Here is a 113,570-nt window from a genome sequence, read left to right as displayed (position 1 = left end):
CCTCAAGGACGGCCCCTCCACCCTGACGGAAGCCGAGGTGGAACGGATCTCCCGGAACTTCCAGCCTCCTGCCTATGAAGCCCTGAGCCTGGTGGATGCGCACTTCGAGATCAGCAAGCGCAATGATCCGGCCTTCGCCCAATGGGCCGCCCACAACGTCCATGCGCATCGGGTGCCCGGCTATGCCGCCGTAACCCTCTCCCTGAAGGAACCCGGCCTGCGCCCCGGCGACATCACCAGTGAACAGATGGAATTTGCCGCCGATCTGACCGAGCGCTTCGGTTTTGGAGAAGCGCGGGTGACCCAGGCGCAGAATCTGGTGCTGCCCGACGTGCGCCAGAGTGATCTCTACACGCTGTGGCAGTCGATCTCCGCACAAGGCCTGGCGACGCCCACGGTCGGTCTGATCTCCGATGTCACCACCTGCCCCGGCGGCGATCTATGCTCCCTGGCCAACGCCCGCTCCACGCCGGTCGCCAACGCCATCCAGCGGCGGTTCGCCAGCCTGGCGGAACAGGAGGACATCGGCGAGCTCAAACTCAACATCTCCGGCTGCATGAACGCCTGCGGTCACCATCATGTGGGCCACATCGGCATCCTGGGCGTGGACAAGGCCGGCCAGGAGTTCTACCAAGTGACCCTGGGTGGCGCCTGGGGCATGGAAGCGGCATTGGGCAAAGTGATCGGCCCGTCCTTCTCCGCCGAGGAAGTACCCGACGCTGTGGAACGCATTGTCGATCATTACAGGCGTGTACGACGCCCCGACGAGCGTTTCATCGACACCCTGCGCCGGGTCGGTGCCGACGAATTCAAGACTTGCGCCTATGCCAAGAAGCCGGCACAGGTCGATGCCCGCGAGGTCGTGAATGGCTAAATTGATCAAAGACCGCCAGATTGTCGAGGATACCTGGCACACCTTGTTTCTCGCCGAGGATGAAAGTGCCGAGTCGGTGGTCGTGCCCGGCGGCCTGGTGATCGTCCCCCTGCCGGTCTGGCAGGCTCAACGCGACACATTGGCTCAACGCCAGGGGCCATTGGGCGTCTGGCTGGCGCCCGAGGATGAGCCGGCGGAAATCGCCGACGACCTGCCCCGTTTCGCGGTGGTCGGCGTGCATTTCCCGGTGTTCCGTGACGGTCGCGGCTATTCCACTGCCGCCCTGCTGCGCTCCCGCTACGGCTATCAGGGCGAGCTGCGTGCCATTGGCGACGTACTGCGGGACCAGCTTCACTATCTGCACCGGGTCGGCTTCGACACCTTCGCCTTGCGCGCCGATCAGCCGGCGGAGCGCGCCATCAGCGGCCTGGACGATTTCAGCATCGCCTATCAGGGCGCCTTCCGCGAGCCGCGCCCACTGTTCCGCCGCCGCCATCTGCATCAGGAAGACTGACATCATGAACCCGAATCAGACCCCTGACCTCAACGATCCCTCCTTGATCGCATCCCTGCACAGCAAAACCGAGGCGGCACGCCAACTGTTGCGATGGACCGCCAGCGAGTTCGCGCCGGCAGCGCTGGCCAACAGCCTGGGCGTGGAGGACATGGTGCTCACGGATCTGGTCATGAAGGAAAAACTGCAGATCGAGATTTTTTCTCTCGACACCGGCCGCCTGCCCACCGAGACCTATGACTTGATGCAGCGTCTGCGCCGCCATTACGGCCTGACGCTGACCCTCTACTATCCCCGTCATGACCTGGTGGAGTCCTTTACTCGCGTGCATGGCATCAACGGCTTTTATGAGTCCGTCGAACTACGCAAGGCCTGCTGCCACGCCCGCAAGGTTGAGCCGCTGCAGCGGGCGCTGGCAGGCAAGAAAGCCTGGATCACCGGCCTGCGCGCTGAGCAGTCGGAGACCCGCAGCGGCTTGCCGGCCCAGCAGTTCGACGCCAGCAACGGCTTGGAGAAATTCAACCCGCTCGCTGACTGGAGCGAACGGGAGATCTGGGCCTACATCCGCAGCAACGACGTGCCCTACAACCGCCTCCATGACAAGGGTTACCCCAGTATTGGATGCGCCCCCTGCACCCGGGCCGTCGAGGCCGGCGAGCATGTACGGGCCGGCCGCTGGTGGTGGGAGAATTCAGAGTCCAGGGAATGCGGGTTGCACGTAGCGAGAAATTAGGAAACCGATCGACGCTAAAAGCAGACCATCTCGCCAATCTAAGGCCAGGCCGGTCCTTGGGCAGACCCATGAGCAAGGACAACCTGAAGTGCCCACAAATCCTCGTGGCTCTTCTACACTACCGTCTGGCTGATTCCCTACCTTCCGGAATTTAGCCCCCTGGCCCTTTTGGCGAACTGCTATTTGAATCGTGACGTATTCCTACCCATCCTACCGGCATCCAGTATTTCTGCTGCTGGGCATCCTTGCGCTCGGCTTCTTTTTTGCCGGCGTACTCGCCGGCAACCTGCTGCATTTGGCCGCGTGCCCGTTATGCATTTTGCAGCGCATGCTCTACCTGATGTTGGGATTGGCCGCCCTGAGTGCCTGGGTTGGCGCCCGATCAGCCGCTGCTCAACGCTGTGCGGCGCTCGCATTGACGCTGGTCGCGCTCGGCGGCAGCTATGTCGCGGGGTACCAGAGCTACATTCAACGAATCCCAGATACAGCTGGATGTACGGCCGGCTCTCCGTGGTGGGAAGAACTGGTCTATTGGGCGGGAGAAAAAGTGCCAGCCCTGTTCCTGTCGTCCGGTCTTTGCACCGATCCAGGGTTCAAACTGCTGGGCCTCTCCCTTGCCGAGTACTCGCTGATGGCATTCGCGGCCATGGCGGCGCTTGGGCTGTTAGTCTTTTTTCGCAGCTTCAAAAAAAATAGCTGAGCAGAATACCTGCTTGGCCGATTGGCCGTTTGGCCGTTTTCAAGCCCGCTGGCCCTGGGTTCGCAAGAGCTATTGTGGAATGGCCACATCCCAGACTCGCTGAACACAATTCACTCCTGAGTTAAGCCGCCGCTCGTTCTTTTCGAGTTGAGCCCAAGTTATTTCGTCAGGTGCTACATGGCACATATGGCAGATCTGAGGATTGTTCAGATGCCTGAAAAACAAAAACCCCAGTCTATTTTTTAGGCTGGGGTTTTTGGGGGGTGAGGAGTCTGGCGCTGACCTACTTTCGCGGGCGGAGGCCCACTATCATTGGCGCGGTCCTGTTTCACGGTCCTGTTCGGGAAGGGAAGGGGTGGTTCCAAGACGCTATGGGCACCAGACGAAACTGGCTGTGCGGGGTTAAGCGGGGGTGGTTTGCTTAACGGGCACAGAGGAGGAGAAGTAAAGGGTGGGGGTTGGTGATTGCTTGTGACAAGGGCGAGCGCAGCCGATGAGAGATGAGCTCAGGGTTATAGGGTCAAGCCGCACGGGCAATTAGTACTGGTTAGCTTAACGCATTACTGCGCTTCCACACCCAGCCTATCAACGTTGTGGTCTTCAACGACCCTTCAGGGGGCTCGAGGCCCCGGGAAGTCTTATCTTGAGACGAGTTTCCCGCTTAGATGCTTTCAGCGGTTATCTCTTCCGGATTTAGCTACCCGGCGATGCGACTGGCGTCACAACCGGTACACCAGAGATCCGTCCACTCCGGTCCTCTCGTACTAGGAGCAGGCTCTCTCAAACTTCCAGCGCCCACGGCAGATAGGGACCAAACTGTCTCACGACGTTTTAAACCCAGCTCACGTACCACTTTAAATGGCGAACAGCCATACCCTTGGGACCGGCTACAGCCCCAGGATGTGATGAGCCGACATCGAGGTGCCAAACTCCGCCGTCGATATGAACTCTTGGGCGGAATCAGCCTGTTATCCCCAGAGTACCTTTTATCCGTTGAGCGATGGCCCTTCCATACAGAACCACCGGATCACTATGACCTGCTTTCGCACCTGCTCGTCTTGTTGGACTCGCAGTCAAGCCTTCTTTTGCCATTGCACTATCAGTACGATGTCCGACCGTACCTAGAAGACCTTCGTACTCCTCCGTTACCCTTTAGGAGGAGACCGCCCCAGTCAAACTGCCTACCATGCACGGTCCCCGAACCGGATTCACGGTTCAAGGTTAGAACCTCAACGACACCAGGGTGGTATTTCAAGGGTGGCTCCTCGTGATCTGGCGACCACGTCTCACAGCCTCCCACCTATCCTACACAAGTCCCGTCAAAGTCCAATGCAAAGCTACAGTAAAGGTTCATGGGGTCTTTCCGTCTAGCCGCGGGGAGATTGCATCTTCACAAACACTTCAACTTCGCTGAGTCTCAGGAGGAGACAGTGTGGCCATCATTACGCCATTCGTGCAGGTCGGAACTTACCCGACAAGGAATTTCGCTACCTTAGGACCGTTATAGTTACGGCCGCCGTTTACCGGGGCTTCGATCAAGAGCTTGCACCCCATCACTTAACCTTCCGGCACCGGGCAGGCGTCACACCCTATACGTCGTCTTTCGACTTGGCAGAGTGCTGTGTTTTTATTAAACAGTTGCAGCCACCGATTCTCTGCGGCCCCATCGCGCTTCGTGGGCAAGCCACTACACGCTACCGGGGCATACCTTCTCCCGAAGTTACGGTATCAATTTGCCGAGTTCCTTCTCCTGAGTTCTCTCAAGCGCCTTAGAATTTTCATCCTGCCCACCTGTGTCGGTTTGCGGTACGGTCAATCACAGACTGAAGCTTAGAGGCTTTTCCTGGAAGCAGGGTATCACTCACTTCGGTCTCAATGAGACCTCGTCATCACGCCTTGGCTAAGCCGCACGGATTTGCCTATGCAGCACGCCTACACGCTTAAACCAGGACATCCAACACCCGGCTGAGCTAACCTTCTCCGTCCCCCCATCGCATCTGTGATCGGTACGGGAATATTGACCCGTTTCCCATCGACTACGCCTTTCGGCCTCGCCTTAGGGGCCGACTCACCCTGCGCCGATGAACGTTGCGCAGGAAACCTTGGGCTTTCGGCGAGCGTGCTTTTCACACGCTTTATCGCTACTCATGTCAGCATTCGCACTTCTGATACCTCCAGCATCCCTCTCGAGACACCTTCGCAGGCCTACAGAACGCTCCCCTACCACGCGTACAAAGTACGCATCCGCAGCTTCGGTTATTGGCTTGAGCCCCGTTACATCTTCCGCGCAGGACGACTCGATCAGTGAGCTATTACGCTTTCTTTAAAGGGTGGCTGCTTCTAAGCCAACCTCCTGACTGTCTATGCCTTCCCACCTCGTTTTCCACTTAGCCAATCATTGGGGACCTTAGCTGGCGGTCTGGGTTGTTTCCCTCTTGACGATGGACGTTAGCACCCACCGTCTGTCTCCCGTGCATCACTTTCCGGTATTCGGAGTTTGCTATCGCGGGGTAGATCGCAATGACCCCCCCAACGATTACAGTGCTCTACCCCCGGAAGTGTCCACACGAGGCACTACCTAAATAGTTTTCGGGGAGAACCAGCTATTTCCAGATTTGTTTAGCCTTTCACCCCTATCCACAGCTCATCCCCTAGTTTTTCAACACTAGTGGGTTCGGACCTCCAGTACCTGTTACGGCACCTTCATCCTGGCCATGGATAGATCATCTGGTTTCGGGTCTACGCCCAGCAACTCAATCGCCCTATTCAGACTCGGTTTCCCTACGCCTCCCCTATTCGGTTAAGCTCGCTACTGAACGTAAGTCGCTGACCCATTATACAAAAGGTACGCAGTCACCCCTTTCGAGGCTCCCACTGTTTGTATGCATGCGGTTTCAGGATCTATTTCACTCCCCTCCCGGGGTTCTTTTCGCCTTTCCCTCACGGTACTAGTTCACTATCGGTCGATCACGAGTATTTAGCCTTGGAGGATGGTCCCCCCATCTTCAGACAGGATTTCACGTGTCCCGCCCTACTTTTCGTACGCTCAGTTCCACAATCGGGTTTTCATATACGGGGCTATCACCCGCTCTGGCCAGCCTTTCCAGACTGTTCTACTAACGCAACTGCTAAATCGTACAGGCTACTCCCCGTTCGCTCGCCACTACTTGGGGAATCTCGGTTGATTTCTTTTCCTCGAGCTACTTAGATGTTTCAGTTCGCTCGGTTCGCCTCCACTGACCTATGTATTCAGTCAGGGATACCGCTTGCGCGGTGGGTTTCCCCATTCGGACATCTCCGGATCAATGCTTGTTTGTCAGCTCCCCGAAGCTTTTCGCAGACTACAACGTCCTTCATCGCCTGTGATCGCCAAGGCATCCACCACATGCACTTAGTCGCTTGACCCTATAACGCTGAGCTCCGGTTCCCCGGACCCCTCATCATATGGCGCAACTCGCGCTTGTTTTTTCCACACCCGGGCTGGTTCAAAGCCAGGTATGGAGAGAATGCAATCACACAACCCATACGCCGATCCATTCCTGGATCTTCGTATGACTTTACTTCTCCATTTTGTTAAAGATCAGACAACCGATTCACTTCTACTATCGGCCCGCCACTCTTTGAGTCGCTATCTCAACACGCCACGACCCACATGCCGCGCTCAGATAGCCCTTCAATTCATGGTGGAGGCAGACGGGATCGAACCGACGACCCCCTGCTTGCAAAGCAGGTGCTCTCCCAGCTGAGCTATGCCCCCTCTATTTCCGGTGGTGGGTCTGGTTGGGTTCGAACCAACGACCCCCGCCTTATCAAGACGGTGCTCTAACCAGCTGAGCTACAGACCCACTGTCTGTACCGCTGAACAACCGATAGGCTGTAGGTGCTCGCCAAGCCTTTGCTCTAGAAAGGAGGTGATCCAGCCGCACCTTCCGATACGGCTACCTTGTTACGACTTCACCCCAGTCATGAACCCCACCGTGGTAAGCGCCCTCCTTGCGGTTAGACTACCTACTTCTGGTGAAACCCACTCCCATGGTGTGACGGGCGGTGTGTACAAGACCCGGGAACGTATTCACCGCGACATGCTGATCCGCGATTACTAGCGATTCCGACTTCATGGAGTCGAGTTGCAGACTCCAATCCGGACTACGATCGGCTTTCTGGGATTGGCTCCACCTCGCGGCTTGGCAACCCTCTGTACCGACCATTGTATGACGTGTGAAGCCCTACCCATAAGGGCCATGAGGACTTGACGTCATCCCCACCTTCCTCCGGTTTGTCACCGGCAGTCTCATTAGAGTGCCCAACTAAATGATGGCAACTAATGACAAGGGTTGCGCTCGTTGCGGGACTTAACCCAACATCTCACGACACGAGCTGACGACAGCCATGCAGCACCTGTGTCCAGGCTCCCTTTCGGGCACCAATCCATCTCTGGAAAGTTCCTGGCATGTCAAGGGTAGGTAAGGTTTTTCGCGTTGCATCGAATTAATCCACATCATCCACCGCTTGTGCGGGTCCCCGTCAATTCCTTTGAGTTTTAATCTTGCGACCGTACTCCCCAGGCGGCCAACTTCACGCGTTAGCTACGGTACTAAGGAAGTCTCCTTCCCCAACACCTAGTTGGCATCGTTTAGGGCGTGGACTACCAGGGTATCTAATCCTGTTTGCTCCCCACGCTTTCGTGCATGAGCGTCAGTGTTAACCCAGGGGGCTGCCTTCGCCATCGGTGTTCCTCCACATCTCTACGCATTTCACTGCTACACGTGGAATTCCACCCCCCTCTGCCACACTCCAGTCTTGCAGTCACAACCGCAGTTCCCAGGTTAAGCCCGGGGATTTCACAGCTGTCTTACAAAACCGCCTGCGCACGCTTTACGCCCAGTAATTCCGATTAACGCTCGCACCCTACGTATTACCGCGGCTGCTGGCACGTAGTTAGCCGGTGCTTCTTCTTCAGGTACCGTCATCAGTAGCCAGTATTAGTGACCACCTTTTCGTTCCTGCCGAAAGAGCTTTACAACCCGAAGGCCTTCTTCACTCACGCGGAATGGCTGGATCAGGGTTGCCCCCATTGTCCAAAATTCCCCACTGCTGCCTCCCGTAGGAGTCTGGGCCGTGTCTCAGTCCCAGTGTGGCTGATCATCCTCTCAGACCAGCTACGGATCGTCGCCTTGGTAGGCCTTTACCCCACCAACTAGCTAATCCGACATCGGCCGCTCCAATAACGCGAGGCCTTGCGGTCCCCCGCTTTCCCCCTCAGGGCGTATGCGGTATTAGCCATCCTTTCGGACGGTTATCCCCCTCTACTGGGCACGTTCCGATGTATTACTCACCCGTTCGCCACTCGCCACCAGGTGCAAGCACCCGTGCTGCCGTTCGACTTGCATGTGTAAAGCATTCCGCCAGCGTTCAATCTGAGCCAGGATCAAACTCTTCAGTTCAATCTCTTTAACTCACTCAACGAAATTCACAGGCTCAACTTTCGTTAAACCTTTCTTCTTCGTGTAAGTGCTTGCTACTTTTTTCATTCGCTTGAAATCCAGCGTGGCTTCCGCCGCAGTACCTCGGTCTCCCTCTGCACCGCATGAATACCCTTCGATCTCGGATATCCACCCGCCAAGACTCCTCAGCCTCGCAAGCACCTACACCTATCGATTGTCCAACTTTTTAAAGAACTTTTCCGTGACTGACGATTAATCATCAGCAGAGAGGCCGAATTATATGGACACTCTTTTACGTTGTAAACCTCTTTTTTCTTTTTATTTATTTCTAAAAAGGGCAAGGCGCCAAATTAAATAACCTACACTTTCCAACGACTAACCCAAGCATTAACTCCGAGTATGCCGCTGCCGGAATTTATTTATCTCAAAAACAGGAAAGCCGGACTATGCCGGCTTTCCTGAAACAAGAAATCAACGCCAAGCGGCATCGGCAAAGTTAGCTTGTAGGCCCAGCCTCATCGGCCTCGGGGCGATCAAGCAACTCGACATAAGCCATCGGCGCATTGTCGCCAACACGAAATCCCATTTTAAGAATGCGCAGATAGCCACCATTCCGGGAAGCGAAGCGTGGGCCCAGTTCATCAAAAATCTTGACCACGATTTCTCGATCGCGCAACCGATCGAAGGCAAGGCGGCGATTTGCCAAACTGGGCTTTTTACCCAGAGTAATCAGGGGCTCAACCACTCGCCGCAACTCCTTAGCCTTGGGCAGCGTGGTTTTGATCGCCTCATGACGCAACAGGGAGACCGCCATATTGCGCAGCATCGCCTGACGATGGGCCGAAGTACGATTCAGCTTACGAAGTCCATTACCGTGACGCATGTTAATTCCTCTATGTTTTACGACTGACGCCTAAGGCAACCAATCGGTTAATCGTTATAAGAGAACGTTCAGTCTGAGATTCAACCAAGTTTTTCCAAGCCTGCGGGAGGCCAGTTTTCCAGCTTCATACCAAGGGTAAGTCCACGTGAAGCGAGCACCTCTTTGATCTCATTCAGAGACTTACGGCCAAGATTGGGAGTTTTGAGGAGTTCTGTTTCAGTGCGCTGAATCAGATCCCCAATGTAATAGATATTTTCCGCCTTCAGGCAGTTTGCAGAGCGAACAGTGAGCTCAAGATCATCCACCGGGCGCAACAACTCGGGTGCCACCGGAATCTGCTTTTGTTCGATCGCCGCCACAGCAGTATTTTCCAAATCGGCAAATACCGATAGCTGATCCATCAGAATACGAGCTGCATAGCGAATAGACTCTTCCGGGTCCACTGCGCCATTGGTCTCAAGGTCGATAATCAGCTTGTCCAAATCTGTACGCTGTTCGACGCGAGCAGACTCCACTTGATAACTGACACGACGAACCGGACTGAAGGAAGAATCCAGCAAAATACGCCCAATCGCCTTGCCCTCTTCCTTAGCGGCGGGCCGAACATTCGCAGGCACATAACCGCGCCCGGTCTCAATCTTAATTTGCATCGCTAGCCGCCCACCGGGAGCCACATGGGCGAGCACATGATCGGGATTAATGATCTCGACGTCGTGACCGGTTTCAATATCAGCGGCGGTAACAACACCCTCACCATTCTTGGAAAGAGTGAGTGTAGCCTCAGCCCTATTATGCAGCTTGAGAACCACACCTTTGACATTGAGCAGAATATCGACCACGTCTTCCCGCACGCCCTCCAAGGTAGAGTACTCATGCAATACCCCATCAATGGAAACCTCTGTTGCAGCTGCACCTGGCATCGAAGACAACAAAATACGGCGCAGAGCATTCCCCAGAGTGTGACCATACCCGCGCTCAAACGGCTCCATCACGACACGGGCATGGACCGGGGACAGAGTCTGGACATCAATGATGCGAGGCTTAAGAAGAGCGTTGCTTTGCATCTGCATTCCTTAAAATAGGTAAGCGCCTGGCACCCAATGGCTGCCAGGCGCGATGCTCATGAATTAGCGAGAATACAGTTCGACAACCAAGCCCTCATTGATGGAGGGTGGCAATTCATCGCGCGTCGGGTAAGACTTGAATACACCCTTGGCTTCCTTGGCATTCACTTCCAACCACTCAGGGAAGCCACGAGACTCTGCGGCAGCCAACGCCCCCCTGGATCTCAACTGCCCCTTGGTGTGATCAGCCAACTGCACCACATCACCGGGACGCAGGCTGTAAGAAGGGATATTGACGCGTTTCCCATTGACCAAGACACCGTTATGGCGCACAACCTGACGCGCCTCGGCACGGGACGCACCAAAGCCCATACGGTATGCCACAGCATCCAGACGCCCTTCCAGGAGCTGGAGAAGATTCTCACCAGTCTGCCCTTTACGACGCTCGGCCTCAGCAAAGGTCTTGCGGAACTGGCGCTCCAGAACGCCGTAGATACGGCGAATTTTTTGTTTCTCGCGCAGTTGCTGTCCATAGCCAGACAAACGCTGGCCGGATTTTTGACCATGCTGACCAGGCGCATACGACCTGCGCTCGATAGAACACTTATCGGTAAAACACTTCTCCCCCTTGAGGAAGAGCTTCTCTCCCTCACGGCGGCATTGGCGACACTTGGCGTCAAGATTACGGGCCACTTGGCGGACTCCTTGTTATCGTATGCGCTTAAATGCGGCGGCGCTTCGGCGGCCGGCAACCGTTATGTGGCACCGGCGTGATATCAGTGATGCTGGTGATTTTCATCCCCAATGCATTAAGCGCACGCACAGCGGACTCCCGGCCGGGGCCGGGGCCCTTGATGCGAACCTCAAGATTTTTCACGCCACACTCTTGAGCAGCCTTCCCAGCAGATTCGGCGGCAACTTGAGCGGCAAACGGCGTGCTCTTCCGAGAGCCTTTAAAACCAGCCCCACCGGAGGTCGCCCACGACAATGCATTGCCCTGACGATCGGTAATGGTGATGATGGTGTTATTAAAGGACGCATGAACGTGCGCAATACCTTCAGCAACGTTCTTCTTAACCTTCTTGCGGACTTTTGTAGCGGTTTTAGCCATATTTAACCCCGATTATTTCTTGCCGGCGATCGACTTCCGCGGGCCCTTGCGAGTACGCGCATTGGTACGGGTACGCTGACCACGACAAGGCAGGCCACGACGATGACGAACACCCCGATAGCAACCGAGATCCATCAGCCGCTTGATGCTCATCGTCACCTCGCGACGCAGATCACCTTCGACTGTGTACTTACCCACTTCTTCCCGCAAACGATCCATATCGGAATCGGTGAGATCTTTAATCTTGATCGAACGACCAATGCCTGCCGCATCACAAATCTTTTGAGCGCGAGAACGGCCAATGCCGTAAATCGCTGTCAGCGCGATTTCAGCATGCTGATGGTTCGAAATATTTACGCCGGCGATACGGGCCATGTGTTTACCTGTCTATCGCTGAAAAATGAAAAGCCGACAATTGTACTTGATCGACACTGAATAATCAACCCTGGCGCTGCTTGTGGCGCGGGTCGGTACAAATGACCCTCACCACCCGATTGCGTCGGATGACCTTACAGTTACGGCAGATACGCTTGACGGAAGCCAGAACTTTCATGATTGCTCTCCGAAAAAAATTCTATTTGGCACGGAATACGATCCGACCCTTGGTCAGGTCATATGGCGTTAATTGAACGGTTACCTTGTCGCCGGGAAGAATTCGGATGTAATGCATGCGCATCTTTCCAGAGATATGCCCCAATACAACATGACCGTTTTCCAACTTCACACTGAAAGTTGCATTGGGAAGGTTTTCAAGCACTTCCCCCTGCATCTCGATTACGTCTTCCTTCGCCATATGTCACGCTCAACGCGCCGGAAATCCTGCGCCTTTGAAGTTCGCCTTTTTAAGCAGGCTCTCATACTGGTGAGACATTACGTAAGCTTGTACCTGTGACATGAAGTCCATCGTGACCACCACAATGATCAGCAGACTCGTTCCACCGAAATAGAAAGGAACGTTCCATTTCAAAATAAGAAACTCAGGCAACAAACAAACCAACGTAATGTAAACCGCACCCACCATCGTCAAGCGCATCAGGATCTTGTCGATATAGCGAGCTGTCTGGTCACCAGGTCGGATGCCTGGAACGAAAGCCCCACTCTTCTTCAAGTTATCCGCAGTCTCCCGTGCATTGAAAACCAATGCCGTATAGAAGAAGCAAAAGAATACAATCGCCGCCGCATAAAGCATGACGTAAATCGGCTGGCCCGGCGACAATTTCGCGGCAATATCCTTCAGCCAGTTCATTCGCTCGGATGAACCAAACCATTGGGCAACCGTGGCCGGGAACAGAATTATCGACGATGCAAAGATCGGAGGAATGACACCTGCCATATTCAATTTGAGAGGCAGGTGAGAACTCTGACCACCATACACCTTATTACCGACTTGACGCTTTGCGTAATTAACCAGGATCTTGCGCTGGCCGCGCTCAACATACACCACGAAGCCGGTCACCAATACGACCAGAGCACAGATAAACAATGCGGTCAACGCGTGCATGGCACCCGTTCTGACCAATTCGAACAACCCGGCCAACGCATTGGGCAATCCAGCCGCAATGCCGGCGAAGATGATGATAGAAATGCCGTTGCCGAGCCCACGCTCGGTGATCTGCTCTCCGAGCCACATCAAAAACATCGTGCCAGTCACCAACGTCGCAACCGTCGTGAGTCGAAACACAAACCCAGGTTCAATCACCAAACCCGCCTGCGACTCCAGTGCCACTGCAATACCCATTGCCTGGAATAATGCCAACGCAACAGTGCCATAGCGTGTGTACTGTGTAATCTTGCGGCGCCCGGCCTCACCTTCCTTCTTCAAGGCTTCCAATGTCGGGGAGGCAATCGCCATCAATTGCATGATGATCGATGCGGAAATGTAAGGCATGATGCCCAGCGCAAAGATCGTGAAACGCGAGAGCGCACCGCCGGAGAACAGGTTGAAAATTCCGAGAATCCCGCCCTTTTCCCGAGAGAACAGCTCCGACAGCCCCGCCGGGTCGATCCCGGGCACCGGAATGTGCGCGCCGATTCGATACACCACCAGCGCGCCCAGAAGGAACCATAGCCGACGCCAAAGATCGCCGAACTTTCCGGTAGAGACGAGCGAACTTGCAGCTGCGTTGGCCATGGCTTCCTGTCCGAAACTACTTACTCGCCCGCAACCGAGCCGCCGGCCGCCTCAATAGCGGCTTTAGCCCCACGGGTCGCTGCCACACCGGTCAATTTGACCTTGCGAGTGATCGCACCGGACAAAATCACCTTCGCAGCCAACGCATCAATGGGCACGACCCCGGCCTGCTTCAGCGCCAGCAAGTCGACCTCTTCCACCGGCAGCTTATCCAGTTCAGACAACCGAACCTCATAATTGCGGGCACGCGTCAGCGAAACGAAGCCGCGTTTGGGAAGGCGGCGTTGCAGCGGCATTTGGCCGCCCTCGAAACCTACCTTGTGAAAGCCGCCGGCCCTGGACTTCTGACCCTTGTGGCCGCGACCGCAGGTTTTACCCAGGCCGCTACCAATACCGCGCCCCACACGCTTGGCGGCATGCTTGGCGCCGATGCCGGGCTTGAGATTATTCAGTTCCATGACGTATTAACCCTCGCACTTCAGGAGATAGGCGACCTTGTGAATCATGCCGCGCACTTCCGGCGTGTCCTTCAACTCGACCGTATGGTGAAGACGCCGCAATCCCAACCCCCGAACCGTAGCGCGATGGTCCTGCTTGGTACCAATGACGCTCTTAACGAGAGTGACTTTAACGGTTTTCTCGGCCATGACTTACTCCAGAATTTCCTGCACGGTTTTACCGCGCTTGGCCGCGATTTCGGCGGGAGTGCTGGTAGCGAGGAGACCGTTAATCGTCGCCCGAACCAGGTTGTACGGATTGGTGGAGCCGATCGCCTTGGCAACGACGTCGGTAACACCCATCACCTCGAAGACAGCGCGCATGGGGCCCCCAGCAATCACGCCAGTACCGGCAGCCGCAGGGGACATGAGCACCGTGGTTGCGCCATGCTTTCCGGTTACGGAATGATGCAGGGTGCCATCCCGCAGATTGACCTTGTTCATCTTGCGACGCGCTTCTTCCATCGCCTTCTGCACTGCCACCGGCACTTCGCGGGACTTGCCCTTGCCCATGCCGATGCCGCCATCGCCGTCGCCCACTACCGTGAGGGCGGCAAAGCCCAGAATCCGACCACCCTTGACGACTTTGGTGACGCGATTGATCGAGACCATCTTCTCGCGCATGCCATCGTCGCGCTCCTCATTGGCCTGCTGAGGTTTCCTACCTTGCGGTTTTGCCATTTGAATCTCCGCTTAGAACTTGAGGCCGCCTTCGCGGGCAGCCTCAGCCAACGCCTTAACGCGGCCGTGATAGTGAAAGCCAGACCGATCAAAGGCCACTTGATTCACACCAGCCGCCAGAGCGCGCTCAGCAATCAACTTGCCCACCAATTTGGCAGCCTCGACGTTGCCGCCATTGGCAACCTGACCACGCACGCCCTGCTCGGCAGTCGAAGCCGCAGCCAGCACCTTGGTTCCACACTCAGAAAAAATCTGAGCATAGATATGACAGTTGGAGCGATGCACAGCAAGTCGCACAGACCTGAGCTCTGCAATCTTGGCGCGGGTTTTGCGCGCCCTACGCAAACGAGCTTGTTTCTTATCCATGATTTCGCGCCCTTACTTCTTCTTGGTTTCCTTGATCGTAACCACTTCATCCGCATAGCGGACACCTTTGCCCTTGTAGGGCTCGGGGGGACGGTACGCACGGACTTCGGCTGCCACCTGCCCCACCTTTTGCTTGTCGATACCCTTGATCAATATCTCGGTCTGACTCGGCGTTTCCACCTTGATGCCATTAGGCATCTGATGAACGACAGGATGAGAAAAACCAAGGGTCAGATTCAACTTATCGCCCTGAGCCTGAGCTCGGTAACCAACGCCGACCAGAGACAGCTTGCGTTCAAACCCCTTGGAGACACCAAGCACCATATTATTGAGCAGCGCACGCATCGTGCCGGACATGGCACCACCACTGATGGCACCCTCAACCGCACGACAGAACAGCGCCTCGCCTTCCTTCTCCACCTTAACGGAAGGAAGGAGCGACTGACTCAGCGTACCCAACGGGCCCTTGACGGTGACCTCGACAGCCCCCAGAGTGACTTCGACACCCTTGGGCAATTCAACGGGATATTTTGCTACACGGGACATCGCAACACTCTCCTTAGGCGACGACGCAAAGAACTTCGCCACCAACATTGCTGGCCCGCGCCTTGCGATCGGTCATCACCCCCTTGGGGGTGGACACGATGGCAACGCCCAAACCATTCATGACGCGAGGCAATTCGTCCTTGCCTTTGTACACGCGCAGACCAGGCTTGGAAATCCGCTCGATGCGCTCGATAACAGGGCGACCAGCGTAGTACTTGAGAGCAATATCCAACTCAGACTTGCCCTCGTTCTGCCGCAGAGCAAAATCTTCGATATAACCCTCGTCCTTCAGCACCTTGGCAATTGCCGCCTTGATTTTGGATGCCGGCATGGAAACGGAAGCCTTCTCAACCATCTGAGCATTACGAATGCGAGTCAGCATGTCGGCAATGGGATCGGTCATACTCATCTCAGACTCCTTACCAGCTGGCCTTGGTCATGCCGGGAACCTCACCCCGCATGGCGATCTCGCGCAGCTTGTTGCGGCACAGACCAAATTTGCGAAATACACCCCGCGGGCGACCGGTCAGCGCGCAGCGATTGCGCTGACGACTCGGACTCGAGTTGCGCGGCAACTTCTGCAGCTTCAGCCGTGCGTCCATGCGCTCCTCATCGGAGAGGCGGACGTTGTTGATGACAGCAAACAATTCGGCGCGCTTGGCGGCATACTTGGCCACCATCTTGGCACGCTTATCTTCGCGATTTTTGATTGCAAGTTTCGCCATGGATCCCTCAGCTCTTGAAGGGGAATTTGAATGCCGCGAGAAGCGCCCTGGCTTCCTCGTCGGTCTTCGCAGTGGTCGTGATACTGATGTTCATGCCACGCAAAGCGTCGATTTTGTCGTACTCGATCTCGGGGAAAATAATCTGCTCTTTCACGCCGATGTTGTAATTGCCACGACCGTCGAATCCTTTACCACCCACACCGCGAAAGTCGCGAATACGAGGCATCGCAACGGTAATGAAGCGATCAAGGAATTCAAACATGCGGGTACCGCGCAAGGTCACCATACAACCAATCGGGTAGCCCTCGCGAATCTTGAAACCCGCGATCGCCTTGCGAGCCTTGGTCACAACGGGTTTCTGACCGGCGATCTTCACCATGTCGCCAACCGCGTTCTCCAAGACCTTCTTATCGCCGACCGCCTCACCAACCCCCATGTTGAGAGTGATCTTGGTGATACGCGGAACCTCCATGACAGACTTGTAACCGAACTTCGCGAGAAGCTCAGGAGCCACCGTCTGCTTATAAAACTCTTGCAAGCGCGCCATGATGATCCTTAAGCCTCCACCAATTCGCCACTGGACTTGAACACCCGAACCTTGCGACCGTCCTCCAGCACCTTGAAGCCGACGCGATCCCCCTTCTGCGTAGCCGGATTGAACAGCGCCAAATTGGACACATGGATCGGCATCTCCTTCTCGACGATGCCGCCTGGCTGACCCTTGAGCGGATTCGGGCGCACGTGCCGCTTCACACGATTCACCCCTTCAACCACGACACGCTCGTCATCAACGCGCCGCGTCACCGCACCGCGCTTGCCCTTGTCCTTGCCCGCCATTACAACGACGGAATCACCCTTACGAATCTTATCCATAACCGAACCCTCAGAGAACCTCAGGCGCCAGGGAGACGATCTTCATGAAGCGCTCGGTACGCAGCTCACGCGTCACCGGCCCGAAGATACGAGTGCCAATCGGCTCCAGCTTGTTATTGAGGAGAACCGCGGCATTGCCATCGAACTTGACCAGGGAGCCATCGGGACGACGCACGCCCTTGGCGGTACGAACCACCACGGCGTTGTAAACCTCGCCCTTCTTCACGCGACCACGCGGCGCAGCATCCTTGACGCTGACCTTGATAATGTCGCCAATACCTGCATAGCGGCGCTTGGAGCCACCCAGCACCTTGATGCACATAACCGAACGCGCACCGGTATTGTCGGCGACGTCGAGCTGCGATTGCATTTGGATCATATTTACTCTCCAACTTAATCCACCCAAGCCAAGCTCGGACGGTCAGTCTTGGAACCCGCTTGGGGCTGATATGCCGAACCCGAAGTATTCAGCAGCGGAAAAGAGGCGGGATGATAAGCACCCGCCACTCTCCTGTCAACAACGTATTACCCTAAATCAGACGATCCGGGCTTTTTCGACTACCTTGGTCACCCGCCAAGCCTTGGTGCGGGACACGGGAGCGCACTCCTCGATCTGGACCAGGTCGCCGTCATGAGCTTCCAGGCCTTCGACATGGGCGTGATACTTTTTCGAACGCGTCATCACCTTGCCGATTACCGGGTGTTTGACACGCCGCTCCACCAGAACCGTGACGGTCTTGGCCATCTTGTCGCTCACGACGCGCCCCTGAAGGGTACGACGCATGGATTGCTGAGTTTCGCTCATTTCGCAGTCGCCTTCTCGCGCTGCATGGTCTTGACCCGCGCGATATCTTTACGCACTTTACCAATCTGACTCGTATTGGAAAGCTGCTGGGTCGCGGCCTGCATGCGCAGGGAGAACTGCGCACGGCGCAGATCCAGCAGTTCCTTCTGGAGTTCAGCCTCGTTCTTTTGCCTCAAATCACTGGCTTTCATCTCTTACCCCAAATGACGCGTAACGAAGGTAGTCGGCAAAGGCAATTTGGCGGCCGCCAGGCGGAAAGCCTCCCGTGCCAGCGCCTCATCCACACCATCCATCTCGTAGAGAACCTTGCCCGGCTGGATCTCAGCGACCCAGTATTCGGGATTACCCTTACCGTTACCCATACGAACTTCGGCCGGCTTCTTCGAAATCGGCTTGTCCGGGAAAATACGAATCCAAATACGACCGCCGCGCTTGATATGACGCGTCATGGCACGACGGGCAGCCTCGATCTGACGCGCCGTCAAACGGCCACGACCGATCGCTTTCAGCCCATACTCGCCAAAGCTGACCTTGGCGCCACGAGTGGCCAGCCCCGTATTGCGACCCTTATGTTCTTTTCTGTACTTCCTGCGTGAAGGTTGCAGCATGACTCATTACTCCTTAACTTCCTGGCTGCCTTCAGCCTTGGGGGTAGCGGCCTTGCGCACGCGCTTGACCGGAGCCTTGGCCGCCTCGCCGCCTTCGCCTTCAGGCTTGACGTCACCGGCTGCGCGGCGCGGACGCTTGGCATCCGCTTCGTTCCGCGGCGCACCGGGGCGAGCCGCGCGACGCGGACGCTTGGAAGGCTCCTCTCCGGGCAGCTCCGCGGCAGGCGCCTCGTTCTTGCCCATCATCTCGCCCTTGAACACCCACACCTTGATACCAATAATGCCGTAGGTGGTCTTGGCCTCGGAAGTGCCGTAGTCGATATCTGCGCGGAGCGTATGCAGCGGCACACGACCCTCACGATACCATTCGGTACGTGCGATTTCAGCACCATTCAAACGGCCACCGCTCATGATCTTGATGCCTTGCGCACCCAGACGCATCGCATTCTGCATGGCGCGCTTCATCGCACGCCGGAACATGATGCGCTTCTCGAGCTGCTGAGCGATCGAGTCGGCGATCAACTGTGCATCGATCTCGGGCTTGCGAATTTCCTCGATATTCACATGGACCGGAACGCCCATGCGCTTCTGGAGTTCGGCCTTCAGTTGCTCGATGTCCTCGCCCTTCTTGCCGATTACCACACCAGGACGAGCGCTGAAAACCGTCACGCGGGCGTTCTTCGCCGGGCGTTCGATCACCACGCGCCCGACGGACGCATGCGCGAGCTTCTTCTTCAGATAATCGCGAACCTCGATGTCTTCCTTGAGCATTTGCGGGAAGTTACGGCTGGAAGCGTACCAGCGCGAAGCCCAGTCCCGCGTGACCGAGAGACGGAACCCGGTCGGATGAATCTTCTGTCCCATAGGTTTTCCTTACTCTCCGACAGTCACGAAAATGTGACAAGTGGGCTTCAGAATACGATTGCCACGCCCCTTGGCACGGGCAGTGAACCGCTTCAGCACTGCTCCTTTTTCCACGTAAATGCGCTTCACCACCAGCGTGTCGATGTCAGCACCATCGTTGTGCTCGGCATTGGCGATCGCCGACTCGAGCACTTTCTTGATGATCGTCGCACCCTTCTTGGGGCTGAAGGCCAGAATATTCAGCGCCTGATCCACCGACTTGCCCCGAATCAGATCGGCCACGAGCCGACCCTTCTGAGCCGAGAGGCGAACACCACGCAGAGTTGCATTGGTTTCCATCGTCACTCCTTACCGCTTGCCAGCGGCCTTCTTGCCGCCGGTGTGACCCTTGAACGTGCGGGTCAGGGCAAACTCACCCAACTTGTGCCCAACCATGTTCTCCGAGATATACACCGGAATATGCTGCTTGCCGTTGTGAACGGCGATGGTCAAGCCGACAAAGTCGGGCAGAATGGTGGAACGGCGCGACCACGTCTTGATCGGGCGCTTATCGTTGCTGGAACGAACAGCCTCCACCCTCTTCAGCAGATGATCGTCAATGAACGGACCTTTTTTGATCGAACGAGCCATGATTACCTCTTATCGCTTGTAACGACGCTGGACGATCATATTGTCCGTGCGCTTGTTGCTACGGGTACGGTAGCCCTTGGTCGGTTGCCCCCAGGGACTGACAGGCACACGCCCTTCGCCGGTACGCCCCTCACCGCCACCATGCGGGTGATCGATCGGGTTCATGGCCACACCGCGCACCGTCGGACGAATGCCACGCCAACGATTGGCGCCGGCCTTGCCGATCTTGCGCAGGCTGTGCTCTTCGTTGCCGACCTCGCCCACGGTGGCGCGGCACTCCACATGCACGCGACGGATCTCGCCGGAGCGCAGCCGCAACTGAGCATACATACCCTCCCGAGCGAGCAGCTGCACGGAGGCGCCGGCAGAGCGTGCCAATTGGGCACCCTTGCCGGGCGTCATTTCCACGCAGTGGATCGTGGTACCGACCGGGATGTTGCGAATCGGCAAGGCATTGCCGGACTTGATCGGCGCCTCGGACCCGCTCATGATCTCCTGACCGACAACCATGCCCTTGGTGGCGACGATGTAGCGACGCTCGCCGTCGGCATAGAGGATCAATGCGATGTTCGCCGAGCGATTGGGGTCGTACTCGAGACGCTCCACTTTGCCGGGAATACCATCCTTGGTGCGACGAAAATCGATGACGCGATAATTCTGCTTGTGCCCACCACCCTTGTGACGAGTGGTGATCCTGCCGTGTACGTTGCGGCCAGCAGCGTTGCCCTTGGCCTCCACCAGCGCGGCGTAAGGCTGCCCCTTGTGCAGATTGGGATTGACAACCTTTACAACGGCGCGGCGCCCGGGCGAGGTCGGTTTGACTTTGACGAGTGCCATTACGCAGCACCTCCCTCAACGAAATTGATCTCCTGGCCCGGCATCAAGCACACGAAGGCCTTCCTCACATCACTGCGACGGCCCATGGTGCGCCCGAAGCGCTTTACCTTGCCCTTCAGATTGGAGACCTGAACCGATTTCACCTGAACCTTGAACAGCAACTCAACGGCCGCCTTGATTTCCGGCTTGGTGGCGTCGGGAGCAACGATGAACACCACTTGCTCGTTGGCATCGGCAACCATGGTTGCCTTTTCGGAAATCTGCGGTGCAACCAGCACCTGCAGCAAACGCTCTTGGTTAAAGTTACTCATGCCAGCATCTCCTCCATCTTGGCAACCGCGCCCTTGGTCAACAGGACCTTGGGGAAGCGGATCAGGGAGACCGGATCAGCCTGATGAGCCTCTACCACGAGTACGTTCGGCAGATTGCGCGAAGCCAGGAGCAGGTTGTCATCCAGAACATCGGTGATCACCAACGCGGAATCGATGCCCATGCCCTTGAGCTTCTGAGCCACGAGCTTGGTCTTGGGCGCTTCCACCGCGAAATTCTCCACCACTGCCAGACGCCCCTCGCGAGCGAGCTGCGACAGGATGGCCGCGACGCCAGCCCGGAACATCTTGCGATTGACCTTTTGGGAGAAATTCTCTTCCGGCGAGTTCGGGAAAATGCGACCACCCCCGCGCCACAGCGGCGAAGAGCTCATGCCCGCACGCGCCCGACCGGTACCCTTCTGACGCCAGGGCTTCTTGGTCGTGTGCTTGACCTCCTCGCGATCCTTCTGCTTGCGATTGCCAGAGCGCGCATTGGCCTGATAGGCCACCACGACCTGATGCACCAGGGCCTCATTGAAGTCGCGACCAAACAGGCTGTCAGAAGCCGACACTGTCGCGGCCTGCTGCCCCTGCTCATTAATCAACGTAAGTTCCATGCGCCCTCCTTAAGCCCTGACCGCAGGACGAACGACCACATCGCCGCCCTTGGCACCCGGAACCGCCCCCTTCACCAGGAGCAACTGACGCGCCTCATCCACACGCACCACCTCGAGATTCTGCGTCGTGCACTTGACATCACCCAAGTGTCCCGCCATCCGTTTGCCGGGGAAGACGCGACCGGGGTCTTGCGCCATACCAATGGAACCGGGCGAATTATGCGACACGGAGTTACCGTGACTAGCGCGGTTCGAAGAGAAATTGTGGCGTTTGATCGAGCCGGAAAAGCCCTTGCCGATGGAGGTGCCACTGATATCGACCTTCTGACCCGGCTGAAAAATCGAAACCGAAATCACATCACCAGCCTTGAATCCACCCAGCTGATCGAGGTCGACACGAAATTCCTTGAGGATTTGACCGGCTTCAACGCCAGCCTTGGCAAGATGTCCCGCCTCGGGCTTATTCACCCGACTGGCACGACGCTTGCCAAACGTCACCTGAACCGCGGCATAGCCGTCGATGTCAGGCGTTTTGATTTGCGTGACGCGATTGTTCGACACATCGAGCACCGTCACCGGAATGGAGACACCATCCTCGGCAAAGATACGCGTCATGCCGACCTTGCGTCCAACAAGGCCTAGACTCATTTTTTTCTCCTAAACCCCGGCTACGATTGGCCGGGCCCGACTACCTTTGCAGCTTTCGCCGCACCGATCCCGAAAACCATCGGGAATACTCAACACACTACAACCCGTTACTGCAGCTTGATCTCGACATCCACGCCAGCAGGCAAGTCGAGCTTCATCAGCGCATCCACCGTCTTGTCGGTAGGATCGATGATGTCCATCAGACGCTGATGGGTGCGAATCTCGAACTGATCCCGCGACGACTTGTTCACATGAGGCGAACGCAACACATCAAAGCGCTCGATCCGGGTGGGCAGCGGCACCGGGCCACGTACCACCGCCCCCGTGCGCTTCGCGGTTTCCACAATTTCAAGAGCGGACTGATCGATCAGCTTGTAATCGAATGCCTTGAGGCGAATCCGAATCTTCTGGCTTTGCATAACGAATCCTTAAAGAGCAATACCCCGAAAGACCGGGGCGCGAAAAGGGCGGCATATTACCGCCCTTTCCAATGAATAGCAACCGCCCAATTACTCGACGATCTTGGCGACGACGCCGGCGCCCACGGTGCGGCCGCCCTCGCGGATCGCGAAGCGCAGACCTTCCTCCATGGCGATCGGCGCGATCAGCTTCACCGTCATCGCGATGTTGTCGCCAGGCATCACCATCTCGACTCCCGCCGGCAGCTCGATCGACCCCGTCACGTCGGTCGTGCGGAAGTAGAACTGCGGACGATAGCCGTTGAAGAATGGGGTGTGACGACCACCTTCGTCCTTCGACAGGATGTACACCTCGGAGGTGAAATGGGTGTGCGGGTTGATCGAACCCGGCTTGGCCAGCACCTGGCCACGCTCCACGTCCTCACGCTTGGTGCCGCGCAGCAGCACGCCAACGTTGTCGCCCGCCTGGCCCTGATCCAGCAGTTTGCGGAACATTTCCACGCCGGTACAGGTGGTCTTGGTGGTGGGACGAATGCCCACGATTTCGATTTCCTCGCCAACCTTGACGATGCCGCGCTCGACACGACCGGTCACGACGGTGCCGCGACCGGAGATCGAGAAGACGTCTTCGATCGGCATCAGGAAGGGCAGGTCGATGGCGCGCTCGGGGGTCGGGATGTAGGTATCCAGGGCTTCGGCCAGCTTCAGGATGGCACCTTCGCCCAGGTCGCCCTTGTCACCTTCCAGCGCCTTCAGGGCGGAACCCTTGATGATGGGGATGTCGTCGCCCGGGAAGTCGTACTTGGACAGCAGCTCGCGCACTTCCATTTCCACCAGCTCGAGCAGTTCGGCGTCATCCACCATGTCACACTTGTTCAGGAACACGATGATGTAGGGCACGCCCACCTGGCGCGCCAGCAGGATGTGCTCGCGGGTCTGCGGCATGGGGCCGTCCGCGGCGGAACACACCAGGATCGCACCGTCCATCTGGGCGGCACCGGTGATCATGTTCTTCACGTAGTCGGCGTGGCCCGGGCAATCCACGTGGGCATAGTGACGCGTCTCGGTCTCGTACTCGACGTGGGAGGTGTTGATCGTGATGCCCCGCGCTTTCTCTTCCGGCGCCGCATCGATCTGGTCGTAGCCCTTCGCTTCGCCACCAAACCTCGTCGACAGCACTGTCGTGATCGCCGCCGTCAACGTCGTCTTGCCATGGTCAACGTGACCAATCGTCCCCACGTTCACGTGCGGCTTCGTACGCTCAAACTTGCCTTTTGCCATTTTTCGCTTCCTTTAAAGAACGGTTATTTCTTGTTGATAACAGCTTCCGCGACGTTCTTCGGCGCCTCGGAGTAGTGCTTGAATTCCATGCTGTAGGTGGCGCGCCCCTGGGTCAGGGAGCGCAGTTGCGTCGCGTAGCCGAACATCTCGGCCAGAGGCACCTCTGCGCGCACTGCCTTCATGCCGCCAGGAATGTCATCCATGCCCTGAACGATGCCGCGCCGGGACGACAAGTCGCCCATCACGTTGCCCATGTAGTCTTCCGGCGTCTCGACTTCCACCGCCATCATCGGCTCGAGCAATACCGGATTGGCCTTGCGCATCGCATCCTTGAATGCCATGGAGGCAGCCATCTTGAAGGCATTCTCGTTGGAGTCCACATCGTGATAGGAACCATCGAACAACGTGACCTTGACGTCCACCACCGGGAAGCCGGCCAGCACACCATTCGGCAGCGTTTCCTGCAGGCCCTTGTCGACCGCCGGAATGTATTCGCGAGGCACCGTGCCGCCCTTGATGGCATCGACGAATTCGTAGCCCTTGCCCGCCTCGTTCGGCTCCAGTTTGATCCAGACATGGCCGTATTGACCCCGACCGCCCGACTGTTTGACGAACTTGCCCTCCTGCTCGACAGCCTTGCGCACCGCTTCGCGGTAGGCCACCTGAGGCGCACCGACGTTGGCTTCGACGTTGAACTCGCGCCGCATGCGGTCGACGATGATGTCCAGGTGCAATTCACCCATGCCCGAGATGATGGTCTGACCGGACTCCTCGTCGGTACGGACGCGGAAGGAAGGATCCTCCTGCGCCAGACGCCCCAGGGCAATGCCCATCTTTTCCTGGTCTGCCTTGGTCTTGGGCTCGACGGCGACGTGGATCACCGGCTCGGGGAACACCATGCGCTCCAGAATGATCGGCGCATCGGGGTCGCACAGCGTTTCACCGGTGGTCACTTCCTTTAGGCCAACGCAGGCAGCGATATCGCCGGCCAGCACCTCCTTGATCTCTTCCCGGTTGTTGGCATGCATCTGCAGGATGCGGCCGATGCGCTCCTTCTTGCCCTTGACGGGGTTGTAGACCGTGGCCCCAGAGTTCAGTACTCCGGAATAAACCCGGATAAAGGTAAGCTGACCAACAAAGGGGTCGGTCATCAGCTTGAACGCCAGAGCGGAGAACTTCTCGCCGTCATCAGCCTTGCGACTGACTTCCTGCTCCCGCTCATCGACACCGGTAACCGGGGGGATATCCACCGGGGAAGGCAGAAACTCGATCACGGCATCCAGCATGCGCTGCACGCCCTTGTTCTTGAAAGCGGACCCGCAAAGCATGGGCTGAATCTCGCATGCGATGGTGCGCTGACGCAGACCGAGCTTGATCTTCTCTTCCGACAGCTCGCCGGATTCGAGATACTCGTTCATCAACTCTTCGGAAGCTTCGGCAGCAGCCTCGATCATCTGCTCGCGCCAAGTCTGGGCCACCTCCTGCAAATCAGCAGGAATATCAGCGTAGTCGAACTTCATACCCTGGGACGCCTCATCCCAGAGGATCGCCTTCATCTTGATCAGATCCACGACCCCAGCAAAGCTATCCTCGGCGCCAATGGGAACCACCACAGGAACCGGATTGGCCTTGAGGCGGGTCTTCATCTGCTCCACGACCTTGAAGAAGTTGGCACCGGAGCGGTCCATCTTGTTCACGAAGGCCAGACGCGGCACCTTGTACTTGGTGGCCTGACGCCACACGGTTTCAGACTGAGGCTGAACACCGCCCACGGCACAGTAAACCATGCAGGCGCCATCCAGCACCCGCATGGAACGCTCCACTTCGATCGTGAAATCCACGTGTCCCGGCGTATCGATGATATTGAACCGATGCTCGGGGAGGGACATGTCCATACCCTTCCAGAAACAGGTGGTCGCAGCCGAGGTAATGGTAATCCCCCGCTCCTGCTCCTGCTCCATCCAGTCCATGGTGGCTGCGCCATCATGAACCTCACCGAGCTTATGATTCACACCGGTGTAAAAAAGAATACGCTCGGTCGTCGTCGTCTTGCCGGCGTCGATATGCGCTGAAATACCGATATTGCGATAGCGCTCGATGGGAGTCTTGCGGGCCACTTTGATTACCTGCCTTATTTAAGTCAAACCGCCATGGCCCCGAAAGCATCGGGAGCCAGGGCGGCTAGTAGAAGATGAAGCGCGCTACCACAGGCAGCGCGCCATTCAGTACATCAGAACCGGAAATGCGAGAAGGCCTTGTTGGCCTCAGCCATACGATGCACTTCCTCGCGCTTCTTCATCGCCGCCCCGCGACCTTCCGAGGCTTCCAGCAATTCACTCGCCAGACGCTGCCCCATGGACTTCTCGGAGCGTTTGCGGGCCGCCTCGCGCAACCAGCGCATTGACAGCGCCAAACGGCGAGAGGGACGCACCTCAACCGGCACCTGGTAGTTGGCACCACCAACGCGGCGACTCTTCACCTCAACCACAGGCTTCACATTGCCGATCGCCTGGATGAAAACCTCCAGGGGATCCTTTCCGCTCTTGGTCTTGATCTGATCGAACGCACCATAAATGATGCGCTCGGCGACCGACTTCTTACCAGCGGACATCAACACATTGACAAACTTGGAAACTTCCACGTTGCCAAACTTGGGATCGGGAAGAATCTCCCGCTTAGGAACTTCACGACGACGAGGCATGATCTACTCCTGAACTGCGCGAGCCGTTAAGCCGCCTTGGGGCGCTTGGCGCCATACTTGGAACGCGACTGCTTCCGATCCTTGACACCCTGGGTATCGAGACTGCCGCGCACGATGTGATAACGGACACCCGGCAAATCCTTCACACGGCCGCCACGAATCAGAACCACAGAGTGCTCCTGAAGGTTGTGCCCCTCGCCGCCAATATAGGAAATAACCTCGAAGCCATTGGTCAGACGTACCTTGGCAACCTTCCGCAGCGCGGAGTTCGGCTTCTTCGGAGTGGTGGTATATACGCGAGTGCAAACGCCGCGCTTGGCGGGGCAGCTATCGAGCGCAGGCACCTTGCTCTTGGTCTTCGGAGACTGGCGCGACTTGCGCACCAGTTGGTTAATGGTTGGCATAAGTAGTTGTTCCAATAACTAAAATTGGCAAAACCAAGCCCCCTGCCGGGAGCAAAGAGGCTGGATTATAGTAATGGCACCCATCGCCGTCAAGCGGCTTGAGTACCCTCCGTCGAGCTTTCTTCTGCGGGCGGCAAGTCGAACACCCCTTCCGCTGCATCCAGCCCGTCGGACTGTTTGCGTCGGGTCTGATGGTAGGCATGGCCGGTACCGGCCGGAATGAGGCGGCCAACGATGATGTTTTCCTTGAGGCCCCGCAATTCGTCGCGTTTCCCCATGATCGCGGCCTCGGTCAGAACGCGGGTAGTCTCCTGGAAGGAGGCGGCGGACAGGAACGAATCGGTCGACAAAGACGCCTTCGTAATGCCCAGCAGCTGGTGCTGATAGTCCGCCGGCCGCTTGCCCTCGCTCAGCAGCTTGTCATTCTCATCGAGCAGCAGCGAACGCTCGACCTGCTCCTCGCGGATGAACTTGGAGTCGCCACGATCGGTGACGACCACGCGGCGCAGCATCTGGCGGACGATCACCTCGATATGCTTGTCGTTGATCTTCACGCCCTGCAGACGATACACGTCCTGCACTTCGTCGATGATGTAGCGCGCCAGCTCTTCGACGCCCTTCAGACGCAGGATGTCATGAGGATCGGCCGAACCGTCGACGATGACCTCGCCTTTGTTGACGACCTGGCCGTCGTGGGCCATGACGTGCTTGTCCTTCGAGATCAGGTACTCATGCGCCGTGCCATCGGGTTCCGTGATGACCAGGCGCTGCTTGCCCTTGGTGTCCTTGCCGAAGGAAACGGTACCGGTCACCTCGGCCAATACGCCTGCGTCCTTGGGCGAACGAGCCTCGAACAACTCTGCAACGCGGGGCAGACCGCCGGTAATGTCGCGGGTCTTGGCCGACTCCTGGGGGATGCGGGCCAGAATTTCGCCCACGGAGACCGGCTGTCCATCCTTCACCGTGATGATCGAGCCGACCTGGAAGGTGATGGTCACCACATGGTCGGTGCCGTGAATCTTGATTTCCTCGCCATGTTCGTCGAGCAGCTTGACCTGGGGCCGCAAGCCCTTGGCCGACGACTTGCCGCGTCCCTTGGACTCGATCACCACCAGGGTCGACAGACCGGTGACTTCGTCGATCTGCTTGGCGACGGTGGCGCCTTCCTCCACATGCTCGAACTTCACCGTACCCGCATACTCGGTCACGATCGGGCGCGTATGGGGGTCCCAGTTGGCCAGCTGGGCGCCGGCCTTGATCTGCTGGCCGTCCTCGATCAACAAGGTGGCGCCGTAAGGCACCTTGTGGCGCTCGCGTTCGCGGCCATTGTCGTCCGCGATCACCACCTCGCCGGAACGGGCAATCACGACTTTCTCGCCCTTCGGGTTGGTGACATAGCGCATGGTGGCGGACAGGTTGGCCGTACCGGCGCTCTTGGCCTCCACCTGACTCTGCGCGGCGGCCCGGGAAGCAGCACCACCGACGTGGAAGGTACGCATCGTCAACTGGGTGCCGGGTTCACCGATGGATTGGGCGGCAACGACACCGACCGCTTCACCCTCGTTCACCAGATAGCCGCGACCCAAGTCGCGGCCATAACACTTGGCGCAAAGGCCGTAGCGGGTCTCGCAGGTCAGCGCCGTGCGCACGCGCACTTCGTCGATCCCCAGGCTCTCGATCAGGTCGACCGCGTCCTCGTCGAGCAAAGTACCCGCCTCGAAGACCACGTCCTGCGTATCGGGATTGATCACGTCGCTGGCGACCACCCGCCCCAGAATCCGTTCGCGCAGGGGCTCGATCACCTCGCCGCCCTCCACGAGCGCGCGCAGGGCAAAGCCGTTTTGGGTGCCGCAATCCAGTTCGGTGACCACCAGGTCCTGGGTCACATCCACCAGGCGGCGGGTCAGGTAGCCCGAGTTGGCGGTCTTCAGCGCCGTGTCGGCCAAACCCTTACGGGCACCGTGGGTGGAGATGAAGTACTGCTGAACGTTCAAGCCCTCGCGGAAGTTCGTCGTGATGGGCACCTCGATGATGGAGCCGTCGGGCTTGGCCATCAGGCCGCGCATGCCGGCCAGCTGGCGGATCTGGGCGGCGGAGCCGCGGGCGCCGGAGTCGGCCATCATGTAGATGGAGTTGAAGGACTCCTGCTTGACGGCCTTCCCTTCATGATTGGTCACTTCCTGATGGGAAAGCTGGTCCATCATCGCCTTCGCCACCTGGTCGCCGGCACGGCCCCAGATATCCACCACCTTGTTGTAGCGCTCGCCCACGGTCACCAGACCGGAGGTGTATTGGCGCTCGATTTCCTTAACCTCGCCCTCGGCCTGGTCGATGATCGCGTGTTTCTGGTTGGGCACCAGCATGTCGTCCACGGCGATCGAGATGCCGCCGCGGGTGGCCAGGCGGAAGCCGGACTGCATCAGTTGATCGGCGAACACCACGGTGTCCTTGAGGCCGCAGCGGCGGAAGGACTCGTCGATCAGCTTGGAGATTTCCTTCTTCTTCAGCGCCTTGTCGATGACCTTGAACGGCAGCCCCTTGGGGAGAATTTCGGACAGGATGGCGCGGCCCGCCGTGGTCGAGTAGCGGGTGACTTTTTCCTTCCAGCCGTCACCATCACGGTCGTACTCCTTGATGCGCACCGAGATCCGGGCGTGGAGGTCCACCTGGCGCGACTCCACGCCGCGCAGCACCTCGGCGACGTCGGTGAAATACATCCCGGTGCCACGAGCGGCGGCGTGTTCACGGGTCGCGTAGTACAGCCCCAGCACCACGTCCTGGGACGGAACGATGATGGGAGCGCCGTTGGCAGGAGACAGTACGTTGTTGGAGGCCAGCATCAGAGTGCGGGCTTCCATCTGGGCTTCCAGGGACAGCGGCACGTGCACGGCCATCTGGTCGCCGTCGAAGTCGGCGTTGAAGGCGGTACATACCAGGGGATGGAGCTGGATGGCCTTGCCTTCGATCAGGGTCGGCTCGAAAGCCTGGATGCCAAGCCGGTGCAGCGTCGGCGCGCGGTTCAGCAGCACCGGATGCTCGCGAATCACTTCTTCCAGAATATCCCAGACGATACCGGTCTCGGCCTCGACTTCCTTCTTGGCCGCCTTGATGGTACTGGCGATGCCCATCTTCTCGAGACGCTCGAAGATGAAGGGTTTGAACAGTTCCAGCGCCATCTTCTTGGGCAGACCGCACTGGTGCAGCTTGAGCTGGGGCCCCACCACGATCACGGAACGGCCGGAATAGTCCACCCGCTTGCCCAGCAGGTTCTGCCGGAAGCGGCCGGACTTGCCCTTGATCATGTCGGCCAGGGACTTCAGCGGACGCTTGTTGGCGCCGGTCATGGCCTTGCCGCGGCGACCGTTGTCAAGCAGGGAGTCCACCGACTCCTGCAGCATCCGCTTCTCGTTGCGGACGATGATGTCCGGCGCCTTCAGCTCCAGCAGGCGCTTCAGGCGATTGTTGCGGTTGATCACCCGGCGGTACAGGTCGTTCAGGTCCGAAGTGGCGAAACGGCCGCCATCCAGGGGCACCAGGGGACGCAGGTCGGGAGGCAGCACCGGCAGCACTTCCAGCACCATCCACTCGGGCTTGATGCCGGATTGCTGGAAGGCCTCCAACACCTTGAGGCGCTTGGCGAGCTTCTTGATCTTGGCCTCGGAACCGGTCGTTTCCAGTTCCTGGCGCAGGCGCTCGATCTCGTGGCCGATGTCGATGGTGCGCAGCAGTTCCCGGATGCCCTCGGCGCCCATCACCGCGGTGAAGTCGTCGCCGTACTCCTCGACCTTGGCCAGATAATCGTCTTCGGTCAGCAGTTGCGCGCGGTTCAACGGCGTCATACCGGGCTCGACGACGACGAAGGCTTCGAAATACAACACCCGCTCGATGTCGCGCAACGTCATGTCCAGCACCATGCCGAGACGGCTGGGCAGGGACTTGAGGAACCAGATATGAGCGACCGGGCTGGCCAGCTCGATGTGGCCCATGCGCTCGCGGCGCACCTTGGCCTGGGTCACTTCGACGCCGCACTTTTCGCAGATCACGCCACGATGCTTGAGACGCTTGTACTTGCCGCACAGACATTCGTAGTCCTTCACCGGGCCGAAGATCTTGGCGCAGAACAGACCGTCGCGCTCCGGCTTGAAGGTGCGGTAGTTGATGGTCTCCGGCTTCTTGACCTCGCCATAGGACCAGGAACGGATCTTGTCAGGCGAGGCCAGACCGATGGTGATCGCGTCGAATTCCTCTTCCTGCGTGACTTGCTTGAATAGATCGAGCAATGCTTTCATTGTTTCACTCCTGTCGCGGGTCGAGGGTCAATCAATAACGTTCCAAATCGATGTCGATGGCAAGAGAGCGGATTTCCTTCACCAGAACGTTGAAGGACTCCGGCATGCCGGCATCGATCTTGTGCTCACCCTTGACGATGCTCTCGTACACCTTGGTACGGCCATTGACGTCGTCGGACTTGACGGTGAGCATTTCCTGCAGGGTGTAGGACGCGCCATACGCTTCCAGCGCCCAGACTTCCATTTCCCCGAAGCGCTGACCGCCGAACTGGGCCTTGCCGCCCAGCGGCTGCTGAGTCACCAGACTGTAGGGGCCAGTGGAGCGAGCGTGCATCTTGTCGTCGACCAGGTGGTGCAGCTTGAGCACGTGCATGTAGCCGACCGTCACCGGACGCTCGAACGCTTCACCCGTACGCCCATCGTAGAGGGTCGTTTGGGTTTTGCTGTCCGTCAGGCCGATCCGTTTGGCCACCTCGGCCGGGTAAGCCAGGCTCAGCATCGCGCGGATCTCGTCTTCCTTGGCGCCATCGAACACCGGCGTGGCGAACGGCACGCCGCCCCGCAAATTGCCGGCCAGCTCCAGGATCTCATCCTCGCCCAACCCGTCGAGGTCGGCGCCGTGTCCGGCGCTGTTATAGACCTTGTTCAGGTATTTGCGCACTTCGGCTGTATTGGCTTCGGCCCGCAGCATTTCATCGATCCGATTACCAAGGCCCTTCGCGGCCCAGCCCAGATGGGTTTCCAGAATCTGGCCGATGTTCATCCGCGACGGCACACCCAGCGGGTTCAACACGATATCCACCGGGGTCCCGTCCGCCATGTGCGGCATGTCTTCGATCGGCACGATCTTGGACACCACGCCCTTGTTGCCGTGACGACCGGCCATCTTGTCGCCGGGCTGCAGACGGCGCTTGACCGCCAGATAGACCTTGACCATTTTCTGCACGCCGGGGGGCAGTTCATCCCCCTGGGTCAGCTTCTTCTTCTTCGCATCGAAGGCGACATCGAAGTCGCGCCGCGTCTGTTCCAGACTGTCGCGCAGGTTTTCCAGCTGCTGCTGGGCCTCCTCGTCGGCCAAGCTGATGTCGAACCAGTGGTAATGCTCGAGGGTCTCCAGGTACGCTTGGGTGATCTTGGTGCCCTTGGTCAGTTTCTTCGGTCCCTTGCTGGCCACCTTGTTGACCAACAGCCGCTCGATCCGGGCGAAGGTATCGCGCTCGACAATGCGCATCTGGTCGGCCAGATCCTGCTTGTAGCCCTTGAGCATGTCGTCGATGATGGACTGGGCGCGCTTGTCGCGCTCGATGCCTTCGCGCGTGAACACCTGGACGTCGATCACGGTGCCATTCATGCCGGAGGGCACCCGCAGGGAAGTGTCCTTCACGTCGGACGCCTTTTCGCCGAAGATGGCGCGCAGGAGCTTCTCCTCCGGCGTCAGTTGCGTCTCACCCTTCGGCGTCACCTTGCCGACCAGGACGTCGCCGGTTTCGACTTCAGCGCCGATGTAGACAATGCCGGAATCATCCAGGCGGGAGAGTTGCGCCTCACCCAGGGTCGCGATGTCGCGAGTGATTTCCTCGGGTCCCAGCTTGGTATCGCGGGCGACGACGGTCAATTCCTCGATATGGATCGACGTGAACCGGTCATCGGCCACGACGCGCTCCGAGATCAGGATCGAGTCCTCGAAGTTGTAGCCGTTCCAGGGCATGAACGCCACCAGCATGTTCTGGCCCAGGGCCAGTTCGCCCAGGTCGGTGGAGGCGCCGTCGGCCACCACGTCGCCCTTGGCGATGATGTCACCCACCTTGACCACGGGACGCTGGTTGATGTTGGTGTTCTGGTTGGAGCGGGTGTACTTGGTCAGGTTGTAGATGTCGACGCCGACTTCGCCGGCGACCGTTTCCGCATCATTGACCCGCACCACGATGCGGTTGGCATCGACGTAATCCACCAGACCGCCGCGCAGGGCCTGCACCGCGGTGCCGGAGTCAACCGCCACGGTGCGCTCGATGCCGGTACCGACCAGGGCCTTTTCCGGACGCAGACAGGGCACGGCTTGGCGTTGCATGTTGGCGCCCATCAAGGCACGGTTCGCATCGTCATGCTCGAGGAACGGAATCAGCGAAGCCGCCACGGAGACGATCTGCCCCGGCGCCACGTCCATGTACTGCACGTCCGCCGGTTCCTTCAGCTCGAACTCGCCCTTGGAACGGCAGGACACCAACTCGTCGTTCAGACGGCCATTCTTGTCGAGCTGGGCGTTCGCCTGCGCGATGATGTACTTGCCCTCCTCGATCGCGGACAGATACTCGATCTCGTCCGCGACGCGCCCGTCCTCGGCTTTGCGATAAGGCGTCTCGATGAAACCGAAAGGATTGACCCGCGCGTAGAGCGCCAGGGAATTGATCAGGCCGATGTTCGGGCCTTCCGGCGTTTCGATCGGACAGACGCGGCCGTAATGGGTTGGGTGCACGTCGCGCACCTCGAAGCCGGCCCGTTCCCGCGTCAGGCCGCCCGGGCCCAGTGCGGACACCCGACGCTTGTGGGTGATCTCGGACAGCGGATTGGTCTGGTCCATGAACTGGGAAAGCTGGCTGGAGCCGAAGAATTCCTTGATCGCCGCCGAAATGGGCTTGGCGTTGATCAGGTCGTGCGGCATCAGGTTGTCGCTCTCGGCCTGGTTCAGACGCTCCTTGACCGCCCGCTCGACGCGGACCAGGCCGGTACGGAACTGGTTCTCGGCCAGTTCGCCGACGGAACGCACCCGGCGGTTGCCCAGGTGGTCGATATCATCGACTTCGCCGCGACCATTGCGCAGTTCCACCAGGATACGGATGACATCGACGATGTCTTGGTTGGACAGGGTGCCGGCACCTTCCAATTCCTGACGTCCGACGCGCCGATTGAATTTCATGCGCCCGACGGTGGACAGATCGTAGCGATCCTCGGAGTAGAACAGGCCGTAGAACAGGGTCTCCACCGCCTCTTCAGTGGGCGGCTCACCGGGGCGCATCATGCGGTAGATGGCGACGCGGGCCGCCCATTGGTCCACCGTCTCGTCGGTGCGCAGGGTGGTGGAAATGTACGCGCCACGGTCCAGATCATTGACGTACAGCGTCTTCAGCTCGGTGACGCCGGCCTCCTGCAGCTTGGCCAGCAGGCTCTCGGTGATCTCCTCGTTGGCCTGGGCCAGGATCTCGCCGGTCTCGCCATCCACCACGTTGGTGGCGACGATGCGGCCCAGAACGTAGTCGTCGGGCACCGCCAGCTTCTTGATGCCGGCCTCGCCCAGTTCACGGATATGCTTCGCGGTGATCCGCTTGTCGCGGGGGACGATGACCTTGCCGGCCTTGTCCATGATGTCGAAGCGCGCCACCTCGCCCCGCAGCCGCTCGGGCACCAGTTCGAACTGGATGCCCTTCTTGCCGAGGAGGAAGGTGTCGAACTCGAAGAATTCCGCCAGGATCTGTTCCGACGTCATCCCGATGGCCTTGAGCAGGATGGTGACCGGCATCTTGCGGCGACGGTCCACACGGAAGAACAGGATGTCCTTCGGGTCGAATTCGAAATCCAGCCAGGAGCCGCGGTAGGGAATGATGCGCGCCGAGAACAGCAGCTTGCCGGAACTGTGGGTCTTGCCCTTGTCGTGCTCGAAGAACACGCCGGGAGAGCGATGCAGCTGCGAAACGATGACGCGCTCGGTACCGTTGATCACGAAGGAACCGGTGGTGGTCATGAGCGGGATCTCGCCCATGTAGACCTCCTGCTCCTTGACTTCCTTGATCTTCTCGTTGTTGCTCTCGCGGTCCAGGATCACCAGGCGCACCTTGGCGCGCAACGGCGAAGCGAAGGTCAGGCCGCGCTGCTGGCATTCCTTGACGTCGAAGGCCGGCTCACCCAGGCGATACTCGACGAACTCCAGACGCGCCACGCCGGAATGGGCGACGATCGGGAAGATCGAATTGAAAGCGGCCTGCAAGCCCTGGCTGCGCCGCTGCGAGATGGGCACATCCACCTGGAGGAACTGGGTATAGGACTCAAGCTGAGTTCCCAGCAGGAAAGGCACGTCAAGCACGCCAGCGCGCTTGGCAAAGCTTTTACGAATACGTTTTTTCTCGGTATACGAGTACGTCATGGCCGCTCCGTTCGATTCAGACGCCGAAAGTCAAACGGCAAGGCTGTTTCCCAACCCCAACCTTCCCGTTTGACATTCAGATCACACAAAGTTGCACAAAGCACAAAAGGGCTGGTGGCGAAATCCGCCACCAGCCCGAACCTACGATCGAGATTACTTGACCTCGACCTTGGCGCCCGCGTCCTCGAGCTGCTTCTTGAGGGCCTCGGCATCGGCCTTCGAAACACCTTCCTTGACGGGCTTGGGAGCGCCATCCACCAGATCCTTGGCTTCCTTGAGGCCCAGACCGGTCACGGCGCGCACCACCTTGATCACTTCGACCTTCTTGTCGCCGGCAGCAGTCAGGACCACGGTGAATTCGGTCTGCTCTTCAGCGGCGGCGGCAGCGCCGCCGGCACCCGGAGCGGCCACGGCCATGGCGGCGGCGGACACGCCGAACTTCTCTTCAAACGCCTTCACCAGGTCGTTGAGCTCCATGACGGACATGGCGCCAACGGCTTCCAGAATGTCATCCTTGCTAATTGCCATTTTGAGAAACTCCTAATATCAATGTCGAATGGGAAATGATCAAGCGGCGGCTTCGGTCTCGCGCTTCCTGGCGAGGGCGCCCAGTGCGACGGCGAACCCGGAAACGGGAGCCTGCATGACGCCCAGCAACCTGGCCAGAAGCTCCTCGCGGCCCGGGATGCTGGCCAGCGCCTGAACCCCCGCCTTGTCGAGGACATTGCCGGAATAGCAGCCAGCCTTCAGCACCAGCTTGTCATTGGTTTTCGCGAAGTCGTTGAGTACCCTCGCCGCCGCCACGGCATCTGCGGAGATGCTGTAGATCAGCGGGCCGGTCATCGCGTCCGAGAGCCCTTCAAACGAAGTGCCGGCAACGGCGCGACGGGCCAGGGTGTTCTTCAGTACGCGCAGATATACGCCAGACTCCCGAGCCTTCTTCCGCAGTTCGGTGAGCGCACCCACCTCAATACCGCGATATTCGGCGACAACCAGAGTCTGGGCGTCGGCAACCTGCGCCACCACCTCGGCCACAACGGCTTTTTTGTCGTTAAGATTCAGACCCACAGGCCTTTCCTCCTTTCAAGTGCACACGCGACGAATATTTCGTCGCACCCACGGCGACCTTCATTCAGGAGAACTGCAATCCTGTCTGGGGAACGCCATCTGCGTAGGCCGGCAATGCTCCGCCCGATTAAACCCGGTATGGGCGCCTACGGTCTTTGACAACCCGGCGCCGCGCGACAGCGCGACGCCGGCCCAAAGTTCATTGTTACGCCTGACCAGCCATCGTGGCTTGATCAACACGCACACCCGCCCCCATCGTGGAGGAAAGGGAAATCTTGCGCAGGTACTGCCCCTTGGCGGCGGCAGGCTTGGCTTTCTGCAGGGCATCGATCAGGGCGCCAAAATTCTGCTGCAGCGCTTCGACGCTGAAAGAAGCGCGGCCGATGGTGCAGTGAATGATGCCGGCCTTGTCGGTGCGGTACTGCACCTGACCCGCCTTGGCGTTCTTGACCGCGGTCGCCACATCCATGGTCACCGTACCGACCTTGGGGTTGGGCATCAGACCACGGGGACCGAGGATCTGACCCAGCGCGCCCACGACCTTCATCGCATCGGGCGTGGCAATGACCATGTCGAAGTCCAGATTACCCGCCTTCACCTGCTCCGCCAGATCGTCGAAACCGACGATATCGGCGCCGGCGGCCTTGGCCACCTCGGCCTTGTCGCCCTGCGCGAACACCGCGACCCGGACCGTCTTGCCGGTACCGGCCGGCAGCACCACGGAACCACGCACCACCTGGTCCGACTTCTTGGCATCGACGCCCAGATTCACGGACACATCGATGGATTCATCGAACTTGGCGTTCGCGCATTCCTTGATCAGGGCGATGGCATCACCCAGGGGGTAGTTCTTGTTGCTATCGACCTTGGCGCGCAGCGCCTGTACTCGCTTGGAAATTTTAGCCATTTCAGACCCCCTCCACGGTGATACCCATGCTACGAGCAGAGCCCGCGATCGTGCGAACGGCCGCATCCATATCGGCCGCCGTCAAATCCTTCATTTTGGTCTTGGCGATCTCCTCGGCCTGGGCGCGAGTGATATTACCCACCTTGTCGGTATGAGGCTTAGGAGAGCCCTTCTGAATGCCAGCGGCCTTCTTGATCAGAATGGTGGCCGGCGGCGTCTTCATCACGAAGGTGAAGCTCTTGTCCGCATAGGCGGTGATCACCACGGGAATCGGCAGACCAGGCTCCATACCCTGGGTTTGGGCATTGAAGGCCTTGCAGAATTCCATGATGTTGAGGCCGCGCTGACCCAGCGCGGGACCGATGGGAGGCGAGGGGTTAGCCTTGCCGGCCGGCACTTGCAGCTTGACGTAGCCGACGATCTTCTTTGCCATGATTGGCTCCTAATTTTGATGAGTCGTAACGCGCTTTCGGACCAGCCTAGCAGCGCTCCTCTTGTCCGGCATCAAGGGCGCCGGACAGCCCTGAATCAGCTCTTCTCGACCTGGGAGAATTCCAGTTCGACGGGCGTGGCGCGCCCGAAGATGGTGACCGAAACGCGCAGACGGCTCTTTTCGTAATTCACTTCCTCGACCGAGCCATTGAAATCGGTAAACGGCCCTTCCTTGACGCGAACCATTTCACCCACCTCGAACAGCACCTTGGGCCGGGGCTTCTCAACCCCTTCCTGCATCTGCTGCATGATTTTCTCGACTTCCCGCTCGGAAATCGGCGTCGGCTTGGTGGCGGTGCCGCCGACAAACCCCGTAACCTTGGGCGTACTCTTCACCAAGTGCCAGGAGTCGTCATCCATATCCATTTCCACCAGCACATAGCCGGGGAAGAATTTGCGCTCGGAGATACTCTTCTGGCCGCCCTTCATCTCGACGACTTCTTCGACGGGCACCAGAATCTGGCCAAACTTGTCTTGCATGCCGGCACGAACAATGCGCTCGGCCAAGGCTTTCTTGACGCTCTTTTCAAAGCCCGAGTAGGCATGAACAACGTACCAGCGTTTTGTCATGGCTATTGTTTCCATCCCAGCACGAGGTCGTACAGCACCCACTCCAAACCCTTGTCGGTAACCCACAAGATGACGGCCATCACCAGCACGAAACCAAAAACAGCACCGGTCATCTGCATCGTTTCCTTACGCGTCGGCCAGACCACTTTCTTGGCCTCGACCACCGACTCCCGCCCGAAGGCGAAAAAACGCCTCCCGGGTTCCGTAAAGAATGCGACACCCGCGCCCACGGCGACACCGGCCAAAACAGCCAGAACCCTGAGAATCATGGGCTGCTCGGCCAGCAGGTAAAAACCGACCACCCCGGCGGCGATCAGCAGCAGCGCCAGTACAAACTTGATCTTGTCCGCCATCGAATTGAGAGTGCGCAAATTTAGTTGGCAGGGGCAGAGGGAATCGAACCCCCAACCTGCGGTTTTGGAGACCGCCGCTCTGCCAATTGAGCTATACCCCTGCGGCAGAGACCACAAAGGCGACACCCCAAAGGGTGCCGCCCAAACTCACCGAACGCCCAATTACTCGACGATCTTGGCGACGACGCCGGCGCCCACGGTGCGGCCGCCCTCGCGGATCGCGAAGCGCAGACCTTCCTCCATGGCGATCGGCGCGATCAGCTTCACCGTCATCGCGATGTTGTCGCCAGGCATCACCATCTCGACTCCCGCCGGCAGCTCGATCGACCCCGTCACGTCGGTCGTGCGGAAGTAGAACTGCGGACGATAGCCGTTGAAGAATGGGGTGTGACGACCACCTTCGTCCTTCGACAGGATGTACACCTCGGAGGTGAAATGGGTGTGCGGGTTGATCGAACCCGGCTTGGCCAGCACCTGGCCACGCTCCACGTCCTCACGCTTGGTGCCGCGCAGCAGCACGCCAACGTTGTCGCCCGCCTGGCCCTGATCCAGCAGTTTGCGGAACATTTCCACGCCGGTACAGGTGGTCTTGGCGGTGGGACGAATGCCCACGATTTCGATTTCCTCGCCAACCTTGACGATGCCGCGCTCGACACGACCGGTCACGACGGTGCCGCGACCGGAGATCGAGAAGACGTCTTCGATCGGCATCAGGAAGGGCAGGTCGATGGCGCGCTCGGGGGTCGGGATGTAGGTATCCAGGGCTTCGGCCAGCTTCAGGATGGCACCTTCGCCCAGGTCGCCCTTGTCACCTTCCAGCGCCTTCAGGGCGGAACCCTTGATGATGGGGATGTCGTCGCCCGGGAAGTCGTACTTGGACAGCAGCTCGCGCACTTCCATTTCCACCAGCTCGAGCAGTTCGGCGTCATCCACCATGTCACACTTGTTCAGGAACACGATGATGTAGGGCACGCCCACCTGGCGCGCCAGCAGGATGTGCTCGCGGGTCTGCGGCATGGGGCCGTCCGCGGCGGAACACACCAGGATCGCACCGTCCATCTGGGCGGCACCGGTGATCATGTTCTTCACGTAGTCGGCGTGGCCCGGGCAATCCACGTGGGCATAGTGACGCGTCTCGGTCTCGTACTCGACGTGGGAGGTGTTGATCGTGATGCCCCGCGCTTTCTCTTCCGGCGCCGCATCGATCTGGTCGTAGCCCTTCGCTTCGCCACCAAACCTCGTCGACAGCACTGTCGTGATCGCCGCCGTCAACGTCGTCTTGCCATGGTCAACGTGACCAATCGTCCCCACGTTCACGTGCGGCTTCGTACGCTCAAACTTGCCTTTTGCCATGTCGGATACCCCAAAAAAGTCCGGCCCGAAGAAAACGCCTAACGGCAGCCAATTTACCTAACAACACAAAGTATTGGTGCCCATGACGTGGATTGAACACGTGGCCTCTCCCTTACCAAGGGAGTGCTCTACCACTGAGCTACATGGGCGAAACCGAAACCTACCGCAAAACCAAAGCTTCACAGATCCAACTGGAGCGGGCGACGAGGTTCGAACTCGCGACATCTTGCTTGGAAGGCAAGTGCTCTACCAGCTGAGCTACACCCGCTCGACCCCACCCACACCCACACACCAATGCGGGCAGTACTGCAAAACTCTGGTGGAGGGGGAAGGATTCGAACCTTCGAAGGCAGAGCCGTCAGATTTACAGTCTGATCCCTTTGACCGCTCGGGAACCCCTCCGAGAGAGCCGCGCATTATCTAGAAGGCTAGAGTGATTGTCAAACACTTTAAGCAACAGAAATTCCCACTTCCCGGCAAACCATCCCAACGCCGCCAGATACCCCGCCCGGCCAGCGGATAGAATCTCTCCGACAGTCCGCGCGCACGACCAATGTCCAGCTCCCCCTCTCCGCTCCTCACCGCACTCGCCGCCCAGGTCATGGGCGGCCTGATTGCCGGCGCAGCGATCCAGATCATCTACCCGCCACTGTGGACCTTCCCGCTTGCGGCAGCCCTTGTACAAGGCGCCTGCGCAGCGCTGGCCGGCTACAAACTCGAGTCCCCGTCCTGGTGGATACCCATCCATATCGCATTCACTCCACTGCTGCTATTGGGAGCCAGGCTCCCAATAGCGCCCACCTGGTATCTGGGAGCGTTCGCCCTGCTGCTGATGATCTTCTGGCGCACCGACCAGAGCCGGGTCCCCCTTTATCTCAGCACCCAGGCGACCGCCGAGTCGATCAAAGGGTTATTGCCCCCGCATCCGTGCTCGGTGATCGACCTCGGCTGCGGCAACGGCCAACTCTTGAAACGACTGGCCCTGATGCGTCCCGACTGCACCTTCCGGGGCATCGAGCACGCCCCCCTGACCTGGCTTTGGGCCCGCATCAACACGGCAGGGAGAACCAACGTCAGAATTCATCTTGGCAACTTCTGGCATACCGATCTGAGCCCGTTCGAAACGGCGTACGCCTTCCTGTCTCCCGTGCCCATGGCCAAGCTTTGGCAAAAAGCACAATCGGAAATGCGCCCGGGCAGCCGGCTGATTTCCAACAGCTTCGCCATCCCCGATACTCCGCCCGCCGAAATCGTCGCGGTGGCCGACCGCAGGCGGACACAGCTTTACATCTATCAAACCACCGCCGGCGAATAAGCCGCCCTATCGACATCATTTCAGCCCATCGGAGTATCGCCAGCTCCCTAATAATCCGTGCATTCGTGGCCAATGCGCCGCAAGGAGTACGGTATGGCGGATATCATCTGCGTCATTGGCAACAAGGGCGGCACTGGAAAAACAACTTTGTCGCATATGCTCTGCCAAGGGCTGGGCCTCCTTGGACAACGCTCGGTTTGCGTCCTGACAGATACCTGCCGGGAGCCGCTCGATCCAACAGATAGGCGCTATTTGATTGCAGATGCCCGCAATAGTCAGGCGTTAACAAAAGTTACAGATAAGATCCGGAGCCTCAGCGCGTGGCTGGGCGTCATCGACGGCGGAGGCAACCGGACCGAGATGGACCGGCGCTTATACGGCCTTGCGGACTTGGTGCTACTGCCCTTCCGCGACTCCCATGAAGATATCCGTACCGTGATAAGGGATCTGGAGATGTTCCCTCGCGCTTATGCGGTCCCAAGTCAATGGCCCATCAATCCGTGGCAGATCGACTCGGCCGAAAGAGCCCTCGACGAAATGCTGGCGCCCTACCGGGATCGCATACTGGACCCGGTGCACATGCTCCCCGCCAGCAAATTGCTGCTGCAAAAGAAAATACCCGACAACCTGCCCAGCGCGCTGAACAACACCTGCTGCAACCTGGCTCGCCAGGTGGTGGATTTGCTGCAAATCGATGTATATGGCAATGCCGTCCCCGGCATCAAGGGGCGGGACGTCTCTCCATCCATGCCCCGCAGAAGCATCTCCAACGGTTCGGATTACGCCGCCGCATAGCCGGTCATACACCAGACGCCCTTGCGGCAGGCAATCACTCACTCCACAATCCGGGCAACAGCCAAAGGGAAGTGATGAGGCCATTCGGCATCCGCGAGCAAGTGCTTTTTGTCGCCTTGGCCCCCGTGGCGGCGACAGCCTTGACCCTCATACTCTATTTCACCTCGCTACGTTATGACGATGTGGAAACATCGTTGATCAAGCGCGGCACCACCATGGCCAGGCAATTGGCACCGGCCGCAGAGTATGGGATGTTCTCGGGCAACATCGTCGAATTGAAGCGCCTTACCCTGGCCATTGCGCGGGAAGCCGACGTATCCGCCATCGCATTCTTCGATCGGCAAGGCCGGGTGCTCGCCAGCACCGGCTCTCTCCGCTCCACATGGCCATCGAATCGACTTCCCGACAATTGGATGGCACGCAGCAGCGACGACCGCACACTGTTTTTTCACGTCAAGGTCATACAAACCAGCAAAACCATTTTCAACGATCCTTTCCTCCAGTCCGAGTCAGCCATTCAATCCGGCGAACAGCTGTTTCTGGGCAGCCTGATGCTGGAGCTATCGCGGGAGCCGTTGCTCGCGCGCAAGCGAGAGATTCTGCTGGTGACGCTTCTCTCGGCGGGCATCATCCTGGCCGGGGCCGCCTTGCTGGCGGTCCGCCTTGGCCGCGACATCACCATGCCGGTGCAAGCCCTGGAAGATGCCGTAGCGCGCATCGGAAAGGGTGAAATGTCCGTGAGGATTGCGCCTCATCAGGCAAAAATCCTGCGTGCACTGGAAGAAGGCGTGAATGCCATGGCCATGGACCTGGACGCGGCTCGCGTCAATTCAGACCGCGCCCTGGCGACCAGCCAGGCGGAACTGAGCCAGCAACATGAATTTGCCGACGCCTTGCTCCAGGCCCAGGCGGATGCCGGCGTATGCATGCTGCTGATGGAGAACTATCGCCTGGTCTATATCAATGATGCGGCGCTTGCCCACTCCGGCTATTCGCGCGAGGAGTCGCTTGCGCTGACCGACCTGCGTCCCTTCCTTCAATCCCATGGCGAAATACTCCAGGGCGACGGCCTGGCAAAACCCTTCAGCGACACTGAAAGCACCCATCGCTTCATTGCGCGTTTTCGCTGCAAAAACGGAGAACGGCGTTTTTTTGACGTCGCAACCACGAGACTATCCAAAGCCGACCCGTTGCGCGTCGTCGTCATCGCCCTCGATATCACCCAGCGCAAACAGGACGAAAGACAACTCGCATCAGTCAATATCGAACTGAGAAAACAAAAGGAGGAAGCCGAACGCGCCAACCTGGCAAAATCCCGCTTCCTGGCTGCCGCAAGCCATGACCTGCGGCAGCCGCTTCACGCGCTCGCGCTGTTCGTGGCGGAGATAAAGGAACGCTCAAATTCCGAGGAGCAGTTGCGCCTGGCGCGACAAATCAATGCCGCCACCATCTCGCTGATGGAATTGCTCGATGCGCTACTGGACATTTCGCGCCTGGATCTGGCCGAAACCAAGGCACACCGACAGGCACTGCCACTGCAACCGCTACTGGAGGCCGCGACCGAGCCCCATCGGTGCGGCGCAAAGGGAAAAGGGCTGAAATTTTCGATCAGGCCGACAAAGCTCTGGGGCGAATCGGACCCCCAGTTTCTGGTCAGAATCATCAGCAACCTGACCGCCAATGCCGTACGCTATACCCAGACAGGAGGAATTCTGCTTGGCGTCCGCGGCCAGGGAAAACAGCTGCGCATCGAGGTTTGGGATAGCGGGGTCGGCATTGCGCCAGAGCATCAGCCCTATCTGTTCGATGAGTTTTTCCAGGTTGCGAACCCCGAGCGGGACGCAAGCAAGGGCCTGGGTTTGGGACTATCCATCGTGGCGCGGTTGGCCGATGCGCTGGAGCATCCGATCACGGTCCGTTCCTGGCCCGGTCGAGGGTCATGTTTCGCCGTGACCGTTCCCCGCGCGACACCACCCGCTCAACGACCCGTCAGCACATCGCTGATTCATCCACCACAATTGACTGCGCGCATTCTGTTGCTCGCCCCAAACAACGAGACCGTGGAAGAACTGACTGACCTGCTGCGTAATTGGGGATGCCAGGTCACACAATCAGCGGGTGACGACGATATGCCGGATGCCCGGTTTCTCGATGCGGATGCCATTCTCTGCACAAGCACCCACCTCAAATACCTGCCCTCTTCACCGGAAACAAGACGTCCTCCTCTGATCCTGCTGGCAAACGAGACGGGCGATATAACCTCGCCCCCACTCGCGGGGAAACTGCACTACCCGCCGCGCCCAGCGCAACTGCGCGCCTTGCTGCAACATGTCCTGGGGTGAGTGGCTCGCCCCCCTTCGGGAGATTCGAGCCCGGCAGGAAGAGCGGGATCACCGTGCGACTCAGCAATGGCAACCCCTTGCCGGCGGGGGGCCACTACTCTGCGGAGAACCACCAGGTGGTGTTTTCGGCGGTATTTACAGCGGGCTTGCCATTGCGACTGATGATCACGGCGAGCACCGCGGAAACATCAAGAGCGCTATCCTTTTGATGAATCACCCCATGGGTCAAGTAAGAGAAGCCCGGAAACCGAGGGCTCTCGCCGTGACCGCCGTATCGCCGGGGCTCGAACCGAGGAATCTAAATCCGTCTGCGTGGCTTGCTGACCGCCAACAAGGCCTGGGAGCGGTTATTGACGTTCAACGCCTTGAAGATGGCCGACATGTGAATCTTCACCGTCCCCTCGGTGAGCCCCAGTAATTCGCCGATCTGACGATTGGTTTTGCCCTGGGTCAGCAATTCCAACACTCGGGACTGGCTGGCAGTCAGTCCGTAGCGTTCCGCGACGCTGCGACGCCGCGGCTGCTCTCCTCCATCTCGATACCTGGGTGGAAGATAGACCCCTCCGGCCAGTACCTGGCGCAACGCATCCAGCATGGACTCGCTGGTGCTTGCCTTGGGCACGAATCCCGAGGCGCCGTGCTCTATGGCGCGCTTGACCGTTTCAGCGTCATCGAGCGCCGACAAGATAACGACAGGCAAAGCCGGAAAGCGCTTGCGCAAAACCGCCAGGAACGCCATCCCGTTCAGACCCGGCAACATCAAGTCCAGCAACACCATGTCCAAATTGCTCGTGGCCTCCAGAACCTGGAGCGCTTCATCGGCATCCGCAGCCCCGATCGCGACGGTATTCGGCTCGATGTCGCGCAGTGTTTGCAGCAGTCCCTCGCGCACCAGCGCATGGTCCTCGACTACCAGTAATTTCAGCACGTTCCAAACCTCGAATCATGACAGTTGGCAGTCTAACGCGAAACCGCCAAGCCAGGAATTCGTCCCTCGGAGTAGGATATGAACCCTAGCAAGCAAGGAGCAGGATCATGAGTGATGCCTCTATGGACCCCATGGAATTTCTCAAGAATCTTTGGGGCAATGTCGGCGTTCCATTGCCAGGCATGAGCGTTCCCACCATGGATACGGGAGAACTGGACAAGCGGATTGCCGACCTTCGGGCCGTGGAAGGCTGGCTCAAGATGAACCTCAATATGCTGCAGATGAGCATTCAGGCCCTTGAAGTGCAACGAGCAACCCTCAACGCCATCCAGGCCATGAGCCAAAGCGGCATGTCGCCAGGAACGGGAACGGGAACGGAATCGAACCCCAATCCCTTGGGCACATTTGGCAATGCGGCCCTCTGGCCGTGGAATTTCATGCCACAAACGCAGTCCGACAGCGCTCCGCCCACAGAGCCGGCACCGAAGCCCGGCAAACCAGACCAAGCGCGTTAGGCCCCTGAAAGAGTCGCGTCCCCACAAGAGAGGGGACGACTCTTTCAGGATATTCACAGACCGGCCTTATGGCATCAGGCAATCAGCCGTAGGTGAAGAAACCGCGGCCGTTCTTGCGCCCCAGATAGCCGGCATCCACCATCTCCCGCAGCAGCGGAGCGGGACGATATTTGGCCTCGTTGAAGCCCTCGTAGAGAGTTTCCATCACGGCCAGCAGCGTATCCAGGCCGATCAGGTCGGCCAGCGCCAGGGGGCCGATGGAATGATTGGCGCCCAGCTTCATGCCATCGTCGATTTCCTGAGCGGTGGCCAGGCCTTCTTGCAATACGAACACCGCCTCGTTGATCATCGGCACCAGAATGCGATTCACCACGAAACCCGGGCTGTTCTTGGCGGTGATCGGGTCCTTGCCCAACTGCCGGGCCAAGGCCATCACCTTGTTGTAAGTATCGTCGGATGTCTGCAGGCCGCGGATCACTTCCACCAGAGGCAGCACCGGCACCGGGTTGAAGAAATGCATCCCGATGAAACGGTCGGGACGGCCGCTGGCGGCCGCCAGCCGGGTGATGGAAATGGACGAGGTGTTGGTGGCCAGGATGGTATCCGCGCCGGTCATCTCCGCCACGTCCTTCAGAATCTTGATTTTCAGCGCTTCGTTTTCGGTCGCAGCCTCGATCACGAAATCCACTGCTTTCAGATCCGCCAGATCGGTGGCGCCGCGAATTCGCGCCAGGGTTGTCTCTTTTTGCTCGGCAGTCAGTTTCTCTTTCTTGACCAGCCGGTCCAGACTGGAAGCGATGCTGCCGATACCCCGCTCGATTGCCGCGGCATTGACGTCCACCATCACCACGCTCAACCCCGCGGCCGCGCTCACCTGCGCAATGCCGCTCCCCATGATGCCTGCCCCCACCACGCCAATGGTCTTGATTGCCATGTATTGCTCCACACGAAATTGAAAACCTCCCCCTACGGGAAGGGGGAGGATTGTACTCGCCGCGATTGCGCTATGCCGGCGGTCAGCGATCGGCCTCCCAACGCATCACGGTCAAGCGCCCCTTGACCATGTCGGCGAAAAAACGAATCTTGTCGCCGGGCTGCCACTGATCGAGCCAGGCCGGGTCCTTCACGGCAAAAGCCATGGTCATCGGGTCCATGGCCAGGTTGGGCAGCGGTCCATGAGCCAAAGTCACCGTCCCCTTGACCTTGTCCAGCTTCCTGACCGTGCCATCGCTCAAGCCATCGGTCGCCGCCGCGGTTGGCGCAACGCCATGCGTGCCATGCGCGCCATGCCCATCGGCCGCATACCCAGGAACACCTGTCAGAACAGCCAGCAGAGCGGCCAGCAGAGTGTATTTCATATCAATCTCCAAAATGAAATTCGGCATCGCCCGCCATTGGACCAAATCTCACCGAAACGATGCAAGCGGAAAAGCAAGCAATGAAGGGCGGCTGACGGCTCATGAGGGGTGCTGAATTTCCCCAAATGAACCCGTTTCAGCCTTTGACGCCGGATGGGACGATTTCTTTACTTTTGGCGATGTGCGATAATTACTGTTTTTGGGCGGTACAAAAGTAGCAGACCGTTTAATTCTCCGCTTGTCCGACACGCGCACATCCCTGCCGCGTGAAGAGGATGCCGTCGGCCCACCCCCGCCGAGCAGCTGACCGAGACAGGCCCGCCCATCGCCAAAAGTGGAGACTTCAAGCATGAATCAGCGCATTTCCGACACAGCCAAGTCGTTTTCTGCTCCGGATTACGTCAAACACGAAAAACTCAAGGCCTGGGTGGCTGAAGTCGCCGCCCTGACCCAGCCCGATGCGGTCGTCTGGTGCGACGGCTCTCAGGAGGAGGCCGACGGACTCTGCGCGCAGATGGTGCAGTCCGGCAGCCTGATCAAACTGAACCCCGCCAAGCGTCCCAACTCCTATCTGGCCTGCTCGGACCCCTCGGACGTGGCGCGGGTCGAGGATCGAACCTTCGTGTGCACCGCCAGCAAGGAGGATGCCGGTCCCAACAACAACTGGGAAGACCCGGCCAAGATGAAAGAGACCCTGAAGGGTCTGTTCCAGGGCTGCATGCGGGGCCGCACCTTGTACGTGATCCCGTTCTCCATGGGTCCCATCGGCAGCCCCATCGCCCATATCGGCGTGGAACTGTCCGACTCCCCCTACGTCGTGGTCAATATGCGCATCATGGCGCGCATGGGCCGCGCCGTGCTGGACCAGCTCGGCGTCGACGGCGAGTTCGTGCCCTGCCTGCACAGCGTGGGCCATCCGCTCGAGCCGGGCCAACAGGACGTCAAGTGGCCGTGCAACAAGACCAAGTACATCTGCCACTTCCCCGAGACCCGTGAAATCTGGTCCTTCGGCTCCGGCTACGGCGGCAATGCGCTGCTGGGCAAGAAGTGCTTCGCCCTGCGCATCGCATCCACCATGGCCCGCGACGAAGGCTGGCTGGCCGAGCACATGCTGATCCTGGGCGTGGAATCCCCCGCCGGCGAAAAGAGCTACGTCGCCGCCGCCTTCCCCTCGGCCTGCGGCAAGACCAACTTCGCCATGCTGATCCCCCCCCAGGCGCTCGATGGCTGGAAGGTGACCACGGTCGGCGACGACATCGCCTGGATCAAACCCGGCAAGGATGGCCGCCTCTACGCGATCAACCCGGAAGCCGGCTACTTCGGCGTTGCCCCCGGCACCTCCGAGAAGACCAACTACAACGCCATGGCCACGCTGAAGGAAAACATCATCTTCACCAACGTGGCCCTCACCGATGACGGCGACGTCTGGTGGGAAGGCATGACCAAGGAAGCCCCGGCCCATCTGATCGATTGGCAAGGCCAGGATTGGACGCCGGCCATCGGCAAGGAAACCGGCCGCAAGGCCGCCCATCCCAATGCCCGCTTCACCGCCCCGGCGCGTCAATGTCCCTCGATCGACCCTAACTGGGAAGACGCGGCCGGTGTACCGATTTCTGCCTTCATCTTCGGCGGCCGTCGGTCGACCACCGTGCCGCTGGTGTTCGAAGCCTTCAACTGGAACTATGGCGTCTACATGGCCGCCACCCTGGGCTCCGAAACCACCGCCGCCGCCGGCGGCGCTCAGGGCATAGTGCGGCGCGACCCATTCGCCATGCTGCCGTTCTGCGGCTACCACATGGGCGACTACTTCAACCATTGGCTGCGCATGGGGCACCGGATTGAACACGCGCCACGCATCTTCACCGTCAATTGGTTCCGTCAGGATGCCGACGGCAACTTCATGTGGCCCGGCTTCGGCGAGAACATGCGAGTCCTGAAATGGATCGTCGAACGCTGCCGCGGCCGCGCCGACGCCCGCCAGTCCACGCTGGGCTGGATGCCCAAGTTCGAGGATATCGAATGGACCGGCATGGAAGGCATCTCCAAGGAGCAGTTCGAGGCACTGACCAAGGTGGATAACGATGCCTGGCGCGAGGAACTCAAGCTTCACGCCGAATGGTTCGAAAAGCTGAAGGAGCGCCTGCCCAAGGAACTGGCCCTCAAACGGGAACTCTTCGAGTTGGGCATGGTGGATTGACCACCGGCTCCCGCTCGATGCGGGGCCGACCCAGAGCCACCTAATCAAAAGCCACCTTCGGGTGGCTTTTTAACACGGTGTTTTTTTAACCTGAAAACCGCACTTCAAGCCACAGAGATCACAGAGGACACGGAGTGGGAGCGGATTTGCCGCAATTGACCTGATCACCTTGCGGGTGAGCGATCATGCGTTGGCAACCCATTGCTTTTCCTCTGTGATCTCAGCGTCCTCTGTGGCTGACTGAGGTTTTAAGGTTTAACGCTAAACACCACGCAAAAAAAAACGTGCGGTGGAGCAAATGCTCCCCGCACGTCCTGCAAGCAGGTAGGCAGGACGCTTGGCTCTTGGCCCCGCCTGCGTTGCCCCGACTTTTCTCGATTACGGACGCGAACCCGTCGGGAAAGGCCAAGCAGCCGCCGGATTCAGCGACGACTTCAAGCCAGGCGCGGCGGCAGTCGACGGAGGCGCTACGACGGGTGCGGTAGCGGCTGCAGCCTTGGGAGCGGCTACCTTGCGTGCGGCGGGCTTCTTCGCGGCAGCAGGCTTCTTCGCGGCGACGGGCTTCTTCGCGGCAGCGGGCTTCTTCGCGGCAGCGGGCTTCTTCGCGGCAGCGGGCTTCTTCGCGGCGACGGGCTTCTTCGCAGCGACGGGCTTCTTCGCGGCAGCAGGCTTCTTCGCAGCGACGGGCTTCTTCGCAGCGACGGGCTTCTTCGCGGCAGCGGGCTTCTTCGCGGCGACGGGCTTCTTCGCAGCGACGGGCTTCTTCGCAGCGACGGGCTTCTTCGCGGCAGCGGGCTTCTTCGCGGCGACGGGCTTCTTCGCAGCGACGGGCTTCTTCGCGGCGACAGGCTTCTTCGCGGCAGCGGGCTTCTTCGCGGCAGCGGGCTTCTTCGCGGCAGCGGGCTTCTTCGCGGCAGCGGGCTTCTTCGCGGCAGCGGGCTTCTTCGCAGCGACGGGCTTCTTCGCAGCGACGGGCTTCTTCGCAGCGACGGGCTTCTTCGCAGCGACGGGCTTCTTCGCGGCAGCGGGCTTCTTCGCAGCGACGGGCTTCTTCGCAGCGGCGGGCTTCTTCGCGGCGACGGGCTTCTTCGCAGCGGCGGGCTTCTTCGCAGCGGCGGGCTTCTTGGCTACAAGTTTTGCCGCGGGTTTCCGCGCGGCGGGCTTCTTGGCTTTCTTTGCTTCAGCCATGACGAACCTCCTAAGTGAATTAACGGAAGAAAACACCAGCAACTGCTCAGACTCAACCCAAGCTCTGGGTTAGCGCGGATTATTCATCTTTTCCATGCAAGGGAAAGCGATGAATTCCTCGCGTTTTTCCACCCATCATTACGTTTATCCACAACACCCCGAATACCGATCGAATGCCTCCGACATACTCATTCGAATTTCATGCGCACCGACAGCTCGCGCATCCCCCGTCGTCATCGAGAAAAGGCCACCAAGCCTGGAAGTTCACGGCCCGAACGCCACGCTCACGCGACGCCAATCGAAACACGGTCCCGGATCCGTTTTTCGCCCCGGCGCGATGTCCGAGTGACCGACGACGGCACGAATCGGATAGCGCAGTCCGAGGGTTTCGATCAGATCGTTCAGCGTCCGATACTGTGCGGGATCGAACGCTCGATCGTCACAGCCTTCCAACTCGATGCCGATCGAAAAGCCGTTGCAGCGCTCCCGCCCTTCCCAACTGGAGACTCCCGCGTGCCACGCCTGCAGATCGCAAGGAACGAACTGGATCAGCCGGCCATCCCGGCGGATGAAAAAATGGGCCGAGACACGCAACCCGGCGATCCCCTCGTAATAGGGGTGCTCGCCGGGATCGAGCCGATTGGTGAACAACCGCTCGACCCCCGCGCCGCCGAACTCTCCGGGAGGCAGGCTGATGGCGTGGATGACGAGCAGACATATCTCGACGCCGTCCGGCCGCCGATCGTGATTGGGCGAAAGGCGGAACTCAGCTTCGGCGATCCGACCGTCGGGCGCCTCGGTCCAGGTCAGCGACATCAGTCATTCAATCCCAGGCGTTCCATGCGATAGCGCAGAGAGCGAAAAGTCACGCCGAGCAGCCGGGCCGCCGCGGTGCGGTTGAAACGGGTCTTCTGCAATGCATCGAGGATGACCTGCCGTTCCACTCGATCGAGGTGGTCCTGCAACGGCAGTTGTCCCAGCGGCGGGACTTGCTGCGATTCCGAAACCGGAACCAGATTGAGATCGGACACATCGATACTGTCCCCCTGCCGCAGCGCCAACGCCCGTTCCAGTACATTTTCGAGTTCGCGCACGTTGCCCGGAAATGGATAGTCGGTCAGCGCCCGCAGCGCGCCAGCCGTGAGACATGGCGGCTTTCCCGGATTCTGCCGCGCCAGCCGGTCGAGCACCTGCTCCGCCAGCAGGGGAATATCCTCACGGCACTCCCGCAAGGCCGGCATCCGCAATTCGAGGACATTCAGGCGAAACAGCAGATCCTGGCGGAACTTGCCCTGTTCCACCAGGTGCCGCAGATTCTGATGCGTGGCGCTGATGATGCGCACGTCAACCGCTTCCTCGGCCGTGCTGCCGACCTTGCGCACCTTCTTTTCCTGAATCGCCCGCAGCAGCTTCACCTGCATGGGCAAGGGAAGGTCGGCCACCTCGTCGAGAAACAGGGTCCCACCGTCGGCGACATGGAAAAATCCGTCCCGGTCGGCCTCCGCGCCGGTGAAAGCACCCTTGCGATAGCCGAAGAACTCGCTCTCCATCAGGTTTTCCGGAATGGCGCCGCAATTCACCGGCACGAAAGGGCCGTGCTGACGGGCGCCGCGCCGATGGATCAGCCGCGCCGCCAATTCCTTGCCGCTGCCGGACTCGCCGGTGATATGCACCGGCGCCTGGCTGCGCGCGACGCGCTCGATCAGATCGCGGACTTCCCGCATGGCCGGCGATTGTCCGATCAATCCCACAGGAACCGCCTGAGCACGCTGGTCCGGGGATGCGGGCAGCTCCAGTGCGCTCTTCACCAGGGCGCGCAACTGATCGAGGGAGACCGGCTTGGTCAAATAATCGAAGGCGCCCGCCTTGAGCGCGGAAACGGCATTCTCCGCGCTGCCGTGGGCGGTAATCACCGCCACGGGAAGCTCAGGGGCCTGCTCGCCGATATGGCGCACCAGTTCAAGGCCTTCCCCGTCGGGCAAGCGCATGTCGGTCAAGCACAGCTGGTAGCGCTCCTTGTCCAGGAAGCGGCGGGCCTCGGCCAGCGTGCCCACGCAATGCGCATCCAGACCCATACGGGCCATCGTGAGATCCAGCAACTCCCGGATATCCGCCTCGTCGTCCACGATCAGGACGCGCCGACCGTCCTGTTTCCTGCGCTCAGCACCCGCTGCCATCGCCCCCCCTGCCAATCAACCGGAAATGCGCGCCTGTCGTGCTTTCCATCAACTCCAGACTGCCGCCGTTAGCGTCGCATAATTCCCTCGCGATATACAGTCCCAGACCGGTCCCGACGCTGCGTGTCGTGAAAAACGGCTCGAACACGTGCGTGCGCTCCTCGCCATGGATACCGGGTCCGTCATCCTGGACGCGCACCTCCACGCCACCGGCCGGACGCCCAAGCCGGGAGGCGCGGATCTGGACGCTGCCCTCCCGGCCCCGGCAGTAGCGGACGGCATTCCCCACCAGGTTGAGCAGCACTCGATTCAAATGTCCGCGATCGAACAGCAGCGCAAGCCCCGGCTCGATACGGGACGCGATGATCCGTGCCGCGCCGGGCTCGATCATCTCGAACTCGTCGATGAAAGTCGCCACGAAATCCGCCAGCTCGATGGGCTCCATGGCCGCATGGTCTCGTCGCCCCAACTCGAGGACATCGGTCACCATCCGGTTCAGGCGCTGGGTGTTCTCGCCGATGATCCGGGTGAGACGGACCGAGGCTCCGCCAGCGCCGTCCTCCGCCATGAGTTCCGCCGCATGACTGATCGCCGCGAGGGGATTGCGTATCTCGTGCGCCATGTTGGCGGTCAGGCGGCCAAGCGCCGCCAGCTTCAATTGCCGGGCCTGGGCCTGCACCAGCGCCAGGTCCTCCAGATAGAGGATCGCCAGATCCCCTTCCACGGGCGGCAGATAACGCAAGCGCAGCGACCGCCCCTTGGGCAGATCGACAATCTCGGTGGTCTCGTGGTCCAGGCCGCGCCAACGGGGATAACGCTGCGCCAGTTCCTCGGAGAAATCGCTCAGGGTCGGTGCCTCCGGAACCTGGCCGATGTCGCACAGCACCTCGACCTGGGGATTGTGCAGGCGCACCGCGCCCCGCGCATCCACCACCAGGACGCCGTCCTGCATGTCCCGGATGATGCGGCGGTTCAGGCGCAGTTGGCCGTTCAATTCGAGGCGCCGCTGCTCGGCCAGCGCTTCGTTGGCCAGCGCGCGCCGCGCCAGCAGGTGAGCCGAAATCGCCGTCCCGAAAAACCCGATGCACAACCCCGCGGCCCGCGTCAAATCGGACACGTCGGCACCCAGGGTCAACATGCGGTACCCCTGGTCGAGCAGCAGCGCCAACGAGGCCAGCGAGGCATAGAACAGCACCAGCCGCCCCTGCCCCACCAGACCGGCCGCGGCCAATACCACCAGCAACAGGTAGCTCAGATCGTTCTGCCGCTCGCCGCCGGCATAATCCAGCAGGGTGATCGCCAGAATGTCGGCCAGCACCGCCAGGGTCAGCAATCGATTGAAGCGGGGGCGCTGAGGCAGGCGGGGCAGCAGCAACAACAGCACCGCGCACGCCAGGTACAGGGCGCTCACCCAGGACGCGAGAAGCGGCGCCTCGCCGCCAAAGGGCCGCAAGCGGCCCGGAAAATTGGTGACGACCACGAACACCGTGGCCATCACCAGGCGAAACAGATTGAAATATTGCAGAGACCGCCAATAGGAATCCGAGTGGGTCGTGGCGCTCCCGCCACGACGGAACACAACCGTCACTGCTTCGGTCCCAGGCGGCGATGCTGCGGGCAGCAATAAGGCTGCCCCTCGCCGCTGAAGCAGGCCTCCGTCCGGGGCACGTACAGCCTGCAATGAGAACAGGCCACCATGGCCTCGCTCCTGGGTGTCTCGCGCTCGCCGCGCGGAGCTCTCGGCGTGGACCTGCGCCACACGGCATAGACCAGCCAGATCACCAGTATCAATCCCAGCCACTTTAGCAAAATCGGCACCCCATCTCGTTGAACGGGGAAATGATACCGCGCCGCCCGGAGGTCAGTACTCCGGGCGCACGATGGTCACGCTGCACGGCGCCTCCTGCGCGATCCGCGAAGCGACGCTTCCCAGAAACGGCCGCAGACCCCGCTCGATGCCGCTTCCCGGCGTGGAAGCGCCGATCAGAATGTGATCGACCCGATTCGCGCGCGCGTAGTCGAGCAGCGCCTGGGCGGGATCGTCGTCCTCCAGCACGTGGTAGGTCAGCCGCTGCTCCGGGATGCCGATGCTGCGGGCCCAGTGGCGCAGCTCCACCAGATGGCGGATATGGGTCTTGCCGCCGCTTTCCTCCACATAGCTGCTGCCCAGCAGCGGATGCGGTCGGATCACCGTCGCCAGGGCGATCCGAACCTGGTCCTCGTCCTCGGCGGTCCGCCTGACCATCTGTTGCAGGGCCTCGATCTGCTGCTCGCCCCGGACCTGGGTGTCGACGCCCACCAGCACCACCGAAACCAGGGGCCGGCGCCCCATTTGGGGGCAAGGCGCCGGCTCGTAACCCGCCGCCACCACTCTGCGTTGCAGGCGGGTCAGCCAGCCGTCGTGGGTGGTCAACCGGCCCCGCGCGCCGACGACCACCTGATCCGGATGCAGCAGATCGAACGCCAGTTGCGCCGCCGTGGCGTAACGCCTGTCCGCGTCCACCTCCAGGCAGTGCAGAATGATTTCCTGTAGCCAGGGCGGCACCGCCGGATCGACCACCCGCGGCGGCGGCGGCGCTTCATACAAGCGCCGCCGCAATCCCCGCACGCTGTCCGGCGCACCGAACGGCAGGCGGCCCGTGGCCAGTTCATAGAGCATCGCCCCCACGGCGAAGATGTCGCTGCGCGGATCGCAGCGCACGCCCACCACCTGCTCCGGCGCCATGTAGGGCGCCGAGCCGATGGGCTTGCGGAACTCCTCCGCCAGCAGGTCGGGGAAATGGGCGTGATGGGCCAGCCCCAGGTCGATCAGCACGGCCTGCCCGTTACGGCGGAACATCACATTGGAGGGCTTGAGATCCAGATGCGCCAGTTTCTGCTGATGCAGATGGTGAACGGCCGTCGCCACCGCCGCCATCGGCTTGGCCAGCTTTTCCGGCGGTAGGGGCGCCTGCTCGGCCAGTTCCTTGAGGGAAGGGCCATCGATGAACTCCATCGCCAGATACGGCAGCCGCTCCAGGTCGCCGACCGCCGCCAGGCGCGGCACATGGGGGCCGGACAGCGCCGCGAGCATCATCCGCTCCACCTCGTAGCTCACCACCGCGACCGCGCCGTCCCCCTGCCCCAGGCGGGGAACCTTGAGGATCAGGGGATAATCAGTCCCACCGCCCTCGACGCGATACAGCAGCGCCATGCCGCCGGCGTGGATACGGCTGAGAACGCGCAAACCGTCGATCTCGTCGCCGGCTTCCAGATAGGGATACATGATCAGCTTCCGGTTTCGAGCCGCCTGGCGAACTCCTCCGGCAAGCCGGCCTCGCGGACCTTGCGGGCAGCCGTCAGGTGATCGTACGGCACGCGATAAAAAGTCATCAGCGCCCGGCTCGTATCCATCTCGACGTAGCGGGCCGCCGGATCTCCGTCCCGCGGTTGTCCGCAAGAGCCGACCATGGCCAGCCAATGGCGGTGGCGCCCCACCGGAATGGGGATGCCATACACGGGAATGAAGGGCTGGGGCCGGTGATCGGCGCCCATGTAGTACAGCACCGGATCGTGAACGTGGCCGCAAAAAATATGAGTCGCCTGGGCGGCCTCCATGCTGTGGGCGGCCCGCAGCGTATCGGTCACATAGATCCAACGTCCGGGCGAGGCCGCGCTGGCATGGACGAACAGCATCTGGCCCTGTCGGATGCTGAGCGGCAGGCCAGCCAAAAATTCGATCATCGGTACCGGCAGCCGCTTCCGCGTCCAGTCGATCGCCTGCGCGGCGGCGGCGTTCATACGCTCATGGCCGGCGCCGGCGACGGCGGCATCGTGGTTGCCCTGGACCGCGACCGCGGCCTCCCGCCGCACCAGATCCATCGCCAAGGACAGGACGGCTTCCGGATCGGCGTTGTAGCCGACCAGATCGCCGAGGAAGACAAATTGCTCGACGCCCCGACTGCGCGCATGTGCGAGGCATGCGTCGAGCGCCTCCAGATTGCTATGCACGTCCGCAAAAAAAGCCAACTTCAAGGCTCGCCCCCCTTCGCCCCCCTCCGGGGGGTTCGATACTGCTCGCTGCGCTCGAAGTTACGGGGAACGCTGTGGCGGCACCGATACGTTGCGCCTCCGGCGCGTGCCGCTTTTCCTTGGGACGGCCCGGCGGAAAAGCTCGTTTTTTTACGCTAAGGAAACGCGGAACAAGTCCGTTCGCACTGAGCCGCTTCCCCGGACCACGGCCCGGGGAAGCGGAATGGCTCAAGTCACGCTTCGTGATGGATCTCGCGGTCCTTGGTCTCCGGCAAGAACAGGGTTCCCAGTATCGCGGTCATGATCGAGATCAGGATCGGATACCAGAGCCCGTAGTAAATGTCGCCCGTCGCCGCCACCATGGCGAAGGCCACCGTCGGCAGAAAGCCGCCGAACCAGCCATTGCCGATGTGATAGGGCAGCGACATCGAAGTGTAGCGGATGCGTGCCGGGAAGAGCTCCACGAGCCAGGCGGCGATGGGGCCGTAGACCATGGTCACATAGATCACCAGGATCGTCAGCAGCAGCAGAACCATCGGAATGTTGATCTTTTCCGGATCCGCCTTGGACGGATAGCCGGCAGCCTTGATCGCCGCGTCCATCGCCTTGGTGAAGTCGGCGTTCCTGGCCTTGAACTGGTCCGCCGCCATTCCGGTGCCCTCGAAGCTGGAGATCACCGTGGTGCCGATCTTGATGGAGGCAACGGTCCCCCGCGCCGCAGTTTCATTGGCGTAGGGGATCGATTTCTTCGCCAGCCAGCTCTTCGCCAGGTCGCAGGAGCTGGTGAATTTGGCCTTGCCGACGGGGTCGAACTGGAACGAGCACTGTGCCGGATCGGCCACCACCACCACCGGGCTGTTCTGCTGGGCCTTGAAGATGTCAGGATTGCCGTATTCGGTGATGGCCTTGAAGATCGGGAAATAGGTCAGCGCCGCCAGCAGGCAGCCGATCATGATGATGGGCTTGCGGCCGATCTTGTCGGACAAGGCGCCGAACAGGACGAAGAATGGCGTGCCGATGACCAGGGAACCGGCGATCAGCAGGTTCGCGGTCTGCGGATCGACCTTCAAGGTTTGCAGCAGGAAGAACAGGGCGTAGAACTGCCCCGTGTACCAGACCACCGCCTGCCCGGCGGTGCCGCCCAGCAGAACCATGATGACGACCTTGAGATTGTCCCAGCGGGCGAAGGACTCGGTCAGCGGCGCCTTGGAGGCCTTGCCTTCGGCCTTCATCTTCTCGAAGATCGGCGACTCGTTCAACTGCATCCGGATGTAGACCGAAACGATCAGGAGCAGGATCGAGATCAGGAACGGAATCCGCCAGCCCCATTCGTCGAACTCCTTGCCCAGGGTAATCCGGCAAACCATGATCACCAGCAGGGAAAGGAACAGGCCGAGCGTGGCCGTGGTCTGGATGAAGCTGGTGAATAGCCCCCGCTTCCCGGGGGGCGCGTGTTCGGCCACATAAGTGGCGGCGCCGCCGTACTCGCCCCCCAGCGCCAGGCCCTGCAGCAGGCGCAGCGAGATCAGGATGATCGGTGCGGCCACGCCGATCTGCGCGTAGGTGGGCAACATGCCCACCACCGCGGTCGACAGGCCCATGATCAGGATGGTCACCAGGAACGTATATTTTCGGCCGATCAGATCGCCCAGGCGGCCGAACACGATGGCGCCGAAGGGGCGCACCGCGAAGCCGGCGGCAAAGGCCAGGAGGGCGAAGATGAATGCCGTGGTCTCATTGACGCCGGAGAAGAAATGCTTGCTGATGATGGCCGCCAGGGAGCCATAAAGATAGAAGTCGTACCATTCGAACACCGTGCCCAGGGATGACGCGAAAATAACCTTGCCTTCCTCCCGACTGATGCCCCGGGACGGTTGTCCGGCCGAGGGAGATGAGCCCTGGCCGAGGGTTTGGCTTGCAGATCCGTTCGCCATAATGCCTCCTCCTATATTTGATTTTTGGCTACCCGATCGCGGCATCCTCCGTCATTCGCATTGTCACGATCGCCTGCCGAACGGAACACCCGCCGTTTCATCGTAGGCAGCAACCCTTACTCGAGGCTTACAAGAAGGATCAGCGTGAAAACAAGCTTTTCCGCCGGGCCGTCCCAAGGAAAAGCGGCACGCGGCGCCAGCCGCAACCTATACGGTGCCGCTACAGCGTTCCCCGTAATATCGAGCGCAGCGAGCCGACTCGAACCCCCCGGAGGGGGGCGAAGGGGGGCGAGCCTTTCCAATCAAACAGCAGCCGGAATGCTCAGCCGCACCAAAGTGCCCCTGCCAGTCGCGGTGCTGTCGATCGATACCGTCCCCCGGTGCAGTTCGCAGACCTCCTTGACGATGGTCAAGCCCAGGCCGCTGCCATCGGTTCCCGTGCCCAGCGCGCGATAGAAAGGTTCGAAGACCCGTTGCCGATCCTCCACGGGGATGCCGATCCCCGAATCCTCGAACTCGATGCGGCAGTCCGTGCGGTCCCCACTGGCGCGCACCGTGACCATTCCGCCCGGCGGCGTGTATTTGATGGCGTTGTCGAGCAAGTTGGTCAGCATTTCATGAAGCATGAACGGACTGCCCCTCACCCAAAGCGGCCGCCCCTGCGATTCCAGCCCCAGATCGATGCGCCGCGCCAGCGCACGGTCGGCCCATTCGTGGGCCACGCTGCGCACCAGCTCATTGATATCCACCGGCTCGAAATCCTCCCCACTGCCGCCGATGGCTTCCGCCCGGGCCAGTGAAAGCAGTTGCTGGGTGAGGCGGGAAAGGTTTTCCGCGCTCACCGCCACCTGTTCCAGGCCCCGCCGCATGGCTTCGGGAGAGGTCTCGCGCAGCGCCAGTTCGGTCTGGGTGCGCAACCCGGTGAGCGGCGTCTTCAACTGGTGCGCCGCATCCGCGATGAAGCGGCGCTGGGCCTCCAGGTTACCGTCCAGGCGCACCATCACGTCGTTCAAGGCCTCCAGGATGGGGCGGATCTCGGAGGGAATGCCGCTGACGCTGATCGGCGTCAGATCGGACGGCAGGCGATCGTGCAACTCCTGTTGCAGGCGTTGCAGCGGCGTGATCCCGCGCGACAGCCCGAGGTACACCAGCAGCACCGCGATGGGCACGATGACGAACTGGGGCACGATGACGCCCGAGATGATGCGGCCGGCCAGGCCCAGCCGCTTCTGGCGGGTTTCCGCCACCTGCACCAGGACCGGCTCCCGGTCCGGAATCAAGGGCAGAAAACTGTAGGCCACGCGCACCTCGTCATCCAGGATCGAGTCGTCGCGGAACAGGACCTTCGACCCGTCCACGGCCTCCGGCGGGTCCACCGGAGGCAGGTCCCGGTCGCCGGCCACCAGCTTGCCGTCCGGGCCGAGAATCTGGAAATACACCCGGTCCTTGCTGTCGGCATGGAGGATTTCCCGCGCGGGGTTGGGAAAGTTCACCGTCACCCGGCCCTGCTGTATGGCAACCAGGCGGCTCAGGCCGCGCACTTCATTGGCCAGTTGCTCGTCGTAGGGCATGTTGGCGAGACTGTCGGCCACCTGATAGGTCATCACCACACTGATGGCCCAGAGCAGCATCAGCAGGGTCAGAATCCACAGCAGGATTTCTCCCAGCAGGGAATTGAAGGCGTATTGCAGGCGACGGAAGCGCCGCTCAGGCATGATCCGCCGGCTTCTCCAGGCTGTAGCCCAGCCCGCGCAGGGTGGCGATGCGCACGCCATAAGGCTCCAGCTTCTTGCGCAGCCGGTGCACATAGACCTCGATCGCGTTGGTGCTGACCTCGTCGCCCCAGCCGCAGAGATGGTCGGCCAGATGCTCCTTGCTCACCAGGCGTCCCACCCGCAGCAGCAGCATTTCCAGCAAGGCCAGTTCCCGCGAGGAAAGGTCGATGACCTGCCCACCGACCGACACCACCCGCTCGCCCTGATCGTAAGCCAACGCGCCGACCTCGATGCGCTTGGGCTGGCCGGTGCCGCGGCGGGTCAATGCCCGGACCCGGGCTTCGAGCTCGGGCAGGGCGAAAGGCTTGGTGAGATAGTCGTCCGCGCCGGCGTCCAGGCCGCGCACCCGTTCCTCGACGCCATCCTGGGCGGTGAGAATCAGCACCGGCAGGGGCGACTTGCGGGCGCGCAGGCGCTTCAGCACCTCGATCCCCGACAGGCGGGGCAGGCCCAGATCCAGGATCAGCAGATCGAATTGCTGCGACAGCAAGGACGTATCCGCATCGACGCCGTTCTGCACATGATCGACGGCGAAGCCGGATTTGCGCAGGGAACGCACCAAACCGTCGGCGATTATCCGGTCATCCTCAGCCAGCAGAATCCGCATGAGACGAGGCAATCCATGTAAGTTGAACGTAAGAGTCGCGGATTAGATTCAACCCGGTCATTCTCCCCGGCGCGGTCTTCGGAGACCCCGGCTTCCGCGATGGAAACCGGCAGTTTCAGGAGGCAGGCAAAGCCCTTGCGCAGGCCACCCCCTACCGTTCTTTTTATGCGGAAAAGTCTAGCACGGCGCTCTCGCCCCCTCGCAAGCCGATGTGCCGGCGGACGATCCGGCGCCCCGCCCGCCCTCGGCCATGCCTAAATCATTCAACTTCACCGCCCCGCCTTTCGACAGCCTCGCCCCGCGCGAGCGGGAACGTGTCAGGGCGACGCTGGACATCGGCTACTACCGCGGCGGCGAAACGATCCTGGACGTCCACGAATCCCCGGCCCATCTCTACATCCTGATCAAGGGCAGCGTCCGCCAGATCGTCGGCGACGAGACCGTGGCCAGCTACGGCAAGGACGATTACTTCGACATGCGCAGCATGGTGGCCGGCGACAGCGGCAGCCGCTTCGTCGCCGGCGAGGAAGTCCTGGCCTACCTGTTGCCCAAGGAGGTGGTCAAGGAGCTGATTTCCGGCAACGCCCAGTTCGGTGCGCTGCTGTTCTCGGACATTTCCGAGAAACTCAACGCCCTGGCCGAACGCGGCGGCCGCCGTGAGTTGCAGTCCCTGCTCACCGCCCGCGTCTCGCAGGCCTTTGTGCGCCAGGCCCACCGCGTCTCCGGCGACACGCCGGTCACCGAGGTGGTGCGTCTGCTGGTGAGCCGCAAGACCTCCTGCGTTCTGGTCGAGGACGGGGAGCGGCTGGGCATTTTCACGACCACCGATCTGCAGAAGGCGGCCTTGTCGGACCAGGAATTCTCCCGGCTTCAGGTCCGCAATTGCGCCAGCTTCGGCCTGATCACGGTGGGGATCCATGATTTCGTTTTCGACGCCCTGGTGACCATGATCCGGCGCGGCGTGCACCGTCTGGTGGTGCTCGACGGCGACGATATCCACGGCATCCTGGAACAGCTCGACCTGATGAGTTTTCTGACCAACCATTCCCACATCATCTCGCTGCAGATCGAGCAGGCCGAGAACGTGGAGAGCCTGGAGGCCGTATCGCCCCAGATCCAGCGCCTGATTTCCATCCTCGACGGCGGCGGCGTCAAGGTGGAACTGATCTCGCGGCTGGCCCAGGAACTCAACCGCCAGATTTTCGCCAAGGTCTGGCAACTGGTGGCCCCCCCTGCATTGCAGGATGGCAGCTGCCTGCTGGTGATGGGCAGCGAAGGCCGTGGGGAGCAGGTGCTGCGCACCGATCAGGACAATGCGCTGCTGATCGCCGACGGCTATCGGAGCACCGACGCCGAAGCGGCCTGCATCCGTTTCAACCAGGTGCTGGAGCGCTTCGGCTACCCGGAATGCCCCGGCAACATCATGGTGCGCAACCCGCTCTGGCGCCAGTCGGAGAGCGACTTCAGGCAGACCCTGCGGCACTGGGTGCACGAACCCAGCGCCGAATCCCAGATGAACCTGGCCATCTTCATGGATGCGGTGGCGGTGGCGGGCGACGGTGAAATACTGGAGCGGACGCGCGCCTATCTGCTGTCCCTGGTGAATGACCACCAGGGGTTCCTGGCCCACTTCGCCCGCGCCATCGACAGTTTCGAAGAACCGGGGCACTGGTGGTCGCGGGTGCGCCACCTGGTGGGCGACGACGACGAGATGATCGACCTGAAGAAACAGGGCATCTTTCCCATTGTGCACGGGGTACGCGCCTTGGCGCTGGAAAGCGCGCTGCCCCAGGTCAGCACGGCGGAGCGTCTGGAAGCGCTGACGCAAAGACAGATCCTGGATCGCCAGATGGTGGAAACGCTGATCCAGGCGCTGCACTATCTGATGGGCCTGAAGCTGAAGTTCGGCCTGCGCAGCATCACCGTGAAACAGGCGCCGGGCAATGCCATCCGCCTGGACGAACTGACCTCCGTCGAGCGGGACATCCTGAAGGACTGCCTGCAACAGGTGAAGCGCTTCAAGACCCTGCTGCGCCACCACTTCCGCCTGGACGCCTTCTGAAATGCAGCTATTCCGCCGCCTGCAACGGCGCTGGTGGCGGCACCGGCTGCGGCGCCCCGAATTCCGTTTCCTCTTCGATCCGCCCCCCGCCGGGGAATGGGTTGCCGTGGATTGCGAAACCACCGGCCTCGACACGGCGCGCGACGAAATCATCGCCATCGGCGCCGTCCGCATCCGGGGACAGCGCATCCTGACCAGCGAGCGGCTGGAACTGATCGTCAGGCCCGGCATCGCCCTCAGCGCCCCCAGCATCCGCATCCATCGCCTGCGGGAAATGGACGTACGGACCGGCCTGGCGCCGGAAGAAGCCATCCGCCGCTTCCTGGAATTCGTCGGCAACCGCCCCCTGGTGGGTTACTACCTTGAGTTCGACGTGGCCATGCTCGACAAGCTGGTCCGGCCGTTCCTTGGAATTCCACTGCCCCAGGAAAAGATCGAGGTCTCGGCCCTCTATTACGACCACAAATACCGGCAGAACCCCAATACCTTCATCGACCTGCGCTTCATGGAAATTCTCCGCGACCTGAACCTGCCGCTGCGCGACGAGCACGACGCCTTCAACGACGCCCTGATGGCTGCGCTGGCCTTCGTCAAGCTGCACCGGCCGGCATAGCCGCGCCGCGCGAACGCCCATGAAAAAAAGCCCCGCCGACTGGCGGGGCTGTGCGAGGAACCAAGACTCAGTGGCTCGCCGCGCCTGCGGCGCCGATGCCCGTCATGGAACGGACGAACTGGGGAGCGAACGCTTCCTGCTCCTTGGCTGCCCGGCTGCTCTTGTCCATCACCGAGAACAGCCAGCAGCAGAAGAAGGCTGCCGCCATCGAGAACATCGCCGGATTGGTGTAGGGAATCAGCGGTTCCTTGGCCATTTTCAAGGTGTCCACCCAGACGCTTTTGGTCATCACGATCAGGGTCACCGAACTGATCAGGCCGACGAAGCCGCCGACCACCGCGCCGCGGGTGGTCAGACCCTTCCAGTACATGGAGAGGATCAGCACCGGGAAATTGGCCGAAGCGGCGATCGCGAAGGCCAGGCCGACCATGTAGGCCACGTTCTGCTTCTCGAACACGATGCCCAGCAGGATGGCGACGACACCCAGGCAGACAGTGGCGATCTTGGAGACCCGGATCTCGTCCTGCTCGTTGCTGCGGCCCCGGGCGAAGACGTTGGCGTAGAGGTCGTGCGACACCGCGGAAGCGCCGGACAGGGTGAGGCCGGCGACCACGGCGAGGATGGTGGCGAAGGCCACGGCCGAGATGAAGCCGAGGAACATGTTGCCGCCGACCGCATGAGCCAGATGCACCGCCGCCATATTGCCGCCGCCCTTCAGTTCCAGCTTCCCGGACACCGCCATCTTCGCCGCGTCCAGATACTCCGGATTGGTGGAGACGAAGAGAATCGCGCCGAAGCCGATGATGAAGGTCAGGATATAGAAGTAGCCGATGAAGCCCGTCGCGTAGAACACCGACTTGCGCGCCTCCTTGGCGTTCTGCACGGTGAAGAAGCGCATCAGGATGTGCGGCAGGCCGGCCGTGCCGAACATCAGCGCCAGGCCCAGGGAGACGGCGTCGACGGGGTCCTTGATCAGCGAACCCGGCCCCATGATGACCTTGCCGTCCGACACCTTGTTGGCCTCCTGGAACACCGTCACCGCCTTGGCGAACATCGCCTCCGGCGACATGCCGTTCTGCCACAGCACGGCGCCGGCCATGAAGGTCGCGCCCGCCAGCAGCATCACCGCCTTGATCACCTGCACCCAGGTGGTGGCCAGCATGCCGCCAAACAGCACGTAGGACACCATCAGCACGCCGACGATGATTTCCGCCGTCATGTAGTCGAGGCCGAACAGCAGCTTGATCAGCTGGCCCGCGCCCACCATCTGGGCGATCAGGTAGAACGCCACCACCACCAGGGTGCCGGTCGCGGCCATCGAACGCACCGGCGTCTGGGCCAGGCGGAAGGAGGCCACGTCGGCGTAGGTGTACTTGCCCAGATTGCGCAGCCGCTCCGCGATCAGGAAGGTGATGATGGGCCAGCCCACCAGCCAGCCGATGGAATACAGCAGACCGTCATAGCCCTTGGCGAAGACCATCGAGGAGATGCCGAGGAAGGAGGCCGCCGACATGTAGTCGCCGGCGATCGCCAGGCCGTTCTGGAATCCGGTGATCCCGCCGCCGGCGGCGTAGAAATCCGCCGCGGACTTGGTGCGCGCGGCGGCCCATTTGGTAATGGCCAGCGTGAAGGCGACGAAAACCCCGAACATCGCGATCGCGGGCCAGTTGGTCGCCTGTTTCTGCGCCTGGCCCAGATCGCCGCCCGCGGCCAGCGCGGCGGCGGACACGGACAACAGCATCAGGCCCAGCGCCCCCCTCCCCAGGGGATGGGAAAAGATGGCTTTCATTATTTGGTCGCCCTTTCCACAATCTCATGGGTCAGATCGTCGAACTCGCGGTTGGCGCGGAAGACGTAAATCCCGGTCAGGACGAAGGCGCTGAGAATGACGCCGATCCCCATCGGAATGCCGACGGTGGTCAGCCCGCCGGAAAGGGACTGCTTGAGTACGCCGGGCGCCAGGGCGACCAGCAGCACGAAACCGAAATAGATCACCAGCATCAGCGCCGTCAAGGTCCAGCTCAGACTGCGTTTTTTATGCACCAACTCCTGAAACTCCGGGTCCGCCTGGACCCGCTGGGCAAGTTCCTGCCTCATGGTTTTCCTCCTCCACCGCATTGATCGAATTGATCGGCGTCCGCCGTCCGGACGAATACCGACCGTCCTCCCCGCACGCGGCGCCGGCCGGCGCCCCGCGCGGGGATTCGAAACTCATGCTAGGAGGAATGACTTACCCGATACTTACAGGCGCAGCGCGATATTCAGACATCACGAAAATGGCCCGATCGTCAGTGATTCGTAAGAATGACTCGTTACAGTCCGTCCCGCTGTTCTCCTTTACGCGGTCTTCGGAGGCACGGGTATCCGCAACGGAATCCGACTTGCCTCAGGGGGCGGAACTCCCTGCAAGGACGCCCCCTACCGTTTTTTCTTCTTCCTCTGGCGGCGGACGCCGCTTACCGTACCTGCAACAGGATCTTGCCCATGTGGCGGCTGCTCTCCATCAGCCGATGAGCCTCCACTGCCTCGGACAGAGGAAAGATCTGATGAATGCGGGTGCGGACTTTCCCGGCCGCGACGGCCGGCCAGACCTGCTGCAGCAGGGCATCGCGGATGGCGGTCTTCTCCGCCAGAGTGCGCGGCCGCATGGTGGAGCCGGTGATGGTCAGACGCCGCATCATCACGTTCATGAAATCGAACTCGACGCGGCTGCCCTGGAGAAAGGCGATCAGCACCAGGCGCCCGTCCTGGCGCAAGAGGGAAAGATTCTTCTGCAGGTAGGGGCCGCCCACCATGTCCAGGATCACGTCGACGCCGGTCTTGGCGGTGATCTCGCGGATGCGGGCGACGAAGTCCTCCTGCCGGTAGTCGATGCCCCAGTCGGCGCCGAACGCCCGGCAGACCTCGATTTTCTCGGCGCTGCCGGCGGTGGCGAAAACCTCCGCGCCGACCAGCTTGCCCAACTGGATCGCCGCCAGGCCGATGCCGCCGGAACCGCCGTGCACCAGGAGACGCTCACCGGCCTTCAGCCGCCCCAGGTCCATCAGGTTGTGCCAGACGGTGAACCAGTTCTCCGGCAGGCCCGCCGCCTCGGCCAGGCCCAGTCCGTCGGGAACCGGCAGCAACTGGCCGACGGGGGCGACGCAATACTCGGCATAGCCGCCCCCCGGGGTCAGCGCCGCGACGGCATCGCCGATCCGCCAGCCTTCCACGCCGGCACCCAGGGCGGCGATGGTGCCGGCCACTTCCAGCCCCAGCACCGGCGAACTGCCCGGCGGCGGGGGATAGTTGCCGGAACGCTGGACCACATCCGGACGATTGACGCCGGCGTAGTGCACCTCGATCAGCGCCTCGCCCGGCCCCGGCTGTGGACGCGGCGCCTCGACCAGTCGCAGCACCTCCGGCCCGCCAGCGACATCGTAGTGAATCTGCTTCATTGCGGCACCGGCGCCTTGTCCACGCCGCGGATGACGGCGCCGGCGGTCAGGCCGCGGCTTTTGAACCAGCCGGTGTTCATTTCCAGGGCATAGCGGGCGGGGCTCGCGGCGCAATGGGTCTCCTCGCTGCCGGGCCGCATCTCGGCGACGTTGAGAATCCGCCCCTGCTCGTCCAGGAAGGCGACGGCCAACGGCAACAGGGTGTTCTTCATCCACATGCAGTGCCGCGCCTGCTGGGTGAAGACGAACAGCATGCCGTGATTGGCGGCCATCGACTGGCGGTGCATGAGACCCTGCATGCGCTGCGGCTGGGTCGAAGCCACCTCGGCCTCGATGCGGTGGATGCCGGCGGAAAGTTCCATCGCCGGCAGACTCTGCTGGCCCCACGACGCGCTTGCCGCGCCGGCGAAGGTTATCAGTAGGCAAAGAAGACGCTTCATGAAACGGCACTCCCGGTCCAGGCTAGCCCGAATATTTCACGAAAGTAGGTCGGCGGAATCGCCGTGAGGCGCGTTAATACTGGTGTCGAGACAGGGTTAACGGAGTATTCCGCCGATGCCAAATTGTACGCGTGGGGACATGGAGTTTGGGCGCCTGGGTCGTTGCACGATTGAGGCGAATTTTGAGGGTGGCGCGCTCAGTTCCGATGGCGGCCTGATGCTGCTGCGGCAAGTCGACCGGCGCATTGGATTGTCACGTGCGGTAGCGGAAGCACTGCACGACCCACGGGATCAGGATCGCATCACGCATGGGATGCGCGACCTGGTCGCCCAGCGCCTGTATGCCCTGTGCTGCGGGTACGAGGATCTGAACGACCATGCCGCCCTGCGCAACGACCCGCTGATGCAAACCGCCGTCGGCACGGGTGATGAATTGGGCAGCAGCCCGACCCTGTGTCGGCTGGAGCAGCGGGCCACGCGATCGGACATCGTGGCCTTGAACCGGGTACTGGTCGACCAGTTCATTGCTAGCCAGGCGACCTGTCCGGAGGAACTGGTGCTGGACATCGACGCCTCCGACATCCCGCTGCACGGGGAACAGGAACAGACCGAGTTCCACGCCTACTACGACCACTACTGCTACCTGCCCCTGTATGTGTTCGCTGGCAAGGCCATGCTCGCCTGCGTCCTGCGCCGCAGCCGGATCGACGGTGCCAAGCATGCGGCCGCCGTAATCAAGCTGATCGTGACCCGGCTACGCCAGACCTGGCCGGCCCTGCGGATCATTGTGCGCGGGGATTCGGGATTCTGCCGCCAGCGCCTGATCCGCTGGTGCGAACGCCACGGCGTCGGCTACATCATCGGGATGGCGAGGAATGCCCGTCTGCATCGCCACGTAGCTGACTGGGAGCAGACGATGGCGCAGGCTTTCCACGACACCGGGGTCAAGCAGCGACTGATCCGGCAATTCTCCTACGCCGCCAAGAGCTGGGATCGGGAACGACGCCTGATCACCCGCCTGGAGTTTGGCGTCCAGGGCACCAATCCGCGTTTCATCGTGACCAACCTCGACCGTCCTGCCGAGGAGCTGTATGACGACCTCTACTGCCAGCGGGGCGAGGCCGAGAACCGGATCAAGGAAACCCAGTTGGATCTGTTCGGTACGCGCGCCAGTTGCCACAAGTTCCTGGCCAACTGGCTGCGCATCTTGTTCTCGGCATTGGCTTACACGCTGATGCAACGCCTGCGCGAGATCGCGCTCCGGCACACCGATCTGGCGAAGGCCACGGCGGCGACGATTCGCGTAAAACTGCTCAAGATCGGGGCGGCGGTGATTCGCAATACGCGGCGCATTCGCATCCTGCTGGCGTCGCACCATCCGCTGCGCGATATCTACTTCATCGCCGCCAACGCCTTGGCGTCTCCATAGCCGCAACCGAGTGCGTCCCCGACATGGTGAGCTTCGGGGGTTGGGGGAAGTCCGTCTGAAATTCGCTTATTTGATCAAGATTTGATCAAATGCCTCCACACGCATCACGATCAACCCGTCCAGCATATCTACGCGCCCAAATCATAGGGCTGGTGAAATATCCGGGCTAGAGGAAACGATCCAGCAGCTTGCGGCTGTGCCGGTCCAGGACCTTGATGTCCCGGATCAGGAACTGGATGCCGTGGCTGTCGGCGATCAGCAGCGTATGGTGTCCCAGGCGGCGGATGTCCTCCTCGCCCTTGAGGACGAAAGCCGTTTCCCCCCGGTGGGTCTCCACCTGCCAGGTGCTGGGCGTGGCGAAGCTCGAAACGCCGTGGATGCGGCAGATCTCCGGCATGAACTCCCGGCTCGCCAGTTCCTCCTCCAGCAGGCTGCGCTGGTCGGCCGGCAGCTCCGTCATGCGTTCGATCCAGGCGACTTCGTGACCCTCGGCATTGACCAGGGCCAGGCCCTCGTCGGGTGCGGCGATGGGGAAGGCGCGCACCGGCACCACGCCGCTGTGTGACTCGCCGCCGGCGGTGAACACCAGCCGGCCGAAAGCATTGCGCGTCAGTTGGAATTCAGTCATCGCCGCTCTCCCCGGTCCGTCCATCGCCATCCATCCCATCCACATCGACATTGCGGGCCTGGGCCTGGTACAGCCGGTAGTAGTGGCCTTCCCGGGCCATCAGCTGCTCGTGGTTGCCGACTTCGACGATCTGGCCGCGGTCCATCACCACCAGCCGGTCGGCGCGGCGCAGGGTGGACAGGCGGTGGGCGATGGCGATGGTGGTGCGCCCCTGGACCAGATTGTCCAACGCCTTCTGGATTTCCTTTTCGGTCTCCGTATCCACCGAGGAGGTGGCCTCGTCCATGATCAGGATGCGCGGGTCGATCAAGAGCGCCCGCGCGATCGACAGGCGCTGGCGCTCGCCGCCGGAGAGCCCCTGGCCCCGCTCCCCCACCAGGGAGTCGTAGCCCAGCGGCAGGCGCAGGATGAACTCGTGGGCATGGGCGGCGCGGGCGGCGGCGATGATTTCCGCCCGGCTGGCGCCGGGCTTGCCGTAGGCGATGTTGTCGGCGATGGTGCCGAAGAAGAGGAAGGGCTCCTGCAGCACCAGGCCGATGTGGCGCCGGTATTCCGCCACGGGCAGGGAACGGATGTCCACGCCATCCACCTGGACCGCCCCTTCGCTGACGTCGTAGAAGCGGCAGATCAGGTTCACCAGGGTGCTCTTGCCGGAGCCGCTGTGGCCCACCAGGCCGATCATCTCGCCGGGCCGGATGCTGAAGTCGAGGTTGCGGATCACCGAGCGGTTGCCGTAGCGGAAGCCGACGCCGCGCAGCTCGATCGCGCCCCGCACCTGGTCCAGATGCACCGGTTGCTGCGGTTCGGGCACGCTGGAGACATGGTCGAGGATGTCGAAAATGCGCTTGGCGCCGGCGGCCGCCTTCTGGGTCACGGAAACGATGCGGCTCATCGAGTCGAGCCGGGTGTAGAAGCGGCCGATATAGGCGATGAAGGCGGTCAGTACGCCGACGGTGATCTGGTTCTTCGACACCTGCCAGATGCCGAAGGCCCAGACCACCAGCAGGCCGGTCTCGGTGAGCAGGGTCACGGTGGGGGAGAACAGCGACCAGACGCGATTCACCCGGTCGTTGATCGCCAGGTTGTGCTGGTTGGCCTCGCGGAAACGCGCCACCTCGCGCCGCTCCTGGGCGAAGGCCTTGACCACGCGGATGCCGGGAATGGTGTCGGCCAGCACGTTGGTGACTTCGGACCAGATCCGGTCCACCTTCTCGAAGCCGGTGCGCAGCCGGTCGCGCACCAGGTGGATCATCCAGGCGATCAGGGGCAGCGGCAGCAGGGTCACCAGCGCCAGCCAGGGATTGATCGAGATCAGGATCGCCGCCGTCATGCCGATCATCAGCACGTCGGTGGCGAAGTCCAGCAGGTGCAGGGAAAGGAAGACGCAGATGCGGTCGCTCTCGGAGCCGATGCGGGCCATCAGGTCACCGGTGCGCTTGCCGCCGAAATATTCGAGCGACAGCTTCAGCAGGTGCTCGTAGGTGGTGGTGCGCAGGTCGGCGCCGATGCGCTCGCTGACCAGGGCCAGGATGTAGGTCCGCGCCCAGCCCAGGCCCCAGGCCAGGAGCGCCGCGCCCAGCAGGCCGCCCAGGTAGAGCGTCACCAGGCCGACGTCGATCGGCTTGCCGTTCTGGAAGGGGATCAGCACGTTGTCCATCAGCGGCATGGACAGATAGGGCGGCACCAGGGTCGCGGCGGTGGCCGTCAGGGTCAGCAGGAAGCCGGACAGCAGCTGCCCCCGATAGGGCCGTGCGAAGCGCCACAGACGCAGCAGGGTCCAGGTGGAAGGCGGCGTGTGGATTTCCCGGGCGCAGACCGGACACTCATCCTGGTCCGGCCCCAGCGGCGCCTTGCAGCGGGGGCAGACGGCGCCGTCGTCCACCGGAAGCGGGACGCCATCGAGGAAGCTGTCCCGCTGCCGATCGAACTGATCGGCAAGACGCTGGGCCGCCAGGTTCTGCCCCAGGGTATAGCGCCAGTGGGCCAGGCGGGCCGATGCGTCCTGCAGTTCCAGGATGCCGACGCCGGCATGGTCGTGGTGGGAGAGCCGCAGCCCTTCCCGGTAGGGCCACTCCCGCCAGGCTTCCGCGCCTGGCGTCCAGGCCAGCAGGCGCCGGTCGGTGACCACCAGCAGGCCGCGCTCGAAATGCAGCCGGGCGTCGAGATCCGGCTCCATCCAGGCCAGCAGGCGCTCGCCCGCGCCCAGGTGGGAAAGGATTCTGTCGCGCCAGAGATTCGGCACGGTGTCGCTCGCGGAAAATGCTGCAACGGGAAGATTTTTCGTCATAAAACCTGTTCTGGGGTCGGCAATCCGCACGGCGGGCATCCGGCGCCAAGGAGGGCCCGAAAGCTGCGGGACGACCGGCCCGCCGGCCATCGCCCCGCCTTCGCCAGTATACTCAACGCTCCCGGATGAGCCTTCGGGAGGAGCGGCGGTCCATCGGTAAACCATTTTCGACGCCGCACGTTGACCGGGCCACAATAAATAATTCTCCCGCCCCTCGGTCCGGGGCCGCCTGCCGATCTTCGCTGACCTTCTCCATGGCTGACAGAACCATCAAAATCCTGCGGATCACCCCTTTGCGCGGTCCGAACGTCTGGACCTACCGCCCGGCCCTGGAGGCCCTGGTGGATATCGGCGACCTGGAGGACGCTCCCTCCAACACCATACCCGGCCTCTATGAACGGCTCTCCGCCTGGCTGCCGACCCTGGCCGAGCACCGCTGCAGCATCGGCGAACCCGGCGGTTTCCTGCGGCGAGTGCGCGAAGGCACGTGGCCGGCGCACATCATGGAGCACGTCACGCTGGAACTGCAGAACCTGATCGGCCAGCGCACCGGCTTCGGCAAGGCGCGGGAAACCTCGACCCGCGGTGTGTACAAGGTCGTGGTCCGGTCGCGCGAAGAGGAAGTCACCCGCGCCTGCCTCCATGCCGCCCGCGACCTGCTGATGGCCGCCATCGACGACACGCCCTTCGATGTCGCGGGCACCGTGGCGCGCCTGCATGAGCTGGCCGATGCCCGCTGTCTGGGCCCCTCCACCGCGAGCATCGTCGATGCCGCGGCGGAGCGCGGCATCCCGGCGCTGCGCCTGAACGACGGCAATCTGGTGCAACTGGGGCACGGCGCCAATCAGCGCCGGGTATGGACCGCCGAGACCGACCGCACCGGCGCGATCGCCGAAGGCATTTCGCGCGACAAGGATCTGACCAAACGCCTGCTGCAGTCCTGCGGCGTGCCGGTCCCCGAGGGCCAGGTCGTCGCCAGTCCCGACGAAGCCTGGGAAGCCGCCCAGGACATCGGCCTGCCGGTGGTGGTCAAGCCCAGCGACGGCAACCATGGCCGTGGCGTGTCGATCGAACTCGGCACCGAGGAGGAGGTCAAGGCCGCCTTCGGCGTGGCCGACGCCGAAGGCAGCGCGGTCATCGTCGAGCGCTACGTCCGCGGCGACGAGCACCGTCTGCTGGTGGTGGGCGGCAAACTGGTGGCCGCCACCCGCGGCGACAGCCTGTGGATCGAGGGCGACGGCGATTCCACGGTGCGCCAGTTGATCGACGCCCAGATCAACAGCGATCCCCGGCGCGGCGAGGCGGAGGAATTCCCCCTGGAGCCCCTGGTCCTGGAGCGGGAACCCGCAACCCGCCTGCTGCTGGCGCGCCAGGGCCTGGAGGGGGAGGCCATCCCCGCCGCGGGCAGGCGGGTGCTGATCCAGCGCAACGGCAACATGGTCAACGACGTCACGGACCGCGTTCATCCCGAAGTGGCCGCCTCGGTGGCCCTGGCGGCCCGCATCGTGGGCCTGGACATCGCCGGCATCGATCTGGTGGCGGAGGACATTTCCCGTCCCCTGGAGGCGCAGGGCGGTGCCATCGTCGAGGTCAATGCCGGACCGAGCCTGCTGATGCACCTGAAACCCGTTACCGGCCAACCGCGCCCGGTAGGCCAGGCGATCGTCGAGCACCTGTTCCCGGAGGGGGACGCGGGTCGCATTCCCGTCATCGGCATCGCCGGCACCCGCGGCACCACGATGGTCGCGCGGCTGCTGGGGCGGCTGATCCAGTTGAGCGGCAAGACCCTGGGGATGGCCTGCCGCGACGGCCTCTATTTCGGGCAGCGGCAAGTGCAGGATGGCAACTGCAGTCCCTGGAAATCCGCCCGCCGCGTGCTCTTGAACCGTTCCGTCAAGGTCGCGATATTCGAAAACGACGGCGCCGACATCCTCGCCGAGGGCCTCACCTACGACCGCTGCCAGGTGGGCGTGGTAACGCATCTCGACCGGGCCGAGAGCCTGGCGGCCTTCGACGTGCGCGAGCCGGAGCAGGTCTATAACGTGTTCCGCACCCAGGTCGACGTGGTGCTGCCCGGAGGCGCCGCCGTGCTCAACGCCGACGACCCGCTGGTGGCGCGGATGGCCGGCCTGTGCGACGGCGAAGTGATCTTCTACGCGGCCCGCGAGGACAACCCGGCGGTCGCCGCGCATCTCGCGCAAGGCGGACGCGCGGTGGTGCTGCGCGCCGGCCAGATGGCGCTGCTGCGCGGCGACCGGACGGAAGCCCGGATCTCCGCCAGCTGCGGCTCGGCCGCCGTCACCATCGAGGACATGCTGGCCACCGTGGCCGTGGCCTGGGCCCTCGATCTGCCGGATTATCTGGTCCAGACCGGCATTGTCACCTTCGACGCCGATGCGCTCCCGGCCAACGCGGAGCGCACCTTGAACGTTCGGGCCGGTTGAACCGCCGGCATCTCAGGAAAACCATCCATGGAAGTCTCTCGTATCCGGGCCTTGCGAGGCCCCAACCTGTGGAGCCGCCACACCGCGATCGAGGCGATCGTCTCCTGCGCCCCGGAGGAATGCGATCTGGACACCCTGGCCGGCTTCGAGGAGCGGCTGCGCCAGCGCTTTCCTGAAATCGGCGTGCTGCAGCCCGCGCGCCACGGGGATGTCGTGTCCATGGCCCATGCGCTGGAGTTCGCCGCCCTCGGGCTGCAGGCCCATGCCGGCTGCCCGGTGACCTTCAGCCGCACCACCCAGACCGTGGAATCCGGGGTCTTTCAGGTGGTGGTGGAGTACAGCGAGGAGCCGGTGGGCCGCCTGGCGATGGACTTGGCGCGGACCCTGTGCCAGACCGCCCTGACGGGTGAGCCCTTCGATCTGGAGGACGCCCTGGCGCGGCTCAAGGAGCTCGACGAGGACGTGCGACTGGGGCCGAGCACCGGCGCCATCGTCCAGGCCGCGATGCTGCGCGGCATTCCCTTCCGGCGCCTGACCGAAGGCAGCCTGGTGCAGTTCGGCTGGGGCTGCAGGCAGCGGCGCATCCAGGCGGCGGAAACCGACGGTTCCAGCGCTATCGCCGAGTCCATCGCCCAGGACAAGGAGCTCACCAAGATGCTGCTCGACGCCGCCGGCGTGCCGGTGCCGCAGGGCCGTCCGGCCTCCGATCTGGAGGATGGCTGGCAAGCGGCGCTGGACATCGGTCTGCCGGTGGTGGTGAAGCCGCAGGACGGCAACCAGGGCAAGGGCGTCACGGTGAACATCAAGAACCGGGAGAGCTTCGAGGCGGCCTATGCCGCCGCCACCGAGATCAGCTCGGAAATCCTGGTGGAGCGCTACCTGCCCGGCCAGGACTACCGCCTGCTGGTGGTGGGGGATCAACTGGTGGCGGCCGCCCGGCGCGAACCGCCGCATGTGACCGGCGACGGCGCGCACACCGTGCGCGAGCTGGTGGAGCAGGTCAATAGCGATCCGCGGCGCGGCGAGGGACATGCCACCTCGCTGACCAAGATCCGCTTCGACGACATCGCCCTGACCTGCCTGGCGGCGCAGAATCTGAGCGCCGAATCGGTGCCGCCCAAGGGCATGCGGGTGGTCCTGCGCAACAATGCCAATCTGAGCACCGGCGGTTCGGCCACCGACGTCACCGACGACGTCCATCCCGAAGTCGCGGCCCGTGCGGTGGCGGCGGCGAAGATGGTGGGGCTCGACATCTGCGGCGTGGACCTGGTCTGCGACAGCGTGTTGCGCCCCATCGAGGAACAGGGCGGCGGCATCGTCGAGGTCAACGCCGCCCCCGGCCTGCGCATGCATCTGGCGCCCTCCTTCGGCAAAGGCCGCCCGGTGGGCGAGGCCATCGTGTCCACGGTGTTTCCCGACGGCGAGGACGGACGCATTCCGGTGGTGGCGGTGGCCGGCACCAACGGCAAGACCACCACGGTGCGCCTGATCGCCCACCTGCTGGCCAGCCAGGGCCTGTGCGTCGGCATGACCAGCACCGACGGCGTCTACGTCGATGGCCGGCGCACCGATACCGGCGACTGCAGCGGTCCCCGCAGCGCCCGCAACGTGCTGCTGCATCCCGCCGTCGAGGCCGCCGTGTTCGAGACCGCCCGCGGCGGCGTGCTGCGCGAGGGCCTGGCCTTCGACCGCTGCGACGTGGCGGTGGTCACCAACATCGGCCTGGGCGACCACCTGGGCCTGTCCTACATCAGCACCGTCGAGGACCTCGCGGTGGTGAAGCGGGTGATCGTGCAGAACGTCGCGCCCAAGGGCGTCGCCGTGCTCAACGCGGCCGACCCCATGGTGGCGCGGATGGCCGCCGTCTGCCAGGGGGTGGTGACCTTTTTCGCCCGCGACCCCAACCATCCGGTGATGGCGACCCATCGCGCCCAGGGACGGCGCGTGGTCTTCGTCGACGGCAACGACATCGTCGCCGCGGAAGGCTGGGAGGAGCGGCGCCTGCCGCTGGACGGGATTCCCATCACCGGCAAGGGCGACATCGGCTTCCAGGTGGAAAACGTGATGGCCGCCACGGCCGCCGCCTGGGCGCTGAACCTGGATTGGGAGACGGTTCGCGCCGGTCTGGGCAGTTTCGTGGCCGATGCCCGGACCGCCCCCGGCCGCTTCAATCTCTTCGACTACCGGGGCGCCACGGTGATCGCCGATTACGGCCACAACCCCGATGCCATCCAGGCGCTGGTGAACGCGGTGAACACCATGCCGACGAAACGCCGGACCGTGGTCATCAGCGGCGCCGGCGACCGGCGCGACGAGGATATCCGGCAGCAGACCCGGATTCTGGGCGACGCTTTCGATGAGGTCGTGCTCTACCAGGATCAATGCCAGCGAGGCCGGGAGGATGGCGAAGTGCTGGCGCTCTTGCGCCAGGGCCTGGAAGGGGCCAACCGGGCCCGCCGGATCGAGGAAATCCGCGGCGAGTTCCTGGCCATCGATACCGCCCTGGAGCGGTTGGAACCAGGCGACCTTTGCCTGGTCCTGATCGACCAGGTGGAAGAGGCTCTGGCCCATATCGCCAGCCGCTGCACGGGCGCAGGGTAAGTTGGCTTGCTTATGCTTGCTCTTCTTGTGATGGCGCTTCTTGCCGACAGCGGGAGCGGCTGCTTCCGCTTTCTGTCGTCCGAGGGGCGGGTCGGCTCGCTTCGATTTGCTGTTTCACGCCAGGCGCCATTCTCCGGGTGACAGTCCCTCCAGGGTCCAGGGGCCGACCGCCCAGCGGATCAGGCGCAAGGTGGGGAAACCCACTTTGGCGGTCATGCGCCGCACTTGACGGTTCTTGCCCTCCTTCAACACCAGTTCCACCCAGGCGGTGGGGATCGCCGCCCGATAGCGGACCGGCGGGTCGCGCGGCCAGAGTCCCGCGGGTTCATCGATCAGGCGTGCCTGACATGGCCGGGTGACGAAATCGCCCAAGTCCACGCCGCGGCGCAGCCGGGCCAGCGCCTCCGCATCGGGAACCCGCTCCACCTGCGCCCAGTAGGTCTTGGCCAGCTTGTGGCGGGGATCCGCGATCCGGGCCTGGAGCGCGCCATCGTCCGTCAGCACCAGCAGGCCCTCGCTGTCGGCGTCCAGACGTCCGGCCGGATAAACGCCGGGCAGCGGAATGTAGTCCTTCAGCGTGGGATGCCCATCGCCGCCGCTGAACTGGGTGATCACGCCGTGGGGCTTGTTGAACAGCACGATCCTGGACAAGACTCAGTCCCCCTCTGCCGCGCGGGGGAAGAAATGGCGGAAGCGCAACGGCTCCGGATCGGGCGCGGGCGGAATGCGGCGGAAATTGCAGTCGGTCATGTGTTCGATTTCGTCATCGTCGTGGAATGCCACCCGGCCGTAGCGCGTCACGCCAAAGTTCTTCCACGGCATGTCGTCGGGAAAGATGCTGGCGATAGCCAGTGCGCGGATGGCGACACCGTATTCCTTGGCGTCCTGTTCGATCAAATCCTCCCGACCGGCGCACCGCACCTTGAATGGAGTAGATTTTAACATTGGCGCTTATGTCATTTCGTAATGTGAAACATATTCCCGCTATCCGGTTTTGAATAAAGATAAAATATAAAGGAGTTGTTCCAGCGGATGTCCGGGATACCCCCGGCGTCGGCGCTTGCAGGTCGAGGCTTACCCGTCGCGGCCGATTTCAACGTAAAACATTCTGGAGGAAACATGGCCGCAGCAAAGTCAAAAATCATCTACACGCTGACTGACGAGGCGCCCTTCCTGGCGACCTGCGCATTTCTGCCCGTCATCCGCACCTTTACGGAGCCGGCGGGAATCGCGGTTGAAACGGCGGACATCTCGGTGGCTGCACGCGTGCTGGCCGAGTTTCCCGAGTACCTGAAAGAAGAGCAGCGGGTACCGAACACCCTGGCCGAACTCGGCAAGAAGACGCTGGAACCCGACGCCAACATCATCAAGCTGCCCAACATCAGCGCCTCCGTGGCTCAGTTGATGGCCTGCATCAAAGAGCTCCAGGGCAAGGGCTACGCCGTCCCCGACTACCCGGAAAACCCCGCCACCGACGAACAGAAGGCGCTCAAGACGCGCTACGCCAAGTGCCTGGGTTCCGCCGTGAATCCGGTGCTGCGCGAAGGCAACTCCGACCGCCGCGCCCCGGCGGCCGTGAAGAACTACGCCAAGAAGCATCCCCATTCGATGGGCGAATGGAAACAGTGGTCGCAGACCCATGTCTCCCACATGCACACCGGCGACTTCTACCACGGCGAGAAGTCGATGACCCTCGACCGCGCCCGCGATGTGCGCATGGAGCTGGTCGGCAAGAGCGGCACGACCACGGTCCTGAAACCCAAGGTTTCGCTCCTGGCCGGCGAGATCATCGACTCCATGTTCATGAGCAAGAAGGCGCTGTGCGCGTTCTACGAGCGCGAGATGGAAGACTGCCGCGAGGCCGGCATCCTCTTCTCGCTGCACGTCAAGGCGACGATGATGAAGGTCTCGCACCCCATCGTCTTCGGCCACTGCGTGAAGATCTACTACAAGGAAGCCTTCGAGAAGCACGGCAAGCTGTTCGACGAACTGGGCATCAACGTCAACAACGGCATGGCCACGCTCTACGAGAAGATCAAGACCCTGCCGGAATCCAAGCACGACGAGATCATCCGCGACCTGCACGCCTGCCAGGAGCACCGTCCGCGACTGGCCATGGTGGACTCGGCCAAGGGCATCACCAACTTCCACTCGCCCAACGACATCATCGTCGACGCCTCGATGCCGGCGATGATTCGTCAAGGCGGCATGATGTGGGGCGCCGACGGCAAGCAGTACGACAGCAAGTGCGTGATGCCGGAGTCCACCTTCGCCCGTATCTACCAGGAGATGATCAACTTCTGCAAGTGGCACGGCAACTTCGATCCGAAGACCATGGGCACGGTGCCCAACGTCGGCCTGATGGCCCAGCAGGCCGAGGAATACGGCTCCCACGACAAGACCTTCGAGGTCCCCGAGGACGGCGTCGCCAACATCGTCGACATCGCCACCGGCGAGGTGCTGCTGACCCAGAACGTGGAAGCCGGCGACATCTGGCGCATGTGCCAGGTCAAGGACGCGCCGATCCGCGACTGGGTCAAGCTGGCCGTCACCCGCGCCCGCAACTCCGGCATGCCGGCCGTCTTCTGGCTGGATTCGTACCGTCCGCACGAGGCCGAGCTGATCAAGAAGGTCGAGAAGTACCTCAAGGATCACGACACCAGCGGCCTCGACATCCAGATCATGTCCCAGGTGCGCGCCATGCGCTACACCCTGGAGCGCGTCGCCCGAGGCCTCGACACCATCTCGGTGACCGGCAACATCCTGCGCGATTACCTGACCGACCTGTTCCCGATCATGGAACTCGGCACCTCGGCCAAGATGCTGTCCATCGTCCCGCTGATGGCGGGGGCGGCATGTACGAGACCGGCGCCGGCGGCTCGGCACCCAAGCACGTCCAGCAACTGACTCAGGAAAACCACCTGCGCTGGGATTCGCTGGGCGAATACCTTGCCCTGGCGGTGTCCCTGGAAGATCTCGGCATCAAGGAGAACAATCCGCACGCCAAGCTGCTGGCCAGGACCCTCGACGCGGCGACCGGCAAGCTCCTCGACAACAACAAGTCCCCCTCGCCGAAGACCGGTGAATTGGACAACCGCGGCTCCCAGTTCTACCTGTCCATGTATTGGGCCCAGGAACTGGCCGCGCAAACCGAGGACAAGGAACTGGCCGCCCGCTTTGCGCCCCTCGCCGCCGCCTTGGCCAAGAGCGAAGCGCAGATCATCGCGGAACTCAAGGCGGTGCAAGGCAAGCCGGCCGACATCGGCGGCTACTACAAGGCCGACGCCGCCAAATGCGAAGCCGTCATGCGTCCGAGCCCGACCTTCAACGCCACCCTGGCGACAACGCACGCTTGAGCAACCAGGCGCACCGCGCAAGCACCCAGGATCACGGCCCGCCGGTCATGGCGGGCCGTTTTTCTTCGTGCACCCGACACGGGCGCGCCAAAAAGAAGAAGCCCGCGCAAGGCGGGCTTCTTCTTTGGTGTCGGTGCTGTCGCCGACGCCGTCTTAGGCCTTCTGAATGTTCGAGGCCTGCTTGCCTTTGGGGCCCTGGGTAACATCGAAGGAAACCTTTTCGCCTTCCTTCAGTGTTTTGAACCCAGACATAGTGATGGCGGAAAAATGCGCGAACAGATCTTCGCTACCATCATCCGGCGTAATGAAGCCGAAACCCTTGGCGTCGTTAAACCACTTGACAGTACCAGTTGCCATAAACCTTCTTCCTTTGCGTTGATCAAAACTCCGGCGCCGCATTGACCTCTGGGAATCGAGGTGCCGGGACATGCCTGAACAAGATCACAACTGCGGAAGGGACCGGGCGGCAATCCAGGAATCTGAAGAACCCCGGGGCGACCACTGCAGTTTGACCGTGAAGCAAACACCGTTCGCCTTTTACGCACTTTGTATTTTCGCGTCAAGATTTTTTTTTGTTGCGCGACAACATTCCAACAGTCGGTCTCCGACTGGATTTAGAGCCAAATCGCCCCCATATTCCAATCCGTGGCCCGCATTGCGGTACCGTCGATTCGAATTAAAATCAAACCATGCCATCAAAGAAGGAAAGTTCCGGGAGGGAGAGCAATACAGCTCTCGAACCCGAGAAGATTCGCGTCAAGCCCCCGCCGCTCTATCGCGTGTCTCTGCTCAACGACGATTTCACGCCGATGGATTTCGTGATTGTCGTGCTGGAGAGATTTTTCGCCATGAACCGTGAAATGGCCACCGTCGTCATGCTCAAGGTGCACCGTGAAGGAAAAGGCGTTTGCGGCGTCTATCCGCACGATGTGGCCGCCACGAAAGTTGAACGCGTCACCGCATTTGCCCGTCAACATCAACATCCACTAGCCTGTGTGATGGAGGAAGTGAAATGATCGCCCAGGAACTCGAAGTCAGCCTGCACATGGCTTTTGTTGAAGCCCGGCAAAAACGGCACGAATTCATCACCGTCGAACACCTGCTGCTCGCCCTTTTGGACAACCCGTCGGCGGCACAGGTGCTGCGGGCGTGCGCGGCCGACGTGGAGGAACTGCGGCGCGAATTGATCACCTTCATCGCCGAGCACACGCCCACGCTGTCCGGCAGCGACGAGATCGATACCCAACCCACGCTGGGCTTCCAGCGCGTGATTCAGCGGGCCATTCTCCATGTGCAGTCGTCCGGCAAGAAGGAAGTGACCGGCGCCAACGTGCTGGTGGCCATTTTCGGCGAGAAGGAATCGCACGCGGTGTATTTCCTTCAGAAACAGGAAGTTTCCCGCCTGGACGTGGTGAATTACATTTCCCACGGCATCTCCAAGACGCCCCAGGCGGCTGCCGGCAAGCCCGAGGAGCATCCGGAAGCCGAAGCCCAGGAAAAAAGTGGCGCATTGGAAAGCTATACCCAGAACCTGAACCAGTTGGCGCTGACCGGAAAGATCGATCCTCTGATCGGCCGCGAAAAAGAGCTGGAGCGGGTGATCCAGACCCTGTGCCGGCGGCGCAAGAACAACCCCCTGCTGGTCGGCGAAGCCGGCGTCGGCAAGACGGCGATCGCCGAAGGTCTGGCTTATCGCATCGTCGAAGGCAAGATTCCGGAAGTGCTGAGCGACGCCACGGTCTACGCGCTGGACATGGGCGCCCTGCTGGCCGGCACCAAATACCGGGGCGACTTCGAACAGCGGCTCAAGGCGGTGTTGAAGCAGCTGCTGGAGAACCCCAAGTCGATCCTGTTCATCGACGAGATACACACCCTGATCGGCGCCGGCTCGGCGTCCGGCGGCACGCTTGACGCTTCCAATCTGTTGAAGCCGGCGCTGTCCTCCGGCAGCCTGAAGTGCATCGGCGCCACCACCTTCAGCGAGTTCCGCGGGGTCTTCGAAAAAGATCACGCGCTGTCCCGGCGTTTCCAGAAAGTGGAGGTCAACGAGCCGTCAGTGGATGAAACGGTGGCGATCCTGCGCGGACTCAAGAGTCGCTTCGAGGATCACCATGGCGTCAAGTATTCCTCCGCGGCCATCACCTCGGCCGCGGAACTCGCGGCCAAATACATCAACGACCGGCACCTGCCCGACAAGGCCATCGATGTGATCGACGAAGCCGGTGCCGCCCAGCGCATCCTGCCCAAATCGCGGCAGAAGAAGCTGATCGGCAAGCAGGAAATCGAGGATATCGTCGCCAAGATCGCCCGCATTCCGCCGCAGCACGTATCCGCCGACGACCGCTCGGCGCTGAGGAACCTCGAAAGGGATCTGAAGAACGTGGTGTTCGGGCAGGACGCGGCGATTTCGACCCTGTCCAAGGCAATCAAGATGTCGCGCTCGGGGCTGGGCAATCCTCAGAAACCCATCGGCGCCTTCCTGTTCTCCGGTCCGACCGGCGTCGGCAAGACCGAGGTGGCCCGGCAGTTGGCGTACTGCATGGGGATCGAACTGATCCGCTTCGACATGTCGGAATACATGGAGCGCCATGCGGTTTCCCGCCTGATCGGGGCGCCCCCGGGCTACGTGGGCTTCGACCAGGGCGGACTGCTGACCGAGGCGGTGACCAAGAAGCCCCACGCCGTGCTGCTGCTGGACGAGATCGAAAAAGCCCATCCGGACATTTTCAACATCCTGCTGCAGGTGATGGACCACGGCACGCTCACCGACAACAACGGCCGCAAGGCGGATTTCCGCAACGTGGTGATCGTGATGACGACCAACGCGGGCGCCGAGGCGCTGCAGCGCACCAGCATCGGCTTCACTTCCGGCAAGCAGGCCGGCGACGAGATGGCGGAAATCAAGCGCCTGTTCAGCCCCGAGTTCCGCAACCGCCTGGATGGAGTCATCTCCTTCAAGGCCCTCGACACCCAGGTCATCCTGCAGGTGGTGGACAAGTTCCTGATGCAGCTCGAAGGCCAGTTGCACGAGAAGAAGGTGGAGGCGATCTTCACCGACGCCTTGCGCGTCTGGCTGGCCGAGCAGGGCTTCGACCCCCTGATGGGCGCCCGGCCGATGGCCCGGCTGATTCAGGACACCATCCGCTCCGCCCTGGCCGACGAACTGCTGTTCGGCCGCCTGATCCACGGCGGCAAGGTCACCATCGACCTGGACGAGGACGCGACGGACGAGCAGCACAGGGTGGCGCTCATCATCGAGCCGCCCGCCGTCGAACCAAGCAAGCCCAGCACCATCGACTCCTGAGTGCATCGGCGAGGGTACCGGCGGCATTTGTCGCCGGTACCCTCGTTTCAGTGATGGCGAGTACCCGAGTGGCGGGTGGCGCCGTTGCCGGGCTTGGGCGCACTGCGCCGGCCGGGTGCCGGATGAGCGCGCCCCGCAGCGCCCAGAGTCTTGCGGGAAGGCTCGCCGGGGCGGGGAGATGCGCGCGGCGCGCGGGGTTTTTGGATCGGTTCCGGCCGGATGCTCGGGTCCGGCTCGAACCCCGGTTCCACCCGCTTTTCGATCGGGCGCTTGAGCAGCTTCTCGACATCCCGCAGCAGCTTCGCTTCATCGATGCACACCAGGGACACCGCGGCACCCTCGGCGCCTGCCCGGCCGGTGCGGCCGATCCGGTGCACATAGTCCTCCGGTACGTTGGGCAGCTCGTAATTCACGACCTGCGGCAGCTGGTCGATATCGATTCCGCGCGCCGCGATGTCCGTCGCCACCAGCACATTCACCTTGAGGCGCTTGAAATCGTCGAGCGCCCGCTGGCGTGCGTTCTGGGTCTTGTTGCCATGGAGGGCGGCGGCGCTGATGCCCGACTTGTCCAGGTGCCGGGCCAGCGCGTCGGCGCCGTGCTTGGTGCGGGTAAACACCAGCACCTGGTGCCAGCCGTGATCCTGGATCAATTTGACCAGCAGGTCCTTCTTGCGCACCCGGTCCACCGGATAGACGGTTTGCGCCACGGCCTCCGCCGGGGCGTTGCGCCGCGCCACCTCGACGCTGATCGGGTCCACCAGAAGTCCATGCGCCAGGCCGCGAATCTCCTCCGAGAAGGTGGCGGAGAACAGCAGGCTCTGCTTCTTTTTCGGCAGCAGCGAGAGAATCCTGCGGATGTCGCGGATGAAGCCCATATCCAGCATGCGGTCGGCTTCGTCCAGCACCAGGATCTCGACGCCCGACAGATCCGCGTTGCGTTCATTGACGTGGTCCAGGAGGCGCCCCGGCGTGGCAACGACGATATCGGTTCCTGCTTTCAGCGCCTTGGTCTGCGGCCCCATGCTGACCCCGCCGTAAATTGCGGTGGCCCGCAACGGCAGGTGCGCGCCATAGGTGCGCACGCTCTCATGGACCTGGACCGCCAGTTCGCGGGTCGGCGTCAGGATCAACGCACGCGGCTTGAAGCGTTTGACGGACAACGAGGTATCGGCGGACAGGCGGTGCAGGATGGGCAGGGTAAAACCGGCGGTCTTGCCGGTGCCGGTCTGTGCTGCGGCCATCAGGTCACGGCCTTGCAGGGCGACGGGAATCGCTTGCAGCTGGATCGGTGTCGGGGTGTCATAACCCTGGCGGGCAATGGATTTCAGAATCTCGGCGCGAAGACCGAGGCTGGAAAAACTCATGATGATGCTCCTGGCTTCAGCCCCGCGTGTGCTTGGACACGAGCCAGTCTGGGCCGAAACGCTCAAGAGAAAAGTGCGCGCAGACTGCGCGACATCCCGGCAGACAGACTGAAGGAAGGCCGGGGAAGGGGCGCGGAGTGTACCACTGCTGGTCTCGAAGTTGGACTATTTCATGCAGCGAAACACATTTCACATCGCGGGAAATATTGCATATCACTATGTTTCAAATGAAAAATATTTAAATCTTAAGTCTTATATAAGACATAAGATAAATCTATATACTGCCAACCTATCGGAGGATGCCAGTGTCGAGATCCCCGATTTCCCCCAAATTCATCGAGACCAGGAGAATCCGTCATGACCACTCGCCAACAAGCCATTGCCCAACTGGAGAAGGACTGGGCCGAGAATCCCCGCTGGAAAGGCGTCAAGCGCGGATATTCGGCAGAGGACGTCGTCCGTCTGCGCGGCTCCCTCCAAGTCGAACACACGCTGGCCAAGCTCGGCGCCGAAAAGCTGTGGGCAAAGATCAATGGCGGCGCCAAGAAGGGCTACGTGAATGCCTTCGGCGCGATCACTGCGGGCCAGGCCATGCAGCAGGCCAAGGCGGGCCTCGAGGCCGTCTACCTGTCCGGCTGGCAGGTTGCCGCCGACGGCAACACCTCCGAGACCATGTACCCCGACCAGTCGCTGTACGCCTACGACTCCGTCCCCACCATGGTCCGCCGCATCAACAACACCTTCAAGCGCGCCGACGAGATCCAGTGGTCGCGCGGCATCGAGCCCGGCAGCCCGGAATTCGTCGACTACTTCCTGCCCATCGTGGCGGACGCGGAAGCCGGTTTTGGCGGCGTGCTCAACGCCTTCGAGCTGATGAAGAACATGATCGTCGCCGGCGCCGCCGGCGTGCATTTCGAGGATCAGCTCGCCGCCGTGAAGAAGTGCGGCCACATGGGCGGCAAGGTGCTGGTGCCGACCCGGGAAGCCGTCGAAAAACTGATCGCTGCCCGCTTCGCCGCCGACGTGATGGGCGTGCCCACCATCGTACTGGCCCGTACCGATGCCGAAGCCGCCAACCTGCTGACTTCGGATTGCGACGACAACGACAAGCCCTTCCTCACCGGCGAGCGTACCCAGGAAGGCTTCTACCGCGTCAAGAACGGTCTGGAACAGGCCATCAGCCGCGGCGTCGCCTACGCGCCCTACGCCGATCTGGTGTGGTGCGAAACCGGCACCCCCGACCTGGGCTTCGCCCGCGAGTTCGCCCAGGCCGTGCTCAAGGAGTGCCCGGGCAAGCTGCTGTCCTACAACTGCTCGCCCTCCTTCAACTGGAAGAAGAACCTGGACGACATCACCATCGCCAAGTTCCAGGACGAGCTCTCGGCCATGGGCTACAAGTACCAGTTCATCACCCTGGCGGGCATCCACATCAACTGGTACAACACCTTCCAGTTCGCCCACGCTTACGCCCGCGGCGCCGGCATGATGCACTACGTGGACATGGTCCAGGAACCCGAATTCGCCGCCCGCGACCAAGGCTATACCTTCGTCTCCCACCAGCAGGAAGTCGGCGCCGGCTACTTCGACGACGTGACCACGGTGATCCAGGGTGGCAAGTCCTCGGTGACCGCCCTGACCGGTTCCACCGAAGAAGAGCAGTTCCACTGAGCACCGTCGCGGCACCAAGCAAAAAGGCCAGACATCGCGTCTGGCCTTTTTGCTTGTCCGATGGCGGCGACCGGAGTCGCCGCCGAAGCGGTATCAGACCACCAGCGGCACGATCAGCAGCGCCACGATGTTGATGATCTTGATCAGCGGGTTCACCGCGGGGCCGGCGGTGTCCTTGTAGGGATCGCCCACCGTGTCGCCGGTGACTGCGGCCTTGTGGGCTTCGCTGCCCTTGCCGCCGAAGTGGCCGTCCTCGATGTACTTCTTGGCGTTGTCCCAGGCGCCGCCGCCGGTCGTCATCGAAATGGCGACGAAAAGACCCGTCACGATGGTGCCCATCAGCACGCCGCCCAGGGCCTGGACGCCGGCTTCCGGTCCCATCAGGGCCTTGATGCCGAAGGCCGTGACCACCGGCACCAGCACCGGCAGCAGGGAGGGGATCATCATTTCCTTGATCGCGGCCTTGGTCAGCATATCGACGCAGGTGCCATATTCGGGCTTGGCCGTGCCTTCCATGATGCCCTTGATCTCCTTGAACTGGCGACGCACTTCGACCACCACGGCACCGGCGGAACGGCCCACCGCTTCCATCGCCATGGCACCGAACAGGTAAGGAATCAGGCCACCGATGAACAGGCCGATGATCACCGCCGGGTTGGACAGGTCGAAGGTGAAGTGGAAGCCGGGATGAGCGGCCTCCAGGCCATGGGTGAAGTCGGCGAACAGCACCAGGGCGGCCAGGCCGGCGGAGCCGATGGCGTAGCCCTTGGTCACCGCCTTGGTGGTATTGCCCACGGCGTCCAGGGGATCGGTCACGGCGCGCACGCTGTCCGGCAATTCCGACATTTCGGCGATGCCGCCAGCGTTATCGGTGATGGGGCCGTAGGCGTCCAGAGCGACGATGATGCCGGCCATGGAGAGCATGGAGGTGGCCGCGATAGCGATGCCGTAGAGCCCCCCCAACGTATAGGAAGCATAAATCGCCGCGCAGACCGACAGCACCGGCCACGCCGTGGCCTTCATGGAGACGCCCAGGCCAGCGATGATGTTGGTGCCGTGGCCGGTGGTGGAAGCTTCGGCCACATGCTGCACCGGCTTGAACTCCGTACCCGTGTAGTACTCGGTGATATAGACCAGCAGGCCAGTAAGGACCAGGCCGATCACCGCCGTCGCGTACAGTGACATGGAGCTGATCAGCGTGCCGTCCGCCGTCGTCAGGCCAGTGCCGAGAATCCACGTGGTGATCGGATAGAAGGCGACCAGGGCCATCACGCCGGCCACGATCAGGCCCTTGTAGAGGGCATTCATGATCTTGCCGCCGGGCGAAGCCTTGACGAAGAAGGCGCCGACGATCGAGGCAATGATGGAGAACCCCCCCAGCACCAGCGGATACACGACCGCTGCATCGCCCTGGCCCTTGAACAGCAGGGCGCCCAGCAGCATGGTGGCCACGGTGGTCACCGCGTAGGTCTCGAACAGGTCGGCGGCCATGCCGGCGCAGTCGCCGACGTTGTCACCCACGTTGTCGGCAATCACGGCCGGGTTGCGGGGATCATCCTCGGGAATGCCAGCCTCGACCTTGCCCACCAGGTCGGCGCCCACGTCGGCGCCCTTGGTGAAGATGCCGCCGCCCAGACGGGCGAAGATGGAAATCAGGGATGAACCGAAACCCAGGCCCACCAACGGATGAAGGATGTGGTCCAGGCTGGCGTCGCCGCCACTGCTCTTGAGGAACACGTAGTAGCCGGCAACCCCCAGCAACCCCAGGCCCACCACCAGCATGCCGGTAATGGCACCGCCGCGGAAGGCTACATCCAGCGCAGGCGCAACGCCGTGGCGGGCAGCCTCGGCGGTGCGCACATTGGCTCGCACCGAGACATTCATGCCGATATAGCCGGCGGCACCGGACAGGACCGCGCCGATGACAAAGCCGATCGCCGTCTTGGCATCGAGGAAGACAGCAATCACGACGGCCAGCACCACCCCGACAATGCCGATGGTGGTGTATTGACGGTTGAGGTAAGCCTTGGCACCTTCTTGAATCGCAGCGGCAATCGCCTGCATGCGCTCATTGCCCGCCGGCTGAGCGAGAATCCACTTGCTAGAAACGGCGCCATAAAGGATGGCCAAGATGGCACACCCAAGCGCAAACATCAGTCCTGTTGTCATGCACTGCTCCTCTTGTTTCTGAATTCGACGGCTACGGGCCGCCTCCCTATTGCCGGCCCCCGCAGGATGCGAAGACCCTTGCTCGACGATTGCTCAAATCTCGAATTCTTCTAGCTTCTTCTCCACGCCGACATTCTTGAGCCGGACGTAATCCGGCAGACCGTCCCGATACGGCGGCGGCTCCTCGCCGGCGATCAGGGGCTTGAGGTAGGCACGACAGGCATCGGTGATGCCGAAACCGTCGGTGCTGATGAATTCACTGGGCATCTTCTTTTCCACGTTGGCCACGTCCTTCAGGTTGGCCACGCCGATTTCCCAACGGTAGGGCGCATCCGAAACCCGCAGGATCGCCGGCATCACCGCGTTGCGCCCGGCCAGCGCCAGTTCCACGGCCGCCTTGCCCACCGCGTAGGCCTGCTCCACGTCGGTGGCCGAGGCGATGTGGCGGGCGCTGCGCTGCAGGTAGTCCGCCAGCGCCCAGTGATACTTGAACCCGGTGCGGTCCTTGATCAGTTGCGCGATCACCTGCCCCACGCCGCCCAGTTGGCTGTGACCGAAGGCGTCGCTGCCGCCGGCCTCGGCCATCAGCTTGCCATGCTGGTCGAGCAGGCCCTCGGAGACGCCGATGCAGCAATAGCCATGGCGCGCCACGCAATCCTCGACGCGGGCAATGAAGGCGCGCTCGTCGAAGGGGACTTCCGGGAACAGCAACAGGTGCGGCGCCTCGCCCTCGGTCTCCGCCGCCAGGCCGCAGGCGGCGGTGATCCAGCCGGCGTGACGGCCCATCACTTCGAGCACGAAGATCTTGGTGGAGGTCTTGGCCATGGAGAGCACGTCGAAGCCGGCCTCCCGCATCGACGTCGCCACGTACTTGGCCACCGAGCCGAACCCGGGGCAGTTGTCGGTGATCGGCAGGTCGTTGTCGACGGTCTTGGGAATACCCACGCAGACCACCGGATATCCCAGTTGCTCGCCGATCTGGGAGACCTTCCAGGCGGTGTCCATGGAATCGTTGCCGCCGTTGTAGAAGAAGTAGCCGATGTCGTGGGCTCGAAACACCTGGATCAGGCGTTCGTACTGGGCACGATGCTCGTCCAGGCTTTTCAGCTTGTAGCGGCAGGAACCAAAGGCGCCCCCCGGTGTATGGCGCAGGCGCCGGATGTCGTCGGCGCTTTCCCACGAGGTGTCGATCAGGTCCTCGGCCAACGCGCCGATGATGCCGTTGCGGCCGGCGAGGACCTTGCCGATCCGCTGGGGGTGAGCCCGGGCCGTTTCGATGACGGCGCAGGCGGTGGTGTTGATGACAGAAGTGACACCACCGGATTGTGCATAAAACGCATTCTTCGCCGACATGGTGCCACCTCCTTGGATCGACATCTATTTCAACGCGTCGAAGGCCCGTTGCGTGATCGAATCGACACTGCCCAGGCCCTCGATCTTGCGATACCTGGGCGCCCGCGCATCGCCGCTGGCCGCCCATCCGGAGTAGTAATCCACCAACGGCTTGGTCTGCGAATGATAGACGTCCAGCCGTTTTTTCACCGTCTCCTCCCGATCGTCGTCGCGCTGGATCAGGGGTTCGCCGGTCTCGTCGTCCTTGCCCTCCACCTTGGGCGGATTGAACTTGACGTGATAGGTGCGGCCCGACGCCAGATGGACGCGGCGTCCGCTCATGCGGCCGATGATCTCCGCGTCCGGCACGTCGATCTCCAGCACGAAATCGATCGGCACGCCGGCGGCCTTCATGGCTTCCGCCTGGGGAATGGTGCGCGGGAAGCCGTCGAACATGTAGCCGGCCTTGCAGTCGTCCTGGGTCAGGCGATCCTTCACCAAGCCGATGATGATGTCGTCGGAAACCAGGCCGCCGGCGTCCATCACCTTTTTCGCCTCCAGACCCAGCGGCGTGCCGGCCTTGACCGCGGCGCGCAGCATGTCGCCGGTGGATATCTGGGGAATGCCGAACTTGTCCTTGATGAAGTTGGCCTGCGTGCCCTTGCCCGCGCCGGGAGGACCGAGAAGAATCAGTCTCATGAAATCTCCGATGAAAGAAACTTTATTTTTATCCCATGAACGTTACCGGCAATTGCCGGCCGGGTCAAACGCGAGCCGCACCCGCTCCAGGTCCTCCGGGGTATCCACGCCGGCCGGCGGCGCCTGTTCGCAGACCACGACCCGGATCGGATAACCGTGCCAGAGCGCGCGCAATTGTTCCAGCGACTCCCACTGCTCGGTCGGTGCCGGCGGCAACTGGCCGTAACGCTGGAGAAAGGAGACCCGGTAGGCATACAGGCCGATATGGCGCTGCGCCGGGAAATCCGCCGGCAGGACATCGCGGCGCCGGGCGAAGGCATCGCGGGCATAGGGGATCGGCGCCCGGGAAAAGTAATGCGCCCGACCGGCGGCATCCAGCACCACCTTGACCACGTTGGGATTGAAGAACTCGTCCACCTGCCGGATCGGATGGCAGGCGGTGGCGATCGCAGCCCCCGGATCGGCGGCCAGCGCCTCGGCTACCCGTGCCACCAGGGCGGGATCGATCAGCGGCTCGTCGCCCTGCACGTTGACCACGATCTCGTCCGCGCCCCAGCCCAGTTGCCGCGCCGCCTCGGCGATCCGATCGGTGCCGCTGGGATGATCGCTGGCGGTCATCAACGCCGGATGGCCGTGGGCCGTCACGGCATCGAACACCCGCTCGTCGTCGGTGGCGACCCAGACCCCGTCGGCGCCGCTCTTCAACGCCGCCTCGACGACCCGCACCACCATGGGCCGCCCGGCGATGTCGGCGAGCGGCTTGCCGGGCAGACGGGTCGAGGCGTAGCGGGCGGGGATGATTACTCTGAACCTTCCCCCCGCCCCCCGTCCCATACTCACTCTTCGTCGGCCGACAGTTGACGGGCCTCGCCCTCCAGCATCACCGGAATGTCGTCCTTCACGGGGTAGGCCAGGCGGCAGGGCTTGCACACCAGTTCCGAGCGGCTCTTGCGGTAGTCGAGGGGGCCCTTGCACAGAGGGCAGACGAGGATTTCAAGCAGGCGGGCGTCCATGGGCCGTCTCCAGTAAGTCCAGCACCCACGGGGCCGGATCGGGTTCGAGTTTGGCCTCCACCGGCAATATCCAGACCGGGAGGGGGAGGGAGGCGGGAAATTTTACTGCATCCTTTTCCGTGGTCAGGATCGCGTCGCCGCTGAAATCCAGATCGGCGGCGACATAACGATGATGGTCGGGAAAGGCGTGCGGCGCGCAGGACAGCCCCAGCGCCGCCAGGTGATCGAAGAACCGCTGCGGCTCGCCGAGGCCGGCCACCGCGTGCAGCCGCGACCCCGTCAGCGCGGCACTGTCGCAATGCTGCGCGGGATCGCCGAGGCGGACGAAGCGGCTGCCCGCCAGCGTCATCGCGCACAGTGGCACGCCGCAATCCGGCGGTGCGGCGAGACCATGGGCCACCAGAAGCTGGACTTCCCGCAATCTCCCCGGCGGCTCCCGCAGCGGCCCGGCCGGCAGTGGCCAGCCATTCATCAGGCCGCGGCGATCCATCACGGCGATTTCCACATCGCGGGCCAGGGCGTAATGCTGTAGCCCGTCGTCGCAGAGGATCAGGTCGCAGTCCGGATACGCCGCCAGCAGCGCCCGCGCCGCCGCCGCCCGGCGCCGGCCGACGAACACCGGACCGGCGAAGCGGCGTTTCATCAGTACCGGCTCGTCGCCCACCTCGTCGGGTGCGCTGTCGCGCCGCACCTCCACCACCGCGCCATCCCCGCCGTAGCCGCGACTGACGATCCCCGGCCGGCGCCCCAGCTCCCGCAAGCGTTGCGCCAGGTACAGGGTCAGCGGCGTCTTGCCGGCGCCGCCGGCGATGATGTTGCCCACCACCACCACCGGCACCGGCAGGCGCTCGCTGCGCAACAGGCCCCAGCGGTAGAGCCGGCGGCGCAGCGCGGCGAGGCCGGCGAACGCCAATCCCAGGGGCAGCAGCAGACAGGCCGCCGGCCCCCTCGAACGCCAGGCCTCGACCAGCCCGGAGCCGCCTGGCGTGCGCGGCGCGGCCGGCATCTCAGGGCTTGGTCTGTTGGGTGGCGAAGGAAATGTGGGGCAGGCCGGCCTGCTGGGCCGCCTGCATCACATCCACCACGCGCTGATGGGTGGCCTTGGCGTCGGCGCTGATGACCACCAGAGGCTCCTTGCCCGTCCCGGCGGCGCGCTTCATGGCGGTGACGATGGCATCGATGTCGCCGCCGCCCACCGCGCTCTTGTTGACCATCACCTCGCCGCTCGCGCTGACCGCGACGTCGATCTCCGCCGGCGGCTCCTTGGCGGCCGGCGCATCGGCGGTGGGCAGGTTGATCTCCAGGCCGGAAAACTTGGAATAGCTGGTGGTGACCATCAGAAAGATCAGGATCACCAGGAGTACGTCGATCATTGGGATCAGATTGATCTCCGGCTCCTCGCGGCTGTATCCGCGCCGGAAGTTCATCGCCGCCCCCGCTGCGCCGGCATCATTTGCGCTCCTCGTGGAGCAGTTCCACCAGCTTCACCGCCTGCCACTCCATTTCCACCAGGAAGCCGTCCACCAGGGCGCGGAAATGGCGATAGAAGATCATCGCCGGAATGGCGATCAGCAGACCGAAGCCGGTGTTGTAGAGCGCCACCGAAATGCCGTGGGCCAGCTGCTGGGGATTGCTGCCGCCGCCCGTGGCGGAACCGAAAATCTCGATCATGCCGACTACGGTGCCGAACAGACCCATCAGCGGGGAGATCGAGGCAATGGTGCCGAGGGTGGTGAGGAAGTGCTCCAGCTCATGGGCGGCGGCGCGGCCGGCTTCCTCGATGGACTCCTTCATGATCTCGCGGGAACTCTTGACGTTGCGCAAGCCGGCGGCGAAGACCCGCCCCAGCGGGGAATGCGTCTCCAGCCGGGCGGCGATCGCCTCGCCGTCGCCGCTCTGGCGGTATTCGCCGACGACCGCCTGCAGCAGGCCGGGCGGCACGATCTTGCCGCGGCGCAGGGACATGGCCCGCTCGATGATCAGGGCGACGGAAATGACGGATGCCAGCAACAAGAACCAGATCGGCCAACCGGCGGCCTGAAGGATCGAAAACACGCAAGGACTCCCGGAATGCGAAGCGAAGGCCGCACTTTAGCGCTGCCACCCCGTCTGGGCAAGGCATCGGCGCCATCGTGCCGACATCCGGAATGAGATTTGCACACTGCTAGAATCGGCGGCCCATGAGTCTCAATCCCGCCGCCGATCTCGCCCACCGATGGTGGTCCCGGAGTGCCGCCGTCGCCGCAGGAGGTCGCCCCTTCGCGGCCACGGCGCCGGAACAGGTGGCCGAAGCCCTGGCGGAACTGTGCGCCCTGGCCCTGGCGGAAAACCGCAGACTGCTGCTGGTGACCCCGGACGACACCTTGCTGGCGGACCTATCCAATGCCCTGGATCTGGCGATCCGCCCGCTCTGCCTGGTCCTGCCGGGGGCCGATTTCGTCGCGCCGATCACGCTGCGCGCCAGCCTCGCCCTGCTCAAGAGCCGGCTCACCCGTTGCGACGAGGAAGACGCCTTCGGCGCCGCCTGGGACGAGGAGCGGGCGCGCATCGCGCGGCTGGCCGACGATTGGCAGCAGATCCTGGACTGGTGCGCCAGCAACGACAACCGGGCGCCCTGGCCGCCCGCCGTGCCGCATCTGTTTCCCGTCCGCGTGGTGCCGGCCCGGCGCGCCCTGGCCTTCCATCAAGGCAGCGCCGACTGCCTGCTGTTGCTCGGCGCGGAGCATCTGCCGCCTGAAGTCCAGGCGCTGCCGGCCAGCCGGGTGATCCGGCTGAGCATGCCGCGCGAAGGCATGGTCTTCGGCGCCCTCGTGCTGACCGACGAAACCAGCCGGCTGCGCGCCGAACTGGAGGCGCTGACCCGCAGCATTCCCGACCTGGAGCTGGAACTGGCCACCGCACGGGCGGAACTGGCCGAATTCACCCATCGCTACCACGATCTGATCGGCACCCGGATGGTCGAACTGGATCACCTGCAGGCACGCATCGCCACGGAACTGGCGGCCCGCGCGCCCAAGAGCGAACGTGCCCGCCAGGAAGCGCGGCAGGCGGAAGTTCGCGCGCAAGGCAGCCGCCGCGAACAGGCCCGCTATGAAGAGGCCGCCGGCGAGGCCCCGCGCCATTTCAAGCCGTCCGGAAACCTGAAGAAACTGTTCCGCCAGGTGGCGCAGAAAATCCATCCGGACCGGGCCGGCAGCGAGGAGGAGCGGCACTGGCGCACCCGCTTGATGGTCGAGGCCAACCGGGCCTATCGGGACAACGACGAAAGCGGGCTGCGGGAAGTGCTGGCGCTCTGGGAAGAAGGCCGACCCGATGCCGCCCCCGAGCAAACCGACAGCGACAGTCTGGCGCGGCAGGTGGAACGACTGCGGCGGCGCCTGGCCGAAATCCAGGGCGAGCTCAACCGGCTGTTCGGCTCGCCGCTCTACGAACTGTTCCTGGCCGCGCGCATGGCCCGTCGCCAGCATCGCGATCTATTGCAGGAAATGGCGGACAACCTGGACGGCCAGATCCGCACCGCCCGCCAGCGCCTCGATGGCCTGCGCGCCCAGGCGGCCGGGACGGATGCTTAATCCGCCGCCGCCTGTTCCAGACGCAGCAGGAAGGATTGGGCTTCCTCATGGCCGTGATAGGCGGCCTGGCGCAGCCACTTGAGGGCGAGGCGTGGACTGCGGGCCACGCCGCGTCCCCGATAGTAGGCGCTGCCCAGTTCGAACTGGGCATTGATGTCGCCCAGCGTTGCGGCGCGCCGCAGATGGCGCAGCGCGGCGCGCAGGTCGCGGCGCACCCCCTGGCCGTGCAGCAGGCAGAAGCCGACGCAATACAGGGCATAGGCGTCCTCGTGCTGGGCCAGCGCCTGTTCATACCAGCGATAGGCTTCCCGGGCATTCCGCGCGACGCCCCGCCCCTCGTAGTACATGTCGCCCAGGGCCATCTTGGCGTCGAACAAAGTCACGGCGCGCCGATACCAGGTGACCGCCTGGGTGTCGTCCGGCGCGATGCCCCAGCCATGGCGGTAGCACTCGCCCAGCATGTAGGCGGCGCGACGGTGCCCCAACTCCCCGGCCTTGCGGTAGAGCGCGGCGGCCTTTTCCTCGTCGCGCGGCACACCCATCCCCTGCATGAATGCCTCGGCCCGCGCGAACCAGTAGCGCTCCAGCTCCCCCAGGGCCGGTTTCCAGCCGGCCTCGGCGGCCGTGCGCAGCAACTCCTCGCCGCGCGCCAGGTTGGTATGCACACCGATGCCGTTGAGATAGCAGCGGCCAAGCTCGGCCTGGGCATGGGCATCGCCGGTGGCCGCGGCGGCGCGGTAATGCTCGACGGCGATCGAGAGGTCCCGAGGAACGCCTTCGCCGTGTTCGTAGCAATCCCCCAGCCAGACCCGGGCTGCGGCATCGCCGCCCTCGGCCGCCCGGGCATACCAGGTGACGGCCAGATCCTTGCTCTCCGCGACCCCGTCGCCCCAGCGGTAGCAATGCCCCAGCTTGATCTGAGCCCGGGCATGGCCCTGGCGCGCCGCCGCCCGGTACCAGCGCACGGCCTCGGTCATGTCCTGGGCCAGCTCGCGGCCGAACGCGTGGCACTCGCCGAGCTCGAACTGGGCTTCGCGGTGGCCGCGGGCGGCGGCACGCCGGTACCAGGCGATGCCCAGATCCTCGTCGGGCTCGACGCCGCAGCCGTGGCTGTGGCAATAGCCGAGAAAGTACATGGCGCCGGCAATCCGCTGCTTGGCCGCCTCGGCGAACCAGCGCACGGCCTCGCCATGGTCCTGCGGTACGCCTTCTCCCGAATACAGGCAAAGCCCCAGGCAATACATCGCGCTGGCGATGCCCCGTTCCGCCGCCAGGCACCACAGGCGCGCGGCCTCGGCCCGGTCCTCGGCCACGCCGCGGCCAAAGAACCGGCAGCGCCCGAGGAGATCGGCGGCGGCGGGCTCGCCCCGCTCCACCGCGCGCAGGAGCCAGCGCGCCGCCTCCTGGGCGTCCCGCGGCAACCCCTCGCCGAAATACAGCAGCCGCCCCAGCCAGTACTGGGCGTCCGGGCTTTCCCGCCAGGCGGCGGCCTCCAGGAGTTGCCGGCCGCGTTCGGCATCCGTCTCGATGCCTTCGCCGCGCAACAGGCACAGGGCGAGCCAAGTCATGCCCCGGGTGTCGTCCCGCGCCGTCGCGGACTCGAACAGCCGCACCGCCTCGCCGACGTCGCGCGGCAGGCCGCGGCCGTGGTACAGCAGCCATCCCAGCACGCCCTCGCCGGCGCCGCACTGCTGCTCGACGCTGCGCCCGGCCCAATCGAGCGCCTGGGCATAGGAGCGCGCCACGCCCGCGCCGGCGGCGTGGCGCCAGGCCAGTTCCGCCTGCGCCTTGGGATTGCCGGCCTGGGCCATGCGCGCCAGTTCCAGGAGCGGCACATCGCGCCAGAACGCATCCGCCGGCCCGAGCAATTGCAGGCCCTGGGCCGCGCCCCGGGCCACCAGATCGCTGTCCAGCACTTCGCGCAAGGCACCGACGACCTGGGCGGCGGGCAGGGAAATCAAATGACGGGTCATGAACGGAGATGGGTAAAGCGGGAAAGGATCGGGCAGCGCGAGGTCTCTCAGCTTATCCACAAAATCTGTGGATAAGAGTGTGAATAGGCCTGTTATGAATCGCCTAGATCGGCTTTCTGACTGGGGTTTCATTACTGCGCCCCAAGCGGGTCAGCCAGCTCAATGTCTTATGAATCAATTGTTTAACGAAATCCCCTGGAATTGATGCGTGTTCCACGGAAGGCGGATTCGCGGCTGGCCGGCCACTGGGGATGAAATAGAATGTGTCCATGTTTGCTTCCCCCCTGACCGTCAGCCAGCTCAACCGCCTCGCCCGCCAGGCACTGGAAAGCCAGATCCCCTTGCTCTGGGTCGCCGGCGAAATTTCCAACCTGACCCGGGCCGCCTCCGGCCACGTCTATTTCTCCCTCAAGGACGAGAACGCCCAGGTCCGATGCGTGATGTTCCGCTCCCGCGCCCAACTGCTGCCCTGGCGCCTGGAGAACGGCCAGCAGGTGGAAGCCCAGGCACTGGTGGGGCTGTACGAGCCGCGCGGGGATTTCCAGCTGAACGTGGAGGCCCTGCGCCGGGGTGGCCTGGGGCCGCTGTTCGAAGCCTACGCCCGGCTCAAGGAGCGGCTGGAGCGGGAGGGGCTGTTCGCGGCCGAACGCAAGCGCCCCCTGCCCCGCTTTCCCCGCACGCTGGGCGTCATCACCTCGCCCAGCGGCGCGGCCGTGCATGACATTCTGGCGGCCCTGGCGCGGCGCGCGCCGCGGGTGCCGGTCGTCATCTACCCGACCCTGGTGCAGGGCGCCGGCGCGGCGGCGGCCATCGCCGAAGCCATCGCCACCGCCGGCCGGCGCAGCGAGTGCGACCTGCTGCTGCTGGCCCGCGGCGGCGGCAGTATCGAGGATCTCTGGGCCTTCAACGAGGAAGCCGTGGCCCGCGCCATCGCCGCCTCGCCCCTACCGGTGATCAGCGGCATCGGCCACGAGACCGATTTCACCATCGCCGACTTCGCCGCCGACCAGCGCGCCGCCACGCCCACGGCGGCGGCGGAACTGGCCAGCGCCGGCTGGCACGCCGCCGGCGACGAACTGCGCGATCTGGCCGCCAATCTGCGCGGCCGGATGCGGCAGCAGCTCGAAGCCCGGATGCAGAAGCTGGATCTGCTGGCCAATCGCCTGCTGCACCCGGCCCAGCGCCTGGACCGCTCGCGCCGTCACCTCGCCCACCTGGAAACCCGCCTGGCGGCGGCGATCGCCCGCCGTCTGCGGCGGGAGGAAGCCGGGCTGGCGGAACTGGCCTTGCGTCTCGCCCGCCGGCGCCCCGCACTGGACGCCATGCAAGGGCGCCTGGCCCTGGTCCGGCAGCGGCTCGGGAGCGTCGCCGACGCCGCCCTCGGACACCGGTACCAGACCCTGGCCAGGCTGGAAGCCACGCTGGGCGCGCTCAACCCGGCCACCACCCTCGCCCGCGGCTACAGCATCGTGCGCAACGCGCAAGGCCAGGTCGTCACCGACAGCGCCCAACTGCGTCCGGAGGACACCGTCAACCTGAGTTTCGCCAGAGGCGCCGCCCGAGGCCGTATCGAGCATATAGAATGAGATCGTGCCTCCCCGCATAGCCGACTAATTTTGGGGTTCGCCCCCTTCGCCCCCCCTTCGAGGGTTCGATATGGCTCGCTGCGCTCGATATCACGGGGAACGCTGTAGCGGCCCGATGGGTTGCGGCTGGCGCCGCGTGCCGCTTTCCCTTGGGACGGCCCGGCGGGAAAGCTCGCTTTTCACGCTAAAATTGCCGGGCTTTAGAGCACCCCCAACAAACAGGAGAATAAAACCATGGAACATACCCTCCCCACCTTGCCCTACGCCCAGAACGCGCTGGCGCCCCACATCTCCCAAGAGACCATCGAATACCACTACGGCAAGCACCACCAGGCCTATGTGACCAACCTGAACAACCTGATCAAGGGCACCGAGTTCGAAAATCTCGACCTCGAAGCCATCGTCAAGAAGGCCCCGGCCGGCGGCATCTACAACAACGCCGCGCAGGTGTGGAACCACACCTTCTTCTGGAACTCGATGAAGCCCGCGGGCGGCGGCGCCCCCGGTGGCGCGCTGCTGGAGGCCATCAACAAGAAATGGGGTTCCCTCGACGAGTTCAAGAAAGCCTTCCAGGCATCCGCCGTGGGCAATTTCGGCTCCGGCTGGACCTGGCTGGTGAAAAAGGATGACGGCTCCGTCGACATCGTCAACACCGGCGCCGCCGGCACCCCGATCAAGAGCGGCGAGGGCAGGCCCCTGTTGACCATCGACGTCTGGGAGCACGCCTACTACATCGATTACCGCAACCTGCGGCCCAAGTTCGTCGAGACCTTCCTCGCTTCCCTGGCCAACTGGGATTTCGCGGCGAAGAATTTCGCCGGCTGAACCATCGCCTGAACGCTTCAACCATCCGACCGAAGGCTCCCTCGCGGGGCCTTCGGTATTTCTGGTGTTCACCCAGGCAACGACATTTCGACCGACGATAGACCGCGAACTGCGGCACAGGAGGGATTGGCGCCTCGACTGTGCACCTGATACCCTTCCGGAGATACCCTTCCGGAACGAGCTACAGCGTGTTGGAGGAGTCCTGGTGAATAAGGAACTAGCCTCGAACGTCCGCAGCGCATTGCGACGGGAACAGCGCGAGCCGGCAGCCGCCGGGGCGCGTCATGCGGACCTCTACGAATCGGCCCCCGTCGGCTACCTCACACTCGACCGCCACGGCGACATCAGTCGCGCCAACGATGCCGCCGGACTATTGCTGAACACCTCCTGCGACCAGCTGGTCGGACACTCGCTGGCCAGTTTCATCATCGCCGCCGACCGGAACGGCTACGATTGTTTCCTGCAACGCGCGCTGGGCTCGAACCATCAGGAGCAGTGCGAAGCCGTCCTGCGGCGGACGGACGGCGCCGAGCACTATGTCCGGGTACAGGGTCAATGGGACGAGCAGAGTCAGGAACTGCTGGTGGTGCTGGTGGATATCAGCGACCGCCGCGCCGTCGAAAAACGGCTGAGCGTCCACCTGGCGGCGATGTCGCTTTTCCATGACATCACCACGCAATTCACCTCGAACCGGGAGCTGGCACCGCTGATGGATGCCGTGGTGGATACCGCCATCAAGATCTCGGGCTGCGACATGGGGCTGCTGCAGACCGCGAATCCGGAGAACGGCGCCTTGCAGATCGTCGCCCAGCATGGCTGTCCGCCCGCGATGCTGGAGCGGCTGGCCGCCTTGAATGCCGACTCACCCTCGCCGGACGCACGCGCCCCGTGGCAGAAGCAGCGGACCCTGAGCGAGGATATCGAATCTGCATCCTCCACGATCGACCCCGGCCTGCGCCAAATTCTGCGCGCTGCGGGCGTCCGCGCCATGCTCTGCACGCCGCTGATGAGCCACCACGGCCGCTTCCTGGGCATGGTGAGCGCCTTCTGGCGCAAGCCGCCCCAGCTGGACGCCATCGTGCTCGACCTGATCGAGACCTTGGCCCACCAGGTTGCGGCCCTGCTGGACTACCGCTTCACCGAGCATGAACGGGAGCAATTGGCCCGTTTGATCGAATACACCGGACACGCCGTCATCACCACCGATCTGAAGGGATGCGTCACTTACATGAATCCGGCGGGACGGCGCCTGATCGGCATGGCGTCGAACAAGAGCCTGGGCGAACTCCGCTTCAGCGATTACGTGCCGCCGGAATGGCATGAGTTCCTGCTCGACACGATCGGTCCCGCCATCGACGAGCGAGGGGTCTGGGTCGGTGAAATGCAGTTGCGCAACCTGCGGACCGGCGCCCTGGTCGATGTATTCAACACCGTCTTCCTGATCCGCGACCCGCAGACCAGAGGCCCGTGGTGCTATGCCTCGGTGAATCGGGATATCACCGAGACCAAGCGCACCGACGAGGAACTCAAGCACCTGCAGGCCGAGATGCAGCAACTGCTGCAATGGCAGGTCGCGCATCAGACCGTCGCCGCGATCGCCCACGAGATCAACCAGCCCCTGAACGCCGTCACGGCCTACAGCGAGGCCGCCCAGCAGCTGCTGGGCAAGCTGAATCAACCTCCCGAAAAACTGGCCCACGTGCTGGAATGCATCACCCAGCAGGCGGATCGTGCGGGAAAGGTGGTGCGCGAACTCATCACCTTCCTCGACAAGGGCGAGACAACGGTGGAAACGATCGACCTCAAGGAGGTGGTGCGCAAAGCCATCGCGGTCGCCAAATCCACCAGCCATGGCAAATTCCGCATCGCCACCGATTTCGCCCCCGACTTGAAACCGGTCCGCGCCAACCGGCCCCAGATCAGCAAAGTCATCGTCGTACTGCTGCAAAACAGCATGGACGCGATGCTCGGCGCCGGCAGCCGCGGCCGGATCACCATCAGTGGACACGTCTGCGCCGAAGGCGACAAGGCCCACATCACGATCCAGGATCAGGGGCCCGGCCTCGACGCCACGGCGGCGCAGCGCATCTTCGAGCCCTTTTTCACCACCAAACCCCGCGGCATCGGCATGGGCCTCACCATCAGCCGGGCGCTCATCGAAGCCCAGGGCGGCAAGCTCTGGTGCGAAATCGGCACCGGTCCCGGCGCCACCTTCCACTTCACCCTGCCCCTCGCGCCATGAACACGCCTACCGTCTTCGTCGTCGACGACGACGCCGCGGTCCGCGAGGGAACCGCCTTGCTGCTGGAGGTCGCCGGACTGGAGCAACGCTGTTGCGACTGCGCGGAAGCCCTGCTGGCGACCATCGGGCCGGAGTCGCGCGGCTGCCTGTTGCTCGACATCAACATGCCGGGCATGAATGGATTGGAATTGCAGGAGGAGCTGGTGCGGCGCGGCATCTGTCTGCCGATCATCTTCCTGAGCGCTCACGGCGACATTCCCTCCAGCGTCAAGGCGATCAAGGCGGGGGCGATGGAGTTCCTGGTCAAGCCGGTCAGCGGCGCGGCGCTGATCGCGCAGATCCAGTTGGCCCTGGATGCCGACCACCGCCGCCACCAGGAAGCGGCGATCCAGCAAAATGCCCTGAGCCGCCTGTCCGGCCTCACCGAACGGGAGCGGGAAATCCTCGCGCTCGCGCTGTCCGGCCAGTCCAACAAGGAAATCGCGCGCCATTTGGGCATCAGCTACCGGACCGTGGAAACCCACCGTTCCCACATCCTGCTCAAGACCGGCGCCACGACGCTGCTGGAATTGGCCCAGCTCGCCGCCGCAGGCGGTCTGTCAGCGCTGCCAGTACACTCGTAACAACTTCTCCTCCGGGTTGTAGTGCAGCTCCAGCTCCCCCTGGCATGCGTGGTGCAGGGCCACGCCCAGATCCCGCGCCAGATGGACGTCGGTGGTCGTGATCAGGACGCCCTCTCCATCCGGTTCGATATCCATGATCCGGGCCAGCGGGTGCTGTTCCTTGGCCTTGTCGGCGTGATGGCGAATCAGGGACATCAACTCGCCGCGATGCTCAGCGAAGAACTGGCCGCCCACCTGCACGAAGCCGGCCGGGAAATGATCGCGGATCCGATGGCAAGCAGCACACAGCACCTCCTCAGCGCCCTGCGGCCGCGGCGCCCACTGCCAGCGGCCGGCATGGAAAACGGCACCGCAGTCGGAGCAGGCGGCGGGTTCGGACAATTTATGCCGTGACTTATAGGCGTCATGTTCGCGCTCCTGGCGCAGTTGATCGCGGCGGATGGCCTGGAATCCGGCGGGAATGGCTCGGGCATTCATCGATTTCTCCTTCGCATCGAAAAGCTGCGGTACGTCAATAAGATCAAAACCAACCCACCAAGAGACACGAACGCCACTTCGCTAGGCAACCGGCGCCCGCCGTGCATCACCGGGGCCAGCAATGGGATACCGTCGGTACGATCGTCCTCGTGGGCTTGGCATGGTGCCGAACAGCGGGACGCCCCAGCGCATCCCCGCCAGCACGGTGGCGGTCCCGTCGAAACCGGCGAAATGGCTGGCACGGGCGGACAGCAGCCCCGCCTCGGCACCGTGCGCGCGGCGCAGGCCGAAGTCCACCAGCAGCTTGCCCGGCGCCGGCAATGTGCTCGACGAACAGTCCGGTCGTTTCCAGGTGCTCGGCGCCGTGCCGAAAAGCATTCTGAAAGGCTGCCGGGTTATGCACATCGAGCGTCAACAAGCGATCCGTGCCGACGGCCTCCAGCAATTGCGCGACATAGCGGCTGGTCAGCGGGTCCCGGAGATCGTCGCGACGATCCTGCCGCGCGTAGCAAAGATAGGGCACCACCACCGTCACCCGCTCGGCGGCGCCATCCTTCAAGACACCGATGAAGAACAGCAGACGGCACAGCTTGCCATCGACGCTCTCCGCCCGGGAGGCGCGCAACGACTGCATGACCACGACGTGCCTGCCGCGCACCGGCGCGCAGGGATTCGCCCGGTGCTCGCCGTCCGCAAACGTCCACCCCTCCCATTCCAGAAGATCGAGCCCCAGGCAATGCGCGACGCGCAGGCCGAAGTCGCGATAGCCGCCCAGCGCAAACAAGCACAGTTCATTCATCGGCATTCATGCTGTCCCTTCACCTCATGCTCCGCGCCCGGCGTCCTGGACGATCCGGCCGGCCATGTTGATCCGATGCTATGCCGCCGCTTCACCGCCTCAATCCGTGCCGCCACTTACGGGTGGGTTGGTATTGGCAGTACCGCCCCGCTGTAATCGAATAGACACCCTGGAGATCGCCGGCACCGGCTTGCGGCCGGCCTTCCGTGAGAGGTTTGGGCGACTCATCCGGGCCCGTCAAACAACGTATCTGGGGACCGAGACATGAATACACGCATCGATACCGGCGTTACTCTTCAGCAACGCAACGCAGCGGCGCTGCTGGGAACGATGGCCGCGGAGAACATCGAAACCGAGGGCATCGAATGCGCGGCCCTCCTGCTCGACCTCGCAGGACGCGTGCGGGACGCGAACCGCAGCGCTGAATGCCTGTTCGGCTATTCCCGCGCCGAATTGCTGGATTGGCACGTATCCCTGCTGCTTCCCAAGCTGGCTGAAGTGCACGATCAGGAGGTCTTCCGCCGCCTCGCCTATCTGAGCCACTGCGGCGTCGCCTTCCGGGCCAATCGCAATCACGGCCGCGATTTTGCGTGCGCGGTATTTTTCACCTATATACACGGTACCGACGGCCGGACCATACGGCTGACGATCAGGAAGATCGAAAACACCGGCACGCTCTGCCTGTGATCCCGATCCGGCGGGCGTGGCCCGCAGCACATACCGTTCAGGCTTCAATCACCAGGAGGTAACGGCCGTGGCCTATCTGACCCATCCCACTCACGGTATGCAGTACCCCTCGGCGACGGACGCGGCGGTGCCCGCGGCGCTGCAGAAGCTGGTCGCCGAAGCGGGGGTCCGCTTCAACGGCGACGCGCCCTGGGACATTCGGGTGGCCAACGAGAACCTGTATCTCCGCATCCTCACCGCCGGGTCGCTCGGTTTCGGCGAGGCCTATCTGGACGGCTGGTGGGAATGCGACCGCCTCGACCAGTTTTTCCACCGGCTGTTGTCCATCGACGCGGATCAACGTATCGACAAGTGGGCGCGGTTGCGCCTGATCTCCGACGTGATCCGCCACAGCCTGTTCAATCTCCAGTCCGCCCAGCGCGCCTTCCAGGTGGGCGAGCAGCACTACGACATCGGCAACGACGTGTTCGAGGCGATGCTGGATCCGACGATGAGCTATTCCTGCGGCTACTGGGCGCGCGCCGCCACGCTCGAAGAGGCGCAGCGGGACAAGCTCGACATGATCTGCCGCAAGCTGGAGCTGCGCCCCGGCGAGCGGCTCCTCGACATCGGCAGCGGCTGGGGCGGCCTGGCGTGTTTCGCGGCCGAGAACTACGGGGTCGAGGTGGTCGGCATCACGGTCTCCAGGGAGCAGCAGCGGCTGGCCCGGGAACGTTGCGCGGGGTTGCCGGTGACCATCGAGTTGATGGATTACCGGGATATCCTGGGAACTTTCGACAAGGTGGTTTCGGTCGGCATGTTCGAGCATGTCGGCCCGAAGAATCATGTCGAATATTTTTCCATCGTCGACCGTGTCCTCAAGGACGAGGGCCTGTTCCTGCTGCACACCATCGGCAGTCACCTCACCTCGCACAAGCCCGACCCCTGGATGGACAAATATGTGTTCCCCAACGGCCGGCTGCCTTCCGCCGCCGAGATCGCATGCAGTGTGGAAGGGCGCTTCCTGGTCGAGGACTGGCACAACTTCGGCGCCGACTACGATCGCACCCTGATGGCGTGGTGGGCGAATTTCGACCGGCAGTGGCCGGCGCTGGAGGAGAAATACGGCAAGCGCTTCTATCGGATGTGGCGCTACTACCTGATGAGCTGCGCCGGCTTCTTCCGTTCCCGCCAGGGCCAGCTCTGGCAAATCGTGCTCACCAAGCGCAGCCGGCCGGGCGTCTATCGGTCGCTCCGGTGACCGGGGTTGCCCGGAAGACCGGGCCGCCCGGACCGCGCAGCGCGCCGCCCCTGACAAAGGCTGCCGCATCGGGTACTCTCGGCGTATCCATTTTCCGCCGGCCCAATGCATTTCCATTTCCTTTGGCCGCCCCCCCATTTGACGGTCCATTCGACGGCCTACTTGCCCCCCATTCGCCCATGGAGTTTTTCGATCGGCTGAGCCACTGGCTGGCCCCCGCGCCGCCCCTGGCGCGGGAGCTGGAGAGCGCCATCGACCATGCGGTGGAGGCCCCGCAACTGAAAGTCCTGTCCGACTACCGGCGCCAACTGGCGCCGGCGGTGGAACGCGCCCTGGATTACTGCGCCGACCTGGTCGGCGCCATTCCCGGCCCCCATGCGATCGGTCCGGCCCAGTTCGCCGCCGATCCATTGATCCACGCCTTCTTCGGCAGCAGCGAGACGATCGCCACGACCTTGGCGCGCAGCGAAGGAGTCCGCGCCTTTCTCAAGGACACTCCGGGAGGCTTGGAAGATATCTGCTACGGCCTGCTCGGCATGCGTTCCCATCAGAAGTCCGTGATGGGCAGCGCGATGATGGGCGACGTGATCCGCCACGACGTGCCGCAGACCTTGCTGTATTTCAGCGACCACACCGTATCCAGCCTTGCCGCCGATCTCGATTCCGTGCGCCGGCAGCTGCGGCAGACGGCTTTCGACAGCCTGCTGCGCCAGTTCGGACGACAACTGAGCGCCATGCGCGAGCGGCGGGATGCGATGACCACGGCGTTGAGCACACGGCGGGGAACGCCGGACGCCGGGGAGATCGAGCAGGATCTGGAGCGGCTGCGGCGGCAATTGGCCCCCGAAAGCCAGCTCGTCGCCCTGGCGCGCTGGCTGGCGGCGCCGGAACAGGCGCTGTACCTGAAACAGGTGCCGCGCATGATGGACCGGATGGGCGTTCTTTTGCCGCCGGAAAGCGCTCCGTCGAATGGCGAGCGGATCGTCTTTCCGGAACTGGCGGGACGCGACCGGCGCCGCTGGACGGTGCTGCTGGTGGGCATCTCCCGCGCGCAGGCGCTGGCCGCCGTGGCGCGGGAGGAACGGGCCCACCGCTACATCGTCATTTGACCGCGCTTTGCGCCAGCGCCAGTTCCGCCAGCACCGGCGCGTGGTCCGAGGGCCGCTCCAGGCGGCGGGGCCCCTTGTCGATGGTGCAGACCCGGCAGTCGGCCGCCAGGGCGGAGGAAAGCAGGATGTGGTCGATGCGCAGGCCCAGATTGCGGCGGAACCCCATCATCCGGTAGTCCCACCAACTGAAGGTCCGCTCCGGCTGATCGAAGAGCCGGAAGGCGTCGGTCAGGCCCAATTGCAGCAGTTGCGCGAACGCTTCACGCTCGGGCGGGGAACATAGAATCCGGTCCTTCCACGCCACCGGATCGTGCACATCCCGGTCCTCGGGCGCGATGTTGAAATCCCCCAGCAGCGCCAGGCGCGGATACTGGCTCAGTTGCCGGCGCAGCCAGTCGGTCAGGGCCGCCATCCAGCGCAGCTTGTATTCGTACTTGTCGCTGCCCACCTCCTGGCCGTTGGGGAAATACGCGCAGACCAGGCGCACGCCTTCGACGGTGGCGGCGACGATGCGCTTCTGCGGGTCGTCGAAATCCGGAATGTCCAACTGAACCTCGCCGGCCGGCTGCCGGCTCAGGATGGCCACACCGTTGTAGGTTTTCTGGCCGTTATGCACCGCCCGATAGCCGGCGGCTTCCAGCTCGGCAAAGGGGAACCCCTTGTCCTCGGTCTTGGTCTCCTGCAGGCAGAGGGCATCCGGCTGGTGAAGCGCCAGCCAGTCCAGCACCTGCGGTAGCCTGACCTTGAGGGAATTGACGTTCCACGTCACTATTTTCATGATGCGCCTATCTATAATCGTCCGGCCTACATTCGCCTTGCCGGAAATGCCATGACTGCTGCCGACCGCCGCCACTTCTGGCGCGCCGCGTTCCAATCCCCCGCCCATCTGATCGATGCCAACGGCCCGGCACAGGTGCGGATCCTCGATCTATCGCTCAAGGGTGCCCTGGTGGAGGTCGATGCGGACTGGCGCGGCAAACTACAGGAGCATTGCCGGCTGCGCCTGGTGCTGGCGCCGGATGTCGAAATCAGCATGTGGGTGACGGTGGCCCATATCCAGGGCACGCAAGTCGGTCTGCGCTGCGAGGACATCGACCTGGACAGCATCACCCACCTGCGCCGCCTGGTGGAACTGAACGCGGGCGACGCCGGTCTGCTGGAACGGGAATTGAGCGCCCTGCTGCACAAAGTTTAGGTCCGGGGCCAGTCTTAGCGTAAAAAAAACAAGCTTTTCCGCCGGGCAGTCCCAAGGGAAAGCGGCACGCGGCGCCAGCCGCAACCTATCGGTGCCGCTACAGCATTCCCCGTAACTTCGAGCGCAGCGAGCCAGAGAGAACCCCCTCCGGGGGCGAAGGGGGCGAGCCTTCTCATGATGCAGAACGTTCTTTCTGCATCATGAAAGCTAGGCCGTCATCCCGTTGTGCCGTAATAGCGCGTCGGGGCGCGGTTCCCGGCCACGGAAAGCCTTGAACGAGTCGAGCGCCGGACGCGAGCCCCCCACCGCAAGGATTTCCCGCTGGAAGCGCTTGCCGGTCGCCCCGTCGAGCACCGTCCGCGAAACCTTGGCGGCTTCCTCGAATGCCTCGAAGGCATCGGCCGACAGCACTTCCGCCCACTTGTAGCTGAAATAGCCCGCCGCGTAGCCGCCGGCGAAGATGTGGGAGAAGCTCTGCGGAAAGCGGTTCCACTCGGGCGGGATCACCACCGCGACCTCGCGCCGCACCTGGTCCAGCAGTGCCATGAAGGAAGCGCCCGCGCCGGGCGCGAATTCGCTGTGCAGCAGCAGGTCGAAGAGGCCGAACTCGATCTGGCGCAGCATCTGCATGCCGCTCTGGAAGTTCTTCGCCGCGATCATCTTGTCGTACAGCGCCCGCGGCAGGGTTTCGCCGCTCTCGGCATGGGCGGTCATGCCGGCGAGCACGTCCCATTCCCAGCAGAAGTTCTCCATGAACTGGCTGGGCAGTTCCACCGCATCCCATTCCACGCCGTGGATGCCGGACACCGGCAGTTCCTCCACTTCGGTCAGCAGATGGTGCAGGCCGTGGCCGCATTCGTGGAACAGGGTGATCACGTCGTCGTGGCTGAAGGTGGCCGGCTTGCCATTCACCGGCGCGGGGAAATTGCAGTTCAGGTACGCCACCGGCGTCTGGATGCCGGCATGCAGACGCCGGCGGGTGATCGCCTCGTCCATCCAGGCGCCGCCGCGCTTGGTTTCCCGGGCGTAGAGGTCGAGGTAGAACTGCCCCACCAATTGGCCGTCGCGCAGGATGCGGAAGAAGCGCACGTCCGGATGCCAGGCCGGCGCCGTGTCCGGCGCCAGGGTGACGCCAAACAGGCTCTCGATCACCCGGAACAGCCCGGTCAGCACCTTGGGCTCGGGGAAATACTGCTTCACCTCCTCGTCGGAAAATGCGTAGCGAGCCTGCTTGAGCTTTTCCGAGGCCCAGGCCAGATCCCAGCTCTCCAGCGCCGTCAGGCCCAGTTCGTCGCGGGCGAACTGGCGCAACTCGGCCATGTCGCGCTCGGCGAAGGGCTTGGCCTTCCCCGCCAGGTCGCGCAGGAAGACGGCCACTTGCGGTGGCGTGTCGGCCATCTTCGGCACCAGGGAGACCTCGGCGAAATTGGCGTAGCCGAGCAGCTTCGCCTCCTCGGCCCGCAGCGACAGAATCTGCTCGATCAGCGGCGTGTTGTTCCATTCGGGCTTGCCGAACTCGGCGGCGCGCGTGGCGTAGGCCCGGTACATGCGTTCGCGCAGGCTCCGGTCCTCGGCGTATTGCATCACCGGGATGTAGGACGGCGCCTGCAGGCTGAACTTCCAGCCCGGCTTGTTCTCCTTCTCGGCGGCGGCGCGGGCGGCGGCCTTGACGTCCTCCGGCAAGCCCGCCAGGCCAGTCTCCCCGGTCACCCATTCGGCATGGGCGTTGGTGGCGTCGAGCAGGTTCTCGGAGAACTTGGCGGCCAGCGCCGACAGTTCCTCCTGGATCGCCTTGAAGCGCGGCTTCAGCTCCTCGGCCAGCTCGGCGCCGGAGAGGCGGAAATCGCGCAGGTCGTTGTCGACGATACGGCGGCGCACCGTTGCCAGGGCGGGATATTCCGGGCCGGCGGCCAGGGTCTTCAGCTTGGCAAACAGCGCCAGGTTCTGCCCCAGTTCGGCGTAGAAGCCGGAGACCTCGGGCAGCATCGCGTTGTAGGCCTCGCGCCATTCCGGCACGTCATTGACCGAGTGCAGATGGCCGACGATGCCCCAGGCCCGCGACAGGCGCTCGCCGGCATCGGTCATGGGTGCCATGAAGTCCTCCCAGGTGGCGGGCGTCTCCGGCCGGGTCAAGGTTTCGATCAAGGCGCGGTTCTCGCCGATCAACTGGCGGATGGCGGGGGCCACGTGTTCGGGTTGCACGGTGTCGAAGCGGGGCAGGCCGGTGAAATCGAGAAGAGGATTGTCCATGGAATGTTCCGGATGACGGCCCCGAGCGGGGCGGAAAGGCAAGTAGAAGACGGCGATGGCGTCAGGCGACGAAGAATTTTCGCAGTTCCGCGCTGGCGAAGTCGATGGCGGCCTGGGCGTCGTCCAGCATGCCGAAGAGCGCCGCAAAGCCATGCACCTGTCCATCCCAGCGCCGCAATGTCGTCGGCACACCCGCCCGCAGCAGGCGGTCGGCATAGGCCTCGCCCTCGTCCCGCAGCGGATCGTACTCGGCGGTGACGATGGTCGCGGCCGGCAGATTCCGCAGGTCCGGTGCTCGCAGCGGGCTGGCGCGCGGATCGAGGATGCAGCCGGGATCGGGCAGGTACTGGTCGCAGAACCAGCGCATCATCTCGTCGGACAGCAGGTACGCCTTGGGTCCGTATTCCCGGATCGACGGCGTGTCGGCGCCGAAATCCAGCACCGGGTAGATCAACAACTGATGCCTCAGCGCGATACCCGCCGCCCGCGCCTGCTGGGCGGCCACCGCCGCCAGATTGCCGCCCGCGCTGTCGCCGGCCACGGCGATGCGGCGGGCGTCGCCGGCGAAGCGAGCGGCGTTGGCATGAATCCAGCGCAGGGCCGCCATGGCATCATCGGCCGCTCCGGGGAAGCGGGTTTCCGGCGCCAGCCGATAGTCCACCGACACCACCACCGAGCCGGCCCGGTTGGCGATACGGCTGCAGGTGGCGTCGTACATGTCCAGGTCACCGGTCACGAAGCCGCCGCCGTGGAAATACACCGTCACCGGAAAAGGGCCCGGGCCGGCGGGCGTGTAGAAGCGGGCGGCGATCGAACCGGCGGCGCCATCGATCAGCCGGTCGTCGATGGCGGCCACCGGCTCGGCGGGGATCGGCGGCATCATCGACGGCGGCTCGCGGCCCTCGCTGCGCGCCGCCACGATGGCTTTCAGGCCGTCCATCATGGAACCGCCCGCAAATGCATCGAGCATCGTCCGGGTCTGGGGATTCAGCGGCATGGTTGCTCCAGGGGTAGGGTCGAAAAAGGATGAGACCGGTCCAGCGCCGTATGGCGGGTCGGCAGGGGAAAAGGGGGCCCCGTCAGGCGGACACGCCAACCAGGCGCGACAGGGCCTCCCGGTACTTGGCCGCCGTATTGGCGATGATCTCCGGCGGCAGTCGGGGGCCGGGCGCCTTCTTGTCCCAGTCCAGGGTTTCCAGGTAGTCGCGGATGAACTGCTTGTCGAAACTGGGGGGGCTCGTGCCCATCTGATACTGGTCCGCCGGCCAGAAGCGGGAGGAGTCCGGCGTCAGGATCTCGTCGATCAGATACAGGCGTCCCGTCTCGTCCTGGCCGAACTCGAATTTGGTGTCGGCGATGATGATGCCCCGCACCCGGGCGTAGAGGGCCGCTTCCTTGTAGAGACGCAGGGTCACGTCCCTGACCTTGGCGGCCAGTTCGGCGCCGATCAGCCTCTCCACCGTGGCGAAGTCGATGTTCTCGTCGTGATCGCCCACCTCGGCCTTGGTGGCCGGCGTGAAGATGGGCTGCGGCAGTTGCTGGGCCAGCTTGAGCCCCACCGGCAGTTCGATGCCGCAGACCTTGCCGGTGGTCTGGTAGTCCTTCCAGCCCGACCCGATCAGATAGCCCCGCGCCACCGCCTCGATCGGCAGGGGCTTCAAGCGCCGCACCACGATCGCGCGGTCCCGCACCTGCGCCTTCTCATCCTCGCCGCCGACCACGGTTTCCGGGTCGATGCCGGTCAGGTGGTTGGGGATCACGTGGGCCAGCTTGCCGAACCAGAAATCGGCCACGGCGGTCAGCACCTGCCCCTTGCCGGGGATCGGATCGGGCAGGATCACGTCGAAGGCCGAAAGGCGGTCGGTGGTCACCACCAGCAGCTTGTCCTCGCCCACGGCGTAGATGTCGCGGACTTTGCCGCGCCCCAGCAGGGGCAGGCTTTTGATGGAGGACTCGAAAAGAGGAGCGGTCATGGCGTCGATTCCTGGGATGGAATGAAAACGGGGCCGCCGAGGGCGGCCCCGGGCGATACGGTTGCCGACTTACTTGACGATCTGGTTCAACTCGCCCTTCTTGTAGCGCTCGGCCATCTTTTCCAGGGGCACGGGCTTGATCTGGCCGGCGCGGCCTTCGCAGCCGAAGGCCTGATAACGGGCCAGGCAGATCTTCTTGGCGGCTTCGCGGGCGGGCTTCAGGTAGTCGCGGGGGTCGAACTTGCCGGGGTTCTCGGCGAAGTAGCGGCGGATGGCGCCGGTCATGGCCAGACGGATGTCGGTGTCGATATTCACCTTGCGCACGCCGTGCTTGATGCCTTCCTGGATCTCCTCGACCGGCACGCCGTAGGTTTCCTTCATGTCGCCGCCGAACTGGCGGATCTCGGCCAGCAGCTCCTGCGGCACGCTGGAGGAGCCGTGCATCACCAGGTGGGTGTTGGGAATGCGGGCGTGGATTTCCTTGATGCGGCCGATGGCGAGGATGTCGCCGGTGGGCTTCTTGGTGAACTTGTAGGCGCCGTGGCTGGTGCCGATGGCGATGGCCAGGGCGTCGCAGTTGGTCTGCTTGACGAAGTC

At 62.6% G+C, this 113,570-nt stretch carries 107 protein-coding genes, 6 tRNA genes, 3 rRNA genes and 1 pseudogene (2 of these 117 only partly in view); 28 read left to right on the top strand and 89 right to left on the bottom strand.

What is annotated here, in order from left to right; all coding sequences use genetic code 11:
• From B9N43_RS16055 to B9N43_RS16040, 4 genes are all read left to right on the top strand, one after another.
• Positions 1-874, top strand: partial view of a nitrite/sulfite reductase gene (locus tag B9N43_RS16055; protein ID WP_145843205.1) — the 3' portion only. The gene continues 815 nt to the left of window position 1, outside the view; only the last 874 of its 1,689 coding nucleotides appear in the window; its start codon lies beyond the left edge, outside the window; its stop codon occupies positions 872-874.
• Positions 867-1,388 (top strand): DUF934 domain-containing protein, encoded by a 522-nt coding sequence (locus tag B9N43_RS16050; protein WP_145843204.1) that lies wholly within the window; start codon positions 867-869, stop codon positions 1,386-1,388. The genes B9N43_RS16055 and B9N43_RS16050 overlap by 8 nt, the downstream gene beginning before the upstream one ends.
• A gap of 4 nt (positions 1,389-1,392) precedes the next feature.
• Entirely contained in the window at positions 1,393-2,121 is a 729-nt protein-coding gene (locus tag B9N43_RS16045; RefSeq protein WP_145843203.1) for a phosphoadenylyl-sulfate reductase, read from the top strand.
• Positions 2,122-2,311: 190 nt separating this feature from the next.
• On the top strand, positions 2,312-2,821 hold the full coding sequence (locus tag B9N43_RS16040; RefSeq protein ID WP_186453868.1) for a disulfide bond formation protein B: 510 nt from the start codon (positions 2,312-2,314) through the stop codon (positions 2,819-2,821).
• 270 nt (positions 2,822-3,091) lie between these two features.
• Here B9N43_RS16040 and rrf read toward each other — a convergent pair.
• The 51 genes from rrf to B9N43_RS15785 all read right to left on the bottom strand — a co-directional run bounded on the left by rrf (position 3,092) and on the right by B9N43_RS15785 (position 40,836).
• Positions 3,092-3,204: ribosomal RNA gene (rrf, locus tag B9N43_RS16035) — 5S ribosomal RNA — on the bottom strand.
• 133 nt (positions 3,205-3,337) lie between these two features.
• Positions 3,338-6,226, bottom strand: a 23S ribosomal RNA gene (locus B9N43_RS16030).
• 276 nt (positions 6,227-6,502) lie between these two features.
• Positions 6,503-6,578: transfer RNA gene (locus B9N43_RS16025), tRNA-Ala, on the bottom strand.
• Positions 6,579-6,589: 11 nt separating this feature from the next.
• Positions 6,590-6,666, bottom strand: a tRNA-Ile gene (locus B9N43_RS16020).
• Positions 6,667-6,725: 59 nt separating this feature from the next.
• Positions 6,726-8,265 (bottom strand): 16S ribosomal RNA (locus tag B9N43_RS16015).
• Together the 16S, 23S and 5S rRNA genes with 2 tRNA genes alongside form the textbook arrangement of a ribosomal RNA operon.
• 496 nt (positions 8,266-8,761) lie before the next feature.
• A complete protein-coding gene (rplQ, locus tag B9N43_RS16010) occupies positions 8,762-9,148 on the bottom strand; it encodes a 50S ribosomal protein L17 (RefSeq protein ID WP_145843201.1) in 387 nt (128 codons plus the stop codon).
• An 80-nt stretch (positions 9,149-9,228) separates the two neighbouring features.
• Positions 9,229-10,218, bottom strand: a complete 990-nt coding sequence (locus B9N43_RS16005) for a DNA-directed RNA polymerase subunit alpha (protein ID WP_409994721.1) — start codon at positions 10,216-10,218, stop codon at positions 9,229-9,231.
• A 57-nt stretch (positions 10,219-10,275) separates the two neighbouring features.
• A complete protein-coding gene (gene rpsD, locus B9N43_RS16000; RefSeq protein ID WP_145843199.1) occupies positions 10,276-10,905 on the bottom strand; it encodes a 30S ribosomal protein S4 in 630 nt (209 codons plus the stop codon).
• 28 nt (positions 10,906-10,933) lie between these two features.
• Positions 10,934-11,323, bottom strand: a complete 390-nt coding sequence (gene rpsK, locus B9N43_RS15995; RefSeq protein WP_145843197.1) for a 30S ribosomal protein S11 — start codon at positions 11,321-11,323, stop codon at positions 10,934-10,936.
• A gap of 12 nt (positions 11,324-11,335) precedes the next feature.
• Complete coding sequence (gene rpsM / locus B9N43_RS15990; RefSeq protein ID WP_145843196.1) at positions 11,336-11,698, bottom strand: 30S ribosomal protein S13; 363 nt, start codon at positions 11,696-11,698, stop codon at positions 11,336-11,338.
• Positions 11,699-11,762: 64 nt separating this feature from the next.
• Positions 11,763-11,876, bottom strand: coding sequence for a 50S ribosomal protein L36 (gene rpmJ / locus B9N43_RS15985; RefSeq protein WP_145843195.1), 114 nt, complete (start codon positions 11,874-11,876; stop codon positions 11,763-11,765).
• Between the two features lie 21 nt (positions 11,877-11,897).
• A complete protein-coding gene (gene infA, locus B9N43_RS15980) occupies positions 11,898-12,116 on the bottom strand; it encodes a translation initiation factor IF-1 (protein WP_145843194.1) in 219 nt (72 codons plus the stop codon).
• 9 nt (positions 12,117-12,125) lie between these two features.
• On the bottom strand, positions 12,126-13,454 hold the full coding sequence (gene secY, locus B9N43_RS15975; RefSeq protein ID WP_145843193.1) for a preprotein translocase subunit SecY: 1,329 nt from the start codon (positions 13,452-13,454) through the stop codon (positions 12,126-12,128).
• A 20-nt stretch (positions 13,455-13,474) separates the two neighbouring features.
• A complete protein-coding gene (rplO, locus tag B9N43_RS15970) occupies positions 13,475-13,912 on the bottom strand; it encodes a 50S ribosomal protein L15 (protein ID WP_145843192.1) in 438 nt (145 codons plus the stop codon).
• A gap of 6 nt (positions 13,913-13,918) precedes the next feature.
• The gene (gene rpmD, locus B9N43_RS15965; protein ID WP_145843191.1) at positions 13,919-14,101 is read right to left on the bottom strand and encodes a 50S ribosomal protein L30; all 183 of its coding nucleotides are present in this window, start codon (positions 14,099-14,101) and stop codon (positions 13,919-13,921) included.
• Between the two features lie 3 nt (positions 14,102-14,104).
• Positions 14,105-14,632: a 30S ribosomal protein S5 gene (gene rpsE, locus B9N43_RS15960; protein ID WP_145843189.1), complete on the bottom strand. Its 528-nt coding sequence runs from the start codon at positions 14,630-14,632 to the stop codon at positions 14,105-14,107.
• A 12-nt stretch (positions 14,633-14,644) separates the two neighbouring features.
• Positions 14,645-14,998 carry a 50S ribosomal protein L18 gene (rplR, locus tag B9N43_RS15955; protein WP_145843188.1) on the bottom strand — a complete coding sequence of 118 codons (354 nt, stop codon included), beginning with the start codon at positions 14,996-14,998 and terminating at the stop codon, positions 14,645-14,647.
• Positions 14,999-15,010: 12 nt separating this feature from the next.
• Entirely contained in the window at positions 15,011-15,544 is a 534-nt protein-coding gene (gene rplF, locus B9N43_RS15950; RefSeq protein ID WP_145843187.1) for a 50S ribosomal protein L6, read from the bottom strand.
• A 13-nt stretch (positions 15,545-15,557) separates the two neighbouring features.
• Positions 15,558-15,953: a 30S ribosomal protein S8 gene (gene rpsH, locus B9N43_RS15945; RefSeq protein ID WP_145843186.1), complete on the bottom strand. Its 396-nt coding sequence runs from the start codon at positions 15,951-15,953 to the stop codon at positions 15,558-15,560.
• A gap of 10 nt (positions 15,954-15,963) precedes the next feature.
• On the bottom strand, positions 15,964-16,269 hold the full coding sequence (gene rpsN / locus B9N43_RS15940) for a 30S ribosomal protein S14 (RefSeq protein WP_145843185.1): 306 nt from the start codon (positions 16,267-16,269) through the stop codon (positions 15,964-15,966).
• A gap of 7 nt (positions 16,270-16,276) precedes the next feature.
• A complete protein-coding gene (rplE, locus tag B9N43_RS15935) occupies positions 16,277-16,816 on the bottom strand; it encodes a 50S ribosomal protein L5 (protein ID WP_145843184.1) in 540 nt (179 codons plus the stop codon).
• An 8-nt stretch (positions 16,817-16,824) separates the two neighbouring features.
• Positions 16,825-17,142 (bottom strand): 50S ribosomal protein L24, encoded by a 318-nt coding sequence (rplX, locus tag B9N43_RS15930; RefSeq protein WP_145843183.1) that lies wholly within the window; start codon positions 17,140-17,142, stop codon positions 16,825-16,827.
• Positions 17,143-17,152: 10 nt separating this feature from the next.
• Positions 17,153-17,521, bottom strand: a complete 369-nt coding sequence (gene rplN, locus B9N43_RS15925) for a 50S ribosomal protein L14 (protein ID WP_145843182.1) — start codon at positions 17,519-17,521, stop codon at positions 17,153-17,155.
• 156 nt (positions 17,522-17,677) lie between these two features.
• Positions 17,678-17,947, bottom strand: a complete 270-nt coding sequence (rpsQ, locus tag B9N43_RS15920) for a 30S ribosomal protein S17 (RefSeq protein WP_145843181.1) — start codon at positions 17,945-17,947, stop codon at positions 17,678-17,680.
• Entirely contained in the window at positions 17,944-18,138 is a 195-nt protein-coding gene (gene rpmC, locus B9N43_RS15915) for a 50S ribosomal protein L29 (protein WP_145843179.1), read from the bottom strand. The genes rpsQ and rpmC overlap by 4 nt, the downstream gene beginning before the upstream one ends.
• A gap of 3 nt (positions 18,139-18,141) precedes the next feature.
• Positions 18,142-18,555 (bottom strand): 50S ribosomal protein L16, encoded by a 414-nt coding sequence (gene rplP / locus B9N43_RS15910; RefSeq protein WP_145843178.1) that lies wholly within the window; start codon positions 18,553-18,555, stop codon positions 18,142-18,144.
• 6 nt (positions 18,556-18,561) lie between these two features.
• Positions 18,562-19,419, bottom strand: coding sequence for a 30S ribosomal protein S3 (gene rpsC / locus B9N43_RS15905; protein WP_145843177.1), 858 nt, complete (start codon positions 19,417-19,419; stop codon positions 18,562-18,564).
• Positions 19,420-19,428: 9 nt separating this feature from the next.
• A complete protein-coding gene (rplV, locus tag B9N43_RS15900; protein ID WP_145843176.1) occupies positions 19,429-19,758 on the bottom strand; it encodes a 50S ribosomal protein L22 in 330 nt (109 codons plus the stop codon).
• Between the two features lie 9 nt (positions 19,759-19,767).
• Positions 19,768-20,049: a 30S ribosomal protein S19 gene (gene rpsS / locus B9N43_RS15895; protein WP_145843175.1), complete on the bottom strand. Its 282-nt coding sequence runs from the start codon at positions 20,047-20,049 to the stop codon at positions 19,768-19,770.
• 9 nt (positions 20,050-20,058) lie between these two features.
• Positions 20,059-20,886: a 50S ribosomal protein L2 gene (gene rplB, locus B9N43_RS15890; protein WP_145843174.1), complete on the bottom strand. Its 828-nt coding sequence runs from the start codon at positions 20,884-20,886 to the stop codon at positions 20,059-20,061.
• A complete protein-coding gene (rplW, locus tag B9N43_RS15885; protein WP_145843173.1) occupies positions 20,886-21,197 on the bottom strand; it encodes a 50S ribosomal protein L23 in 312 nt (103 codons plus the stop codon). The genes rplB and rplW overlap by 1 nt, the downstream gene beginning before the upstream one ends.
• Positions 21,194-21,814, bottom strand: a complete 621-nt coding sequence (rplD, locus tag B9N43_RS15880; RefSeq protein ID WP_145843172.1) for a 50S ribosomal protein L4 — start codon at positions 21,812-21,814, stop codon at positions 21,194-21,196. The genes rplW and rplD overlap by 4 nt, the downstream gene beginning before the upstream one ends.
• Before the next feature lie 9 nt (positions 21,815-21,823).
• The gene (gene rplC / locus B9N43_RS15875; protein WP_145843171.1) at positions 21,824-22,462 is read right to left on the bottom strand and encodes a 50S ribosomal protein L3; all 639 of its coding nucleotides are present in this window, start codon (positions 22,460-22,462) and stop codon (positions 21,824-21,826) included.
• A 107-nt stretch (positions 22,463-22,569) separates the two neighbouring features.
• Positions 22,570-22,881 (bottom strand): 30S ribosomal protein S10, encoded by a 312-nt coding sequence (gene rpsJ, locus B9N43_RS15870; RefSeq protein WP_145843169.1) that lies wholly within the window; start codon positions 22,879-22,881, stop codon positions 22,570-22,572.
• A gap of 90 nt (positions 22,882-22,971) precedes the next feature.
• Positions 22,972-24,162: an elongation factor Tu gene (gene tuf, locus B9N43_RS15865; protein ID WP_145843168.1), complete on the bottom strand. Its 1,191-nt coding sequence runs from the start codon at positions 24,160-24,162 to the stop codon at positions 22,972-22,974.
• Positions 24,163-24,185: 23 nt separating this feature from the next.
• Positions 24,186-26,279 (bottom strand): elongation factor G, encoded by a 2,094-nt coding sequence (fusA, locus tag B9N43_RS15860; RefSeq protein ID WP_145843167.1) that lies wholly within the window; start codon positions 26,277-26,279, stop codon positions 24,186-24,188.
• Between the two features lie 113 nt (positions 26,280-26,392).
• Entirely contained in the window at positions 26,393-26,863 is a 471-nt protein-coding gene (gene rpsG, locus B9N43_RS15855) for a 30S ribosomal protein S7 (RefSeq protein WP_145843166.1), read from the bottom strand.
• A gap of 26 nt (positions 26,864-26,889) precedes the next feature.
• Positions 26,890-27,267, bottom strand: coding sequence for a 30S ribosomal protein S12 (gene rpsL, locus B9N43_RS15850; protein WP_145843165.1), 378 nt, complete (start codon positions 27,265-27,267; stop codon positions 26,890-26,892).
• Positions 27,268-27,356: 89 nt separating this feature from the next.
• Complete coding sequence (gene rpoC / locus B9N43_RS15845) at positions 27,357-31,556, bottom strand: DNA-directed RNA polymerase subunit beta' (RefSeq protein ID WP_145843164.1); 4,200 nt, start codon at positions 31,554-31,556, stop codon at positions 27,357-27,359.
• Positions 31,557-31,587: 31 nt separating this feature from the next.
• Positions 31,588-35,691: a DNA-directed RNA polymerase subunit beta gene (gene rpoB / locus B9N43_RS15840; RefSeq protein ID WP_145843163.1), complete on the bottom strand. Its 4,104-nt coding sequence runs from the start codon at positions 35,689-35,691 to the stop codon at positions 31,588-31,590.
• A gap of 153 nt (positions 35,692-35,844) precedes the next feature.
• A complete protein-coding gene (gene rplL / locus B9N43_RS15835) occupies positions 35,845-36,219 on the bottom strand; it encodes a 50S ribosomal protein L7/L12 (protein ID WP_145843161.1) in 375 nt (124 codons plus the stop codon).
• A gap of 39 nt (positions 36,220-36,258) precedes the next feature.
• Entirely contained in the window at positions 36,259-36,759 is a 501-nt protein-coding gene (gene rplJ / locus B9N43_RS15830) for a 50S ribosomal protein L10 (protein ID WP_145843160.1), read from the bottom strand.
• Positions 36,760-36,964: 205 nt separating this feature from the next.
• Positions 36,965-37,666 carry a 50S ribosomal protein L1 gene (gene rplA, locus B9N43_RS15825; RefSeq protein ID WP_145843159.1) on the bottom strand — a complete coding sequence of 234 codons (702 nt, stop codon included), beginning with the start codon at positions 37,664-37,666 and terminating at the stop codon, positions 36,965-36,967.
• 1 nt (position 37,667) lies between these two features.
• The gene (gene rplK / locus B9N43_RS15820; protein WP_145843158.1) at positions 37,668-38,099 is read right to left on the bottom strand and encodes a 50S ribosomal protein L11; all 432 of its coding nucleotides are present in this window, start codon (positions 38,097-38,099) and stop codon (positions 37,668-37,670) included.
• A gap of 95 nt (positions 38,100-38,194) precedes the next feature.
• The gene (nusG, locus tag B9N43_RS15815) at positions 38,195-38,728 is read right to left on the bottom strand and encodes a transcription termination/antitermination protein NusG (protein ID WP_145843157.1); all 534 of its coding nucleotides are present in this window, start codon (positions 38,726-38,728) and stop codon (positions 38,195-38,197) included.
• Between the two features lie 2 nt (positions 38,729-38,730).
• A complete protein-coding gene (gene secE, locus B9N43_RS15810) occupies positions 38,731-39,099 on the bottom strand; it encodes a preprotein translocase subunit SecE (protein WP_261379354.1) in 369 nt (122 codons plus the stop codon).
• 7 nt (positions 39,100-39,106) lie between these two features.
• Positions 39,107-39,182: transfer RNA gene (locus B9N43_RS15805), tRNA-Trp, on the bottom strand.
• A gap of 61 nt (positions 39,183-39,243) precedes the next feature.
• Positions 39,244-40,434 (bottom strand): elongation factor Tu, encoded by a 1,191-nt coding sequence (tuf, locus tag B9N43_RS15800; RefSeq protein WP_145843155.1) that lies wholly within the window; start codon positions 40,432-40,434, stop codon positions 39,244-39,246.
• 74 nt (positions 40,435-40,508) lie between these two features.
• Positions 40,509-40,583: transfer RNA gene (locus tag B9N43_RS15795), tRNA-Thr, on the bottom strand.
• A 43-nt stretch (positions 40,584-40,626) separates the two neighbouring features.
• A tRNA-Gly gene (locus B9N43_RS15790) sits at positions 40,627-40,702 on the bottom strand.
• Positions 40,703-40,751: 49 nt separating this feature from the next.
• Positions 40,752-40,836: transfer RNA gene (locus B9N43_RS15785), tRNA-Tyr, on the bottom strand.
• A gap of 151 nt (positions 40,837-40,987) precedes the next feature.
• Here B9N43_RS15785 and B9N43_RS15780 point away from each other — a divergent pair.
• The 3 genes from B9N43_RS15780 to B9N43_RS15770 all read left to right on the top strand — a co-directional run bounded on the left by B9N43_RS15780 (position 40,988) and on the right by B9N43_RS15770 (position 44,886).
• Positions 40,988-41,749 (top strand): methyltransferase domain-containing protein, encoded by a 762-nt coding sequence (locus B9N43_RS15780; protein WP_145843154.1) that lies wholly within the window; start codon positions 40,988-40,990, stop codon positions 41,747-41,749.
• Between the two features lie 93 nt (positions 41,750-41,842).
• Complete coding sequence (locus tag B9N43_RS15775) at positions 41,843-42,544, top strand: ParA family protein (RefSeq protein WP_145843152.1); 702 nt, start codon at positions 41,843-41,845, stop codon at positions 42,542-42,544.
• Between the two features lie 74 nt (positions 42,545-42,618).
• Positions 42,619-44,886: an ATP-binding protein gene (locus B9N43_RS15770; protein WP_145843151.1), complete on the top strand. Its 2,268-nt coding sequence runs from the start codon at positions 42,619-42,621 to the stop codon at positions 44,884-44,886.
• 298 nt (positions 44,887-45,184) lie between these two features.
• Here B9N43_RS15770 and B9N43_RS15765 read toward each other — a convergent pair whose 3' ends face one another.
• Positions 45,185-45,814, bottom strand: a complete 630-nt coding sequence (locus B9N43_RS15765) for a response regulator transcription factor (RefSeq protein ID WP_145843150.1) — start codon at positions 45,812-45,814, stop codon at positions 45,185-45,187.
• Positions 45,815-45,921: 107 nt separating this feature from the next.
• Between B9N43_RS15765 and B9N43_RS15760 the strand changes: the two genes are divergently transcribed.
• Positions 45,922-46,329 carry a PhaM family polyhydroxyalkanoate granule multifunctional regulatory protein gene (locus B9N43_RS15760; protein ID WP_261379353.1) on the top strand — a complete coding sequence of 136 codons (408 nt, stop codon included), beginning with the start codon at positions 45,922-45,924 and terminating at the stop codon, positions 46,327-46,329.
• A gap of 82 nt (positions 46,330-46,411) precedes the next feature.
• Here the strand turns inward: B9N43_RS15760 and B9N43_RS15755 are convergent, their stop codons facing one another.
• Together B9N43_RS15755 and B9N43_RS15750 are read right to left on the bottom strand one after the other, a co-directional pair.
• Positions 46,412-47,263, bottom strand: a complete 852-nt coding sequence (locus tag B9N43_RS15755; protein ID WP_145843148.1) for a 3-hydroxybutyryl-CoA dehydrogenase — start codon at positions 47,261-47,263, stop codon at positions 46,412-46,414.
• An 82-nt stretch (positions 47,264-47,345) separates the two neighbouring features.
• Complete coding sequence (locus B9N43_RS15750) at positions 47,346-47,687, bottom strand: copper-binding protein (RefSeq protein ID WP_145843619.1); 342 nt, start codon at positions 47,685-47,687, stop codon at positions 47,346-47,348.
• Positions 47,688-48,036: 349 nt separating this feature from the next.
• Here B9N43_RS15750 and B9N43_RS15745 point away from each other — a divergent pair, with 349 nt between their 5' ends.
• Together B9N43_RS15745 and B9N43_RS17255 are read left to right on the top strand one after the other, a co-directional pair.
• A complete protein-coding gene (locus B9N43_RS15745) occupies positions 48,037-49,884 on the top strand; it encodes a phosphoenolpyruvate carboxykinase (GTP) (protein ID WP_145843147.1) in 1,848 nt (615 codons plus the stop codon).
• 511 nt (positions 49,885-50,395) lie between these two features.
• On the top strand, positions 50,396-51,145 hold the full coding sequence (locus B9N43_RS17255) for a hypothetical protein (RefSeq protein WP_186453867.1): 750 nt from the start codon (positions 50,396-50,398) through the stop codon (positions 51,143-51,145).
• A gap of 191 nt (positions 51,146-51,336) precedes the next feature.
• Here B9N43_RS17255 and ampD read toward each other — a convergent pair whose 3' ends face one another.
• The 9 genes from ampD to B9N43_RS15695 form a co-directional block, all read right to left on the bottom strand.
• On the bottom strand, positions 51,337-51,888 hold the full coding sequence (ampD, locus tag B9N43_RS15735; protein ID WP_145843145.1) for a 1,6-anhydro-N-acetylmuramyl-L-alanine amidase AmpD: 552 nt from the start codon (positions 51,886-51,888) through the stop codon (positions 51,337-51,339).
• Entirely contained in the window at positions 51,888-53,249 is a 1,362-nt protein-coding gene (locus tag B9N43_RS15730) for a sigma-54-dependent transcriptional regulator (protein WP_145843144.1), read from the bottom strand. Before B9N43_RS15730 ends, ampD begins: the two co-directional genes overlap by 1 nt.
• Entirely contained in the window at positions 53,233-54,828 is a 1,596-nt protein-coding gene (locus tag B9N43_RS15725) for a sensor histidine kinase (RefSeq protein WP_261379352.1), read from the bottom strand. The genes B9N43_RS15730 and B9N43_RS15725 overlap by 17 nt, the downstream gene beginning before the upstream one ends.
• Before the next feature lie 5 nt (positions 54,829-54,833).
• Positions 54,834-55,067 (bottom strand): PP0621 family protein, encoded by a 234-nt coding sequence (locus tag B9N43_RS15720; RefSeq protein ID WP_222428758.1) that lies wholly within the window; start codon positions 55,065-55,067, stop codon positions 54,834-54,836.
• 43 nt (positions 55,068-55,110) lie between these two features.
• On the bottom strand, positions 55,111-56,514 hold the full coding sequence (locus B9N43_RS15715; RefSeq protein WP_145843143.1) for a bifunctional serine/threonine-protein kinase/universal stress protein: 1,404 nt from the start codon (positions 56,512-56,514) through the stop codon (positions 55,111-55,113).
• Between the two features lie 2 nt (positions 56,515-56,516).
• Positions 56,517-57,257: a metallophosphoesterase family protein gene (locus B9N43_RS15710; RefSeq protein WP_261379449.1), complete on the bottom strand. Its 741-nt coding sequence runs from the start codon at positions 57,255-57,257 to the stop codon at positions 56,517-56,519.
• Between the two features lie 236 nt (positions 57,258-57,493).
• Positions 57,494-59,194, bottom strand: coding sequence for an MFS transporter (locus tag B9N43_RS15705; RefSeq protein WP_145843140.1), 1,701 nt, complete (start codon positions 59,192-59,194; stop codon positions 57,494-57,496).
• Positions 59,195-59,496: 302 nt separating this feature from the next.
• Positions 59,497-60,909: a sensor histidine kinase gene (locus tag B9N43_RS15700; RefSeq protein WP_186453866.1), complete on the bottom strand. Its 1,413-nt coding sequence runs from the start codon at positions 60,907-60,909 to the stop codon at positions 59,497-59,499.
• Positions 60,902-61,576, bottom strand: coding sequence for a response regulator transcription factor (locus tag B9N43_RS15695; protein ID WP_145843138.1), 675 nt, complete (start codon positions 61,574-61,576; stop codon positions 60,902-60,904). Before B9N43_RS15695 ends, B9N43_RS15700 begins: the two co-directional genes overlap by 8 nt.
• A gap of 250 nt (positions 61,577-61,826) precedes the next feature.
• On the opposite strand from B9N43_RS15695, the gene B9N43_RS15690 reads away from it, so the two are divergent.
• Both B9N43_RS15690 and B9N43_RS15685 read left to right on the top strand, forming a co-directional pair.
• A complete protein-coding gene (locus tag B9N43_RS15690; protein ID WP_145843137.1) occupies positions 61,827-63,638 on the top strand; it encodes a putative nucleotidyltransferase substrate binding domain-containing protein in 1,812 nt (603 codons plus the stop codon).
• 1 nt (position 63,639) lies between these two features.
• Positions 63,640-64,251, top strand: coding sequence for a 3'-5' exonuclease (locus B9N43_RS15685; RefSeq protein ID WP_145843136.1), 612 nt, complete (start codon positions 63,640-63,642; stop codon positions 64,249-64,251).
• 67 nt (positions 64,252-64,318) lie between these two features.
• Here B9N43_RS15685 and B9N43_RS15680 read toward each other — a convergent pair whose 3' ends face one another.
• From B9N43_RS15680 to B9N43_RS15665, 4 genes are all read right to left on the bottom strand, one after another.
• Entirely contained in the window at positions 64,319-66,040 is a 1,722-nt protein-coding gene (locus B9N43_RS15680; protein WP_186453865.1) for a cation acetate symporter, read from the bottom strand.
• Positions 66,040-66,348, bottom strand: a complete 309-nt coding sequence (locus tag B9N43_RS15675; protein WP_145843135.1) for a DUF485 domain-containing protein — start codon at positions 66,346-66,348, stop codon at positions 66,040-66,042. Before B9N43_RS15675 ends, B9N43_RS15680 begins: the two co-directional genes overlap by 1 nt.
• A 359-nt stretch (positions 66,349-66,707) precedes the next feature.
• Positions 66,708-67,688 carry an NAD(P)H-quinone oxidoreductase gene (locus B9N43_RS15670; protein ID WP_145843134.1) on the bottom strand — a complete coding sequence of 327 codons (981 nt, stop codon included), beginning with the start codon at positions 67,686-67,688 and terminating at the stop codon, positions 66,708-66,710.
• On the bottom strand, positions 67,685-68,128 hold the full coding sequence (locus B9N43_RS15665; protein WP_145843133.1) for a DUF192 domain-containing protein: 444 nt from the start codon (positions 68,126-68,128) through the stop codon (positions 67,685-67,687). The genes B9N43_RS15670 and B9N43_RS15665 overlap by 4 nt, the downstream gene beginning before the upstream one ends.
• A gap of 115 nt (positions 68,129-68,243) precedes the next feature.
• On the opposite strand from B9N43_RS15665, the gene B9N43_RS15660 reads away from it, so the two are divergent.
• The gene (locus B9N43_RS15660) at positions 68,244-69,557 is read left to right on the top strand and encodes an IS1380 family transposase (RefSeq protein ID WP_145840817.1); all 1,314 of its coding nucleotides are present in this window, start codon (positions 68,244-68,246) and stop codon (positions 69,555-69,557) included.
• A gap of 166 nt (positions 69,558-69,723) precedes the next feature.
• Here B9N43_RS15660 and B9N43_RS15655 read toward each other — a convergent pair whose 3' ends face one another.
• Together B9N43_RS15655 and B9N43_RS15650 are read right to left on the bottom strand one after the other, a co-directional pair.
• Complete coding sequence (locus B9N43_RS15655; protein ID WP_145843132.1) at positions 69,724-70,185, bottom strand: DUF1854 domain-containing protein; 462 nt, start codon at positions 70,183-70,185, stop codon at positions 69,724-69,726.
• The gene (locus B9N43_RS15650; protein ID WP_145843130.1) at positions 70,178-72,472 is read right to left on the bottom strand and encodes an ABC transporter ATP-binding protein; all 2,295 of its coding nucleotides are present in this window, start codon (positions 72,470-72,472) and stop codon (positions 70,178-70,180) included. Before B9N43_RS15650 ends, B9N43_RS15655 begins: the two co-directional genes overlap by 8 nt.
• Positions 72,473-72,726: 254 nt before the next feature.
• On the opposite strand from B9N43_RS15650, the gene cphA (B9N43_RS15645) reads away from it, so the two are divergent.
• Together cphA (B9N43_RS15645) and cphA (B9N43_RS15640) are read left to right on the top strand one after the other, a co-directional pair.
• Entirely contained in the window at positions 72,727-74,916 is a 2,190-nt protein-coding gene (gene cphA, locus B9N43_RS15645) for a cyanophycin synthetase (protein ID WP_145843129.1), read from the top strand.
• A gap of 27 nt (positions 74,917-74,943) precedes the next feature.
• Complete coding sequence (gene cphA, locus B9N43_RS15640; protein WP_145843128.1) at positions 74,944-77,517, top strand: cyanophycin synthetase; 2,574 nt, start codon at positions 74,944-74,946, stop codon at positions 77,515-77,517.
• Positions 77,518-77,631: 114 nt separating this feature from the next.
• Here cphA (B9N43_RS15640) and B9N43_RS15635 read toward each other — a convergent pair whose 3' ends face one another.
• Positions 77,632-78,168, bottom strand: coding sequence for a pseudouridine synthase (locus B9N43_RS15635; RefSeq protein ID WP_145843127.1), 537 nt, complete (start codon positions 78,166-78,168; stop codon positions 77,632-77,634).
• Between the two features lie 3 nt (positions 78,169-78,171).
• Positions 78,172-78,462 carry an isocitrate dehydrogenase kinase/phosphatase-domain containing protein gene (locus B9N43_RS15630; protein ID WP_145843126.1) on the bottom strand — a complete coding sequence of 97 codons (291 nt, stop codon included), beginning with the start codon at positions 78,460-78,462 and terminating at the stop codon, positions 78,172-78,174.
• A gap of 87 nt (positions 78,463-78,549) precedes the next feature.
• Here B9N43_RS15630 and B9N43_RS15625 point away from each other — a divergent pair.
• Positions 78,550-80,873, top strand: a pseudogene (locus B9N43_RS15625) (NADP-dependent isocitrate dehydrogenase).
• Positions 80,874-81,026: 153 nt separating this feature from the next.
• On the opposite strand, the gene B9N43_RS15620 reads toward B9N43_RS15625, so the two are convergent.
• The gene (locus tag B9N43_RS15620; protein WP_145843125.1) at positions 81,027-81,230 is read right to left on the bottom strand and encodes a cold-shock protein; all 204 of its coding nucleotides are present in this window, start codon (positions 81,228-81,230) and stop codon (positions 81,027-81,029) included.
• A gap of 332 nt (positions 81,231-81,562) precedes the next feature.
• Between B9N43_RS15620 and clpS the strand changes: the two genes are divergently transcribed.
• A complete protein-coding gene (gene clpS, locus B9N43_RS15615) occupies positions 81,563-81,889 on the top strand; it encodes an ATP-dependent Clp protease adapter ClpS (protein ID WP_145843124.1) in 327 nt (108 codons plus the stop codon).
• Positions 81,886-84,177 carry an ATP-dependent Clp protease ATP-binding subunit ClpA gene (gene clpA, locus B9N43_RS15610; RefSeq protein ID WP_145843123.1) on the top strand — a complete coding sequence of 764 codons (2,292 nt, stop codon included), beginning with the start codon at positions 81,886-81,888 and terminating at the stop codon, positions 84,175-84,177. Before clpS ends, clpA begins: the two co-directional genes overlap by 4 nt.
• A gap of 47 nt (positions 84,178-84,224) precedes the next feature.
• Here the strand turns inward: clpA and B9N43_RS15605 are convergent, their stop codons facing one another.
• On the bottom strand, positions 84,225-85,541 hold the full coding sequence (locus tag B9N43_RS15605) for a DEAD/DEAH box helicase (RefSeq protein ID WP_145843122.1): 1,317 nt from the start codon (positions 85,539-85,541) through the stop codon (positions 84,225-84,227).
• A gap of 357 nt (positions 85,542-85,898) precedes the next feature.
• Here B9N43_RS15605 and aceA point away from each other — a divergent pair, with 357 nt between their 5' ends.
• A complete protein-coding gene (gene aceA, locus B9N43_RS15600; RefSeq protein ID WP_145843121.1) occupies positions 85,899-87,209 on the top strand; it encodes an isocitrate lyase in 1,311 nt (436 codons plus the stop codon).
• A 93-nt stretch (positions 87,210-87,302) separates the two neighbouring features.
• On the opposite strand, the gene B9N43_RS15595 is transcribed toward aceA, so the two are convergent.
• The 8 genes from B9N43_RS15595 to B9N43_RS15560 all read right to left on the bottom strand — a co-directional run bounded on the left by B9N43_RS15595 (position 87,303) and on the right by B9N43_RS15560 (position 94,477).
• The gene (locus B9N43_RS15595) at positions 87,303-89,378 is read right to left on the bottom strand and encodes a sodium-translocating pyrophosphatase (protein WP_145843120.1); all 2,076 of its coding nucleotides are present in this window, start codon (positions 89,376-89,378) and stop codon (positions 87,303-87,305) included.
• A gap of 93 nt (positions 89,379-89,471) precedes the next feature.
• A complete protein-coding gene (locus tag B9N43_RS15590; protein ID WP_145843118.1) occupies positions 89,472-90,731 on the bottom strand; it encodes a 6-phosphofructokinase in 1,260 nt (419 codons plus the stop codon).
• Between the two features lie 24 nt (positions 90,732-90,755).
• Positions 90,756-91,409 (bottom strand): adenylate kinase, encoded by a 654-nt coding sequence (gene adk / locus B9N43_RS15585; protein WP_145843117.1) that lies wholly within the window; start codon positions 91,407-91,409, stop codon positions 90,756-90,758.
• A gap of 42 nt (positions 91,410-91,451) precedes the next feature.
• Complete coding sequence (gene kdsB / locus B9N43_RS15580; RefSeq protein ID WP_145843116.1) at positions 91,452-92,243, bottom strand: 3-deoxy-manno-octulosonate cytidylyltransferase; 792 nt, start codon at positions 92,241-92,243, stop codon at positions 91,452-91,454.
• 2 nt (positions 92,244-92,245) lie between these two features.
• On the bottom strand, positions 92,246-92,422 hold the full coding sequence (locus tag B9N43_RS15575; protein ID WP_145843115.1) for a Trm112 family protein: 177 nt from the start codon (positions 92,420-92,422) through the stop codon (positions 92,246-92,248).
• Positions 92,403-93,428, bottom strand: coding sequence for a tetraacyldisaccharide 4'-kinase (gene lpxK / locus B9N43_RS15570; RefSeq protein ID WP_145843114.1), 1,026 nt, complete (start codon positions 93,426-93,428; stop codon positions 92,403-92,405). The genes B9N43_RS15575 and lpxK overlap by 20 nt, the downstream gene beginning before the upstream one ends.
• A gap of 1 nt (position 93,429) precedes the next feature.
• Positions 93,430-93,849, bottom strand: a complete 420-nt coding sequence (locus B9N43_RS15565) for an ExbD/TolR family protein (protein ID WP_145843113.1) — start codon at positions 93,847-93,849, stop codon at positions 93,430-93,432.
• Between the two features lie 22 nt (positions 93,850-93,871).
• Positions 93,872-94,477, bottom strand: a complete 606-nt coding sequence (locus B9N43_RS15560) for a MotA/TolQ/ExbB proton channel family protein (protein WP_145843112.1) — start codon at positions 94,475-94,477, stop codon at positions 93,872-93,874.
• Between the two features lie 125 nt (positions 94,478-94,602).
• Here B9N43_RS15560 and B9N43_RS15555 point away from each other — a divergent pair, with 125 nt between their 5' ends.
• Complete coding sequence (locus B9N43_RS15555; protein WP_145843110.1) at positions 94,603-95,994, top strand: hypothetical protein; 1,392 nt, start codon at positions 94,603-94,605, stop codon at positions 95,992-95,994.
• Here B9N43_RS15555 and B9N43_RS15550 read toward each other — a convergent pair.
• Positions 95,991-97,967 carry a tetratricopeptide repeat protein gene (locus B9N43_RS15550; RefSeq protein ID WP_186453864.1) on the bottom strand — a complete coding sequence of 659 codons (1,977 nt, stop codon included), beginning with the start codon at positions 97,965-97,967 and terminating at the stop codon, positions 95,991-95,993. The genes B9N43_RS15555 and B9N43_RS15550 overlap by 4 nt on opposite strands.
• 269 nt (positions 97,968-98,236) lie before the next feature.
• Here B9N43_RS15550 and xseA point away from each other — a divergent pair, with 269 nt between their 5' ends.
• The 4 genes from xseA (at position 98,237) to B9N43_RS15530 (ending at position 103,243) form a co-directional block, all read left to right on the top strand.
• The gene (gene xseA / locus B9N43_RS15545) at positions 98,237-99,553 is read left to right on the top strand and encodes an exodeoxyribonuclease VII large subunit (protein WP_145843108.1); all 1,317 of its coding nucleotides are present in this window, start codon (positions 98,237-98,239) and stop codon (positions 99,551-99,553) included.
• Positions 99,554-99,787: 234 nt separating this feature from the next.
• Positions 99,788-100,378 (top strand): superoxide dismutase, encoded by a 591-nt coding sequence (locus B9N43_RS15540; protein WP_145843107.1) that lies wholly within the window; start codon positions 99,788-99,790, stop codon positions 100,376-100,378.
• A 205-nt stretch (positions 100,379-100,583) separates the two neighbouring features.
• Positions 100,584-102,620: a PAS domain S-box protein gene (locus B9N43_RS15535; protein ID WP_145843106.1), complete on the top strand. Its 2,037-nt coding sequence runs from the start codon at positions 100,584-100,586 to the stop codon at positions 102,618-102,620.
• On the top strand, positions 102,617-103,243 hold the full coding sequence (locus tag B9N43_RS15530; RefSeq protein WP_145843105.1) for a response regulator transcription factor: 627 nt from the start codon (positions 102,617-102,619) through the stop codon (positions 103,241-103,243). The genes B9N43_RS15535 and B9N43_RS15530 overlap by 4 nt, the downstream gene beginning before the upstream one ends.
• Here B9N43_RS15530 and B9N43_RS15525 read toward each other — a convergent pair.
• Both B9N43_RS15525 and B9N43_RS17440 read right to left on the bottom strand, forming a co-directional pair.
• Positions 103,220-103,720, bottom strand: a complete 501-nt coding sequence (locus tag B9N43_RS15525; protein ID WP_145843104.1) for a BCAM0308 family protein — start codon at positions 103,718-103,720, stop codon at positions 103,220-103,222. The genes B9N43_RS15530 and B9N43_RS15525 overlap by 24 nt on opposite strands.
• 106 nt (positions 103,721-103,826) lie before the next feature.
• Positions 103,827-104,519, bottom strand: a complete 693-nt coding sequence (locus B9N43_RS17440) for a ribose-phosphate pyrophosphokinase-like domain-containing protein (protein WP_222428756.1) — start codon at positions 104,517-104,519, stop codon at positions 103,827-103,829.
• A gap of 264 nt (positions 104,520-104,783) precedes the next feature.
• Between B9N43_RS17440 and B9N43_RS15515 the strand changes: the two genes are divergently transcribed.
• The 3 genes from B9N43_RS15515 to B9N43_RS15505 all read left to right on the top strand — a co-directional run bounded on the left by B9N43_RS15515 (position 104,784) and on the right by B9N43_RS15505 (position 107,555).
• Positions 104,784-105,206, top strand: a complete 423-nt coding sequence (locus B9N43_RS15515; protein WP_145843101.1) for a PAS domain S-box protein — start codon at positions 104,784-104,786, stop codon at positions 105,204-105,206.
• 97 nt (positions 105,207-105,303) lie between these two features.
• Complete coding sequence (gene cfa, locus B9N43_RS15510; protein ID WP_145843615.1) at positions 105,304-106,446, top strand: cyclopropane fatty acyl phospholipid synthase; 1,143 nt, start codon at positions 105,304-105,306, stop codon at positions 106,444-106,446.
• 179 nt (positions 106,447-106,625) lie between these two features.
• Positions 106,626-107,555 carry a hypothetical protein gene (locus B9N43_RS15505; RefSeq protein ID WP_145843100.1) on the top strand — a complete coding sequence of 310 codons (930 nt, stop codon included), beginning with the start codon at positions 106,626-106,628 and terminating at the stop codon, positions 107,553-107,555.
• Here the strand turns inward: B9N43_RS15505 and xth are convergent.
• Positions 107,548-108,333, bottom strand: a complete 786-nt coding sequence (xth, locus tag B9N43_RS15500; protein WP_145843099.1) for an exodeoxyribonuclease III — start codon at positions 108,331-108,333, stop codon at positions 107,548-107,550. The two genes, B9N43_RS15505 and xth, sit on opposite strands and share 8 nt — an antisense overlap.
• Before the next feature lie 51 nt (positions 108,334-108,384).
• Between xth and B9N43_RS15495 the strand changes: the two genes are divergently transcribed.
• Positions 108,385-108,750 (top strand): PilZ domain-containing protein, encoded by a 366-nt coding sequence (locus B9N43_RS15495; RefSeq protein ID WP_145843098.1) that lies wholly within the window; start codon positions 108,385-108,387, stop codon positions 108,748-108,750.
• Between the two features lie 207 nt (positions 108,751-108,957).
• Here B9N43_RS15495 and B9N43_RS15490 read toward each other — a convergent pair whose 3' ends face one another.
• The 4 genes from B9N43_RS15490 to fba all read right to left on the bottom strand — a co-directional run.
• Positions 108,958-111,000, bottom strand: coding sequence for a M3 family metallopeptidase (locus B9N43_RS15490; protein ID WP_145843097.1), 2,043 nt, complete (start codon positions 110,998-111,000; stop codon positions 108,958-108,960).
• A 61-nt stretch (positions 111,001-111,061) separates the two neighbouring features.
• Positions 111,062-111,997 (bottom strand): alpha/beta hydrolase, encoded by a 936-nt coding sequence (locus tag B9N43_RS15485; protein WP_145843096.1) that lies wholly within the window; start codon positions 111,995-111,997, stop codon positions 111,062-111,064.
• Positions 111,998-112,079: 82 nt separating this feature from the next.
• Positions 112,080-112,973 carry a phosphoribosylaminoimidazolesuccinocarboxamide synthase gene (locus B9N43_RS15480; RefSeq protein ID WP_145843095.1) on the bottom strand — a complete coding sequence of 298 codons (894 nt, stop codon included), beginning with the start codon at positions 112,971-112,973 and terminating at the stop codon, positions 112,080-112,082.
• 69 nt (positions 112,974-113,042) lie between these two features.
• Positions 113,043-113,570, bottom strand: the final stretch of a protein-coding gene (fba, locus tag B9N43_RS15475) for a class II fructose-bisphosphate aldolase (RefSeq protein WP_145843093.1). 537 nt of this gene lie beyond the right edge of the window; the window shows 528 of its 1,065 coding nt (coding positions 538-1,065); the start codon falls outside the window, past its right edge; the stop codon is at positions 113,043-113,045.

The sequence above is a fragment of the Denitratisoma sp. DHT3 genome (genome assembly GCF_007833355.1).
GTDB lineage: Bacteria > Pseudomonadota > Gammaproteobacteria > Burkholderiales > Rhodocyclaceae > Denitratisoma.
Note: the sequence above shows the minus strand (reverse complement) of the source record. Positions and strands in the feature narration are given on the sequence as shown.

What these genes read in the sequence shown, in the direction of transcription:
- rpsG (WP_145843166.1), bottom strand. Translation starts at nt 26,863, where the DNA reads ATGCCTCGTCGTCGTGAAGTTCCTAAGCGGGAGATTCTTCCCGATCCC.
- rpsL (WP_145843165.1), bottom strand. Translation starts at nt 27,267, where the DNA reads ATGCCAACCATTAACCAACTGGTGCGCAAGTCGCGCCAGTCTCCGAAG.
- rplD (WP_145843172.1), bottom strand. Translation starts at nt 21,814, where the DNA reads ATGGAACTTACGTTGATTAATGAGCAGGGGCAGCAGGCCGCGACAGTG.
- B9N43_RS15775 (WP_145843152.1), top strand. Translation starts at nt 41,843, where the DNA reads ATGGCGGATATCATCTGCGTCATTGGCAACAAGGGCGGCACTGGAAAA.
- B9N43_RS15540 (WP_145843107.1), top strand. Translation starts at nt 99,788, where the DNA reads ATGGAACATACCCTCCCCACCTTGCCCTACGCCCAGAACGCGCTGGCG.
- rplK (WP_145843158.1), bottom strand. Translation starts at nt 38,099, where the DNA reads ATGGCAAAGAAGATCGTCGGCTACGTCAAGCTGCAAGTGCCGGCCGGC.
- B9N43_RS15760 (WP_261379353.1), top strand. Translation starts at nt 45,922, where the DNA reads ATGAGTGATGCCTCTATGGACCCCATGGAATTTCTCAAGAATCTTTGG.
- rpoB (WP_145843163.1), bottom strand. Translation starts at nt 35,691, where the DNA reads ATGACGTACTCGTATACCGAGAAAAAACGTATTCGTAAAAGCTTTGCC.
- B9N43_RS15755 (WP_145843148.1), bottom strand. Translation starts at nt 47,263, where the DNA reads ATGGCAATCAAGACCATTGGCGTGGTGGGGGCAGGCATCATGGGGAGC.
- B9N43_RS15480 (WP_145843095.1), bottom strand. Translation starts at nt 112,973, where the DNA reads ATGACCGCTCCTCTTTTCGAGTCCTCCATCAAAAGCCTGCCCCTGCTG.
- rplO (WP_145843192.1), bottom strand. Translation starts at nt 13,912, where the DNA reads ATGGAACTGAATAATCTCAAGCCCGGCATCGGCGCCAAGCATGCCGCC.
- rplN (WP_145843182.1), bottom strand. Translation starts at nt 17,521, where the DNA reads ATGATCCAAATGCAATCGCAGCTCGACGTCGCCGACAATACCGGTGCG.
- B9N43_RS15690 (WP_145843137.1), top strand. Translation starts at nt 61,827, where the DNA reads ATGCCTAAATCATTCAACTTCACCGCCCCGCCTTTCGACAGCCTCGCC.
- kdsB (WP_145843116.1), bottom strand. Translation starts at nt 92,243, where the DNA reads ATGGGACGGGGGGCGGGGGGAAGGTTCAGAGTAATCATCCCCGCCCGC.
- lpxK (WP_145843114.1), bottom strand. Translation starts at nt 93,428, where the DNA reads ATGCCGGCCGCGCCGCGCACGCCAGGCGGCTCCGGGCTGGTCGAGGCC.
- B9N43_RS15745 (WP_145843147.1), top strand. Translation starts at nt 48,037, where the DNA reads ATGAATCAGCGCATTTCCGACACAGCCAAGTCGTTTTCTGCTCCGGAT.
- B9N43_RS15665 (WP_145843133.1), bottom strand. Translation starts at nt 68,128, where the DNA reads ATGAAGCGTCTTCTTTGCCTACTGATAACCTTCGCCGGCGCGGCAAGC.
- B9N43_RS15525 (WP_145843104.1), bottom strand. Translation starts at nt 103,720, where the DNA reads ATGAATGCCCGAGCCATTCCCGCCGGATTCCAGGCCATCCGCCGCGAT.
- rpsH (WP_145843186.1), bottom strand. Translation starts at nt 15,953, where the DNA reads ATGAGTATGACCGATCCCATTGCCGACATGCTGACTCGCATTCGTAAT.
- B9N43_RS15650 (WP_145843130.1), bottom strand. Translation starts at nt 72,472, where the DNA reads ATGACGAAAAATCTTCCCGTTGCAGCATTTTCCGCGAGCGACACCGTG.
- cphA (WP_145843129.1), top strand. Translation starts at nt 72,727, where the DNA reads ATGGCTGACAGAACCATCAAAATCCTGCGGATCACCCCTTTGCGCGGT.
- cfa (WP_145843615.1), top strand. Translation starts at nt 105,304, where the DNA reads ATGCAGTACCCCTCGGCGACGGACGCGGCGGTGCCCGCGGCGCTGCAG.
- B9N43_RS15750 (WP_145843619.1), bottom strand. Translation starts at nt 47,687, where the DNA reads ATGAAATACACTCTGCTGGCCGCTCTGCTGGCTGTTCTGACAGGTGTT.
- rplE (WP_145843184.1), bottom strand. Translation starts at nt 16,816, where the DNA reads ATGGCGCGCTTGCAAGAGTTTTATAAGCAGACGGTGGCTCCTGAGCTT.
- B9N43_RS15780 (WP_145843154.1), top strand. Translation starts at nt 40,988, where the DNA reads ATGTCCAGCTCCCCCTCTCCGCTCCTCACCGCACTCGCCGCCCAGGTC.
- B9N43_RS15515 (WP_145843101.1), top strand. Translation starts at nt 104,784, where the DNA reads ATGAATACACGCATCGATACCGGCGTTACTCTTCAGCAACGCAACGCA.
- cphA (WP_145843128.1), top strand. Translation starts at nt 74,944, where the DNA reads ATGGAAGTCTCTCGTATCCGGGCCTTGCGAGGCCCCAACCTGTGGAGC.
- B9N43_RS15715 (WP_145843143.1), bottom strand. Translation starts at nt 56,514, where the DNA reads ATGTATCCCTATCTGGAAGCCGGCGACGAGATCGACGGTTTGCGCGTT.
- tuf (WP_145843155.1), bottom strand. Translation starts at nt 40,434, where the DNA reads ATGGCAAAAGGCAAGTTTGAGCGTACGAAGCCGCACGTGAACGTGGGG.
- B9N43_RS15505 (WP_145843100.1), top strand. Translation starts at nt 106,626, where the DNA reads ATGGAGTTTTTCGATCGGCTGAGCCACTGGCTGGCCCCCGCGCCGCCC.
- ampD (WP_145843145.1), bottom strand. Translation starts at nt 51,888, where the DNA reads ATGTCGCTGACCTGGACCGAGGCGCCCGACGGTCGGATCGCCGAAGCT.
- B9N43_RS15700 (WP_186453866.1), bottom strand. Translation starts at nt 60,909, where the DNA reads ATGCCTGAGCGGCGCTTCCGTCGCCTGCAATACGCCTTCAATTCCCTG.
- B9N43_RS15620 (WP_145843125.1), bottom strand. Translation starts at nt 81,230, where the DNA reads ATGGCAACTGGTACTGTCAAGTGGTTTAACGACGCCAAGGGTTTCGGC.
- nusG (WP_145843157.1), bottom strand. Translation starts at nt 38,728, where the DNA reads ATGACAAAACGCTGGTACGTTGTTCATGCCTACTCGGGCTTTGAAAAG.
- adk (WP_145843117.1), bottom strand. Translation starts at nt 91,409, where the DNA reads ATGAGACTGATTCTTCTCGGTCCTCCCGGCGCGGGCAAGGGCACGCAG.
- rpsJ (WP_145843169.1), bottom strand. Translation starts at nt 22,881, where the DNA reads ATGCAAAGCCAGAAGATTCGGATTCGCCTCAAGGCATTCGATTACAAG.
- B9N43_RS15695 (WP_145843138.1), bottom strand. Translation starts at nt 61,576, where the DNA reads ATGCGGATTCTGCTGGCTGAGGATGACCGGATAATCGCCGACGGTTTG.
- B9N43_RS15565 (WP_145843113.1), bottom strand. Translation starts at nt 93,849, where the DNA reads ATGAACTTCCGGCGCGGATACAGCCGCGAGGAGCCGGAGATCAATCTG.
- B9N43_RS15655 (WP_145843132.1), bottom strand. Translation starts at nt 70,185, where the DNA reads ATGACTGAATTCCAACTGACGCGCAATGCTTTCGGCCGGCTGGTGTTC.
- B9N43_RS15770 (WP_145843151.1), top strand. Translation starts at nt 42,619, where the DNA reads ATGAGGCCATTCGGCATCCGCGAGCAAGTGCTTTTTGTCGCCTTGGCC.
- B9N43_RS15555 (WP_145843110.1), top strand. Translation starts at nt 94,603, where the DNA reads ATGAGTCTCAATCCCGCCGCCGATCTCGCCCACCGATGGTGGTCCCGG.
- rpsN (WP_145843185.1), bottom strand. Translation starts at nt 16,269, where the DNA reads ATGGCGAAACTTGCAATCAAAAATCGCGAAGATAAGCGTGCCAAGATG.
- B9N43_RS16005 (WP_409994721.1), bottom strand. Translation starts at nt 10,218, where the DNA reads ATGCAGATGCAAAGCAACGCTCTTCTTAAGCCTCGCATCATTGATGTC.
- B9N43_RS15530 (WP_145843105.1), top strand. Translation starts at nt 102,617, where the DNA reads ATGAACACGCCTACCGTCTTCGTCGTCGACGACGACGCCGCGGTCCGC.
- rplW (WP_145843173.1), bottom strand. Translation starts at nt 21,197, where the DNA reads ATGAGTAACTTTAACCAAGAGCGTTTGCTGCAGGTGCTGGTTGCACCG.
- B9N43_RS17440 (WP_222428756.1), bottom strand. Translation starts at nt 104,519, where the DNA reads ATGAATGAACTGTGCTTGTTTGCGCTGGGCGGCTATCGCGACTTCGGC.
- B9N43_RS15685 (WP_145843136.1), top strand. Translation starts at nt 63,640, where the DNA reads ATGCAGCTATTCCGCCGCCTGCAACGGCGCTGGTGGCGGCACCGGCTG.
- B9N43_RS15660 (WP_145840817.1), top strand. Translation starts at nt 68,244, where the DNA reads ATGCCAAATTGTACGCGTGGGGACATGGAGTTTGGGCGCCTGGGTCGT.
- B9N43_RS15550 (WP_186453864.1), bottom strand. Translation starts at nt 97,967, where the DNA reads ATGACCCGTCATTTGATTTCCCTGCCCGCCGCCCAGGTCGTCGGTGCC.
- B9N43_RS15575 (WP_145843115.1), bottom strand. Translation starts at nt 92,422, where the DNA reads ATGGACGCCCGCCTGCTTGAAATCCTCGTCTGCCCTCTGTGCAAGGGC.
- secY (WP_145843193.1), bottom strand. Translation starts at nt 13,454, where the DNA reads ATGGCCAACGCAGCTGCAAGTTCGCTCGTCTCTACCGGAAAGTTCGGC.
- rpsC (WP_145843177.1), bottom strand. Translation starts at nt 19,419, where the DNA reads ATGGGACAGAAGATTCATCCGACCGGGTTCCGTCTCTCGGTCACGCGG.
- rplB (WP_145843174.1), bottom strand. Translation starts at nt 20,886, where the DNA reads ATGGCACTCGTCAAAGTCAAACCGACCTCGCCCGGGCGCCGCGCCGTT.
- rplA (WP_145843159.1), bottom strand. Translation starts at nt 37,666, where the DNA reads ATGGCTAAAATTTCCAAGCGAGTACAGGCGCTGCGCGCCAAGGTCGAT.
- B9N43_RS15495 (WP_145843098.1), top strand. Translation starts at nt 108,385, where the DNA reads ATGACTGCTGCCGACCGCCGCCACTTCTGGCGCGCCGCGTTCCAATCC.
- rplP (WP_145843178.1), bottom strand. Translation starts at nt 18,555, where the DNA reads ATGCTGCAACCTTCACGCAGGAAGTACAGAAAAGAACATAAGGGTCGC.
- B9N43_RS15485 (WP_145843096.1), bottom strand. Translation starts at nt 111,997, where the DNA reads ATGCCGCTGAATCCCCAGACCCGGACGATGCTCGATGCATTTGCGGGC.
- rplX (WP_145843183.1), bottom strand. Translation starts at nt 17,142, where the DNA reads ATGGATAAGATTCGTAAGGGTGATTCCGTCGTTGTAATGGCGGGCAAG.
- B9N43_RS16050 (WP_145843204.1), top strand. Translation starts at nt 867, where the DNA reads ATGGCTAAATTGATCAAAGACCGCCAGATTGTCGAGGATACCTGGCAC.
- rpmC (WP_145843179.1), bottom strand. Translation starts at nt 18,138, where the DNA reads ATGAAAGCCAGTGATTTGAGGCAAAAGAACGAGGCTGAACTCCAGAAG.
- rpsQ (WP_145843181.1), bottom strand. Translation starts at nt 17,947, where the DNA reads ATGAGCGAAACTCAGCAATCCATGCGTCGTACCCTTCAGGGGCGCGTC.
- clpS (WP_145843124.1), top strand. Translation starts at nt 81,563, where the DNA reads ATGCCATCAAAGAAGGAAAGTTCCGGGAGGGAGAGCAATACAGCTCTC.
- rplQ (WP_145843201.1), bottom strand. Translation starts at nt 9,148, where the DNA reads ATGCGTCACGGTAATGGACTTCGTAAGCTGAATCGTACTTCGGCCCAT.
- B9N43_RS15680 (WP_186453865.1), bottom strand. Translation starts at nt 66,040, where the DNA reads ATGAAAGCCATCTTTTCCCATCCCCTGGGGAGGGGGGCGCTGGGCCTG.
- rplR (WP_145843188.1), bottom strand. Translation starts at nt 14,998, where the DNA reads ATGGATAAGAAACAAGCTCGTTTGCGTAGGGCGCGCAAAACCCGCGCC.
- rpsE (WP_145843189.1), bottom strand. Translation starts at nt 14,632, where the DNA reads ATGGCAAAACCGCAAGGTAGGAAACCTCAGCAGGCCAATGAGGAGCGC.
- infA (WP_145843194.1), bottom strand. Translation starts at nt 12,116, where the DNA reads ATGGCGAAGGAAGACGTAATCGAGATGCAGGGGGAAGTGCTTGAAAAC.
- B9N43_RS15595 (WP_145843120.1), bottom strand. Translation starts at nt 89,378, where the DNA reads ATGACAACAGGACTGATGTTTGCGCTTGGGTGTGCCATCTTGGCCATC.
- xth (WP_145843099.1), bottom strand. Translation starts at nt 108,333, where the DNA reads ATGAAAATAGTGACGTGGAACGTCAATTCCCTCAAGGTCAGGCTACCG.
- rpmJ (WP_145843195.1), bottom strand. Translation starts at nt 11,876, where the DNA reads ATGAAAGTTCTGGCTTCCGTCAAGCGTATCTGCCGTAACTGTAAGGTC.
- xseA (WP_145843108.1), top strand. Translation starts at nt 98,237, where the DNA reads ATGTTTGCTTCCCCCCTGACCGTCAGCCAGCTCAACCGCCTCGCCCGC.
- rpoC (WP_145843164.1), bottom strand. Translation starts at nt 31,556, where the DNA reads ATGAAAGCATTGCTCGATCTATTCAAGCAAGTCACGCAGGAAGAGGAA.
- rpsS (WP_145843175.1), bottom strand. Translation starts at nt 20,049, where the DNA reads ATGGCTCGTTCGATCAAAAAAGGTCCGTTCATTGACGATCATCTGCTG.
- tuf (WP_145843168.1), bottom strand. Translation starts at nt 24,162, where the DNA reads ATGGCAAAAGGCAAGTTTGAGCGTACGAAGCCGCACGTGAACGTGGGG.
- rpmD (WP_145843191.1), bottom strand. Translation starts at nt 14,101, where the DNA reads ATGGCCGAGAAAACCGTTAAAGTCACTCTCGTTAAGAGCGTCATTGGT.
- B9N43_RS15590 (WP_145843118.1), bottom strand. Translation starts at nt 90,731, where the DNA reads ATGTCGGCGAAGAATGCGTTTTATGCACAATCCGGTGGTGTCACTTCT.
- rplC (WP_145843171.1), bottom strand. Translation starts at nt 22,462, where the DNA reads ATGAGTCTAGGCCTTGTTGGACGCAAGGTCGGCATGACGCGTATCTTT.
- B9N43_RS15705 (WP_145843140.1), bottom strand. Translation starts at nt 59,194, where the DNA reads ATGGCGAACGGATCTGCAAGCCAAACCCTCGGCCAGGGCTCATCTCCC.
- rpsK (WP_145843197.1), bottom strand. Translation starts at nt 11,323, where the DNA reads ATGGCTAAAACCGCTACAAAAGTCCGCAAGAAGGTTAAGAAGAACGTT.
- clpA (WP_145843123.1), top strand. Translation starts at nt 81,886, where the DNA reads ATGATCGCCCAGGAACTCGAAGTCAGCCTGCACATGGCTTTTGTTGAA.
- B9N43_RS15490 (WP_145843097.1), bottom strand. Translation starts at nt 111,000, where the DNA reads ATGGACAATCCTCTTCTCGATTTCACCGGCCTGCCCCGCTTCGACACC.
- B9N43_RS15675 (WP_145843135.1), bottom strand. Translation starts at nt 66,348, where the DNA reads ATGAGGCAGGAACTTGCCCAGCGGGTCCAGGCGGACCCGGAGTTTCAG.
- B9N43_RS15605 (WP_145843122.1), bottom strand. Translation starts at nt 85,541, where the DNA reads ATGAGTTTTTCCAGCCTCGGTCTTCGCGCCGAGATTCTGAAATCCATT.
- rplV (WP_145843176.1), bottom strand. Translation starts at nt 19,758, where the DNA reads ATGGAAACCAATGCAACTCTGCGTGGTGTTCGCCTCTCGGCTCAGAAG.
- B9N43_RS15670 (WP_145843134.1), bottom strand. Translation starts at nt 67,688, where the DNA reads ATGAAGCAGATTCACTACGATGTCGCTGGCGGGCCGGAGGTGCTGCGA.
- rpsM (WP_145843196.1), bottom strand. Translation starts at nt 11,698, where the DNA reads ATGGCCCGTATCGCCGGCGTAAATATTTCGAACCATCAGCATGCTGAA.
- B9N43_RS15730 (WP_145843144.1), bottom strand. Translation starts at nt 53,249, where the DNA reads ATGGCAGCGGGTGCTGAGCGCAGGAAACAGGACGGTCGGCGCGTCCTG.
- B9N43_RS16045 (WP_145843203.1), top strand. Translation starts at nt 1,393, where the DNA reads ATGAACCCGAATCAGACCCCTGACCTCAACGATCCCTCCTTGATCGCA.
- B9N43_RS15630 (WP_145843126.1), bottom strand. Translation starts at nt 78,462, where the DNA reads ATGTTAAAATCTACTCCATTCAAGGTGCGGTGCGCCGGTCGGGAGGAT.
- aceA (WP_145843121.1), top strand. Translation starts at nt 85,899, where the DNA reads ATGACCACTCGCCAACAAGCCATTGCCCAACTGGAGAAGGACTGGGCC.
- rplF (WP_145843187.1), bottom strand. Translation starts at nt 15,544, where the DNA reads ATGTCCCGTGTAGCAAAATATCCCGTTGAATTGCCCAAGGGTGTCGAA.
- rplL (WP_145843161.1), bottom strand. Translation starts at nt 36,219, where the DNA reads ATGGCAATTAGCAAGGATGACATTCTGGAAGCCGTTGGCGCCATGTCC.